Source organism: Sporosarcina pasteurii, from assembly GCF_041295575.1.
In the GTDB taxonomy this organism is placed as follows: Bacteria; Bacillota; Bacilli; order Bacillales_A; family Planococcaceae; genus Sporosarcina; species Sporosarcina pasteurii.
The window spans coordinates 2,076,174-2,191,516 of record NZ_CP160452.1 but is presented as its reverse complement, the minus strand read 5'-3'; the positions used below and the strand labels follow the sequence as shown (position 1 = coordinate 2,191,516).

The window sequence follows — 115,343 nt, the reverse complement described above, 5'->3', positions numbered from 1 at the left end:
TAAGGATTTTCACTATAAGTCATAAGTAAAATGCTTAAATTTAGAAACCAATCTCACTGTAAATAAGTCGATAGGCACATTTTAAAGATAATCATAAATATTTTTAGGTTTTAGGTGGAGGAATGTGGGGGGATGTGGTACATTTATTTTACATAGTGGGGTGAAGAGTATGTTTATGGGTGAATATCAACATACTGTCGATACAAAGGGTCGTTTAATTGTTCCCTCAAAATTTCGGGAACATTTAGGCGGTAGTTTTGTATTGACTCGTGGCCTAGATAACTGTCTCTTCGGGTACCCGATGGATGAATGGAAAATTCTTGAGAAAAAGCTAAGAGCGTTACCAGTTACAAAGAAAGATGCACGTGCATTTACCCGCTTTTTCTTTTCAGGCGCGACAGAAGTAGAGTTGGACAAGCAAGGGCGCATCAATATTCCAGCATCTTTACGAAACTATGCAAAAGTTGAAAAAGATTGTGTTGTCATAGGTGTTTCGGGCCGTATTGAGATATGGGCGAAGCATTTATGGGATGATTATTATGATGAGTCCGAAGAATCTTTCAACGATATTGCGGAAAATATTATCGACTTTGATTTTTAAAAAATACATGAAAGCAGGCGGACTCAAATGTTCAATCACACGACAGTATTGCTCGATGAAGCCGTCGACGGGTTAAATATTAAAGAAGACGGCATTTACGTGGACTGTACCCTTGGCGGAGCAGGACATAGTAAGGAAATTGTGAAAAGACTTTCTGAAAAAGGTCGACTGATTTGCTTTGACCAAGACACGACAGCTATTGAAGTAGCAAAAGAAAGATTACAAAATTATTTATCAAAAATCACTTTTATTCATGCGAATTTTAGGGATTTAAAAGATGAATTAAACAAAATTGGAATTACGCAAGTGGATGGTATTTTGTACGACTTAGGGGTTTCTTCCCCTCAACTAGATACCCCGGAGCGAGGGTTTAGTTATCATCATGATGCACCGCTAGATATGCGGATGAATCAAGATGCCAGTTTAACGGCTTATGACGTTATTAATCATTGGTCCTACGAAGATCTTGTCCGGATTTTTTACCGATATGGAGAAGAGCGGTTTTCAAAAGGGATTGCTAGAAAGATTGAAGCCGCACGTAAAGAGTCACCTATTCGGACGACTGCAGAATTAGCTGAACTTGTGAAAAGTGGCATTCCAGCCGCTACACGAAGAACAGGTGGGCATCCGGCAAGAAGAGTGTTTCAAGCAGTTCGGATTGCGGTAAATGATGAACTCGGTGCTGCAGAAGATTCGTTAACTGATGCAATTACTTTATTGAAACCAGGTGGAAGGATTAGTGTCATTACTTTTCATTCGTTAGAGGACAGGCTATGTAAAGAAATATTTAAAGAGGCTTCGTCTTTACCTGATTTACCAAGGAATTTACCCGTTATCCCGGAAGGAATGGAGCCAATCTTAAAGCTCATCACCCGGAAGCCAATGATTCCAACAGAAGAAGAAATAGAAAAAAATAAAAGAGCAAGATCTGCGAAATTAAGAATTGCTGAAAAGATGAAGGGGGAAGTTAAGGAATGGCGTTAGAACAAAGAAAGTTTGTCTCAACACACGTACATGAACCAAAAATGCCTGAAACACCCGAGAGGCAACAGGGAGAACAGCGAGCGCGAAAGTTATTTTCACCTGGCGAAAAAGTGTTATTTGTAGCATTCGCTTCCCTTCTCGTTATCTTTTCATCTGTGATTTTGCATACGGAAGGTCAGTTAAATGATTTGAATCGGGAAGTGCAAACAATTGGCAGTCAAATTGAACAGCAATCAAAACTAAATACACAATTGTCCATCCAAGTAAAAGAGCAATCTACACATGAGAAAGTGTGGGAGAAAGCGAGAGAACTTGGACTAAATCTGAACGAGAAAAACGTGAAGGTAGTGCCTGGGCGATGAAGAAGTTTCGATTCCAATGGGGAGCCTTTCTAATGTTTATTGCTTATGGAGGGCTCTTTTTTCTTTTATTTGGCCGATTATTATTTATCCAAATAACTGGAGAGGCTGAGGGGAAGGCGCTCGCCTCATTAGCAGAAGCGAAATATGCAAGAGAATCAGTGTTAACTGCAGATCGGGGGAGAATTCTTGATAGAAATGGCGAGTTAATTGCCTCCGATACGCTTAGTTATCGCTTAGTTGCAGTACTAGATGAAACACTTAGTGATAAAAATGTCATCAGACATGTTGATGATTCCGAGAGGACAGCGGAAATATTGGCTAAATATATTCCGATGGATAAAGCTGATTTAATAAAACGAATAACAAGAACCGAAGAGGATATTAAGAAAAATATAAGGAAGCAAGTTGAGTTCGGTAAGGCAGGAAATGAAGTTAGTCACGAAACTGTTCTTGCGATAAAAGAAGAATTAGCTGAAAGAGACGAAAAGCTCCCTGGTATTTTATTTTTAGAGGAAAAGAAAAGGTTTTATCCGAATGGTGTATTTGCCTCCTATCTTGTTGGTTTTGCTCAAAAGGAGTTGGATGAAAATAACCAATTTAAAACAGTAGGAAAAATGGGACTCGAGGCTACCTACGATAAAGAGCTAACCGGAACGGATGGGAAAGTCGAATTTCAGTCGGATAAATGGGGCTTTACTTTGCCTAAATCAGAAAAGGCAGTCGTTCCTGCCCAAGATGGTTTTGATATTAAGCTAACCATCGACAAAACGATTCAAAATTTTGTTGAGGATGCAATGTACGAAATTGAGCAGGAATACGCCCCTAAAAAGATGTTAGCGATTGTGGCAGATCCAGAAACAGGTGCAATTGTCGCAATGAGTCAAAGACCAGCTTTTGACCCTGCTACACGGGAAGGTTTAACATCAAATTGGTTGAATGAAGCGGTAGAAAATACGATAGAACCTGGTTCTACATTGAAGATTTTCACATTGGCAGCTGCCATTGAAGAAAATAAATGGAATCCAAATGCGTATTTTAAGTCGGGTCAATATACACTTTATGATAGAACGATTCGTGATCATAATCGAACAGGGTGGGGAACAATCACCTATTTGGAAGGATTCCAACGGTCTTCAAACGTTTCAATGGCGTACTTACTTGAAAAAATTGGTGACCGAACATTTATAGATTATATCAATCGATTTGGCTTTGGTAAGAAAACAGAAATCGATTTACCAAATGAGGCAACAGGTACTATTTTAGATCATTATCCCTCCGAGAGATTAACGACTTCTTATGGACAAGGGTCAACAGTGACCCCAATACAAATGATTCAAGCTGCAACTGCGATTGCGAATGATGGAGTTATGATGAAGCCGTACGTCATTAGTGAAATTAAAAATCCAAATACAGGTGAAATCATAGAAAGTAAAAAACCGGTTAAGAAAGAAAGTCCGATTTCAAAAGCAACTGCTGAACAAGTAAGGGAAGTCCTTGCAACGACGGTAACAGCTGAGGGTGGAACGGGTAGAAGATTTGCATTGGACGGCTATACATTGGCAGGCAAAACGGGAACAGCCGAAATTCCGAGTGGTAGAGGCGGCTATTTATCTGGCCACGGAAACTATTTATATTCTTTTATTGGTATGGCACCTGCTGAAGATCCACAGTTAATTACGTATATCATCGTTCAACAACCCAAATTAAAACCAGGCGAAATCGGCTCTGATCCGGTTGCGAAGTTATTTAAATCTGTGATGGAGAGTAGCTTGAAATATATGAATATCGTACCAGATGGAGAGGAACCTATTGAAGCGCCAAAGATTGGAGATTATACTAAACAGGATGTATCTGAAGCGAGAACTGAACTAGAGAAAATGGGATATACTCCAGTCATTATTGGCGAAGGTGGTCCAGTATTGGTACAGTATCCAGAAAATGGAGCAAAGCTTGCTAAGGATTCTGTAGTATTATTGAAGACTGAAGGTGAAACAACCTTACCATCGTTTAAGGGATGGTCAAAGAAAATGGTCTTGTCATTTAAAATGTTAACAGGTCTTGATATTAGAATTGTTGGTGACGGATATGTTACGGAGCAAAGTTTATCGCCTGGAATTATTGTTTCAACAAAAGAACCAGTCGTAATTCACCTTCAACACCCTGCTGAAATATATAAACAGGGTACTGAATTAGAGGACGATGAAGAGACGATTATCGGTGGTTGATGAATAGCAATTCTACCTATCTCATACGTTAGTAGAAAAACGTGAGGTGTAGGCGCTGCAGAAATTTATAGAATTGCAAACGAAAAAGAGGTTACGAGCGGTATTTGTTATATTCCTTATACTTAGTTGTGCAGTATTAATTAAGTTATTTCATGTTCAAATTATTAAACATGAATTTTTAAAAGGACGTGCTGAAGAAAACTGGGATATCGAAATACCGTTCGGTGGAATGCGTGGAAGTATTTTAGATCGCAATGGTGAACTGATTGTAGGGAATCAACTTGCTCCAACCTTGTACTACATGCCAGCACAGAATCCGGATGCTCAACATGTCGCATCAACCTTAGCGGAAATATTACGGGCAGATGCGAAGGAACTAGAAAAAAAGTTATCACAAAAAACATATATGGTTAAAATCGCGCCAGAAGGAAAAAATATTACGAAAAAACAAGCCGATGAGATTGCTAAATTACAAATCCCGGGGCTTTATACAGGTGTAGATTTTGTTAGGTATTATCCTAAAAAGGAAGCCTTGTCAAGATTACTCGGTTTTACAGGTTATGATGGTCAAGGTTTAGCTGGTATCGAGTATGCGTACGATGATTTTTTGCAAGGCACAGGGGATCGAATTCGACTGTATACAGATGCTAAAGGAATTCCTTTGCCACATGTAGATGACGGTTTTAAAACGGGGGCTGAAGGCGCTTCAGTTGGTTTAACAATTGATCTAGAAATGCAACAAATTGTAGAGCGAGAATTATTACAAGCAATGGAAAAGTTTGAAGCAACACAAGCACTTGCCATCGTGATGAATCCTAAAACAGGGGAGTTGCTCTCGTTGGCTTCAGCTCCTACTTTTCATCCAGCAGATTATCAACAAGTTGACCCGAGTATTTATAATCGAAACTTACCGGTTTGGATGACATTTGAACCAGGGTCCACATTTAAAATTATTACACTCGCTGCTGGGATTGAAGAACAAGTGATAAATCTTCATAAAGAAAATTTCCATGACCCAGGTTTTGTGCGTGTTGCAAATGCAAGACTTCGCTGTTGGAAAAGAGAAGGGCACGGACAACAAACATTTTTAGAGGTTGTTGAAAATTCCTGTAACCCTGGTTTCGTCACAATTGGTCAACGATTAGGCGGAGAAAAGCTAAACCAATATATAGAGGATTTTGGTTTTGGCCGTACAACGGACTCAGGAATCGCAGGAGAGTCAAAAGGAATCCTTTTTTCAAAAGAAGCATTTGGACCTGTTGAACAGGCGACCACTTCTTTTGGTCAAGGAATTTCGGTAACGCCAATTCAACAAGTGCAAGCTGTAGCCGCTGCGATAAATGGTGGGAATTTATATAAACCGTATATTGTAAAGGAAATCGTAGACGCTAATGGAAAAACTTTACGAACGTTCGAACCCGAATTGAAAAAGAAAGTAATTAGCGAAGAAACATCTGTCCAAGTAAGGGAAGCATTGGAATCTGTTGTAGCAAACGGTTCAGGGCGAAGTGCATTTACAGATGGATTGCGGGTAGGCGGTAAAACCGGAACGGCACAAAAAGTCGTGGATGGAACTTATAAAGATGGAGAATACATCGTTTCTTTCATTGGTTTTGCGCCGGCGGATGACCCAGAACTTCTTGTCTATGTTGCGGTTGATAATCCCAAAAACTCTGTACAATTTGGCGGGGTGATTGCAGCGCCAATTGTTGGTAGGATTATTGAAGAAATTGCACCAATTGCCGGAATCACGAAAAGAGAAAATCAACTTGAAAAAGACTACCGATGGGGTGACGAAATTACCCATCGTGTTCCAGATTTAACTGGAATGACGAAGGAAACAGTGCGTACTCAATTATACACGTACCAGATTAAATGGCATGGTTCTGGAGAAAAAGTTAAATACCAAATGCCAGCTGTCGATACATTAATTAGTGTCGATGATGTCATTCATGTTTATACTGAATAACTTAAGAGGAATTCAAAGGCCATCAAATCGTGAGGTTTATGGTGGCCTTTGCTCCGCTTTTTATATACTATTTATTTCAATGTTACTGACACAGAGTGCGTGAAGTCACTGTTTCAGAAGATAGAAGGAGAAAAAATCATGACATTAGCTATGACTTTTACGGTGATTGCCGTAGCGTTTATACTTTCAGCGATTTCCGGATTCGGAATTATACCAGCTTTAAGACGCATGAAATTTGGGCAAAGCATCCGAGAAGAGGGACCAAAAGCCCATCAGAAAAAAGCAGGAACACCGACAATGGGTGGTCTAATTTTCCTCACCTCAATTGTATTTTCAACATTATTTCTTTCATACATATTTGGTGTAATGACTACTCAAACAATCGTTCTTTTGCTTGTTTTAATTGGATTTGGGATTATCGGTTTTATTGATGATTTCATCATTGTTGTTTTAAAAAGAAACTTAGGATTGACGTCTCTACAGAAATTGATTGGACAAATTGTTGTTGCAATTTTAGTTTTCTTTTTACTGAAAATGGGGCCTTTTGAAACGACAGTCGCTATCCCATTCCTTGACATTAAATTTGATTTAGGAATCTTTTATGTTGCATTTCTAATCTTTTGGCTTGTTGGATTCTCCAATGCTGTTAACATAACAGACGGACTGGATGGTCTAGTTGCAGGGACATCTACAGTTGCCTTCGGAGGATTAGGTGTTTTTGCACTTCAATATGGTCAAGATGATGTTGCATTATTTTCGTTTGCTGTCGCAGGCGCAATGCTTGGCTTCTTATTATTCAATATGAAGCCGGCTAAAGTCTTTATGGGGGACACGGGATCGCTTGCGCTTGGTGGAGCAATTGCAATGATTTCCGTGCTTATCAAGCAGGAACTGTTACTTCTAATTATCGGGATCGTGTACGTCGTTGAAACATTATCCGTTATTATTCAAGTGATTAGTTTTAAATTGACAGGAAAACGTGTCTTTAAAATGAGTCCAATTCACCACCATTTTGAGTTATCAGGTTGGTCTGAATGGAAAGTGGTTATCGTTTTCTGGAGTGTCGCTTTTGTAGCAGTTCTTGTTCCTGTCTTGATGGAGGTAATGTAAATGAAAAACACCGAACAGTTTAAAGGGCAAAAAATTCTTGTGCTCGGTTTAGCGAAGAGTGGTTACGCGGCTGCGAAACTACTCCACTCACTGGGCGCTGAAGTGACAGTAAACGATGCTTCACCTTTAGAGAATAACGCGGAAGCTTCTGCTTTATTAAAAGAAGGTGTTCGAGTAATTTGTGGCGGGCATCCGACTGATTTGTTAGATGAGGACTTTACTGTCATCGTTAAAAATCCTGGAATCCCTTATACGAATAGCATGATTCAACAGGCGATAGAAAAGAAGATTCCGATTTGGACCGAAATTGAGGTTGCTTATCAAATTAGCGAAGCGCCAATTGTCGGGATTACGGGTTCGAATGGAAAAACGACGACGACGACTTTGTTGTACCACATGTTGAGTATTGGGAATGAGAAACCACTCATTGCAGGGAACATAGGAACTGTTGCTTGTTCAGTTGCCCAAGAGGCTAAAGAAGAGAACGTCATTGTGCTAGAAGCGTCTTCATTTCAATTAATGGGGGTTGAAACATTTCGACCTAAAATCGCGATGATTACAAATTTATATGACGCACATCTTGATTATCATGGGAATTTTGAGGCATATAGTCAAGCGAAAGCACAAATTACAGCGCATCAAATCGATGATGATTTCCTGATTTATAATGCCGACCAAGCTCCTGTACGAGAAATTGCGGCACGCTCTAATGCAATTAAAATACCTTTTTCCGTTGAGGGAAAGAAAGACTATGGCATATCAGCAGATGAACATGAAATATATTGGAATGGCGAACCTTTTATTAGTCGTTCAGTTATTAAACTACCAGGAAAGCATAATCTGGAAAATATATTATCTGCGGCAGCTGCGGCAATCTTGCTAGGCTGTGAGAAATCCGCAATTATTGATGTGCTCAGTTCTTTCACGGGGGTAAAGCATCGTATGCAGTTTGTGAAGGAATTACACGGTAGAAAATATTATAACGATTCGAAAGCAACGAACACATTGGCTACTAAAAGTGCGTTAGCCGCTTTTGACAGTCCAATCGTCTTGATAGCTGGCGGCTTGGATCGAGGGCATTCATTCGAAGAACTGAGACCTTATATGGATAATGTGAAAGCTGTTGTCGCGCTTGGTGAAACGAAAAAAAGATTTGCTGAATTTGCCCAGTCGTGTGGAATAAAAAGTGTTGAAGAAGCAACAACAATGGAGCACGCTGTTCAGCTGGCTCACGACTTATCTTCGGAAAAGGATATTATTTTGTTATCGCCAGCAAGTGCAAGTTGGGATGAATATGCAAGCTTTGAGGTACGTGGAGATAAATTTATTGACGCGGTCATGTCCCTTTAATAGCCATCAAGTGAAAAATAGTTAGCATTAAAAACACGATTGTGGAAGGATGCGTTCACTGGAAGGAAAGCTAAAAGTTGCGTTCGTCACTTCGGCGCTCGCACTGTCGTGTATTGGATTGGCATTTGTGCATTCGGCAGGATCCTATTGGGGGACAGTTCATTATGCTGATTCGTCTCCATTCATTGTAAAGCAAGGTATTTACATGTTGGTATCTATTGGAATTGCAGCATTTATTATGAAAAGTCCCTTAACATCCAATCAAAAAGTATGGACGATATTGTATTACTTAGCCATTGTTGCCCTTGTTGCGGTGAAAATACCAGGCATCGGTGCGGTTCGAAATGGATCACAAAGTTGGATTATTCTAGGTCCAGTTAGCTTGCAACCAGCAGAGTTCATTAAGGTAGCCCTGATTGGCAAATTAGCAAGTAGTTTGGTTGAAACAAGCGGGAAAAAAATGTTTAGTTTTAAACATCTTTGGTATATTTTATTGCCAGCTGCACTCATCATGTTGCAACCGGACCTAGGATCCACAGTTATTTTAATCGTCTCTGCATTTGTCGTATTATTCGTCGCTGGCTACTCTTTACGTTTTTTTACGATGATTGGTATCGCTGGGGTAGGGGCTTTTATTGCGCTAATTGCTACAGCGCCTTATCGATTAGACCGGATTAAATCGTATATCGATCCGTGGAACGATCCACTGGGAACTGGGTTTCAAGCAATACAATCTCTGTTTGCGATTTCACCTGGTGGACTATTTGGACACGGATATGGCAACAGTAGGCAAAAATATTTGTATTTACCTGAACCCCAAAATGATTTTATATTTTCCATTATTGCCGAGGAATCAGGGTTTATAGGAGCGACAATTATCCTTCTGTTATTTGTTGTTTTTTTAATCGCAACATTTGGGATAGCGATTCGCACCGAAGCACGCTTTTCTTTACTCGTTGTTTCAGGCATGGGCGCAATGATCTTCTTCCAGACATTTTTAAATATCGGAGTAGTCTCCGGATTACTTCCCGTTACAGGCGTTACACTCCCATTTATTAGTTACGGAGGCTCATCTTTACTAACAACATGGATGGCAGCCGGAGTCATCCTCCACTTTATGAATAATAAAAGCGGAGGGCGCCTGGTTAGACACGACGGGCATAAGTCGAAGTAAGGAAGGCTGTCTAGGAACGCCGCGTCCTGTATGTGCCTTAATTTCTGCAAAGTGCGCAGAAATACGGCAAATCTCACCCTTCGCTGTTCGATTGCAACGATTGCATGACCTACATCCTGTAGGCCCGAGTGGTGAACTTTGCCACATAGCTAGCTTGCTTATGACCGTAAGTGACAAGAGTTTTTACAAAACAAAATTTAAAACATATATGAGAGGAGGGGCGGTATGGAAAAGGTTATTGATATTGAAGAAAGAATTCCATCGATGCGTGAAAGGCGACGGAGGAGAACGAATCGGAAGTTCATATTCATCGTATCGGTATTCCTAATCGCTCTTCTCGTCATTCTTTATTTCCAATCACCATTTAGTCGCATTGATAAGTTCCATGTTGTAGGTGCGAAAATCTATGAGCCATCATTTTATACAGACAAAAGTGAACTGCAGGTGGATGATTCTCTGTGGGGATTTTCAGCGAAACAGGTAGAACAGCGACTAGAGAAAATTGAAGGTGTTCAAAAAGCTGTTGTCTCCAGGAAGTGGTTGAGAGGGGTTCAAATCACAGTAACTGAATGGAAACCTATCGCCTATATAGAAAACGATGGTCAATTTGGGCTGTTATTAGAAAATGGTGACGTTTTCACGCCTGAAAAGCTCGCACCAGAAGAGGATGCACCAATTTTAAACGGCTTTACTGATATAGATGTTAAGAAACGAATGACCGAACAGTTAATAAAAATGGAAAATGAAGTTTATCAGTTAATATCTGAAATCCTTTATACAGGGAGGAAAGAGGAGCCGGATTTTATTACGGTATTTATGGATGATGGATATGAGATAAAGGCGATTATCCCTACATTTGCAGAGAAAATGGCCTATTATTCTGCCATCATTGCTCAGTTAGATGGAGAAGAAAAAGGGGTCATTGACATGGAAGTTGGTACTTTCTTTACGCCTTATAGTAAGATTTATGGTGTAACTGGTAATGAGGAAGAGGCAGAGGAAGAGGCAGAGGAAGAGGAACAGGAACAGGAACAGGAAGAGGTCGAATACGATGAGGAAAGCGAGTAGTTTTTTTGATAAAAGAGGAAGACCAATACTATTTGCAATCGTGTTCCTCGTATTAGGTTTTATTCTAGCATTTTCTTATAGAACGTTTGGTAAAGATGCGAAGCACGATCAGTTATCGTCCGCTGCGTTTTTGGCAGAAGAAAAATACCGAGAAGAACTTATAGAACAACAAGAACGAAACAGGGAACTTTCCGACGATATCGGCGTCAAGCAGGAGGAGATTAGAGCCTATGAGCGCTCCTTCTTAGAACAAGAAGAAGATCATGCTGACTTAGTAGAAGAAGCGAAAGATCTTCGCCTGCTGCTTGGTGTAGTTCCAGCAATGGGACAAGGCCTTAGGGTTACACTTATGGATGCGGAATATGATCCGATTGAGCAGAACCCAAATGATTATATTGTACATGAAAGCCATATTTTTAAGGTAATTAACGAATTAAGAATTTCAGGCGCTCAAGGAATTTCAATTAATGGGCAACGTATAACGCATAATTCGTATATTAAATGTACAGGTCCTGTCATTACGATTGACGGGAAAACATTTCCGGCTCCGTTTGTTATTGAGGCAGTTGGAAAAATGGACGTATTGCATGAAGCTCTGTATTTAAAAGGTGGCGTGATTGATCGGCTTTTATTGGACAATATCGTCGTAACGACAGAGCAAATTAAAAATCTTCAGTTAGCCGCGGTAGGAGAAGAAAGCTGAACGTAAGGAAGGTGAGCAAATGCGAAGACAACTGAAGTTTATGATCGTTTTGCTCATTGTTGGTTTTATGATAGCGATTCAGTATAATACAATCCAAAAGCCGGAGAAACGTGACACACGCGATATGTGGGCAATTCGAAATGAATTATCAAATGAGAAAAAACTACATTCTGAATTACTTAAAGAGATACGGGGTTTGGATGAGACAATTCGGACCTATGAATCATTAAGTGATGAAAACACAGGACAAGCACTTAAAGAAACTGTAGAAAAACTACACGCACAAGCTGGTATGACAGACACAGAGGGGCCTGGATTGGTCATTGAAGTTGAACCGTCTCCAGAAAGTATTGCGCTAGGTATCGGTATTACAAGTATATCGCCAGATCTTTTGACGCGCTTTGTCAATGAATTAAACCGTGTGAAATGGCGGGCATTGGAAATCGATGGTAAACGATATACCTCCTTAAGTGCAATTCGAGATATCAATGGCTTTACGACTGTCAATGGATTAAATGTTGCCTCGCCACCGTTTACTATAAAAGTGATTACAGACACTTCTAAGGATAGTGAAATGGTGTATAACACATTGCAGGCATCTGCAATTCATGATGATTTTTATTTAGATGATTTAGTGTTAAGAGTTGGAGAACCTGTAAACAGTGTGAAAATTAGAGGTTGGAAAGAAAGCGTTAAAAATTTGTACTTAAATGAATTGCCGAAAGGGGAATAACGATGTGGCTACCCTTGCTTGGCCTTATATTAGGTGTAACATTTGGTCTTTTATCAGACATACAAGTATCGCAAGTTTACAGTAACTATTTATCAATTGCTATTTTAGCTGCCCTTGACTCCTTATTTGGGGGAATGCGTGCTAGCCTACAGCAAGTATATGATGATAAAATCTTCGTAACAGGATTTTTCTTTAATATCGCTCTAGCAGTTGGACTTGCGTTTTTAGGGGTTCATCTCGGACTTGACTTATATCTTGCAGCAATCTTTGCATTTGCTGTTCGGCTTTTTCAAAATATTGCTGTCATCCGAAGAATATTACTCGCAAAATGGACTGATAGAAGTAAAAGTGCGACCGGAAATACGAATGAATGAAAGGATTTGAATACCCGATGTCGAAAAAATTTAGACAATATGGTTATAATGAAATAGAATGGAAGATAAGCTTTAAATTTGGAGGTGTCAGTCATTGAGCCAATCTGAACTATATGTTTCATTAGATATTGGATCATCGTCAATTAAAGTGTTGATTGGGGAAGTAGATGGTGAAACCCTTCACGTCATTGGAGTAGGGAATGTTCAGTCTTCAGGAATTCGTAGGGGTACGATTATTGATATTGATGCGACTGTAGAGTCGATTCAAAAAGCGGTTGACCAAGCCGAAAGAATGACAGGGATGGCAATACATGAAGTGGTAGTAGGGATTCCTGCTAACGGTGTCACTTTACAAGATGTTAAAGGAGTCGTTGCAGTTAATTCTGAGAATCGGGAAATTACCGATGATGATCTTGATCGTGTGATGCAGTCAGCACAAGTGATGTCTGTTCCACCCGAACGGGAAATTGTGAATATTATTCCAAAGCAATTTATCGTTGATGATTACGGGGAAATTACCGATCCTCGCGGTATGATTGGTGTTCGATTAGAAATGGATGGAACATTGATTACGACGTCTAAAACACTTGTTCATAACATTTTACGATGTGTTGAACGTGCGGGCTTAACAATTCGAGAAATTTATTTACAGCCTCTTGCAGCAGGAACGTTTGCGCTAACGGACGATGAAATGAATCATGGGACAGCTTTTATTGACATCGGTGGAGGCTCAACGACGATTGCTATTTTCGGTGATGATCGACTCATGGCAACTAGTGTACTGCCAATAGGAGGAGACCACGTAACAAAAGATTTATCAATTGTGTTAAAGACACCTACCGAACAAGCAAGAAAAATAAAGCATAAGTTTGGACATGCTTTTTATGACGATGCTTCAGATGATGATTTATTCGAAGTGCCAGTGATTGGTGCAGATTCTAAAGAACAATACAGTCAACGATACATATCGGAAATCATTGGTGTTCGATTAGAAGAGCTTTTCGACCTTGTCTTAGAAGAGTTATTTAAGATGGGGATTAAAGATTTACCAGGCGGCGTCGTCCTAACAGGAGGCATTACGAAGATTGAAGGAATGCTTCCACTCGCTCGCCATGTCCTGAAATCGAGAGTTCGTATTCATACACCTGAATACATCGGTGTACGTGAACCGATGTATACAACAGCAGTTGGTCTAATTCGATATGCGCATATGCAAGAAGAGTTCTTTGGTTCAATTTCTGATGAACCAGCTGTAAGTACAAGTGATGACCATTCATTTGCACAAGCAAAAGCGCAAAAACAGACGAACAGAGAGCACGTAGAAAAGGAAAGCTTTATGTCTAAAGCGAGAAAAGTATTTAATAACTTCTTTGAATAATGTTAGAGATTGATAGAATGAGCAAACATATATGGAAGTAAAATTTAGGAGGAGAGAAAATGCTGGATTTTGATACGAATATTGACCAACTTGCCGTCATTAAAGTAATCGGCGTTGGTGGTGGTGGAAATAATGCAGTAAACCGAATGATTGAGCATGGAGTAGAAGGTGTCGAGTTTATTGCTGTAAATACAGATGCACAAGCGCTTAATCTATCTGAAGCTGAAGTGAAATTACAAATTGGAACAAAGTTAACGCGAGGACTCGGGGCAGGAGCAAACCCGGAAGTTGGAAAGAAAGCAGCAGAAGAAAGTAGAGAACAAATCGAAGAAGCGCTACGCGGTGCAGATATGGTATTCGTTACTGCCGGAATGGGTGGAGGTACAGGAACAGGAGCAGCACCCGTCATCGCGCAAGTTGCAAAAGATTTGGGCGCATTAACAGTTGGTGTTGTGACGCGACCGTTTACGTTTGAGGGCCGAAAGCGTCAAACACAAGCAATTGGTGGAATAACAGCGATGAAAGATTCCGTAGACACATTAATTGTCATTCCAAATGACAAACTACTTGAAATCGTTGACAAGAATACACCAATGCTTGAAGCATTCCGTGAAGCAGATAACGTTCTACGTCAAGGTGTACAAGGTATTTCAGATTTAATTGCAGTCCCAGGACTGATCAACCTAGACTTTGCAGACGTGAAAACAATTATGTCTAATAAAGGCTCTGCACTTATGGGTATCGGGATTTCAACTGGCGAGAACCGAGCATCTGAAGCAGCGAAGAAAGCAATCTCCAGTCCACTACTAGAAACGTCCATTGACGGTGCTAAAGGCGTCCTCATGAACATTACAGGAGGATCCAATTTAAGCTTATTTGAAGTACAAGAAGCAGCAGATATTGTTGCATCAGCATCTGATGAAGATGTCAATATGATATTCGGTTCCGTAATTAATGATAATTTGAAAGACGAAATTATTGTTACTGTGATTGCAACAGGATTTACAGAAGAGCAATTAATTTCAGCAAGACCTACAAGAGGTACAGGAATTGGTGGAAACGCTCAAAATCGTGCACAATCACCTGCTCGTGAACAACAAGTAGAACGTCCGATGGAGCGTCGTCGTGAGGAACAGGAGCAATATAAGCAACCTGAACCGGAACCAATTCATGCGCAACAAAATAATCAAGCGGATGATGGTTTAGATATTCCGACATTTTTAAGAAACCGTCGCCGTAGATAAATATAAACATTTAAACATTCTATCAATGGTTTTTCCGTTGATGGAATGTTTTTTTATATGAACTGAGATAATTTTTTATGATTTCGCAACATAAATTTCTTGACTCTACAAAAACTACACTTATTCTGCTTTGGTATGCCGGTGAAAAGATAATTGTAAAATTTGTCCGTCATTTTACTCATGTAATCTGGGCGCTATACATATATTTTCAACATGGAAATTGTCGAACCTTTTTTTATTAAAAGTACCCAAACCGACAAACATTTTATAGGTTGCGTGCTATCTTTAGTACGAGGGAGGACATTCTATGTATGGCGAGCTGATTATCGGATTGAATATGGTATTTAACTTTACGATTTTGTCATTCGCAAATAAAATGCAAAATGTGAAAATTGGTCTTGCTCGGCTCTGTTTAGCTTCCTTTGTCGGTGCGATACCAGTTGTTTTTTTCCCAGTTTCATTTTGGACAATTCTTGTCGCTTTTATAAGTATGACAGTTGTTGCTTTCGGCAAGTCATTTGAACCTTGGAAAAAATCAGCCTCAATGGTGCTAATTGGTACGCTATTTGCAGGTGGATTATTGACAGCGTTACAATACAATGTCCGAATTTTAGGTGGTTATCAAGCAGTTATTATCTATGCAGGGATTGCTTATTTTGCGCTTTATCTTATAAAAATAAAATGGCTTGATGTGCGTACTTCGCAACACGTCTCAGAGCTTCTTGCCAATTCAACCCTCCATATTTGGGGGAGCGAAATTCCGTTAACAGTTTTTGTAGATTCAGGAAATAGCTGTACTGAGCCATTATCAGGTTATCCAGTTCATTTCATTGCATTACATGCAGTAGAGAATTATATTCCTCATTCATTAAAAAAAGCTTTATTCTCATGGAATCCACAAGGACCATCTACACTGGTAGACTTTCCTGAGGTATATAGGAAAGAACTCCGTCTTGTCAGGTTATTGACTGTACAAGGCAAATCATGGGCAGTTGGTATTAAATATGATGACTGGTCAATCGAAGGAGGTGGCAAGCTCGATCAAGGTTTTATCGTTATAACAAAAGAAGACCGCCGTTATCCCGAAGGTGCTCATGTGATTTTACATGTCTCTGCCATGGAAAAAATAATAGGCGAAAGGAGAAAAGAACATGCTAAATGAAATTAAAAAATGGATGACGATTATCGCTTCATTTTTCAGAGGCAAAAATGGTACGTACTATATTGGAGGACATGGTTCACTTCCGAAACCGCTTACACGAGAGGAAGAGGCTGAGACGATTCGTGCGTTTATGGAAGGTGACATGGAAGCGCGAGACACGTTAATTGAAAAAAACTTACGCCTCGTTGTGTATATTGCCCGTCGATTTGATAATACGAATACGCATATTGAAGATCTAATTAGTATTGGTGCAATTGGACTTATAAAAGCAATTGAAACATTTAAGCCTGATAAAAATATTAAGTTAGCTACGTATGCTTCACGGTGTATTGAAAATGAAATTTTAATGCATCTTCGTAAAACGAATCGAACAAAATCGGAAATCTCTTTCGATGAACCATTAAACTCGGATGCTGATGGAAATGAATTATTACTATCTGATATATTGGGAACCGAAGCGACAATTATTATAGATAACGTGGAGAGAAAAATTGAAAGACAGCATATGATTGAAGCTGTTAAGACATTGAATGATCGAGAAAGATATATTATGGCATGCCGTTTCGGTTTAACTGGAAAAACCGAAATGACTCAAAAAGAAGTCGCTGAAATGCTTGGCATTTCCCAGTCATACATCTCTCGATTAGAAAAGAAAATTATTATTGAACTACGGGAAATGTTAAATCATCCAATTGCATAATGGTTGAAATTGGAGGAAATGTTTTGCGCATATTCCACACCGCTGCGGATAGACTATCGATACAGTCATCTAAAGAATGCGGAGGAATAAAGAATGGTACGTACAAGAGTTGAAATATGTGGAATCGATACGTCTGAATTACCGTTACTATCTAATGAAGTAATGCGAGAGACATTTGTGCGATTACAAAACGGCGATGAGTCTGCAAGAGAAGAACTGGTGATTGGAAACCTGAGATTAGTTCTCAGCTTGGTTCAGCGATTTATTTATCGCGGCGAGCAGGCAGATGATTTGTTTCAAGTTGGATGTATCGGTTTATTAAAATCGATTGACAACTTTGATTTAAAACATAATGTCCGATTTTCAACGTACGCTGTTCCAATGATATTAGGAGAAATCAAAAGACATCTCCGTGACCATCATGCAATTCGAGTTTCAAGATCGCTTCGAGATATTGCTTACCAAGCGATGAGAGCTAGGGAAGAGTTTATTAATGAACATCAACATGAACCAAAGCTATCTGACTTGTCAGAGATAATTGAAATCCCAGCGGATGATATTCTGTATGCACTAGACGCTATACAAGACCCAATGTCTCTTCACGAACCGATGAATAGTGGAGAGGGAGACCCTGTATTTTTAATGGACCAGTTACAAGATAAAACTATATCAGAAGATCGATGGTTAACTTATGTGTCAGTAAAAGAAACGATGACTGAATTGGACGAGCGACAACAATCTATTTTGAATAAACGTTTTTATCTCGGGCAAACACAGACAGAAATAGCAAAAGAGATGGGAATATCACAAGCCCAAATTTCTAGATTAGAAAAAAATGCGGTGAAAATTATTCGTGAGGGCATGGAAGAAAATTAACTAATTCAAAGTTAACGCGCAGTGCACATCGGTTGCATTGCGCTTTTTTATTTTCATCGTTGTGTTAACGGTTTTCAATATCTATTCTTATGCATATGGTGGTAAAAAGGAGCGATGTTATGAAATTTTCTGAGATACAAAAAAAGGAAGTCATCGATGCGACGAGAGGTTCTTTTCTTGGATACGTGCAAGATGCAACAATCGACGTCAAAAATGGAAAAATAGAAACATTTCATATCGGCGGCGGTGAAAGGGCTTTATTTTTTGATTCAAAGAAAAATGACGTGAAAAAAGTTCGGGTTTCAGATATTACAGTAATTGGAAAAGATATCGTTTTAGTAGGAAAGAAAGAGCAAAAAGAATGATTTATATTGATTAGTATGTTTTTCATTGCTACAATAAAAGGAATGATATATGAAAAGTAGTGATTAGAATGAACAAACTTCAACAACGTATACAACAAATCGAAAAAAACATTCAAACTTCTTGTGACAAAGTTGGGCGAAATCGTTCCGATGTTCATGTTGTCGCTGTTACGAAAGGTGTTTCTTCGACACGAGCAAAACAAGTAATTGATTCAGGATTTAAGCATCTTGGAGAAAATCGTCCAGATGGTTTAACACAAAAACTAGAACAAGTTTCAGATAATGTGAACTGGCATTTTATTGGGAACCTTCAAAGTAGAAGGGTCCGAGATATTATTGATAAGGTTAGCCACATCCACTCATTAAGTAGAATGAGTATCGCTAAAGAAATTCAAAAGCGTGCCACAGAACAAGTAGATTGCTTCATACAAGTAAACGTTTCCGGTGAAGAATCAAAATCTGGCTTGACGCCTGATGAGTTGACAAGCTTTATAGAAGAATTGGCGGAATACGATAAAATACGAGTAGTTGGACTTATGACAATGGCGCCGAATACTGAAGACGAAGAAGAAATTCGAGCGATCTTCAAGAAAATGAGAGAACTGCGTAATCAAATTCAAACTTTAAATTTAGCACATGCTCCTTGCACTGAACTGTCTATGGGGATGTCAAATGATTATATGATTGCAATTGAAGAGGGAGCAACATACGTAAGAATTGGAACAGCACTAGTCGGAGAGGAAAGCGAGGGAGACTGATGAGTTTAAAAAACAAATTCCAAAACTGGTTTTATCTTGATGAGGAAGAAGAGGAACTAAAGGAAGCTAAACAACAGCCACAACAACAGTCTAAAAGTGAAGTACGCCGCCCGATGATGACCGAACAACAGAGACCTAAGAGGACAAAAAATCGTAAGCCTGATCCAGTAAGAGATGAACAAACATCTCCGCGAATCGTTAGCTTGCAAAGTGCTCAGAAATCTTCCAAAGTTGTCCTGGCTGAGCCACGTGTGTATGCAGAAGCACAAGACATTTCAGAGCATTTGAAAAACAAAAGAGCAGTCGTGGTAAATTTACAACGTATCGAGCGCGATCAAGGGGTACGAATTATAGATTTTCTAAGCGGCACGGTTTATGCACTTGGTGGAGACATTCAGCGAATCGGAACAGATATCTTTCTCTGTGTACCGGAAAACGTAGAAGTTGCTGGTGCTATATCCGATTATTTTGAACAATAGAAACTGAATGAGGTGTATGTTTTACAATGATCGACATTTTACTGTTATTGCATGGATTTATAAAAAATGCAATCTCCATTTATAGTTTTATTTTAATTATTTATATTTTAATGTCCTGGGTCCCATCCATGCGAGAAAATGCATTTGGTCGATTTATCGGTACATTAGCTGAACCTTATTTATCATTTTTCAGAAGGTTTATTCCACCACTCGGTATGATTGATTTATCGCCAATCATCGCGATATTTGCGTTACGCTTCATATCCGCCGGAGTGTCTAACGTATTTCAAATGATGATTAATGCATTACTGTAAAATATAAATTGACTGTTCTAGTCTGTAGACAAGGTTATTGAAACTTTGTCTGCAGATATTTTTGTTTATGATTGCATGAATTTTCGTAAGGAGAATGAGCATGGAGTCGATACTTCAACATTTTAGAAAAGACGAACAACCGTTTATAGAAACTGTGATTGGTTGGATTAGGGAAGTTGAAAACTTATATGTGCCTAAACTAACTGATTATCTCAACCCTAGAGAGCGTTATATAGTACAGTCTTTAGCCAGTGGAAGCGATTTACTTGTTTCGGCGCATGGTGCATTTTCGAATGCTGAAAGAATGAGGGTGCTCATTTACCCGAATTACTATGAACCGACCAAAGAAGATTATCGCGTAACTGTTTTTAAGATTAATTATGCTTCTAAATTTATAACGTTAGCACACAAAGATGTACTTGGATCGCTCATGTCGCTCGGCATTGACCGTGGGAAGTTTGGGGACATTCAATTTCGTGATGAAGAAGTTCAATTTGCAGTGACGGCCGAGTTAAAGGATTATATCGTTGCGAATTTTACTTCGATTGGCAAAGCAAAAATCTCTGTCACGCAAATTGCGGATGACTCCGATATATTAGTTTCTGCAGATACGTGGATAGAGTCGCTACAAGTGGTCAGTTCGATGCGTTTAGATGCTGTCATCGCTGCCATTACAAATATGTCTAGACAAAAAGCGGTTTCATTAGTCCGTAGTGATAAAGTACGCGTGAATTGGGTGTCTCAAAGCGATGTAGCAATGGAATTATTTGAGGAAGACGTCTTATCTATCCGTGGATTTGGTCGATTTAAAATCATATCGATTGAAGGGAGAACTAGAAAAGACAAAATTCGTCTGATTACTGGGAAATTAGAATGATTTTACGGTTTATTGTATGTGAAAATACAGAAAACAGCTGTAATCGACAACGTTTATATGTATAATGAGAAGTACAATGTAAGAGGAGGTATTTTAGATGGCTTTATCACCACTTGATATACATAATAAAGAATTTAGTAGTAAATGGCGTGGATATGACGAAGATGAGGTCAATGAGTTTTTAGAGCAAGTAATGAAGGATTATGAAAACCTCATTGAAGAAAATAAAACACTTAAAAGCGAACTAAAACAAACGCAGGTGCAAATTACGCATTTTAATACGATAGAAGAAACGTTACAAAAATCAATTCTTACAGCCCAGGAAGCTGCGGAGGATGTTCGTAGGAATTCGATGAAAGAATCAAAATTGATTATTAAAGAAGCGGAAAAAAATGCTGACCGTATTGTTAATGAAGCTTTGTCACGTGCACGAAAAATTTCGTTGGAAATTGAAGATTTGAAAAAGCAATCTAAAGTGTTCCGCAATCGTTTTAAAATGTTAATTGAAGCGCAACTGGAATTAGTGAATGCAGACGATTGGGATAATTTACTTGAATATGAGATTGATGTAGAACAAGTTCAAGAACTTGCAGGAGAAGAGGTTTAAATTTTATAGACTTCGCCTATAATGATAAAGAATTCTTAAACTTGACTCATTTTAGTTTCACAATTATAATGATAAGCATATAATACAAGATAAATTTGAATCGATTTATAATAGCATGGACAGAGACAGTATTTTCCTGTTTTATTACAAAGCGAGTTAGGGATAGTGAGAGCCTAGTTAAACATCAGGAAATGAAAATCACTCTTGAGCTGGATTACGGAATGGAGTACGTATTCCCGGTTAGCCTCCGTTATGGCGACTTAAGCGGTAGCAAAATGTTTTTTTGCTGCAAGTAGGGTGGTAACGCGAGTCTAATTCCTCGTCCCTTTTTAGGGATGGGGATTTTTTTGTGGAAAATTATCTTTAATAAGATTTTTTCTCTCAAGCAAGCTATTAAAGCGATAGAACTTATTCGTTATTTTGAAATAGGATCATCAACGTATGATGCGATTACGTCCAATTATTTTAAGGAGGATTTTTGAATGGATTATAAAGATACGTTATTAATGCCAAAGACGAAGTTTCCAATGCGCGGTAATTTACCGAACAGGGAACCAGAAATGCAGGCGAAATGGGATGAAATGGATATTTACACGAAAGTCCAAGAAAGAACAAAAGGGAGACCATTTTTTGTATTGCATGATGGACCGCCATATGCGAATGGTGACCTTCATATGGGGCACGCGTTAAATAAGGTGTTGAAAGATATGATTGTCCGTCATAAGTCAATGACTGGCTATCATGCTCCATACGTTCCAGGATGGGATACGCATGGACTGCCGATTGAGCAAGCGCTTGTGAATACAGGTGTGAAACGTCAAGAACATTCTACAGCAGAGTTCCGTCGTATGTGTGAAGAGTATACATATGAGCAAATCGATAGCCAACGCACGCAGTTTAAACGTCTGGGTGTTCGAGGAGACTGGGAGAATCCGTACATTACACTGACACCTGAGTACGAAGCACGTCAAATTCAAGTGTTCGGAGAAATGGCGAAAAAAGGCTATATTTATAAAGGATTGAAGCCAGTATACTGGTCGCCATCAAGTGAATCTGCATTAGCTGAAGCAGAAATTGAATATAAAGATAAACGTTCACCATCGATCTATGTCAGTTTCCCGATTAAAGATGGGCGCGGTGTTATTGCTGAAGATGTACATTTCTTAATTTGGACGACAACGCCTTGGACGATTCCAGCTAACTTAGGAATTACTGTTCATCCGGAGTATAACTACATCGTTGTCAAAGCTGGAGAAAAGAAATTTCTAATTGCTGAAGATTTACTGTCGTTTGTTGCAAATGAAGTTGACTGGGAAGATTACACGGTAGAAAAAGTAGTTAAAGGTGCGGAACTAGATCGTATTGTTGCAAAGCATCCTTTATATGACCGTGACTCCCTCATTATGCTTGGTGATCATGTCACAATGGATGCAGGAACGGGTTGCGTTCATACTGCACCTGGACATGGTGAAGAAGACTTTTACGTCTCTAAAGAGTATGGCATTGATGCACTTTGCCCAGTGAATGGTAAAGGGGTTATGACTGAAGAAGCGCCAGGATTCGCGGGTCTATTTTACGAAGATGCAAACAAAGCAGTCGGTGAAGCACTTGAAGAGGCAAATGCATTAGAAAAATTAGCATTTGTCACACACTCCTATCCACATGATTGGCGTACGAAAAAGCCAGTTATTTATCGTGCAACGGCGCAATGGTTTGCGTCAATTGAATCTTTCCGTGAGGAGTTGCTCGGTGCGATTAAAGAAACACAGTTCACACCATCATGGGGAGAAACACGTCTGCATAATATGGTTCGTGACCGCGGTGATTGGTGTATCTCACGTCAACGTGTGTGGGGTGTTCCAATTCCAGTGTTTTACGCGGAAAATGGAGAATCCATTATTACAGATGAAACAATTGCGCATGTATCTCAATTATTCCGTGAACATGGATCGAATATTTGGTTTGAGAGAGAAGCAAAAGATTTATTGCCAGAAGGCTTTACACATGAAGGTAGTCCAAACGGCGAGTTTACGAAAGAAACTGACATTATGGACGTTTGGTTTGACTCAGGATCTTCTCACCAAGGTGTATTAGAGGAAAGAGAAGACCTTGTTTATCCAGCAGATTTGTATTTAGAAGGATCTGACCAGTATCGTGGATGGTTTAACTCTTCATTGACAACAAGTGTAGCAATTAACGGACATGCGCCTTACAAAGGTCTACTAAGCCATGGATTTACGCTTGATGGTAAAGGTCATAAAATGAGTAAGTCAGTTGGAAACGTAATCGTACCAGCAAAAGTGATGAACCAATTTGGTGCGGAGATTTTAAGACTTTGGGTTTCTTCTGTAGATTATACGGCAGATGTACGCGTTTCTGATTCGAACTTTAAACAAGTTTCAGAAGTATATCGTAAAATTCGTAATACTTTCCGTTTCATTCACGGAAATACATCGGACTTTAACCCGAATACAGATCGCATTGCGTTTGAAGATTTACGTCCTGTTGATCAGTATGTATATGTAAAACTTCAAGAATTAATTAAAGAAGTTCGGGCAGCATATGACCGTTATGAATTTGCAGGGGTTTATCACGCGGTAAACAATTTCTGTACAGGAATTTTAAGCTCGTTCTACCTCGATATTGCAAAAGACGTTGTGTATATTGAAAATAAAGAGCATCCACATCGTCGTGCGATGCAGACGGTTATGTATGATACATTACTAGCGTTAGTGAAATTATTAACGCCAATTTTACCGCATACGGCTGATGAAATGTGGGCGCATTTGGAACATGTTGAAGAAGAAAGTGCTCAATTAACCGATATGCCGGAAGCAGAGGATCTTGGTGAACAAGCACAAGCGTTGAAAGAGCGTTTCGCAACGTTAATGCTGATCCGTGATGATGTCTTGAAAGCTTTAGAAGTGGCGCGTAACGAAAAAGGGATTGGAAAATCACTTGAGGCGAAAGTGACGGTCTACGTTCCGGAGCAGTTACAAGATGTGTTCAAATTAGATGATGTCAATTATGGCCAGTTCTTTATTGTTTCGAAATTTGTAGAAGGGGAAGCTACTTCAGCGTCAGCAGAAGCGCTTCAACTTGACGCAGTAAGCGTACTTGTTGAAGAGGCAGATGGCGAGAAATGTGACCGTTGCTGGACGATTTCTGAAACAGTTGGAAGCGACGAAACACACCCGGAAATCTGTGCTCGTTGTGCGGATGTTGTAAAAAATCATTATGCATAATTCTATCTAAGTCAATTTCATAATAGGATTTTATTGCTACATCACCACAACATATAGTCGAGTTGGACCATTCTCGAACTATATGTTGCGTCGATGTAGCAGAATAAGGTCATTATGAAATTGACTCAAGGGTTAAACTGTGAGACAGTTGTGGCATTCTTACTAAGAAGATTGCTACAACTGTCTCTTTCATTATGATAAAATAAACGTGTAAACTGTCGGACGGGGGTTAAAGGAATTGTTTATTTATTATGCATTGGCAGCTATCGTCATAGCAATCGACCAATTGACGAAATGGCTCGTCGTAAAAAATATGGAGCTTGGGGAAAGAATTGGCATTATGGAGCCATACATCTCATTGCTTTCACATCGCAATCGAGGCGCCGCTTGGGGGATGTTGCAAGGGCAAATGTGGTTGTTTTACATCGTCACCGTCGTAGTTGTTATCGGACTTATTTATTACTTTCATAAAGAAGCAAGAGGTCATCGATTATTTAGTATAAGTTTAATGTTGTTACTTGGTGGGGCGATTGGTAATTTTATTGATCGATTGTTGATGGGGGAAGTCGTCGATTTCATTAGCGTTTTAATCCCAATCATTCAATATAATTTTCCGATTTTTAATGTGGCTGATGCAGCTTTATCTATCGGCGTTGCTCTACTCATCATTCATGTTTTATTGGATGAAAAAAAGAATAGAAAAAAGGTGTCATAAATGGAAGTTAACCGGATTGAAATTGAAGAAGAATTAGCGGGAACTCGTCTTGATAGAGTCATTACGATGAATCGTCCAGAAATATCTCGAACACAAATCCAACAATGGATAAAAGATGGGAATATTCTTGTGAATGATCAAGCAGTCAAACCTAACTATCGAGTGAGAGAAAATGATTGTATAGTCATTGACGAACCCGAGCCAGAAGAACTGAATATTATTGCAGAAGATTTAAATTTAGAAATTATTTATGAAGATCAAGATGTTTTAATTGTTAATAAACCACGTGGAATGGTCGTACATCCTGCAAAAGCGCATGCATCAGGTACATTGGTAAATGGTCTAATGTATCATTGTAAAGACTTGTCGGGGATTAATGGTGTCCTACGACCGGGAATTGTGCATCGAACCGACAAAGATACCTCAGGACTTTTAATGGTTGCCAAAAATGATATAGCACATGTTTCGTTAGTCGATCAACTTGTAGAGAAATCAGTGAAAAGGGTATACTTGGCACTCGTTCATGGACATATTCCGCATAATAATGGAACGATAGATGCGCCAATTGGCAGGGACGAAATTGACCGTCAAAAAATGACCGTAACTGAACGTGGAAAAGATGCGGTCACTCATTTTAAAATAGTTGAACGATTTAAGGATTATACACTAGTGGAGTGTGAACTGGAAACGGGCCGAACACATCAAATTCGAGTTCATATGGAGTATATCGGTCATCCACTCGTTGGAGATCCAAAGTACGGACTGAAAAATACAATCCCATTTGGGGGACAAGTCTTACATGCAGGAACGTTAGGCTTTACGCATCCTAGAACGAATGAGTATGTAGAATTTACAGTAGAGCCTCCAGAAGATTTTCAGACATTATTAAACGAAGTGCGAAATAGTGTTGACAAATAGAAAGTGATAGAGGTATACTACAATCAAGCAATTGAAAAGCACCCATTTAAAATCCTGTGAGATTGAAAATGAGTGTGTCCTTAATCGATATAGAAGTCGATAGAAAAGGAAAATTGAATAAGCGACACCTTTAAGTACAGTCCAGAGAGGCTGGGAAGGTTGCACGGAACGTACAGAGGCACAGTTATGCCTATTTTACTGTACAATTTTTCTGCACGTATACCTCCCGCCATAAATGGCAGGGAGGTTTTTTGTTGTGTAATTGGAAAGATTAGTGAGTGTGCAAACTTTTACGGCAAACTGAAGAAGGAGGAATAAGAATGACTGAAAAAGCAAAAATTCTAGATGAACAATCGATTGGACGTGCATTAACACGAATTGCCCACGAAATTATTGAACGGAATAAAGGGATTGAAGATGTGATTCTCGTAGGGATTAAAACGAGGGGAGCGTACTTAGCTACTCGATTAGCAGAAAGAATTGAGCGAATTGAAGGGAGAAAAATTAAAACAGGGGAACTTGATATTACTTTATATCGTGATGATTTATTAACAAAGCACGAAGATAAAGAGCCCCATGTACACCAGGTAGATATTACTCATGATGTAACAGATCAAAAAGTCGTTTTGGTGGATGACGTGTTATATACGGGACGAACAGTCAGGGCGGCGATGGATGCAGTGATTGACTTAGGACGTCCTGCACAAATACAGTTAGCTGTACTTGTAGACCGAGGGCATCGCGAGTTACCGATACGGCCAGACTTTGTAGGGAAAAATATTCCGACATCAGATGAAGAGTTGGTCGTAGTGAGTGTATTTGAAACAGATTCGAAAGACAGTGTCACAATTCATACGAAATAGGAAAGAGGAGTTTTTGAATTATGGAAGGTAAAGTTTTAGATGTACATGAAAAACCAACAGCAGGTAAATGGTTAACACTTAGTATGCAACATATGTTCGCGATGTTTGGCGCAACAATTCTAGTGCCACAGCTAGTAGGGCTAAGCCCAGCGATTGCACTATTAACAAGTGGAATTGCCACGATAATTTTTATCATCGTGACTCGGTTTCAAGTTCCAGCCTACTTAGGCTCCTCATTTGCCTTTATTATACCGATTCAAATTGCTACGGTATCCGGCGGAGTTGGAAGTGCAATGATTGGAAGTATGTTCGTTGCGCTTGTGTACGCGATCGTTTCACTTATTATATGGAAAACAGGTTATGAATGGATCATGAAAATTTTACCTCCTATTGTGGTTGCACCAGTCATTATGGTTATCGGTCTGGCACTCGCACCGACAGCGGTAGGAATGGCGAGTACGATTCAAGTTGAAGGCGAATCAGTTTACAGCTTACTCCATTTTTCAGCTGCACTTGTTACGTTGGTTTCCGCGATTATTTGTATCATGTTTTTCAGAGGCGTTGTCAGTTTAATGCCAATCCTTATTGGTATCGTTGTTGGATATATTTATTCCTCATTTATCGGAATTTTAGATTTCACAGCAGTAAAAGAAGCAAAGTGGTTTGTCTTTCCTGAGATGTTAATTCCAGGGGTAGATTATGAATTTGTAGTAACGCCAACCTTGTTGGCGGTCATGGTTCCAATAGCGATTGTGACCATTTCAGAGCATATTGGACACCAACTTGTACTCGGACGAATTGTTGACAGAGATTATATACAAAATCCTGGATTGAACCGTTCATTACTAGGGGATGGAATTGGAACACTTATTAGTGGACTGGTTGGTGGACCTCCAAAAACGACATATGGTGAAAATATAGGCGTACTAGCAATTACGCGTGTGTATAGTGTGTATGTGATTTTAGGTGCAGCGGTGTTTGCGATTATCTTCTCTTTCTTCGGAAAAGTCATGGCAATTATTGCAACGATACCTACAGCAGTACTTGGCGGCATTTCAATATTACTATTTGGAATTATCGCTTCATCAGGTTTAAGAATGTTCGTAGACCATAACATTGACTTCGGAAAACAACGGAATCTAGTGATCGCTTCAGTCATCCTTGTCATTGGGATTGGTGGAGCAACAATCAAATTTAGTGATACATTCTCGATAGAGGGAATGGCACTCGCAGCAATTGTTGGTGTATTGTTAAACTTACTTTTACCTGGAAAAGATGAGCAAAAATTGACGGATGTAAAAGATTAACAAATGAATGTGAATTGATTCAAATTTGTATAGAAGTAAAGTGGCTTTATCGCCACTTTGCTCATACTTTGCTCAGCCAGAAAGGGGATTCAAATGGACCATTTAGTATCGACAACATGGCTATCTGAACAAGAAATTATCGCACTATTAGATAGAGCTCGAAATTTCCATAAATATGGGGCGAGAGAATTGCCCGGGAAATATACAGTCAGTAATTTATTTTTCGAACCGAGTACGCGAACGAAGATTAGCTTTGAAGTAGCAGAACGAAAACTCGGATTAGATGTTGTTCCTTTTGAGTCTGGCTTCTCTAGTACGTTAAAGGGAGAAACGTTATATGACACTGTCAAAACTTTTGAAGCAATCGGTGTAGACGCACTCGTCATCCGTCATTCCGATGAAGGGTATTATGAGCATTTGATTGGGAAAACAAATGTTTCAATCATCAACGGTGGTGATGGATCCGGCCAACATCCTACGCAATCTCTATTGGATTTGTTTACAATTCGAGAAGAATTTGGAAGTTTCGAAGGATTAAAGATAGTGATAGCAGGCGACATTGGCCATAGTCGAGTGGCAAGATCTAACGCGGATACACTGACTCGACTTGGTGCAGACGTGACCTATTTATGCCCGGAAGAGTGGGCTGGGGAATTTGATTCAACTTCTGAATGGACAGAAGAACTTTTACATAGCGATGTCATTATGCTTTTACGCGTGCAACATGAGCGACATGATGGAAAAATGACATTTACAAAACAAGGTTACCACGAAAAATACGGACTAACATTAGAACGTGCGAAAATGATGAAAGATGATGCCATCATTATGCATCCAGCGCCTTTCAATCGAGGAGTAGAAATCGATGAGGCATTAATAGAATGTTCGAAGTCTCGAATTTTCAAACAAATGGAGTATGGTGTTTACGTACGTATGGCAGTATTAGAAGCAGTACTAAATGGGAGGAAATAACATGGGGAAAATCATTCAAGGGGTTCAATTATTAGATGAAGCAGGACAGTTAGTCGTAAGGGATGTTCGAATTAACAATCAAGAAATCTCGGAGATTGGTGAAAATCTTTCCGTTGAATCATCTAAGGTGATCGAAGGAACAGGACTTTTCCTTGCACCTGGATTTATCGATGTCCATGTTCATTTACGTGAACCAGGCGGAGAACATAAAGAAACAATTGAAACTGGCACATTGGCTGCTGCAAAAGGCGGTTATACAACAATCTGCGCAATGCCTAATACTCGACCCGTTCCAGATACGAAAGAGAACTTACAACATGTGAATGATTTAATTGCACAAAACGCACATATTCGCGTACTCCCATATGCTTCGATTACGATTCGTGAGGCAGGTAAAGAGCGCACAAACCTTGAAGAATTAAAAGAGTACGGGGCGTTTGCATTTACAGATGACGGGGTGGGTGTCCAAGAAGCGGGCATGATGTATGAAGCGATGCAAGATGCAGCGAAAATCGACATGCCAATCGTGGCGCATTGTGAAGATAATACACTCATATACGGTGGTGCACTTCATGAAGGAAAGCGAAATAAAGAATTAAATCTCCCAGGAATTCCTTCAATTGCAGAATCAGTACATATTGCTCGTGATGTCCTACTTGCAGAAGCTGCTGGAGCACACTATCACGTTTGTCATGTGAGTACAAAAGAATCCGTCCGAGTCATTCGAGATGCCAAAAAAGCCGGTATTCATGTAACTGCCGAAGTTAGCCCACATCATTTATTACTATCGGAAAATGATATTCCAGGGGACGATGCCGATTGGAAAATGAATCCCCCTTTACGAGGTCAAGAAGATTTAGAAGCACTTAAACAAGGACTACTTGATGGAACATTGGACTTGATCGCAACAGACCATGCGCCTCATACTGCTGAAGAGAAGGCAGCTGGTGTAAAAAGTGCACCCTTTGGAATTACAGGTCTAGAAACTGCATTTCCACTTCTATATACAAATTTTGTAAAGAATGGGCAATGGACGCTTTCGCAACTTGTTGATTGGATGACAAAGAAACCTGCAGAAGTATTCAATTTGCCGTATGGAACGTTAGCAGTCGGTGAACCAGCGGATCTTGTGCTAATTGATTTGAATAAAGAGCAAACCATTGATCGAACAACATTTGTGTCAAGTGGTAAAAATACGCCTTTTGATGGCTGGAAGTGTTTCGGATGGCCGGTGAAAACAATATTCGGCGGTAAAATAGTCTGGGAGGATGAAGAACTGTGAAGAAAAGAATGCTGATTTTAGAAGATGGGACAATTTTCGAAGGAATTGCATTTGGTTCAGATGAAGCTTCTATTGGAGAAACGGTTTTCACAACAGGAATGACAGGCTATCAAGAAACGATTTCCAACCCTTCAAACTGCGGACAAATTCTTGTCATGACGTATCCGCTCATTGGTAATTATGGCATTAACAGAGACGACTTCGAGTCTATTGAACTTGCAATGAATGGTCTTGTTGTTCGCGAATTAGAAGATGAACCTTCTAACTTTCGAAGTGACATGACATTAAGAGAATTATTAACGCAAAAAGGCATTCCGGGAATTGAAGGCATTGATACTCGAAAATTAACTAGACTTCTTCGGGAAAAAGGTGCACTCAAGGGAATGTTAACAGCAGCGGGCACGCCGTTTGAAGAGGTAGATCAACAAGTACAATTGTTAAAAGAGGCTGAATTACCGACGAATCTAGTGGCACAAGTTTCAACGAAGCGACCATATCCAAGTCCAGGCCGTGGTGAACGCGTTGTAGTAATTGATTACGGTATGAAACATGGGATTTTAAGAGAACTAAATAAAAGAGATTGTGATGTCATTGTTGTACCGTATCACACATCAGCAAAAGAAATTACTTCTCTATTTCCAGACGGTATCGTGTTAACAAATGGACCAGGAGATCCTGCTCGAGTTGAGGGTGCCATGGAAACAATTCAGTCATTATTAGGAAAAGCCCCTATTTTCGGGATTGGAATGGGGCACCAATTATTAGCAATTTCTTTAGGTGCGAAAGTCGTCAAATTGAAGAGTGGACATCGTGGAAGTAATATTCCAGTAAAAGATTTGAAGACGGGTAGAACGGAGTTAACGGCTCAAAACCACGGTTTTACAGTTGATGAAACATCAATTGAACAAACAGGTTTACAAGTTACACATCGCGCACTGAATGATAATTCAATTGAAGGCTTAGAGAGTATAGCTCATGCGGCGTTTTCTGTTCAATTTTATCCAGAAGCCTCTCCAGGACCTGAAGATACCAATCATTTGTTTGACCGCTTTATGAAATTAATGATTTCGAATAGCCGAAAGGAGCAAGTCAATGCCTAAACGTACAGATATAGAAACTATTTTAGTAATCGGTTCGGGACCAATCGTGATTGGTCAAGCTGCAGAGTTTGATTATGCAGGTACACAAGCTTGTTTATCGTTAAAAGAAGAAGGTTATCGTGTCATTTTAATTAACTCAAACCCAGCTACCATTATGACGGATACAGAAATTGCGGACAAAGTGTATATAGAACCCATTACACTCGAATTTGTCAGTAGGATTATTCGAAAAGAACGTCCAGATGCACTGCTAGCGACACTGGGTGGTCAAACTGGGTTGAATATGGCGATTGAACTTCATGATTCAGGTATTTTAGACGAATTAAACATTGAGATTCTTGGTACAAAATTAGATGCAATCCATCAAGCGGAAGACCGAGATTTATTTAGAACATTAATGAATGAACTTGGTGAGCCGGTTCCTGAAAGTGATATTATCCATACAATTGATGAGGCGTACGCATTCGTAGAAAGAATCGGCTATCCGGTCATCGTTCGTCCTGCTTTTACATTAGGGGGAACGGGCGGTGGAATTTGTCATAACGATGAAGAACTTGAAGAAATCGTCGCAAATGGGTTGAAGTCAAGTCCAGTGACACAGTGTTTATTGGAAAAATCTATCGCAGGTTTTAAAGAGATTGAATATGAAGTCATGCGAGATAGTCAGGACAATGCCATCGTCGTTTGTAATATGGAAAACGTTGATGCAGTCGGCATTCATACAGGAGATTCCATTGTTACTGCACCGAGTCAAACAATGACAGATCGCGAGTATCAAATGCTACGAAATGTTTCCTTGAAAATTATTCGCGCACTTGGAATCGAGGGCGGTTGTAACGTTCAGTTAGCACTCGACCCTCATAGTTTTGATTACTATATTATTGAGGTCAACCCACGAGTGAGTCGTTCTTCGGCACTTGCGTCGAAAGCGACAGGCTACCCAATCGCGAAACTAGCAGCAAAGATTGCAGTCGGGCTTACATTAGATGAAATGAAAAACCCCGTAACAGGCACGACTTATGCTTGCTTCGAGCCGACACTTGATTATGTCGTGACAAAAATTCCGCGATGGCCATTTGATAAATTTGAATCTGCTAAGCGAAATCTTGGCACACAAATGAAGGCGACTGGAGAAGTAATGGCCATTGGTCGGACTTTTGAAGAATCCATTTTAAAAGCTGTTCGTTCATTAGAGATGGGATTCTTTGATTTATCTTTAAAAGATGGTCATACGATGGATATCGATTGGATTGAAAAAAGAATTCGACGTGCGGGGGATGAACGATTATTCTTTATTGGTGAAGCGCTTCGTCGAGGTGTTTCAATTGAAACGCTCCATGAATGGAGTATGATCAATGAATTCTACCTGCGTAAATTTGAAAAGATTATTAACTTTGAAGAGAAAGTAAAAGGCAATCCATTTAAAGAAGAAGTATTATATGAAGCAAAAAGAATGGGTTTTGCAGATGTTTCGATTGCAAAACTTTGGAATGTTACCGAGAAAGAGATTTATCAATTCCGTAAAGAGCAAGGAATCGTACCAGTTTATAAAAAGGTAGATACTTGTGCAGGCGAATATGAATCTGATACCCCTTATTTTTACGGGACGTATGAAGAGGAAAATGAATCTGTTCAAACGGATAAGAAAAGCGTTGTCGTGTTAGGTTCAGGTCCAATCCGAATTGGTCAAGGGGTTGAATTCGATTATGCGACAGTTCACTCTGTTTGGGCGATACAAGAAGCAGGGTATGAAGCAATTATTGTCAATAATAACCCTGAGACAGTTTCAACGGATTTCTCTATTTCAGATAAACTCTATTTCGAGCCGCTCACATTAGAAGATGTGATGAACATCATTGACCTTGAACAACCTGAAGGCGTCATTGTCCAATTTGGAGGACAAACGGCAATTAATTTAGCGGAAGGTTTAGAGGCTCGGGGTGTTAAAATATTAGGAACGTCGCTTGAGGATATTGACCGTGCAGAAAATCGTAATAAATTTGAGCGTGCTTTAAGAGACATTCAAATACCGCAACCGTTAGGAAAAACGGCAGTTTCGGTACCAGAGGCGGTCGCGATTGCAACAGAAATTGGGTATCCAGTATTGGTACGTCCTTCCTACGTACTTGGTGGGCGTGCCATGGAAATTGTTTATAAAGAAGAAGAGCTAATCTATTATATGGAGCATGCGGTGGAAGCGAGTCCTGAGCATCCGGTGTTAATTGACCGTTATTTAACAGGTACTGAAATAGAAGTAGATGCGATTAGTGACGGTGAAAATGTCTTAATTCCAGGCATTATGGAGCATATCGAACGTGCAGGGGTACACTCGGGTGATTCGATTGCTGTCTATCCGCCTCAAAATTTATCACAAAAACATGTTCAAACAATCACCGATTATACAACAAGATTGGCGCAAGGATTAAAGATTATCGGTCTACTCAATATTCAATATGTCATTTCGAATGATGAAGTGTATGTCATTGAAGTCAACCCACGTTCGAGTCGTACAGTACCTTTCTTAAGTAAAATTACGAATATACCAATGGCTAATGTTGCGACGAAAGCAGTCCTTGGTCAAACGTTACCAAGTCAAGGGTATTCGAATGGTTTAGCGAAAGTTCCGGAAGGCGTTTATGTAAAAGTTCCAGTATTTTCATTCGAAAAATTGGGGCGCGTAGACATTACGTTAGGACCGGAAATGAAATCGACAGGGGAAGTAATGGGGAAAGATACGACCCTAGAAAAAGCACTATATAAAGGACTAGTTGCTGCAGGCATGAAAATTAAAGAATACGGTTCTGTTCTCATGACCGTGTCAGATAAAGATAAAGAAGAAATTGTTGGCATGGCAAAGCGCTTTACCGAAATTGGTTACCGGATACTCGCGACTGAAGGCACAGCAAACGTACTGCAGGCAGCAGGGATCCGCGTAGATATGGTAGATAAAATTGGTTCTGAAGGACCGACGTTACTCGATGTGATTCAAAAAGGTGAAGCGCAACTTGTGATTAATACGTTAACAAAAGGCAAGCAACCAGAAAGAGATGGCTTCCGTATTCGCCGTCAAACAGTTGAAAATGGCATTCCTTGCTTTACATCATTAGATACGGCAAATGCAATGCTCCGAGTGATCGAATCTATGACATTCCAGGCGGAACCGATGGCTAGCCAGCAGACGCAGGAGGTCCTTGTATGATTATCCAAGAATCGATGCTTGTTCAATCCCAGAGAGAAATCGCACACAATATTTTCGAGATGAAGCTTCAAGGAAAGCTAGTCCAAGAAATCCAGGCACCTGGCCAATTTATTCACATTCGTGTCAGTGAGGCATTTGATATGTTGTTAAGACGACCAATTTCGATTGCGTCCATTGATCAAGAGAGTGATGAGATAACGATTATTTACCGGGCGGAAGGCGATGGAACGAGAAGTTTATCGAAAAGAAATGAAGGCGATAGAGTTGACGTTCTTGGACCACTTGGAAACGGTTTTCCAATTGCGGAAACCAAAGCGGGAGAAGTCGCGTATTTAATCGGTGGGGGGATTGGGGTCCCTCCGCTCTATGAGTTATCGAAACAGTTAACGGCAAAAGGGGTAACTTGTGTCCATATCCTAGGCTTTCAATCGGAAAATGTTGTTTTTTATGAAGAGGAATTCAAGGCGCTTGGTGAAACGTATATTGTAACTGTAGATGGTACGATTGGAACAGAAGGCTTTGTCACAACAGTTATGGAAAATTTAAGTGAGCAATTTGCAACGTATTATAGTTGTGGCCCACAGCCAATGTTAAAAGCTGTGCAAGAAATGTATGCGAATAAGAAAGGTTATCTTTCATTCGAAGAACGAATGGGTTGTGGAGTCGGTGCTTGTTTCGCTTGTGTTTGTAAAACGACTGAACGCGCTGAAGCGAATTATATTAAAGTATGTTCAGATGGACCAGTATTTCCAGCGGGGGTGATTGCGATATGAATCGATTGTCGGTTGAGTTACCAGGGTTACAATTAAAAAATCCAATTATGCCTGCTTCTGGCTGTTTCGGTTTTGGTCAAGAGTATGGAAAAATGTATGATTTATCATTACTCGGCGCAATCATGATAAAAGCGACAACGCTTGAGCCGCGACTTGGCAATCCGACGCCGCGGGTAGCTGAAACACCATCCGGCATGCTGAATGCCATCGGTTTACAAAATCCGGGACTAACTGGCGTCATGGAGAATGAACTACCGTGGTTGGAGCAGTTTGATGTACCAATCATTGCGAATGTCGCGGGAACGGAAACAGCGGATTATGTAGAAGTTGCGAAAGTCATTTCAACAGCACCAAATGTTCATGCACTCGAACTGAATATTTCCTGTCCAAACGTGAAAGAAGGAGGCATTACATTCGGAACGGATCCGTTGATTGCGGAAGAATTAACAGCAGCTGTAAAAGCTGTTTCAAAAGTTCCTGTTTATGTAAAGCTTTCACCGAATGTGACAGATGTAAAGGAAATTGCACTTGCGGTTGAAAGAGGCGGCGCGGATGGCATTACGATGATTAATACATTGCTTGGCATGCGGTTAGACGAGAAGACGGGAAAACCGATTATTGCGAACGTCACTGGAGGATTATCTGGCCCCGCAGTAAAGCCAGTTGCTTTAAAAATGATTTATGAAGTGAGTCAAATTGTCAATGTTCCAATTATTGGAATGGGCGGCATCATGAATGCACAAGATGTCATCGACTTTTTATCTGCTGGAGCCAGTGCTGTAGCGGTTGGAACAGCGAATTTCGTGAATCCTTTTGTCTGTCCTACGATTATTGAGGAACTGCCGGCGAAACTTGACGAATTAGGTGTCGAGCATATTTCTGAGCTTGTCGGAAGGAGTTACCGTTCATGAATCACTTACCAATCATTGCACTCGATTTTCATAGTGCTCAAGAAGCGTTCAGATTTTTAGAGCCTTTTGACGGGAATGTGAACGTGAAAGTAGGCATGCAACTTTATTATAAAGAAGGTCCTGCAATTGTTGAACAGTTAAAGTTGCGTGGATACAATGTTTTTCTTGATTTGAAACTGCATGATATTCCAAATACGGTAAAGCTTGCGATGGAAGTGCTTGCTGGCCATGGAGCTGATCTCGTCAATGTTCATGCAGCAGGCGGACGAGCGATGATGGAAGCAGCGCTTGAGGGGTTGGATATAGGAACGCCGGCTGGAATGACTAGACCATCAATTATAGCCGTCACTCAGCTTACTTCAACTGATGAACAGCAAATGCGAAGTGAACAATTAATAAATACTTCATTGAAGCAATCAGTCTTGCATTATGCAAAGTTGACGAAAAAAGCTGGATTAGATGGAGTTGTTTGTTCAGTTCATGAAGCGGCCGTAATTGCTGAAAGATGTGGGAATGAATTTTTAAAAGTAACGCCGGGTATTCGTCTTGCTGACAGCAAAACAGATGATCAAAAAAGAATCGCAACACCCAAAATAGCAAGAATTTCAGGTTCAACACATATTGTTGTGGGACGTGCAATTACGAATGCGATTGATCCGCGAGCAGCTTATGAAAACATTACTGCACAATGGGAAGGGTTGAATGATGATGAATAAGAAAGAAATTGCAAAAATTTTACTTCGAGTCGGTGCAGTTGAATTGAGTCCAAATGAACCTTTTACATGGGCATCTGGCATTCAATCTCCAATTTATTGTGATAATCGTTTAACGATGTCGGACCCTATAGGCCGAAAGCAAATTGCGGAAGGATTGGCGAGCTTAATACGCGAACATTATCCAGAAACAACAGTAATTGCAGGGACAGCAACGGCTGGTATTCCCCATGCAGCTTGGGTTGCAGATATCTTGCAATTGCCAATGGTTTACATACGTTCGTCTGCCAAAGGGCATGGTCGTAGTCGCCAAATTGAAGGGAAAACCTCAGCGGAAGATAAAGCAATCATCGTTGAAGATTTAATTTCCACAGGGGGAAGCAGTTTAAATGCTGCTGCGGCACTTCATGCAGAAGGTGTGCAAGTAACAGGGGTTGTATCAATATTTACATACGAATTGGAAAAAGCGGATGAAGCTTTCGGTGAGGAAAAACTTACCTATCAAAGCTTAACGAATTTCGGCGCTTTAATTGAAGCGTCTAAAGAGAACGGCATAATTGATGATGCAGCGATTGCTAGTCTGTTAGACTGGCATGGGAAATTAAGAGAAGGTTTGTTGTGATAATTGAATAATGAAAAGTCTCCTCTGGTTTGAACGACAAAATCGAAGGAGGCTTTTCTTTATATGCTAAGAAAAGCGATTGGTTAATTTCTCGGCAGTGTAAATTCAATCTTGTGTGGTTCGCTATATACAGCAGTTCCCGTTCTAATTTGTGAGGGTAAATCATAATAATGAGCGGGAGGTATTGATATGGCTGATGAGCGCAATGTTAATGAAAATAGTAAAGATGAGCAGTTAGAGCAGTTTCGGGTTGACGATAAAGGCAAAAAACTGACGACCAATCAAGGATTAAGGGTGTCGGAGGATGAGTTTTCCTTAAAAGCTGGTGTACGTGGGCCGACTTTAATGGAAGATTTTCATTTCAGAGAAAAAATGACGCACTTTGATCATGAACGGATACCAGAGCGGGTTGTTCATGCACGCGGTTTTGCTGCGCATGGCTATTTTCAAGTGTATGAAAACATGCAGCAGTTTACGAGGGCTAAATTTTTGCATAACCCGAGTAAGAAAACACCAGTTTTTGTTCGCTTTTCAACTGTAGTAGGTTCGCGTGGTTCTGCAGATACAGTGCGAGATGTACGTGGTTTTGCAACGAAATTCTATACGGAAGAAGGAAATTATGACCTAGTTGCCAATAATATGCCAATCTTTTTCATTCAAGACGCTATCAAATTCCCGGATTTTGTTCATTCAATTAAGCCTGAGCCAGACAATGAAATTCCTCAAGCATCATCTGCCCATGATACTTTGTGGGATTTTGTTGCGAACAACCAGGAAACAGCTCATATGATGATGTGGCTGATGTCGGATCGTGCTATACCAAGAAGCTTCAGGATGATGGATGGATTTGGCGTTCATACTTTTCGTTTTGTTAATGAAGCCGGAAAAGCACATTTTGTAAAATTCCATTGGAAACCTAAACTCGGCGTACACTCTCTTGTTTGGGATGAAGCGCAAAAAATAGCTGGGGAGGACCCCGACTTTCATCGCCGTGATTTATGGAACAATATCGAAAAAGGAAATTATCCAGAGTTCGAACTAGGGGTTCAAATTATTAAAGAAGAAGATGAATTTATGTTCGATTTTGATATATTAGATGCGACAAAGTTATGGCCCGAAGAAGATGTGCCTGTACAAATTATCGGGAAAATGGTGTTGAATCGAAACGTAGATAATGCGTTTGCTGAAATTGAGCAAGTCGCTTTCCATCCAGGTAATGTTGTACCGGGAATAGATTTTACAAATGATCCGCTATTGCAAGGGCGTTTATTTTCCTATATCGATACCCAGTTAATTCGTCTAGGTGGCCCTAACTTCCATGAGTTGCCAATAAACAGGCCAGTGGTGCCTATCCACAATAATCAACGTGATGGATATCATCGACAAACGATTAATATTGGGAAAGTAAGTTATCATAGAAACTCCCTTGCAGGGAATACACCAGCACCGGCAAGCCCAGCAGAAGGCGGTTTTGAGCACTACCAAGAAAAAGTAGAAGGTCGGGTCGTACAGGCAAGAAGTGATAGTTTTAAAGACCATTTTACTCAAGCAACCCTCTTTTGGAATAGTATGACACCGATTGAAAAACAGCATATTATCGATGCATTTAGATTTGAACTTGGCAAAGTGAAAAGTATGTCTGTGAGACAGCAAGTGGTTGATATGTTTGCGCATGTCAGTTTGGAATTAACAACAGCATTTGCTGAACATATCGGAATTGCACCCCCTCAAAGCGGAGGGTCCAATGTCACGAAGTCATCACCGGCACTTAGCCAAGAAAATACAATTAAGGTTCCTAACACGCGTACGGTTGCGGTGATTATTACAAACGGATATGATGACAATGAAGTAAATTACGTGCTCGGTGCATTGAAATCAGCAGGTATTCAACCGGAAATCATTAGTGAAAACCTTGGAGAAATCATGGGAGCGGGTGGAACAAGGCTTAAAGTTGACCATACATTACTAACAGTTGACTCAGTGCTATTCGATGCTGTTTATATGGTAAAGGGTAGTAGTGTAAGTCCGAAATTTAATAAAAAATCTGCTTATTTTATTGACCAGGCTTTCAATCATTATAAACCAATCGGTGCTACTGGTGAAGGGAAAGAGTGGATCATTGTTAATGGTTTTGAAGGTCAGCCAGGCGTTGTGATGTCCGATAATACGAGCGATTTTGCACAGGAATTTATTGACGCAATTGCAGCCATACGTTTTTGGGACCGTCAGATTGTTTAATTAAAGATATTTTAGTGTATACTCAAAAACTTGATGAAAAGTAGAAAAAATCCTCAATCATTTAAATTGAATGAGGATTTTTGTTGTTATTATTTTTCCGGGAGTGTAGGGCTCAACAGTTACGTTGGCTAGAAAATCTACGTGTAGAAGTTATCCGAACAGTTTTCTAACTAAGTCTTCTTCTGGTGTAACAAATAACGTTTTTTGTTCAAAGTAAATGACAAATCCTGGCTTTGCACCATTTGGTTTTTTAACTTGTTTAACTTCTGTATAGTCAACTGGTACTGATGAAGATTCGCGTGCTTTACTAAAGTAAGCGGCTAATATTGCGGCTTCGGTTAGTGTTGTTTCGTCTGGTGAATCGCTATGGATGACGACATGAGAACCTGGGATGTCTTTTGTATGCAGCCAAATATGGTTTCTAGCAGCCATTTTGAAAGTTAGATAATCATTTTGTTTATTATTTTTTCCGACTGAAATTTTAGTCCCTGTCGATGAATGATAGGTTTCTGGCATCGGTCGTTTGTTCTTCTTGCGAGTATTTTTTGAACGAGATTTCATATAGCCAAGTTCATACAATTCTTCACGTATTTCTGCGATATCGTCTGGTGAAGCTTGGAGTACTTGTTGTTTCACCATTTCAAAGTATTCGATATCATCCTTTGTAATTTCTAGTTGTTCCGCAATCATCACTAAAGCATTTTTGGCCTTTGTATATCTCGAGAAAAAGCGCTGTGCATTTTCAAATGCGGATTTTTGCGGATCAAGTGGGATTGTAATTTGCGTTCCTTGTTCATAATAGTTATCAACAGTCGCCTCGGTTGCCCCTTTTTGAATGGCGTGTCCATTTGCGGTGAGTAGTTCCCCATATAATTGGTACGTATCGAGTTTTCCTGCGGATTTCTGCTCTTTTTCAAGTTTCACCATTTTTGTTTTAAGCTTAGTGATTTCATTGTTTAACCAACGTTCAAGGTCAGCGGCTTGTGACCGGACACGTTCTCTTTTTGCACGTTCGAAATACACTTTATCAAGCAGTTCACTTACTGTATTAAATTCGGCTATCGTTTTATCGGCGTGTGACAAAGTTGTCGCTGAGAATACAGTCCGATTCGCTTTTTCTGCTATATTTGGATTGCAACTTATCGTATTAAAAGAAGCGAGAAATGATTTAAATACCGCATAAGGATTTTCATCGTTTGCCCCTTGTAATCGGTGAAAAAGTTCTTCTCCGTTAATCGGAGAAAATCCAGAAAAGGTCCGTACAAAGTCGCGACCAGTTTCAATAGATGGAAGTAAGCTTACAAATTGTTCTTCCGATGTTGCAAAAGGATTGTTTTTATCTTGGGGTGGCGCCGGAATATACGGTTGACCAGGTAAGACTGTTCGATAACTGTTTACCGATGGCGGTAAATGTTTCAAACTGTCGATAATCATCTCACGTGCTGGATCAACAAGGATGATATTACTATGTCTCCCCATAATTTCTATGTACAGTTTACGGTCGATATCGTCTCCAATTTCGTTTTTCGCACGGATGGACATCGTTATAATTCTATCCGTTTCAAACTGTTCAACAGAGGTAATAAATCCGCCTTCCAAATGCTTTCGAAGTACCATGCAAAACATAGGTGGTTCAGGTGGGTTGGTAATCGCTTCTTCTGTGAAGTGAATACGCGAATAGGAAGGATGAATCGACGCTAGCAGTCGATAATTTTTACCTTTCGAACGTATTGTTAAAATGACTTCATGTCCGTTCGGTTGATGGATTCTAGAGATACGACCATCTTGTAAAACTTGTAGTTCGTTAACCATCGCTGTTGTAAATAAACCGTCAAATGCCATTTTTAAGCCTCTTTCATTTCATTTTGTTCTATTTTAGCACTCTATCTGGCATTTATGCTATAATATGAACAAGTTGTTTGCCATTAATTTAAATTAAAAAGAGGGATTAGATGTATAAAAAACGGGGACTTCTTATTGTTCTTTCTGGCCCTTCAGGCGTTGGAAAAGGAACAGTCCGAAAAGAACTATTTTCACAACCGAATACAAACTATGAATATTCCGTCTCAATGACGACGAGAAGTCCGCGTGAAGGCGAAGTCGATGGTGTCGATTATTTCTTTAAATCGAGAGAGGAATTTGAAGCGCTAATTGAACAAGACAAGCTCCTTGAGTATGCTGAATACGTTGGGAATTACTACGGTACTCCTTTAGACTATGTAGAATCTACATTGGAGGCTGGACGCGATGTGTTTTTAGAAATCGAAGTCATTGGGGCTGCACAAGTTCGAAAATTAGTGCCTGAAGGTTTATTTATTTTTTTAGCACCGCCTAGTCTTACGGCTTTGGAAAAACGTCTAATTGGAAGGGGAACGGAAACTTCCGAAGTGATTCAGTCTCGAGTTAATAAAGCTCGTGAAGAATTGGAAATGATGAACCTATACGATTACGTCGTTGAAAATGATGAAGTACAAAATGCATGCGACCGTATAAATGCGATTGTAACTGCAGAGCATTGTCGTAGGGAACGTGTTGAAAAAAGATACATTCAAATGTTGTAAGGAGATTTATAAATGCTATATCCATCTGTCGACTCATTACAGGAAAAAATCGAATCAAAATACACACTTGTCACGATTGCAGCGAAGCGTGCTCGTGAAATCCAAGAGGAGGATAATAAACTTCTGTCCTCTTACAAAACGAAAAAAGATGTTGGAAAAGCACTTGAAGAAATTACAGCAGGCGTCTTAACGAAAAAAGCAACAGATGCATCAGTCGTTTACGAAGACGAAATATAAAAAAAGCTGAAGCTGGACAATAAATACGCACATTTTAGCTTATAGAAGTCGCTAAGATTCAGTTTTTTGGCGTATTGCTATGTGTTCTGCTACCTATTAATAACAAAAACATAACGACGTTGTACTCCCTAAGAACGATTGCTTCTTCGGGAGTTTGTCATTTTAGAAAGGAAGAAAGTAATGCTAAACGATAAAAAAATCCTCATTTGTGTAACCGGAGGAATCGCGGTATATAAAGCGGTTGCGCTCGTCAGTAAGCTGTCTCAAGCAGGGGCGAATGTGAAAGTAATCATGACGGAATCCGCAAAAGAATTTGTTACCCCGTTAACATTTCAAGCGATGTCGCGAAATGACGTCTATTTTGATACGTTTGATGAGAAAGATTCCCGAGTGATTGCACATATCGATTTAGCGGATTGGGCAGATCTTGTTATCGTTGCACCGGCAACTGCAAATGTCCTTGGAAAAGTAGCAAATGGCATTGCAGATAATATGGTGACGACGACACTTCTGGCGACGACAGCAGAGATTTGGTTTGCACCAGCCATGAACGTACATATGTATGAAAATCAAGCAGTGAAGCGCAATATTGCAACACTAGCGAGTGATGGACATCGTTTTATCGAACCTTCTGAAGGATTTCTTGCATGCGGTTATGTAGGAAGAGGACGTCTTGAGGAACCAGAGAGAATTGTTGAATTGGTCAAAGCGCATTTTAAACCGAAAAACTTACCGTTAACAGGGAAAAAAGTTGTCGTTACGGCGGGACCAACGCGCGAGAGAATTGACCCTGTCCGCTATATCTCTAATTTTTCAAGTGGAAAAATGGGATACAGTATGGCTGAAGCAGCTGCAAGCTTAGGTGCTGAAACGATTTTGATTTCTGGTCCGGTTTCACTGGACAAACCAGCAGGTGTAAAAATAGTCGATGTGGAAAGTGCAGCGGAAATGTTTGAAGCTGTACGCGCTGAATATCACGATGCAACAATCGTGATTAAATCTGCTGCGGTTGCTGATTATCGCCCGGCCGAGATTCACACACAAAAAATAAAGAAATCCGATGATGATGATTCTGTAATAGAGTTGGCGCGGACAACGGATATCTTACAGACGCTTGGTGAATGGAAAGAAGACCAAGTTCTAGTCGGTTTTGCAGCCGAAACTGAAAATGTCATAGAAAATGGAAAAGGGAAATTACAACGAAAAAATTTAGATTATATTATTGTGAACGATGTGACAGACCCGGGAGGAGGGTTTGGGAGCGACACGAATGTCGTCACATTAATTTCCAAAAATGGAACGTATCACCCGTATTCATCTATGCCGAAAAAGGAACTCGCAACAGTTTTACTTCAAGAAATTGTACAAGAGGAAGGGCTTGATACGAACAATGATAGTTGAAGTCATTGTGGATGTAGCAGCTTATCCGATTGACAGACCTTTCGATTATATTGTACCGGAAGCTTTTCAAACAACGATCGAACGAGGAATAAGGGTGAAAGTTCCCTTTGGTCGACGAAAAGTCGTCGGTTACGTTACGAACATCAAAAATGAAAGTGAATTGGCGCTGAGTAAATTAAGACCTATTGAGGAACTTATCGATATTGAACCGGTGTTATCGGAAGAACAATTAATGCTGTCTCGTTGGTTGGCGACTGAGACATTGGCTTATCAAATCGACGCGTTACAAGTGATGTTACCTGCTGCGATGCGTGCGAAATATGACAAATTTATTGTTGTTCAAGATAGCGAAAAGATTCAAGATGAAAACTTTCAAAGGTTATTAGCGGGGAGAAAACGAATCCCGCTCAGTGCGATTAATGATGCCGGTTTATTTCGCATTTTGAAAAGTTATGTGGCGGAAGAAATTGTAACAGTTGACACAGCGGTTCAACAACAAGTAGACGTGAAAAAAGTAAGAACGATTCACATTGAAGAAAAAGAGAAGTTATTGCAAGTGAAAGAGACAATTCAGCAAAATGCAATTCGACAAATCGAGTTAATCGACTGGTTAATCGAACATGCTGGACAATCTGTACAAGCAAAACAAATTTTTGAGGCGACTGGAATTCAATCGAATGTACTTAAGACGATGATTGAACGTGGGGCGGCTCAGGAAACTTACGAGGAAGTGTATCGTGAACCTACAAGTCCTGAATTGCAAGACGTTCCGATTCCTGAAAAGTTAACAGATGAACAAGACCAGGCCTTGCATCCGATTAGACAAGCAATTATGGATGACAGACATGAAACATTTTTATTGCATGGGATAACGGGCAGTGGGAAGACAGAAGTTTATTTGCAAGCAATCACAAAAGTTTTGGAAAAAGGACAAGAGGCCATTGTTCTCGTTCCAGAAATCTCGCTCACACCGCAAATGACTGCACGTTTTAAAGCACGTTTTGGTCAGCTCGTTGCTGTGTTACATAGTGCGCTTTCTGCGGGAGAGAAATACGATGAATGGCGAAAAATTCACCGCGGTGAAGTGAAGGTCGTAGTTGGTGCCCGGTCAGCAATTTTTGCGCCATTTGAAAATATAGGCATTATTATTTTGGATGAAGAACATGAATCCACATATAAGCAAGAAGAATCGCCGCGTTATCATGCGAGGGATGTTGCGATAAAGCGCTCCGAATATTATAAATGTCCGGTACTTTTAGGGAGTGCAACACCGTCATTAGAGTCTTATGCACGTGCTTCTAAAGATGTTTATACATTATTAACTTTAAAAAATAGAGCGAAAAGCCAACAGCTACCTGAAGTTGAAGTAGTCGATATGCGTCAACAGTTAAAATCAGGGAATCGGTCAATGTTCTCAATCCCTCTAGCCGAAGCCATTCGGGAACGTTTAGAACGAAATGAACAAAGTGTCCTATTTTTAAATCGTCGAGGTTTTTCTTCGTTCGTATTATGTAGAGATTGTGGAACGACCGTTGAATGTCCAAACTGTGATATTTCTTTAACGTATCACCGGGCACATGAGTTGTTGAAATGCCACTATTGTGGCCATGAAGAACGCGTTCCGACTGTTTGTCCGCAATGTGAAAGCGAACATATTCGTTTTTTTGGGACTGGTACGCAAAAAGTAGAAGAGGAGATTGCGAAAATATTTCCGGATGCACGGGTCATTCGTATGGATGTAGATACGACGAGAAGAAAAGGTGCACATGAACGGTTACTTCGTCAGTTTAGTGAGGGAAAAGCAGATATTTTGCTTGGTACGCAGATGATTGCAAAAGGGCTTGATTTTCCTAATATCACTTTAGTTGGTGTATTGGCAGCGGATACAACGCTACATTTAGCAGACTTTCGAGCGGCAGAAAAGACATTTCAGTTGATGACACAAGTAAGCGGACGTGCAGGAAGACATGAATTACCGGGTGAAGTTTATATTCAAACCTATTCACCAGAACATTATGCAATTGAACTTGCCAAAGAGCAGCATTACGAACCGTTTTATCAAATGGAAATGCAATCACGAAGGCAATTCGGCTATCCGCCTTTTTATTTTTTTACGCTGATTCAGTTTTCACATGAAGATGTTTTGAAAGTCAGTGATTTTGCAAATAGAGGAACGACTTTTTTGAGAGGAAATCTTTCTTCCAACACAGTAATTATCGGGCCTACAGCAGCGGCCATAAGTCGTGTAAACAATAGATATCGTTACCAATGTTTGATAAAATACAAAAAAGAACCAAAGCTAACAGAGACATTGCAACAGTTAATTAGAATGTATCGAACAGACTGGATTAAATCGGGCCTCATTATGACGGTAGATGTTGATCCGATGTCCATTTTTTGAATAGAAAAGAGGAATGAAGTTGGCAGTTAGAGAAATTGTAAAGTATCCATCACCGATACTTGAAAAGAAATGTAAAGAAGTAGTGGAGTTTGATGAAAAGCTCGTGAAACTTCTTGAGGATATGCATGACACGATGATAGAGGCAGACGGAGTAGGTATTGCGGCTCCTCAAATTGGAGAGAATATTCAAGTAGCGATTGTCGATATGGGTGATGGTCAAGATGTGATTGAACTTATCAATCCAGTTGTGACAGCTACGGGTGGATCTGAAATCGATGTAGAAGGTTGTTTAAGTTTCCCAGATTTGTTTGGTGAAGTTGAACGGCCGTACTATGTAAAAGTCGAAGCACAAGAACGAGACGGCTCTATTTATGAAATCGAGGCAGAAGATTATACAGCTCGTGCAATTTTACATGAAATAGACCACTTAAATGGCATTTTATTTAACTCAAAAATGATTCGAATTGTCGACCTTGAAGACCTTGAAGTCGAGGATGAGCTTACTACGGAAAGAGAAGGTGAAGAAGTATGACATCCATTATATTTATGGGAACACCCGACTTTTCGGTGCCAATCTTATCGATGTTGAAAGAAGAAGGCTATCATATCGCCGCAGTTGTGACACAACCAGATCGACCGGTTGGAAGAAAAAGAGTACTCACGCCACCCCCTGTAAAAGTGGAAGCGGAAGAGCTGGGGATTCCTGTTATTCAACCAGAGAAATTAAAGGGCTCACAGGAACTCGAAGAAATCCTCTCATTAGAGGCGGACTTAATTGTGACAGCTGCATTTGGCCAATTATTACCAAAGGAACTGTTGGATGCACCACGTCTTGGATGTATTAATGTCCATGCATCGTTACTTCCGAAGTATAGAGGCGGGGCGCCAATTCATAAAGCAATTATAGAGGGCGAGACTGAAACAGGCGTTACAATTATGTATATGGTAGAAAAATTAGATGCAGGTGACATGATTTCGCAGGTCACTGTGCCGATTGCAGAAACGGATGATACCGGAACGATGTTTACGAAGCTCTCGGAAGCTGGTGTTACATTATTAAAAGAAACAATGCCTTCAATTATTGATGGTACAAACGAACGCATTCCACAAGACGAATCACTTGTTACGTTTGCAAGGAATATTTCACGTGAAGAGGAAAGAATTGATTGGACGGCTGCAGGAACAAAAATTTACAATCAAATTCGTGGGCTTCATCCATGGCCAGTTGCCTACACTGTATTTCGCGGAGAAAACGTAAAAATATGGTGGAGTGAAAAAGTTGAAGTTCAATCAGACGCTGAACCTGGAACGATTATTGCAATCGAAGAGGATCGCATTCTTGTGAAAACAGGAGATGACATTGGAATTGCGATTACGGATATTCAACCTGCAGGTAGAAAAAGGATGCTAGCAGAAGTGTTTATTCGTGGGGTAGGCGCATCTTGGAATAAAGGAGAAAAATTCGAATGACAAAACGGGGCAATAAGATTTGGAACGGAAATGTTCGTGATGCGGCCCTTTCCATTTTAATGGAGATTAATAAAAATCAAGCATTTAGTAATTTGCTTCTTCATAGGACAATAGAAAAATATGAAATACAGCCAAAAGACCGTGCGCTGTTAACTGAATTGACATATGGTACGCTGCAACATCGGATGACGCTCGACTACTATTTAGAGCCATTTGTACGTGGGAAATTAGATAGTTGGGTACGAGAATTACTGCGTATGTCTTTATATCAAATTATTTATTTGACGAAAATCCCTTCACATGCAGTTGTCCATGAAGCTGTTGAAATTGCTAAAAGACGCGGTCATAAACGGATTGGACCCACCGTGAATGGGATATTACGTTCCGTTTTACGTGTTGGCGTTCGCTCATTGGATGAAATAAAAGATCCTATTGAACGAATCGCTATCGAGACAAGTCATCCTCAGTGGCTTATCGAGAGATGGATTGCCTCATTCGGGGAAGAAGCGACAAGAGAGATGGCGACTCAAAATAATATTCCGCCAAATATGTCTATACGCGTCAATACAGTGAAGACGAATGTAGATGCGGTGGTATCGGAACTTGAAGCGCATAATGTGCAAGTTCGTCAAGGAGAGATCATTGCTGAATGTCTGATTAGTGAATCAGGAAATCCGGGCTCGACTGACGTATACAAAAATGGACTCATTACAATTCAAGATGAAAGCTCTATGCTACCAGTATATGCTTTAGATGTTGCGCCAAATATGAAAGTGTTAGATATGTGTGCGGCGCCGGGCGGAAAAACGACGCATATTGCAGAAAAAATGAATGACCAAGGTGAAGTTTATGCCCACGACCTTCACGAACATAAAGTGAAGTTAATTGAAAAAAATAGTGAGCGACTTGGACTATCGTCTATTAAAGTTCAAAGCGGGGACAGTAGAAACTTACTGAAATTATACGATAAAGAGTCTTTTGATCGGATATTAGTAGATGCGCCTTGTAGTGGGTTTGGCGTCATCAGAAGAAAACCTGAAATTAAGTATCATAAAAATGAAAATGACATTACTGGGTTATTAAAAATTCAGTCGGAATTATTACACACTGCTGAACAATTAATTAAACCAAATGGCATGATTGTTTATAGCACTTGTACCGTAGAATACGAAGAAAATCGCGGCATGGTTGAAAACTTTTTAAAGGAACATCCAACAATGGAACTTATTCCATTGCCAAATTTGGGGGAAATCGAAAAATTACAAATGCAAGAAAATACACTTCAAGTTTTACCTCAACATTTTGGTGGTGATGGTTTTTTCGTTGCAGCATTACGTAAAAAGGGTTAAATAGTTTGTGAAGAAATGAGGGGAAGAGCAGTGCAATACGAAGTTCTTTCAGACATTGGGAAAAAGAGAACGTTAAACGAAGATGGTGCTGCTGTTTTTACGCTTCCAAATGGGATACTACTTGCAGTAATTGCAGATGGAATGGGGGGGCACCAAGGGGGTGAATTCGCGAGTTCAACTGCAATCCAGATAATGGGAGACGAATTTACGAAGTTGGAAGCCACTTCCTTTCAAGATACTGAAGAGTGGGTTGAATGGTTAAAGGAAACGGTACTCTATGTAAATCGATACTTATATAATTACGCAAATGAAAATAAAGAAGTAGAAGGAATGGGAACCACGCTCGAAGCTGTGCTCATTAAAGACCGTACTTGTTTCGGTGCGCACATAGGAGATAGTCGAGTTTATAAAATTAACAACGAACAGATCGAACAAATTACGACAGATCACTCCTATGTAAAAGTACTAGTAGATAGTGGCGAAATTACGGAGCAAGAGGCAGAAGTTCATCCGCAGCGGAATTGGATTATTAAAGCGCTCGGTTCTGAAAGATCAGTTGAGCCGGATTGTTATACGCTTGATCTCAAAGACACCGCTTATTTACTACTTTGTTCTGATGGGTTGAGCAATAAAGTTGATAATCCATCCATTCATAAAATTGTACAATCAGATTTATCTTTAAAAGAAAAAACGAAAGCGCTCGTGGACTTGGCGAATAAGATGGGTGGAGAAGATAATATCTCTGTCATTTTGCTCGGTTCACCGGATTCGGAGGTGCCGCTAACATGATTGGAAAAAGAATTGGCGGCCGATATGAAGTATTAAGCTATATTGGTGGAGGCGGAATGTCTCGTGTTTATCTTGCGCATGATGTGATTTTGGGTCGAGATGTCGCAATTAAAGTATTAAATTATGACTTTTCAAATGAAGAAGAGCTCAAAAGAAGATTTATGCGTGAAGCTCTTTCAGCAACGAGTTTAACACATCCTAATATTGTGGATATATTTGATGTCGGTGAAGACGGAGATATCCATTATTTGGTCATGGAGTATATTGATGGTCAAACGTTAAAAGAGTTTATCGTTTCACAAGGACCTTTATCGCCTGAAGAGGCGCTACCCATTATGAAGCAACTTGTATCTGCCATTTCTAACGCTCATTACAATGGAATTGTTCATCGAGATATTAAACCACAAAATATTTTAATGGACAACGAAGGAAATGTGAAAATTACGGACTTTGGCATCGCAATGGCGCTGAATGCAACTGCACATACGAAAACAAATTCCGTATTAGGAACAGTACATTATTTATCTCCTGAACAAGCACGCGGGGGAATGGCCACAAAAAAGTCGGATATCTATTCAGTGGGTATCGTCTTTTATGAACTGTTAACGGGTAAATTGCCTTTTTCAGGAGAATCTGCTGTCTCAATTGCGCTCAAGCATTTACAAGAAGAGACACCTTCTGTACGGGCTTTATTCCCATCGATTCCGCAAAGTGTTGAAAATGTCATATTAAAAGCAACGGCGAAAGAGTCTGCTGTGCGTTATAGTTCAGCTGATGAAATGCAAGAGGATTTAGCTACAGTTCTTTCACAAGAACGGGCGAATGAAGAGAAATTTACGATACCTTTTGATGATGAAGCGACCCGTGCGATTCCTGCTATTGTGGAAGCACCAGCATTTGGAAGTGTTGAGCAGACGATTAAACATGAGCCTGTTCAAGAAGAAAAGAAAGCCGAGCCGAAAAAGAAACGAAAAAAATGGCCGTTTATCGTTGGTGGCCTTACAGCCCTAGTGATTATCGGTCTACTTATTTACTTTTTGCCAAGTTTATTAGGTTTGAAAAAGATAGAGGTTCCAGATGTTGTTGAAATGACAGAAACTGAAGCGATTAAAGCACTTGAAGAAGATGGATTTATCGTGCAGGAGAGTATTGAAGAACATTCGGACGATATTGAAGCTGGCAAAGTAATTAAAACGTACCCAGAAGCAGGGAAGGAAAGACCAATTGGTACTGAGATTACTTTATACGTTAGTATCGGTAAAGACTTAGTCGCGATTGAAAATTATATCGGCGATGATTTTAAACAAGTGGCGAGTTTACTTGCAAATTATGGGTATCGCTCAATTGAACCGAATGACGTGTATTCGGACGAACCAGAAGGAACCATAATAGGTCAAGATCCAGAACCGGGTACAGAAATCAACCCGAATGAGACGGACTTAGTATTTACAGTGAGTAAAGGAAAAGAAATGCTAGCTGTTCCAGACTTGTCTGGTTTAAGTGAAACAGAGGTTAAAGAACAAGGAAGAAGTTTGGGGTTTGAAGTGTCTATCGATTCGAGAGAAAACTCCGACACTGTTGCAGAAGGGCATGTTCTTTCACAAAACCGAGCTGCTGGCACACATATCGAAAAAGGTGGCGTCATCAGTGTTGTGATTTCAAAAGGAACGGAACCAAAGCCTGTCCAACATATTACTCACAGAGTCACCATTGAATATTTAGAAGATGAAACGACTGATGATGACGGAGAACAACACGAAAAAACACCACAAATCATTCGGATTTACGTACAAGACCGTAATCATTCGATGGCAGATTTGTATGATGAATTTTCAATTACAGAAAACGATGAAGTGACTATAAAAATGGAACTTGAAGAAGATCAAAGAGGCGCATATCGAATTACGCGGGACGATACACTTATCGAAGAAAAAAAGTTCGATTATGGTGACGCAGATTAAGTTAAGGGAGGGGAAGAATACTGGAAGGTCAAATTAGAAAAGCGATTAGTGGCTTCTATTACGTACAAAATAATGATCAATTAGTACAGTGTAAAGGGCGAGGTGTTTTTAGAAAAAGAGGTGTACACCCTTTAGTCGGCGATTTTGTCACCTATAAACCTGATGGCGACAATGATGCAACGATTACAGAAGTACATGAACGAAAAAATGAACTTATTCGTCCGCCAATTGCTAATGTCGACCAAGCATTGCTTGTATTTTCAATCGTTGAACCTGATTTTAGTACGCATTTACTAGATCGTTTCCTTACTGTCATTGAATCTTTCCGCATTCAACCAGTCATTTGCTTAACAAAAAAGGATTTAGCGAGCCAAGCTGAATTGAATTCGGTATTGGAAGTGGCTAAGTACTATGAAAGTATAGGGTATGAGGTTGTCGTTACTTTTATTAACGACCCCGAGTTGCCTAAAAAATTAAAACCTATATTGCAAGGGAAAGTAACTGTATTAGCTGGACAGTCAGGCGTTGGAAAATCAACTTTGCTCAATACAGTACTTCCTTCGCTAGGGTTGAAAACGGGTGTTATATCAGACGCTCTTGGCCGCGGAAAACATACGACCCGTCATGTAGAGTTATTAGAGGTCGGTGATGGTTTAGTTGCTGATACACCAGGATTTAGTTCACTGGAATTCGAGCATATCGAAAAAGTGCAGTTGTCCAGCCACTTCATTGAATTTAATGAGCCTTCAAAATCATGTAAATTCCGCGGTTGCCTACATGAAAATGAACCAAGGTGTGCAGTTAAAGAATTGGTGGAGTCGGGACAGATTGCATCATTCCGTTATCGTCACTATTTACATTTTTTAAAAGAAATTAAAGAACGAAAGCCGAGGTATTAAGAAATGATCAAAATTGCACCATCTATTTTAGCTGCTGACTTTTCGAAATTAGCTGAAGAAGTCATCGAAGTTGAGGAAGCGGGCGCATCGCTTATTCATATCGATGTAATGGACGGACATTTTGTACCTAATATTACAATGGGGCCACTCGTTGTAGAAGCATTGAGACCCGTTACGAAGTTGCCCTTAGATGTTCATTTAATGATTGAAAACCCTGACGCTTATATCGAGCAATTTGCGAAAGCCGGTGCAGATTATATTACGGTTCATGTTGAAGCTTGCCCGCACTTACATCGTACGCTTCAGTTAATTCGTTCACATGGCGTTAAATCAGGTGTTGTATTAAATCCACATACTCCAGTGGAAACAATTCTTCATGTGTTAGATGAAATAGATTTAGTGTTGTTTATGACTGTAAATCCAGGTTTTGGTGGACAGAAGTTTATTCACGCTGTATTACCTAAAGTCAAACAATTATCGAACATTATTAAGGAACGTAATTTGCCAATTGAAATTGAAATTGATGGCGGAGTCGATGAAGAGACGATTATTCCGTGTGTTGAAGCTGGGGCAACAATTTTGGTAGCTGGTTCTGCTATATTTGGAAAGCAAAACAGGGCAGAGGCCTTACGAGAAATAAAGGCAGCGGGAGAAGGGGCCATTAAAAAATGAAGTTAGCTGTTGTCTGTGCAGGTGGACCGAAGGAAGAGATTACTAATCTAACACAGTTTCCGGTCGAATCCACGGTTTTTATTGGTGCAGATAGAGGGGCGCTTCATTTACTAATGGCAGGAATCATCCCACAGGAAGCGGTCGGTGATTTTGACTCCGTATCAAAGGAAGAATACGCCGAAATTCAATCTGCTGTAAATGTAATGGATGAATTTTGTGCAGAAAAGAACGAAACAGATACGGAACTTGCAGTTGAGCGGGCGCTTTCCTATCAACCTGAGCAAATCATACTAACGGGTGTGACCGGCGGCAGACTAGATCATATGGCGGCGGCACTCCAATTACTATATCGTCTTCAAATGGATCATCCACAAATCTCCTTTAAAATTTGTAATCGACAAAATGAATTAACAATTCTTCGACCAGCAGTACATCAACTACTTTATAATAAAAGTTTACCGTATGTGTCTTTTTTTGCATTTGAAGGCGCTGTGACAGGGTTAACATTAAGTGGTTTTAAATATGAAACTACTGATGAAACGCTAGAATTAGGTATGACAAGATTTACAAGTAATGAACTTGCAACAAGTGTTAGTACTATCTCATTCCGTGAAGGCATATGTTTAATGGTAAGGAGTTCAGATGCTTGAAAGGAGTGGGAGAATGCGCGTCTATACATTTACTTTACCTAAATTTGTAAGTGGAATTGTAAGGAAATGCATGGTTGTATTCCAGAAGGATGAGAAACCTAAACAAGCTTCGAATAAGAAGAAAAGAAGGAAAAACGACAAAATGCCAGGCTGATATTTCTCAGCTTGGCATTTTCACGTTTTAAATCAACTATAAAATCTGCTATAGTGGAATAATTTACATAAAAAAGTACTATTATAATAAATATTCGCGTTCGCTAAGAACACTTTATACTTTCTTTTTGTAGATTATACGCGTTGAACTTTACCAGATTTTAATGCTCTTGCAGATACCCAAACACGTTTAGGTTTTCCGTTAACAAGAATGCGAACTTTTTGAAGGTTTGCACCCCATTTACGTCTGCTTGAGTTTAATGCGTGTGAACGCGTGTTACCAACACCAGCTTTACGGCCAGTAATTACACATTGTTTAGACATATTTGTTACCTCCTCGTTTGTGAAGATTCAATGATGCACTCATTAATTTGCATACAACTTAATTTATCATAAAGTAAAGGCAATAGCAACTGATTTCGACAGGTCTTTCAAGTAAATGTGCTTTACATCCAATCAATAAAAGCTGATGAAGGCGCCTAGATGCGAACAGCTTTTGTAATAGACTCACTTTTAAATACAATATCATTTCTTTTATTATAATGTCGGGTATAGTACAATAGGGTGAACGAAAAAAGATGCGGGGGGACATATTTATGTCAATCGAAGTAAAGAATGAATATGGCAAGATTGATATTACAAATGATGTAATTGCCCAAATCGTAGGTGAAGCATCAATTGAGTGTTATGGAATTGTAGGAATGGCGTCTAGACATCAGATTCGAGACGGCTTGACAGAAATATTGCGGAAAGAAAACTTTGCGCGTGGTGTGATTGTCCGTAATATTGGTGAGGATACACATATTGATGTTCATGTCATTGTTGGATATGGCACTAAAATTTCCGAAGTTGCGTATCAAGTTCAATCGAAAGTAAAATATACATTGCAAAAAACAGTAGGTCTTAGTGTGGAATCAATCAACATTTTCGTTCAGGGAGTCCGAGTGACGAACTTTTAGAAGGAGGAATTTTAGGTAATGAAGTTTATTGATGGAGTGAAATTTTCGGAAATGGTGAAGCTCGGTGCCCATCACCTTTATGAAAATGCGGATTACGTTGATTCGCTTAACGTTTTCCCAGTTCCGGATGGAGATACAGGGACAAATATGAATTTGTCAATGTCCTCAGGAGCAAAAGAAATTGAAGCTAATACTGTCGAGCATATTGGCGAAACAGCAGGAGCCCTTTCAAAAGGTTTATTAATGGGAGCACGTGGAAACTCAGGAGTCATTCTTTCTCAATTGTTTCGCGGGTTCGGAAAAGCAATAGAAAGTGAAGCGAAAATTGATGGGAAGAAATTTGCTGACGCATTAAAATACGGAGTTGACACGGCTTATAAGGCTGTTATGAAGCCGGTTGAGGGTACGATTTTAACAGTTGCAAAAGATGCAGCTAATGCGGCCGTAGAAAAAGCGAATACTACTGATGATGTCATTGAAGTAATGGAAACCGTCGTAGATGAAGCGAAAGCCTCCCTCGACCGTACACCTGAACTACTCGCTGTATTGAAGGAAGTTGGGGTTGTTGACAGCGGCGGTCAAGGTCTTGTGTACGTTTATGAAGGGTTTTTGGCTTGTCTTAAAGGTGAAGAATTGCCGGTCAGAACGGATGTTCAATCGATGGACGAGCTTGTAAATGCGGCGCATCATCAAAGTGTTCAAGACTTTATGAGTACGGATGATATTATTTACGGCTATTGTACTGAGTTCATGGTGAAGTTTGAGTCCGAAAAACTTATTGACAATCCTTTTGATGAGGGAGAATACCGTCAAGAACTAAGTGAATTTGGAGACTCCCTGCTTGTGATTTCTGATGACGAAATTGCAAAAGTACATATACATTCAGAAACACCTGGGGATGTCCTATCATTCAGCCAAAAATATGGTTCACTCATCAATATGAAGATTGAAAATATGAGGCAGCAACACGAAGATATTGTCGGCACGAAAGCAAACGACAAAAAAGAGAAGCATCCTTATGCGGTTGTTACTGTAGCAATGGGCTCGGGCATTGCTGAATTATTAAAGAGTGTCGGGGCTTCAGTTGTCATTGAAGGCGGACAAACGATGAATCCTTCAACTCAAGACATCGTTAAAGCGATTGAAGATGTAAGTGCAGAAAGAGTTCTAATTTTACCGAACAATAAAAATATCGTAATGGCTGCTGAGCAAGCAGCAGAACATCTTGGTATTGAAGCAGCAGTTGTACCAACTACGACTGTTCCTGAAGGCCTATCAGCAATCCTAGCATTTAATCCAGAAGCTGATGTCGAAGTGAATAAAAATGCGATGATTGAAGCTGCTTCTTATGTAAAAACAGCTCAAGTGACATACGCAGTTCGTGATACTTCAATTGATGGCATTGATATTAAAAAAGGTGCATTCATGGGAATTGATAGCGGCAAAATTGTCACAACGAATCCGTCATTAGAAGATGTAACAAAATCACTCATTCAAAAGATTATTGATGACGAATCTGAAATTATTACCGTTATATATGGTGAAGATGTGAGTGAGGAAGAAGCGACACGCATTGGAGACTATATAGAAGAGCATTTTGATCATGTCGATGTTGAGTTGTATAATGGGAAGCAACCATTATATCCGTATATCATTTCTGTTGAATAAAATAAATGTGTCAGGCTTTTCAAGAAACCTAAATAAAAGTAGAGCAGGGAAATCTAACAGATTCTCTACTCTACTTTTTCTCTCTTTATTGAAGGGAAATTTAAAAGTGAAAAGTATTTTGGCATCGTCCGCCTATTGATGTAAAATAGAAGTAAGTGCAGTAGAAGGGGGTATGAAAAATGAAATTTAGATCAGTATTCGATATTATTGGACCCGTCATGATTGGACCATCGTCGTCTCATACGGCAGGTGCGGCACGTATTGGCCGTGTTGCAAGAACTTTATTTGGAAGGCAGCCAGATTGGGCGAAAATATATTTATACGGTTCATTTGCAGAGACTTATAAAGGACATGGGACAGATGTCGCGATTATTGGCGGATTAATGGATTACGATACATTTGATGAACGAATAAAGACGGCATTTGAAGATGCAAAAAAGGCTGGCTTTTCATTTGAGTTTATTCCCGAAGAGGAAGAAATGGAACATCCAAATACTGCAAAGATTGTAATTGGTGATGAAAACAGTGTCATGGAGTTAACGGGAATTTCAATTGGCGGTGGGAAAATGGAAGTTGTCGAGTTGAATGGTTTCCCGTTAAGACTTTCAGGAAATTATCCTGCACTACTCGTCGTTCACCAAGACCGAGCGGGACTCATCGCGAGTGTTGCCAATGCGCTTGCCAAACGAGGGGTTAATATCGCACATATGGAAGTTGGCAGAAAAGAAAAAGGGAAAATGGCTTTAATGGTCATTGAAGTCGATCAATTAATAGATGATGAAATTATTAATGAATTAAGAGGGTTGCCACACATAACGCAAGTCTCTACGATAGCGGAATAAGGAGGGATTGACATGGAAGTATTATTCAAATCTGTAAAAGAACTTGTCGCCTTAGCAGAATCGAGTAGTAAGCCGATTTCGGAAATTATGATAGAACAGGAAATGCTTCTTTCACGACGAACACGTGAAGAAATTATCGCACAAATGGATAATAATTTGACGGTAATGGAAGAGGCTGTGGAAAAAGGACTACAGGGCGTTCAATCGACGTCAGGTTTAACAGGTGGAGACGCTGTTTTAATTCAAAAATATATGGCTTCAGGCAAGTCCTTATCAGGTGATTTAATATTAGATGCGGTGAGTAAGGCGGTTGCAACCAATGAAGTAAACGCTGCGATGGGAACAATTTGTGCAACGCCTACAGCGGGAGCAGCGGGTATTGTACCGGGAACGCTATTTGCAGTGAAAAATAAACTGAATCCAACGAGAGACCAGATGTTAAATTATTTATTTACAACGGGTGCATTTGGATTTGTCGTAGCTAACAATGCGTCTATTTCAGGTGCAGCGGGTGGATGTCAAGCAGAAACAGGATCTGCAGCTTCTATGGCTGCAGCTGCAATCGTTGAAATGGCTGGAGGAACACCACAGCAAAGTGCTGAAGCTTTTTCGATTGTCATGAAAAATATGCTTGGGCTCGTTTGTGATCCAGTTGCGGGGCTTGTTGAAGTACCTTGTGTGAAACGGAATGCAATGGGAGCTGCAAAGGCGCTTGTCGGGGCGGATATGGCACTTGCTGGCGTTGTAAGTCGTATTCCAACAGACGAAGTGATTGATGCAATGCACCGAATCGGACAATCTATGCCGTCAGCTTTACGGGAAACTGCCAAAGGGGGACTCGCAACAACGCCAACAGGAAAGGCACTGGAAGCAAAAATATTTGGTGGGACGAAAGAAAACAGTGACCACATTCCTTCATCATGACGTAAAAACGATTAAAGGGATTGGGCAAAAGGCGAGCGAGCAACTTGAAAAACTTGGCATTTACACAATTTCAGATTTAATTATGACATTCCCGTATCGGCATGATGATTTTACGTTAAAGGATTTGGCTGAAACGCCGCATAACGAAAGAGTGACAGTTGAAGGAAGGGTCGAAAGTGAGCCTTCAGTTCAATTTTTCGGAAATAAACGATCACGCCTACAAGTTAGATTACTTACGGGTAGGCATCTTGTAAAAGCCGTCTTTTTTAATCAACATTATTTAAAAGACCGAATGATGCCGGGCAATATCGTGACGGTAACCGGAAGATGGGATCGTGGACGACAAACGATTAACGTAAGCAATTTTTCAGTAGGACCCAAAGATGAAGATGCAAACTTCGAACCTATCTATAGCTTAAAAGGTGTGATGCACCAAAAAACTTTCAGACGTTTTATGAGAAGTGCGCTAGATGGTATTGGAGATGGAGTGGAAGAGTCATTACCAGCCGGCCTACTTGAAGCGTATAAATTACCGAATATTAAAGAAGCACTCGAAATGATTCATTTTCCTCTAAGTCCTGCACATATGAAACACGCAAGAAGGCGTTTTGTTTATGAAGAACTTCTGTTATTTCAAATGAAAATGCAAGCGATGAAAAAGGTAAGAAAAGAAGCGGAAAGAGGCATGCCGATAAACTATGATCTTGATAAAGTAAAAAAGTTTATCGCGTCGTTGCCCTTCGAATTAACAAATGCACAAAAAAGAGTTGTGAATGAACTTTGTGCTGAACTTAAAAGTGAAGTGCGAATGAATCGGCTCCTTCAAGGAGATGTAGGTTCAGGGAAAACAGTTGTTGCGGCGATAGGTCTCTATGCGGCCATTACTGCTGGGTTTCAAGGGGCGATGATGGCCCCTACAGAAATTCTAGCAGAACAACATGCAACTTCTCTTGCAGAGTGGCTGGAACCCTTTAACGTATCTGTAGCATTTTTGTCAGGTTCAACAAAAGGGAAAGCGCGAAAGCAACTGCTTGAAATGCTCGAAGAAGGAAAAATTGACTTACTGATTGGTACGCATGCGCTTATTCAACCAGATGTTATATTTAAAAATTTAGGGTTTGTCATTACGGATGAGCAACACAGATTTGGTGTTGAACAGCGACGAGTCCTTCGAGAAAAAGGCATAGACCCCGATGTCTTATTTATGACTGCTACGCCGATTCCACGAACGTTAGCCATTACGGCTTTTGGTGAAATGGATGTATCGATATTGGATGAATTGCCAGCTGGTAGAAAAGAAATTGAAACGCATTGGTTGAAAGAAGATGCTTTACAGCCGGTTTTGAGAAAAATGGCAAGCGAGCTACAGAAAGGTCGCCAAGCATACGTAATTTGTCCGCTTATTGAAGAGTCCGACAAACTTGATGTGCAAAATGCTGTAGATGTCTACAATCAATTAACGGTATATTTTCAAGGCAAATTTAAAGTAGGACTCATGCATGGGCGTCTTCATCCAGATGAAAAAGATCAAATTATGCATGAGTTTAGTGAAGGTGCAATCGATGTCCTAGTCTCTACAACAGTTGTTGAAGTAGGCGTAAACGTACCAAATGCAACATTTATGTTAATTTATGATGCGACGCGCTTTGGTTTATCTCAACTCCACCAATTAAGAGGACGTGTCGGCCGAGGTGCAGAGCAATCCTATTGTGTGCTTTTAGCAGACCCGAAGACAGAAGAAGGTAAAGAACGAATGCATTCAATGACAGAAACAAATGATGGATTTGTTTTAGCTGAAAAGGATCTGGAGTTACGAGGGGCCGGCGACTTTTTCGGTAAAAAGCAAAGCGGACTCCCTGAATTTAAAATGGCCGATCTTGTTCATGATTACCGGGCACTTGATACAGCAAGGAAAGATGCTGAACAACTTCTGGCATCTGAAGAGTTTTGGAGTTCAGAGGAATACCGTGTTCTAAGAGAAAATCTAGAACAGTCGGGCGCTTTAAGTACCGATCGAATGGATTGATAGTCGATTGTACCGAACCTCTGTGTGTGCGTTTGATTATGGAAGATAGGCAGATTTATAAAACGATTCAAAGTAGCGGGGGCATCTTCTTTCTCCGCTACTTTTTGTTTTACAAAAATATTTATTATGTGCATTTATAAATTTCTTGCATTCTGATACCTCTCTTTATATACTGATATTAGTACCAAGTGCTAAATCGGAAGGTGAAGTATGTGCGAATGCCTAAGAAAGAAAGGCAACTACGTCTGGGGAAATTGATAGAAGAAAATCCATTTGTAACAGATGAAGACCTTTCCAAACATTTTGAGGTTAGTGTTCAAACAATCCGATTGGATCGACTTGAATGTGGAATTCCGGAATTACGTAAACGTTTGAAGCAAGTCGCTACACAGACAATGGCCGGAGAAGTAAAGTCTTTAGGGTCAGATGAAGTGATTGGCGATATTATTGATATTAAACTCGATGCTAGCGCCATCTCGATTTTTGATGTGACTGCGGACCATGTTTTTCAACGAAATGGAATTGCTAGAGGGCATCATTTGTTCGCACAAGCAAATTCACTAGCTGTTGCGGTCATGGATGATGACCTGGCATTGACAGTTAAATCCAATATTGAATTTCTTAAACCTGTCAAAGCCGGTGATAGAGTTGTTGCACGTGCAGAAGTAATCAAGGAAACTGTAAAAGAGAGACGTACCTTGGTTAAAGTAGAGTCAACTGTAGGTGATGTTCTTGTATTTACAGGACAATTCTATATGTACCGCACGACGGATAAGAAGCAGGAGGATAAACAATGATTATTGCTTTAGATGGAATGGGTGGCGACCATGCGCCAGGCGAGATTATTCAAGGTGCATTGGAAAGTTTGAATGAATTTACAGATATACATATACATATTTATGGTGATGAAGAAAAGATGGCGCCTTATTTACAAAAGCATGAACGTTTAAAGGTCATTCATTGTGCGGAAGTTATTGAGCCAGATGATGAACCTGTTCGTGCAATTCGCCGAAAAAAAGATGCGTCGATGGTACGCATGGCGCAAGCAGTTAAGGAAAATGAAGCGAATGCGGGCGTTTCGGCGGGAAACACTGGAGCACTCATGGCGGCAGGCCTATTTATTGTCGGTAGAATTGATGGGATTGAGAGACCAGCACTTGCACCGACGCTACCAACAGTAGACGGCCAAGGCTTTGTTATGCTGGATCTCGGTGCAAATGCTGACGCGAAGCCGGAGCATCTTGGTCAATATGCCGTAATGGGAAGTATTTACGCAGAAAAAGTTCGCAGCATTGCAACGCCTCGAGTTGGGCTGTTAAATATTGGGACAGAAGAAGGCAAAGGAAACGAATTAACGAAAGCAGCGTTTGATATTCTTTCGGAAGCGCCTATCAACTTTATTGGAAACGTTGAAGCCCGTGATCTATTAATGGGAGCGGCCGATGTAATTGTAACAGACGGCTTTACAGGCAATATGGTATTGAAAACAATTGAAGGAACTGCACTTGGCTTTTTCACAATGCTTAAAGAAGTGTATATGTCCTCGATGAAAACTAAACTATCTGCTGCACTTGTGAAGAACGAGTTAGGCGGATTGAAAAATAAAATGGATTACTCCGAATATGGCGGTGCAGGGTTATTTGGCCTAAAAGCTCCAATTATTAAAGCGCATGGCTCGTCAAATGCCCGTGCAATTTATAATGCAATTCGCCAAGCAAGAACAATGGTGCAATATGAAGTGACAGAAACGATTCATGAAACGATTGGGAAGGGGTTAACAAAATGACGAAGATTGCTTTCGTATTTCCTGGACAAGGTTCTCAGAAAGTAGGAATGGGTACTGAGTTAGTAGAGAATCATGAGCAGAGTAAAGAGTTTTTTACGAATGCTGACCGTGTACTAGGCTTTTCATTAAGTGAACTAATTGAAGAAGGGCCTCAGGAAGAATTGACAGTTACTTACAATGCGCAACCTGCATTGTTAACTGTAGGCGCGATGATTGCGAGTCGCTTAAAAGAAGAAGGAATTCAACCAGATTATACAGCAGGCCATAGTCTTGGTGAGTATACAGCGCTCGTAGCTTCAGGTGTTCTTACGTTTGAAGAAGGTGTATTAGCTGTTCATAAACGTGGTTTGTATATGAATGAAGCAGTACCAGCAGGTGTTGGTGCGATGGCGGCTATCCTTGGATTGGATGCTGAAACGGTATCCGAAATTACGAATAAGATTACAGAGAGCGGGGATGCTGTACAACCAGCGAATTTGAACTGCCCTGGCCAAATCGTCATTTCCGGAACGAAAGCAGGCGTTGAAAAAGCTTGTCACGAATTAAAAGAAGCGGGAGCTAGAAGAGCCATTCCGTTAGATGTGAGTGGTCCATTCCACTCTTCGCTTATGAAGCCGGCTGCTGAGAAACTTAAGGCGACGCTTGATGAAATTACAATGCATGACGCAACACCACCAATCATTGCGAATGTTAATGCGGAGATTGTTGAGGATAGCAACCAGTTAAAGGATTTACTCGTCGAACAGTTATATTCTCCAGTACGTTGGGAAGATTCTGTTCGAACAATGCTAGAAAATGGTGTGACACATTTTATCGAATGTGGGCCAGGTAAAGTGTTGAGTGGCTTAATTAAGAAGATTGATAGAAAAGCAACCGTGTTATCGGTTTACGATGAGCAATCATTAGCGGAAGTATTGGAAGCTTCGAAAGGGTGGTCAAAGTGAGTAGATTTGAAGGGAAATCAGCAATCGTCACAGGTGCTTCGCGCGGTATTGGGCGTGAAATTGCACTTCAGTTAGGGCGTGAAGGCGCTAAAGTAGTGGTCAACTATAGCGGCAGTAAAGAAAAAGCAGAAGAAGTTGTTCAACTAATTCAAGAAGCAGGCGGAGAAGCATTTGCAATCCAAGCAGATGTGTCTAACGCGGATAGTGTGACAAACTTAGTGGACGAGACAATTGCAACATTCGGTTCAATTGATATACTTGTAAATAACGCTGGAATTACAAAAGATAATTTGCTCATGCGAATGAAAGAAGACGAGTGGGATGATGTCATTGACATTAACTTAAAAGGCGTTTTCCTCTGCACGAAAGGTGTTACACGTCAAATGATGCGCCAACGTGCAGGTAAAATTGTCAATGTTGCTTCCATCGTTGGTGTTTCAGGAAATCCAGGACAAGCAAATTATGTGGCGGCAAAAGCAGGGGTAATCGGATTAACGAAGACGTCAGCGAAAGAATTGGCATCACGTAATATCTATGTCAATGCAGTAGCGCCAGGATTTATTACAACAGAAATGACCGATGCATTAAGCGAAGATGTAAAAGAACAAATGCTTGCGACGATTCCATTAGCGAAACTAGGGAATGCTGAACATGTCGCTAAGACTGTGTTATTCTTACTATCGGAAGACGCAGATTATATTACAGGACAAACCATCCATGTTGACGGCGGAATGGTGATGTAAGTAGTGAAGGGGAGCGCCTTTCACATAGTTATATCCAGTTTCGAAGCCTATGCTTTTACTATCCAGCTTCAGCGCCTAGAGACTCGGGTCATAAGTCGTTTCGGCTGTGCGGCAAAGAGCGCCGCTTCGCCAAACCGCCTTATGCCTGTCGTCTCTGACCAGGCGCTTACGCTTTTACTTAATCATTGAGGGGAGGTGACAAATTTGGCAACAGTAACTGAACGAGTAACTAAAGTAATCGTAGACCGTCTAGGTGTCGATGAAAGCGAAGTTAAAGCAGAAGCATCTTTCCGTGATGATCTCGGTGCAGATTCACTAGACGTAGTTGAGCTTGTAATGGAATTAGAAGATGAGTTCGATATGGAGATTTCTGATGATGATGCAGAGAAAATTGCAACTGTCGGCGATGCAGTTTCATATATCGAAACAAAAGTGAACTAATTAGAAGCTAATGCAATTTAGCTGAGGCGCTTTTATCCTTTTCCTTTGAAATGGATGGAAGCGTCTCTTTTTTACTTTGCAACTGGTCGTTGAAAAAGGTAAAATTATATACATTACGTAGGAAAGGCAGAATCGTTCTTATGACAAGTAAACGTACAACAACGAATCCTAAAATGATCCTTCCACAAACAGTTCGAAAAGACTTTGAGGAATTGCAACGAAAACTTGCGATTCAATTTGAGGAAGTGTCACTTTTATACAATGCATTTACGCATTCATCATATGTGAATGAGCATCGAAGAAAAAAATATACGGATAATGAGCGACTTGAATTTTTAGGGGATGCAGTGTTAGAGTTAGGTGTTTCCCAGTTTCTTTATACGACTGAACCTACGATGAGTGAAGGTGAATTGACAAAGTTAAGGGCTGCAATTGTTTGTGAACCAGCACTTGTTTCCTTTGCGAATGAACTTGAATTTGGTCGTTATGTTCTTTTAGGTAAAGGGGAAGAACAGACAGGTGGAAGAACACGTCCGGCTCTCTTAGCAGATGTTTTTGAAGCTTTCATCGGTGCGCTATACACTGATCAAGGCATGGAAGCAGTAACCGCATTTCTTGAAAAAGTAGTATTTCCAAAAGTAAGTGTCGGTGCTTTTTCGCATGTGATGGATTATAAAAGTCGGTTACAGGAAATTGTCCAACAAACGAATAATGGACAGCTTCATTATGAAGTAGTAGAGGAAAAGGGCCCTGCCCATGCAAAAGTATTTATCACTGTTGTACAGTTAGATGAAGAAACACTCGGTACCGGAAAAGGTAGGTCGAAGAAAGAAGCAGAGCAGGAAGCGGCCCGACATGCAATTGCAGAACTTAAGAGCTAGCAGGTTGAGGAGAAGATTTAGATGTTTTTAAAAAGGCTTGAAATAATAGGGTTCAAATCATTTGCAGAACGTATAGGTGTAGATTTCGTGCCAGGCGTTACAGCTGTCGTCGGACCCAATGGTAGTGGAAAAAGTAATATTACCGATGCGATCCGTTGGGTATTAGGCGAACAATCGGCGAAATCTTTACGTGGTGCCAAGATGGAAGATGTGATTTTTGCGGGGAGTGATTCTAGAAAGCCACTTAACTTTGCAGAAGTCACGTTAATTCTTGATAATAGTAAAGGTTTGTTTCCCCTAGATTACACTGAAATTAGCGTTACGCGACGTGTCTTTCGCTCTGGTGAAAGTATTTATTTATTAAATAGGCAGCAATGCAGATTAAAAGACATTACGGATGTATTTATGGATTCTGGACTTGGGAAAGAAGCATTTTCGATTATTTCTCAAGGACGCGTCGATGAAATCTTAAATAGCCGTCCGGAAGATCGCAGAAATATTTTTGATGAAGCTGCAGGCGTATTAAAATATAGAACAAGGAAACGTAAAGCAGAACATAAACTGTTTGAGACATCAGATAATCTCGACCGCGTGCTTGATATATTAAAAGAACTTGATATTAGAATAGAGCCGCTTAAAGAACAGGCTGAAGCGGCTAAAAAGCACGCGGAAATCTCTGGAGATGTTCGAGAAGCGGATATATTACTACTCAATTACGATGCCAGAAAGTTACATGAAAAATTGCGAGAAAAGTTGATAGCCGTAGAAAAACAACGTGCGGAAAAAGAAGTATTAGCTGAGGCGATAGAAAAAAATGAAGTTGAATCTTCCGCGATAAAAAAGCTACTGGATCAGCAAGAGGAAAAATTTGAATCATTGCAACAAAAACTTGTCCAAGTAAGCGCAGAAACTGAAAAGTGGGAAGGTAGGCGTCTCTTATCCGTCGAGAAGGAACGAAATGCTAGTTTACAAATCGAACGGGTGCAGACTGAATTTACGAGCGCAAAAGCTGAACAGGCGGATTTAGAAGAAAAAATAAAAGAATCCTATAATAATGTAACTGTCCTAAATAAAGAATATGAAGAAGTAAAAGCGGAGATAAAAGACACATCTCAAATGTTGACTCGCTCTGTTAAAGAAACTGAGCATGAGATTGAAGAGTTAAAGTCATCTTATATTGACGGACTTAATGAAGAAGCGACCATTCGAAATGAACTAAAGCATATCGAGGAACGTCTATTGGGGGAAAAAACATCTTCTCAGAAAATTAATGAGCAGACGGTATCCTTAAGAAATAGATTAGAAGCGTTAAATGCGGATAAGAAACTTAAAGTACAAGCATTAGACCGTATAAAGAAATCAGCAAAAGAAGCATCAAAAAACTATACAAACGATGCAATTGAATTAAAAAAGCATGAAGATGATTTAAGAAGTAAACAAGAGCTACTTCAAAAAGCTCATAATAAACAACATGAAATGCAAGGCCGTTTACGTGCGTTGCAAAGCTTAGAGGCGGATTTCTCAGGGTTTTATTCAGGTGTAAAAGAAGTACTTGTCGCACGTGAAGCTGGAAAATTAGTCGGTATAGAAGGTGCTGTAGCCGAACTAATCACTGTTGAAAATGATTATGTTAAAGCGGTTGAAACAGCACTCGGTGGAGCTATGCAGCATATCGTAACCTCTTCCGAAGTGAATGCTAGAAAAGCAATTGGTTATTTAAAAACACAAAACAAAGGAAGAGCGACATTTCTTCCGTTAGATGTGATGCGTTCTCGAAAAATCCAACAATCTACTATCCAAACGATAGCCCAACATCCAGAATTTGTCGGGATTGCTGATGGACTCATTCGCGTCGAACCGACTTATAAAATCATTGCTGAAAATTTACTAGGAAATGTTCTTGTTGCTTCATCCCTCGCCGGAGCTTCCGCGATTGCTAAGGCTTTAAATTATCGTTACCGTGTTGTAACTTTAGATGGCGATATTGTGAATGCGGGTGGATCGCTCACGGGTGGTGGCGCTCAAGGTCGTTCCTCAGTATTTTCTAGAAGGGCTGAACTTGAAACGTTAACAAAACAAGTTGAGCAAATGTCTGCCTCTATTGAAAGAGGGAACAAATCGATTAGTGACACGAAATTGAAAGTCGCTGAGTATATGCAGAACGTAGAGCATTTCCGCAAACAATCTGAAGCTTTACAACTAGAAATGGCCACTGCCGAAGCAGATGTCCGTGAATGCGATATGGCCATACATACTGTTAAAAGCGAATTAGAAGCAGTTGAGATTGGTCGAATTGGAGCTGAAACAGCTGGTTCGGAATTAATGGACAAGAAAAATGAACTGGAAACAGCTCATGCAACGTTAAAAAAGACGCTTGAATCGTTACAAGCAGAAATTACAAAGCTAGAACGTCTTGCTAGAGATTGGCGAAATGAAGAAGCCGCACTTACGGCCCAGTTAACAGAACTCCGGGAGCGAGCGGCAATTTTACGTGAACAACTTTCCTACCAAAACAGAGCGATAACAGATATGGAAGCGTCCAATCAGGCTTCGATTGATAAAATGAACTTGTTACAACAAGAGTTAGAATACTTAACAGATGAAGAGCGAGAACATGTAACAGCTGAAGAGATAGCCGCACAAATTGAGCGTTCAGCAAAAGATAAACAACAAATTGAAAAATCGATTGCTGAAGTGAGAAAAAGTCGTTCAGAAATTGTCGTTCAAAAAAATCATCAAGAAACACATTTACGCCAACTGCGCGATCATGCAGAGAAACTAAATGCGACACTTCATGAACAAACCATTGAGTTATCCCGACTTGAAGTGACTTATGAAACGATTACTCAAAAATTGCTTCATGAATACGGGTTACGACCAGACGATGAATTAAGTTTAGACTTTGATGAACAAGAGAAACGCAATCAATTGGCTAGATTAAAGCAAGAAGTTAAAAGTATAGGCCCCATTAATCCAAGCGCAGTGCAAGAGTATGAAGAAGTGTCTGAACGTCATCAGTTTTTAACTGCACAGCGTAATGATTTATTAGAGGCGAAAGAGACTTTGCAAGAAGCGATGTCGGAAATGGATCATGAGATGAGTATCCGTTTTTCAGCAACATTCGATGCCGTGCAAAATCAATTTAGACATGTGTTTAAAGAAATGTTCGGAGGCGGAAATGCTGACCTGATTCTTACAGATCCGACTGATTTACTGCATACGGGTATTGATATCGTTGCTAGACCGCCAGGCAAAAAGATGCAAAACTTAAGTCTTTTATCTGGCGGAGAAAGGGCGCTTACAGCGATTTCGCTACTATTTTCCATCATAGAAGTGCGTCCTGTGCCGTTTTGTATATTAGATGAGGTTGAAGCCGCACTTGATGAAGCGAATGTCATTAGATATAGCAACTATTTAAAAAAGTTCTCAGATAAGACGCAGTTTATTGTCATCACGCATAGGAAAGGTACAATGGAAGGCGCAGATGTTTTATATGGAATTACAATGCAAGAATCAGGCGTTTCCAAACTAATTTCCGTTAAATTATCGGAAGTACCCGAAGAAGTGATGATGTAATCAGAAGAGAGGGGTTAGAAAATGTCATTTTTTAGAAGGTTAAAAGAAAAGATTACTGGAACGAACGAAGCAGTTACTGAAAAGTTTAAAGAAGGACTGACGAAAACACGCGACCAGTTTACATCTAAAGTTAATGATCTTGTCGCTCGGTTTAGGGAAGTGGATGAAGAGTTTTTTGAAGAACTCGAGGATCTACTTTTACAAGCAGACGTTGGATTTGAAACAGTTATGGAACTTATTGATGAATTAAAACTTGAAGTGCAAAGGAAAAACATCAAAAATACGGAGGGCATCCAATCTGTTATTTCTCAAAAACTTGTAGAGATTTATAAAGCGGGTGAGGAGAGCAATGGAGAGCTCAATTTACAAGAGGAAGGATTATCCGTCATCTTAATGGTCGGTGTAAATGGTGTTGGGAAAACTACGACGATTGGAAAGCTAGCTTCTCGTTTTAAAGCAGAAGGTAAATCTGTCATGTTAGCAGCTGGAGATACGTTCCGTGCGGGGGCAATCGATCAATTAGTCGTATGGGGTGAGCGAACAGGGGTAGAAGTCATTCGCCAATCTGAAGGCTCAGACCCGGCGGCAGTTATGTACGATGCAATTCGTGCAGCCAAAAATCGAAACGTTGATATTTTAATTTGTGATACGGCAGGCCGACTTCAAAATAAGGTGAACTTGATGAATGAGTTGGAAAAAGTGCATCGTGTCATCGATCGTGAAGTTCCTGGGGCTCCCCATGAAGTATTGCTTGCGCTAGATGCAACGACAGGCCAAAATGCACTTGTTCAAGCACAAACATTCCAAGAGGCAACTAATGTATCAGGGATTGTGTTAACGAAACTTGACGGTACAGCAAAAGGTGGAATTGTCTTAGCAATCAAAAATAAGTTAAATATTCCAGTGAAGTTTGTCGGCCTTGGCGAAGGTGTCGATGACTTACAACCGTTTGATCCAGAGAAGTATGTCTATGGATTATTTGCTGAAGGGCTCGAACAAGAGGTTGAGGAAGAAGACAAGTAAAATAGCTTGACAGCATGAAGAGTTCATACTATGCTTTACGTTGGAATAAAAAGTTGAGGTGGCAAAAATGTCGCTCGTAAAAACGACACGTGTTAACTTCCTTTTTGATTTTTATCAATCACTTTTGACAGATAAGCAGAGAACATATATGAAATTATATTATCTGGAAGACTTGTCACTAGGGGAAATAGCTGATGAGCACAATGTATCTAGACAAGCGGTGTATGATAATGTTCGACGGACGGAAGCAATGTTAGAAGACTATGAACAAAAATTAAATTTGTTTTCCAAATTTCAAAGGCGATTAGAAATCATTGAAAAGATGGAGAAAATGTTAGTAGATGAATCAGCTCAATCAGAAGAGATAAAGCGTTTATTGGACGCATTAAAAGATCATGAGTAGGAGGCGTCGCCATGGCATTTGAAGGATTAGCTGAGAGGCTACAAGGAACGCTCCAAAAAATTAGGGGCAAAGGGAAAGTCAACGAAGCAGACGTTAAAGAGATGATGCGTGAAGTTCGTTTTGCACTTATTGAAGCGGACGTTAACTTAAAGGTCGTTCGTGAATTCGTAAAAAAAGTAAGTGAAAAGGCTGTTGGGCAAGATGTGTTAAAAAGCTTAACGCCTGGACAGCAAGTTGTAAAAATTGTTCAAGATGAATTAACGAATTTAATGGGTGGCGAACAAGAGCCAATCCAATTCGCTAGAAAAGCACCAACCGTTATTATGATGGTCGGTTTACAAGGTGCCGGTAAGACGACAACTACCGGAAAGCTTGCTGCATTATTACGTAAACGTCATAATAAAAAGCCGCTCCTTGTTGCAGCAGACGTTTATCGACCGGCCGCAATTCAGCAATTAGAAACACTTGGCAAACAATTAACGATACCAGTGTTCTCGCTGGGAACGGATATTTCGCCTGTGGACATTGTAAGGCAAGCGTTGGAACAGGCAGAAAAAGAACATCATGATGTTGTCATTGTCGATACAGCAGGTAGATTGCATGTTGACGAAACATTAATGCAAGAACTTAAAGATATCCAAGAACTGGCCACTCCTGATGAAGTCTTTCTTGTTGTCGATGCAATGACGGGGCAAGATGCTGTCAACGTAGCGCAAAACTTCAATGAGACAGTTGGAATTTCTGGTGTTGTGTTAACGAAACTTGATGGTGATACAAGAGGTGGAGCTGCGCTTTCAATCCGTTCTGTAACAGAGAAACCGATTAAATTTGTCGGGGTTGGTGAACACATGGATGCCCTTGAACCATTCCACCCAGAAAGAATGGCTTCGAGAATCCTTGGGATGGGTGATGTTATGTCACTTATTGAAAAAGCCCAAGCAAATGTGGATGAAGAAAAAGCGAAGGAAATGGAAGAGAAATTCCGTACCCAGACCTTTACGCTTGATGATTTCTTAGACCAATTACAACAAGTGAAAAAAATGGGTCCGCTTGATGAGTTATTGAAAATGATGCCAGGTGCCAATAAAATCAAAGGCTTGGAAAATGCTCAAGTAGATGAGAAGCAGATGGGACGCGTTGAGGCAGTTATCCAATCGATGACGCCTGCGGAACGTACTACACCCGAAATTATTAATGCAAACAGACGTAGACGTATTGCAAAAGGATCGGGTACATCTATTCAAGAAGTAAACCGTTTGTTAAAACAGTTTAACGATATGAAGAAAATGGTTAAACAGATGACAAATATGCAACAAAAAGGAAATAAACGTATGAAAATGCCTGGTCTCGACTCTTTTTTTAGGTGAGAAACGATGATTTGAAAATAATTTTAAGGTGTTAAGAGAAAACACTTTACAAACACAAAAAAGCTTGTTAATATAAGTTCTTGTGTGAAACTATTCGGAGGTGCAATAAAAAATGGCAGTTAAAATTCGTTTAAAACGTATGGGAGCTAAGAAAACTCCTTTCTATCGTATTGTAGTAGCAGATTCACGTTCACCACGTGACGGTCGTCAAATCGAGACAGTTGGAACGTACAATCCACTTACAAGCCCGGTAGAGTTAAAAATCGATGAAGAGCTAGCGCTAAAGTGGCTACAGAACGGTGCACAACCATCTGACACAGTGCGCAACCTGTTTTCTGACCAAGGCATCATGGAAAAATTCCATAATGCTAAACATGGTAAATAATCAGGAGGGGTAGACATGAAGCAGCTGATTGAAACGATTGTTAAACCATTAGTCGATTATCCTGACGACGTTCAGATAACGATGGATGAACGGGAAAGCAGAGTTACGTATAAACTTTCCGTTAATGCCGAAGATATGGGTAAAGTAATCGGAAAGCAAGGACGCGTTGCGAAAGCAATCCGCACGATTGTTTATTCAGCAGCAGGCAGTCACCACGGAAAAAGAGTTTTTGTCGATATTATAGATTGATATTGAAAAGGAAGGAGCTTAAGGTTCCTTCCTTTTTAAAATTTATTTAACAGTTTAACTTGAATCAGCAGGGAGTTTGAACTCCCTGCTGATTCAAGTTAAGCCTCCGGCGGATGTCAGGGATTTTGAAAGGAGTTAAGGAAGGCAACCTAAGAGCGCCGCGTCCTGCGGCAACGGTTGCATGACCAACATCGTGTTGGCCTCAATTCAAAATCCCGACGCAATTACGCCGAGGCGTAATTGATATAAGGAAGGTGTAAATGATGAACTGGTATAACGTAGGAAAGATTGTCAACACGCATGGTGTTCGCGGAGAGGTCCGTGTAATGTCCCGTACAGATTTTCCTGAAGAGCGATATGCAATTGGAAGTAAATTAGGGCTTTTCTTACCTAAAAGTAAACAACCTATCCACTTAACTGTAGCAACACATCGAAAACATAAAAATTTCGATTTACTAACGTTTGAAAACCATTCAAATATCAACGATGTAGAAAAGTACCGCGATGGTATCTTAAAAGTGTCAGAAGAGCATCTTGGGGAGTTAGATGAGCATGAATTTTATTATCATGAAATCATCGGTTGCAATGTAGTTGATCTTGAAGGTAGAGAAATTGGAAAAGTTACCGAGATCATTTCTACGGGGGCTAATGATGTTTGGAGTGTGAAGCCTGAAACTGGAAAGACACATTATATTCCATACATTGAGGACGTTGTCAAAGAGGTCGATATCGACAATAAAAAAATTGTGATTGATCCCCTTGAAGGATTGTTATCATGATGAAAATAGATATTCTTAGTTTGTTTCCGGAAATGTTTGAAGGAGTTTTACATTCCTCGATCATGAAAAAAGCGCAAGAAAAAGAAGCGGTCGAGTTTGGTGTTACAGATTTCAGGGACTACTCAGAGAATAAACATCGTAAAGTGGATGATTATCCGTACGGCGGCGGGGCAGGAATGGTATTGAAACCTGAACCGTTATTTGCAGCGGTAGAAGCTGTTACGGAGGAAGTAACAGCCAAACCACGCGTTATTTTATTATGTCCGCAAGGAGAACGTTTTTCTCAAAGAAAAGCGGAGGAATTGGCAAAAGAAGAGCATTTAATATTTGTTTGTGGACATTACGAGGGGTATGACGAGCGAATTCGGGAAGAGCTTGTGACGGATGAAATCTCCCTTGGAGACTTCGTTTTAACAGGTGGAGAAATTGCAGCGATGGCCATTGTTGATAGTGTTGTCAGGCTTTTACCGAATGTACTCGGCAATACAGAGTCCTCTGTACTAGATTCTTTTTCAACTGGTTTATTAGAACATCCTCAATATACTCGCCCCGCGAATTTTAAAGGTCTAGAAGTTCCGGAAGTTTTGCTTTCTGGAAACCATGCAAAAATTGAACAATGGCGAGAAGAACAAGCTTTAATTCGTACCTATAAAAGACGAAAAGACTTGTTGAAAGAAGCCCCATTAACCGAGCATCAAAAAAAACTTTTAGCTGAATTAGAAAGTAAAGATACCGAACTCTAATTTAAGTGGAGTACCCTTAAGTTTTTAATTGACTCAGATATTGAAAAAATAATTAGATTCTATTGCACAAGGCAGCGATTCATGTTAATATCTACTATGTGCTTCTATGTGAAGTACATATTTTACTGATGTTCCGCTGCGATGTAAGGGTGCAAGAGCATCTGTGGAGAAGGAGAGAATAAAATGCAAAACATTATTGCAGAAGTTACAAAAGATCAGCTTCGTACAGATTTACCGAAATTCCGTGCGGGAGACACAGTTCGTTTGCACGTAAGAATCGTAGAAGGAACGCGTGAGCGTATCCAAATTTACGAAGGTGTTGTTATTAAACGCCGTGGTGGAGGAATTAGTGAAACTTTCACAGTTCGTAAAATTTCTAACGGAGTAGGCGTTGAGCGTACATTCCCTGTACATACGCCAAAAATCGAAAAAATTGACGTTGTTCGTCGCGGTAAAGTACGCCGTGCAAAACTGTACTACCTACGCAGTCTACGTGGAAGAGCTGCACGTATCAAAGAGATTCGCTAATAACAAACAGACTCAGGAGGCCCAGTATTTGGCCTCCTTTCTTTTTGCCTCTAGTAAGAATAAAATGTATAGTATAAATTGTAGACACGGGAGGCTTTGATATGAACGATAAAAAGAAGAAAAATGAAACTTGGGAATGGATAAAAGCACTTTTAATTGCATTCGGTTTAGCGGCAATTATTCGAGTATTTTTATTTACGCCAATCGTAGTAGATGGCGTATCCATGATGCCGACTTTAGCGGATGGAGATAAAATGATTGTTAATAAAATTGGTTATACAATCGGGAAGCCTGATCGATTCGATATTATCGTGTTTCATGCACCTGAACAAAAAGATTATATTAAGCGGATTATTGGCCTTCCGGGTGATGAAATTGAATATCGCGACGATGTGCTATATGTTAACGGGCAAGCGATGGAAGAACCTTATCTAGATAAATACAAAGCAGAATCGGAGGAGCTACCGCTTACAGAAGATTTTATGCTTGAAGATAAAATTTCATCAAAAGTTGTCCCAGAAGGACATGTATTTGTATTAGGCGACAACCGAAGAAAAAGTAAGGATTCGCGTCATATTGGAGTGGTCCCAATCGATGAAATTATTGGAAAGACAAAATTTGTCTTTTGGCCAATGAAAGACTTTGGATTCGTTGATTGAGAGGAGAGAAAAACATGACAATACAGTGGTTTCCAGGCCATATGGCAAAAGCACGTAGAGAAGTAACTGAAAAATTGAAACTTGTCGATATTGTATTTGAGTTAATCGACGCAAGATTACCTTTATCTTCGAGAAATCCAATGATTGATGAAGTGATTCATCAAAAGCCTAGGCTGCTTATTTTAAATAAAGCAGACCTAGCAGATAACGCGGAAACAACTAAATGGATTCAGTATTTTAAAGAACAAGGAATGGATGCAGTAGCCATCAATTCATTCCAAGGGCAAGGCTTGCAAAAGGTTACGAAAACTGCCAAAGAAATCCTTGCACCTAAAATCGAACGCATGCAAAGCAGAGGCATTCGACCGGGTGCAATTCGTGCAATGATTGTTGGAATTCCTAACGTTGGAAAGTCAACATTAATTAATAGGTTAGCAAAAAGAAATATCGCTAAAACAGGGAATACCCCTGGGGTAACACGAGCGCAACAATGGATAAAGTATGGCAAAGAATTAGAGTTACTAGATACGCCTGGTATTCTATGGCCAAAATTTGAAGATCCAGTTGCGGGCTATAAACTTGCATTAACAGGTGCAATCAAAGATACCTTGTTAAATATGGATGACTTAGCATTATTTGCGCTTCGCTTTTTAGAAGGACATTATCCTGAACGACTCAAGGAAAAATACGGACTCACGGAAATTGGGGAAAGTCCTGATGAAATTATAGCTGTGTTCGATCATATTGGCCAGCTGCGGAATGTCATAACGACTGGTGGAGAAATCGATTATGATAAAGTATCTGAACTAATTGTCCAAGATGTTCGCAATGAACAACTAGGGAAATTAACATTCGATCTCACGGAAGAATTGCATTAAAAATCGGGTTGGCTTATCGGTTTTAACTTTAAGTGTTTCCCGAAATACATAAAAGAGTGGCAACATGCTACTCTTTTTTCTGTTTCAATAATTTATTCATGTTGACTCTTTCTTAATAAAAGAGTCGAATGTTCGATAGTAAATATAAGAAAAGATAGTAAAGGTGATTACATGCAAACAGTGAAGGATATAGAAGCGTTATTAAAAGAAATAGAGGAACCGACAGCATGGTTGAAGGAACTTGAAAATGACGAAAGAGTCGGTGTGAAGAAAGCCTTGAACCGTTGGTATGTGAATTATCAAAAACGACTAAAAGTCTTAGCGTCGTATGAGCAAAAAAAAGCCTTTGATGCGTCGTATAAGCCGTTTAAACAAGCGTATGTCGCAGGGGTTGATGAAGCCGGGAGAGGCCCTTTAGCGGGTCCTGTCGTCACAGCAGCGGTAATATTGCCGGAAGATAGCGAAGCTTTAATAGGTCTTGATGACTCAAAAGCAATTTCAAAAGCAAAGCGAGAACAGCTTGCTGAAACGATTAAAGAAATCGCCATCGCCTATTCAATTCATATTCAACCTGCTACTGTGATTGACGAATTGAATATATACTCAGCGACTAAATTATCAATGGAAAAAGCTGTTGAAACATTATCTGTTTCACCGGACTTTGTTATCGTAGATGCCATGCAGTTAACGGGTCATTACCGGACTGAATCCGTCATCAAGGCAGATGCTCAAAGTCTAGCTGTTGCAGCAGCGTCTATCCTAGCGAAAACGACGAGAGATACTTATATGGACGACATACATACTGAATTTCCCATGTATCAATTTGCAAAAAATGCAGGGTATGGTACTGCGGAACATGTCGAGGCATTAAAAAAACACGGTCCATGTATTCACCACCGAAAAAGCTTCGAACCAGTAAAGTCATTATCAAAAGTGTAAAGCGCCGTCTAGCCCCGACAGGCACAAGCCGGCTTGCGAGGAGGGGAACTCCAGCCACCCCAGCGAGATGTCTTGTGACCCGAGGGGCTGGCGCTTGCATTTGTAAACAAAATTGCGGGTAGAAAGGGAGAGGGGGTTGTCCATGCCATTTATGAATTCAATTGGCACACAAGTTGCTACGCAAAATAATGTCAATAAACCGCTTGTCTTAAATGAAGGGCAAATGATTCATGGACGAATCAGGCAGTTATTTCCAGGCCAACTAGCTGAAGTTCAAATAAGTGAGCAGAAAATGGTTGCGAAGCTAGAAGTGCCGATGCGGGCCGGAGATTCTTATTATTTTCAAGTGACGTCAATTAATCCCGAAGTGCAATTAAAAATCATTTCAGGTCCAACAGATTCTCAGGCTAATCCTGGACGGCAACTACAGAGCTTAATGCAGGCAATGCATTTACCTAAATCTCCTGAGATGACAACTCTCCTGACATTTGTTTTGAAAAATAATATACCGATGACACGAGAAAATTTATTGCAAGCAGTTCACTTATTGCAAATGACACCTTCAACAAATCAACATGAGGCATTGTTATCCATTCGACAAATGATTGAAATAAAATTACCGCTTACTGAGTCACTATTCCGATCCCTATTAGGTGTAGCGACTAAAGAAGGATTACACTCAGTGGTAAACGCTTTTAAGGCGGCGCTGTTAAAGGACTCTTCTGTCGGATCACAAACTAGGGCATCGGTCATTCAAGTGCTTAATCAAATAGAAAAGCCTTTTGCACTTGCAACGAGTCACGCATTACTCGGTCAATTATTACAAGTTTTAGTAGATAATGAGCAAGATGCGGCGCTACGTTTTTCAGTTCTCCAGCTATTAAAGGAATCTACCGTTCTTCCTAGTCAAACGTCACTGCCCAATTTGTCAAGCACACTCGCTTCGCTATTCACGAAAAGTTCTGATAGGCAATCAATAAACCATGCGGGTTCTTTGTCAGCGAGGGTGGAAAACTTAGTGAAGTTTATTTCAGAACAGCCATTACTTTCAATTGAACAGAAAGGGAAGCTAATCTCAGTAATCCACCAAGCCTATGATTCGAATGAATGGAGTCCTAAGGTCATGCAGAGATTTGCCAATGCTTTACTACAAATGATTGGTGAAAATTTATCAACGAACCCTATTCAATTCGCGAACCAGAAGAGTCGAGATCTTATGGCCCTTTTTGGCGATGATGAACGAGCGGTCGATACTGGAAAGGTGGCCTCGTTGTTACAAAATGCAGAACGATCTAACAATGTTGGGATTCAAAAGCTAGTCCAGTTAGCCGAAACATCAGTCTCAAATGCGATAGATGGGAAAGTGATGAAAGAAACAATTCAAACCATATTTCGCTCATTAGGGTTTAATTATGAGGCGTTATTACTTGGAAATGAGGTGCAATTTGACCGACTCCTACAGTCATTAAAACCTCAGCTGCTTACCATCATCAACGATCCTAATGTAACAAATACAGTCCGTAAATTTGCAGAACAGCTAGTTTTTAGAATGAATGGGCCGGCATTAGCATCTGTTGAGCAAGGCGTTAATCACCAACTGATTATGCAACTTCCGCTCGTATTTTTTGGCAAAAAAATTGATGCAACGCTGCAGTGGAATGGGAGGATGAGAGACAATGAAAAAATTGACGCAGACTTTGCAAGGATATTATTCTATTTAAACCTTCATTCATTACAAAAAACTGTAGTGGATATGCAGGTTCAAAATCGAATTGTTACGGTTACAGTATATAATGAAGACTCGACATTACCAGAGATTGGACAACCTTTGCAAGAAAGGTTAAGGGATGGTTTAGAGTCAGTTGGTTACCAACTTTCTGGCGTCTTCTTTAAAAGTTTTATAGTCGATAAAAAAAGTAGTCAGCCATTGAAAAACGTCACCGCATACGATGAGGGAGGGGTTGATTTTCGAGTATGACAAATAATAGGTTTGAGCGAAAAGAAGCCATTGCACTGTCATATGATTCGAGTGAATCAGATGCTCCAAAGGTTGTCGCAAAGGGTAAAGGGAAAATCGCGGAAAACATATTAGCTAAAGCGTTAGAACACGATGTTCCGATACAAGAAGATGCAAGTTTAGTTGAGTTACTTGGGCAATTAAATATCGAGGAATCTATACCTGAAGAACTTTATCAAGCGGTATCTGAAGTGTTTGCTTATGTCTATCAAATTGAGAGAGAGCATGAGTTGGAAAACGCTAAAAGATTATGACGACTTTTGACATTCGGTAGTCATATGTAGACATTATATGACATGTTTACTACAATAGATATGGTAGTAGATTAAGAGTTACAAGTTTGATTGGAGGATGTAAGATGAATATCCATGAATATCAAGGTAAACAGCTTTTACGTAATTATGGTGTAGCTGTTTCAAACGGAATTGTCGCGTTTTCACCTGAAGAAGCAGTTAAAGCAGCGAAACAACTAGCGACTGACGTATTCGTTGTAAAAGCACAAATCCACGCGGGTGGCCGAGGCAAAGCCGGTGGGGTTAAGATAGCAAAAAATCTTGACGAAGTACGTGCATATGCAAAAGAATTACTTGGTAAAATTCTCGTAACTGAACAGACGGGTCCTGAAGGTAAGGAAGTAAAGCGCTTACTAATCGAAGAAGGCTCAAACATTGAAAAAGAATATTACATAGGCCTTGTATTGGATAGTGCAACTGATCGTGTCGTACTAATGGGATCTGAAGAAGGTGGCGTTGATATTGAAGCGGTTGCAGAAGAAACGCCTGAAAAGATCTTCAAAGAAATCATCGATCCAGTCGTTGGATTAACTGGATTCCAAGCACGTCGTATGGCATTCAACATGAACATTCCTAAACATCTTGTTAACAAAGCAGTGAAATTTATGTCAGGTCTATACAACGTTTTCATCGATAAAGACGCATCAACAGTGGAAATTAATCCTCTAGTTGTTACGGCAGAAGACGACATTTTAGCACTTGATGCAAAGTTTAACTTTGATGAAAGTGCATTATATCGTCATAAAGATATCGTAGAACTTCGTGACTTTGACGAAGAAGATCCAAAAGAAATCGAAGCATCGAAATATGACCTCAGCTATATTGCACTTGACGGAAATATCGGGTGTATGGTAAATGGCGCCGGCCTTGCGATGGCAACGATGGATACAATCAATTATTACGGCGGGTCACCAGCTAACTTCCTAGACGTTGGTGGTGGTGCAACAGCTGAAAAGGTTACAGAGGCGTTCAAAATCATCCTTTCAGATGAAGCGGTAAAAGGCATTTTCGTCAATATTTTCGGTGGAATTATGAAGTGTGACGTTATCGCAGAAGGTGTTATTACAGCTGCGAAAGAAGTTGGTCTTCAAGTCCCATTAGTCGTACGTCTAGAAGGTACGAATGTTGACAAAGGAAAAGAATTACTGAACGAATCAGGACTTAACATCATCGCTGCTGGTTCAATGGCAGACGGTGCACAAAAGATTGTTGAACTCGTAGGCTAAGAAAGGCAGGGACAAACATGAGTATTTATATTAATAAAGATACAAAAGTTCTCGTACAAGGAATTACAGGTTCTACAGCACTTTTCCATACCAAAGAAATGCTTGACTACGGTACGAAAATCGTAGCGGGTGTGACACCAGGTCGTGGTGGGGAAACTGCAGAAGGTGTACCTGTTTTTAATACAGTTGAAGAAGCAGTAAAAGAAACAGGCGCAAACGTCTCAGTTATCTACGTTCCTGCTCCGTTTGCAGCAGATGCAATCATGGAAGCGGTAGATGCTGAATTAGACATGGCGATTTGTATTACAGAGCACATCCCAATCTTAGATATGGTTAAAGTGAAGCGTTATATGGAGGGTAAGAAAACACGTCTTGTTGGACCGAACTGTCCAGGTGTGATTACAGCGGATGAGTGTAAAATTGGTATTATGCCAGGATATATTCATACAAAAGGTCACATAGGTGTTGTATCTCGTTCTGGAACGCTCACATATGAAGCAGTTCACCAGCTTTCACAAGCAGGTATTGGTCAAACGACAGCTGTTGGAATCGGTGGAGACCCAGTTAATGGGACAAACTTTATCGATGTTCTAAAAGAATTCAACGAAGATCCAGAAACATACGCAGTTGTTATGATTGGTGAAATCGGTGGAACAGCTGAAGAAGAAGCGGCAGCGTGGATCAAAGAGAATATGACGAAGCCAGTTGTTGGCTTTATCGGTGGACAAACAGCTCCAGAAGGAAAACGTATGGGGCATGCAGGTGCAATTATTTCTGGCGGTAAAGGAACTGCTGCAGATAAAATTAAAGCACTTAATGCTGCAGGCGTTGAAACTGCAGATACACCTTCTGTTATCGGAGAAACACTCATTAAAGTTATTAAAGAAAAAGGTCTTTACGAAAAGTGTAAAACCCATTAAAATAAATAGTACAGCGTATTCTGATAATACGCTGTGCTTTTTTCTCGTAAGGAGGAATGTCAATGAATTTATCGGAAGTTGAAAAAAGATTATTGGCACTTCATTACGTTTTCCCTGTCCCTGCCAATCGGTTTACGAGGTTATATGAAGTAGACCCAGAGCTTATGCAGTATTTAACATTTCCAACTGAAAAACTAGCGTTTATTCTCAATGTAACACCGAAGAAAGCTAGTAAAATAAATGCGAGTGTAGTTGTAAACTCCGCACTCCCTTTTGAAGAGTTATATGATTCTTATGGCATTATCCCCATCCCTTTCACAAATCCCTTATATCCTAAAAGTTTATTAACAATGTTTGATCCGCCGGCCGTGTTATACGTACAAGGTGACGCCCAGTTATTGGCTGAAAAAATGAAGGTTTCGATTATAGGTTCAAGAAAAGCGACGTTTTATTCGGAAAAATCTTTAACTTTTATTGTCCCTCCTTTAGTAAAAAATAATGTGATCATCGTTTCTGGATTGGCTAGTGGGGCAGACACATTTGCACACCAGTCTGCTATAAAATATGGTGGCAAGACAATTGCTGTGCTTGGTCATGGACTATTTCATATATATCCAAAAGAAAATAGTGCTTTAAAAGATGAAATAGGGAAAAATCATTTATTAGTTACAGAATATCCACCTTATGTCAGGCCAGAAAGATGGACTTTTCCAATGAGAAATCGAATTATTAGCGGATTAGCAAATGCGATTATCGTCACAGAAGCAGCAAAGAAAAGTGGAACGATGAGTACGGTTGAACATGCTTTGGAGCACGGTAAAGATGTATATGCCGTTCCTGGCCCAATTACTTCTCGATTATCGGAAGGGCCAAATAATATGATTAGTGAGGGCGCTGAACCATTATCTAATGGTTATCAAGTGATTGAAGCCTTAAGGTAGAATCATTTTCTTCATGCATAATTTAAGGGAAGGTGAACGTCTTGAGTAGTGACTTTCCTAAATTTATCGCTCGGAAACACACACAGCTTTTCTAGCATATATCTGTTCAGACTAACTATTTTCAATTAATTTAACTAGAAAATTTGCTTTTTATGAAAATCTGTTATACATTTTGCAACAGGTATTGTTTTTAGCAAGAACAATGAAACCTCTATTGAAGGAGGCAAAATTTATGGCAGATTATTTAGTAATAGTAGAGTCCCCTGCAAAAGCGAAAACAATTGAACGCTATTTAGGGAAGAAGTATATAGTTAGGGCATCATTAGGACATTTAAGAGACCTTCCTAAAAGTCAAATGGGGGTCGACACTGAAAATGATTATGAACCGAAATATATAACGATCCGAGGAAAAGGCCCGATACTTCAAGAATTAAAGAAAGATGCAAAAAAAGTTAAGAAAATTTATCTTGCAGCTGACCCCGACAGAGAAGGGGAAGCAATTGCTTGGCATTTAGCATTTCAACTAGGCGTTGATATTGAATCAAATTGCCGTGTTGTTTTTAATGAAATTACAAAAGATGCAATTAAAGAATCATTTAAAAATCCGCGACCGATTGATATGGATCTTGTTGACTCACAGCAAGCACGTAGAATTCTTGACCGTTTAGTTGGGTATAATATTAGCCCGATATTATGGAAGAAAGTAAAGAAAGGTCTATCGGCTGGACGTGTTCAATCTGTAGCATTGCGACTCATTATTGATCGTGAAAATGAGATAAACGCTTTTGAACCCGAAGAATACTGGAGTATAAGTGCGCAGTTTAAAAAAGGGCGGTCCAAATTTGAGGCAGCCTATCATGGCAATATGAAAAAGAAGTTAGGCTTAGCGAATAAAGAAGAAGTAGACGCTGTACTTGGCCAACTACAAGGAGAGAGCTTTGAAGTTCACGATGTAGTTAAGAGGGAAAGAAAAAGAAATCCCGCATTGCCATTTACGACGTCATCACTTCAACAAGAAGCTGCACGTAAATTAAACTTCCGAGCTCGTAAAACAATGATGATTGCCCAGCAGTTATACGAAGGAATAACGATTGACAAAGAAACTGTCGGACTCATTACGTATATGAGGACCGATTCAACTAGAATTGCAGATAGTGCAAAAGAAGAGTCGATTGCTTTCATCGAAAAGACGTACGGCAAGGAATATTTATCAGCGAATCCAAATAAAACGGCGAAAAAGAATACGAGTGCACAGGATGCACACGAAGCAATCCGTCCGACGTCTGTAATGCGTCCTCCTGCGGCAATGAAGGCGTTTCTATCGCGTGATCAGTATCGATTGTATAAATTGATATGGGAGCGATTAGTCGCAAGTCAGATGGCGCCAGCAGTCTTAGACACTGTGAGAGTTGACCTGGTGAATGGCGATGTGAAATTCAGAGCAACAGGGTCACAAGTGAAGTTTGATGGATTTATGAAAGTGTATGTAGAAGGCGATGATGATAATAAAGAAGAAAAAGATCGCATTTTACCTCCTCTTGAAAAGGGGCAACATTTAAAGTTTGAAGAGATAGATCCGAAACAACACTTTACGCAGCCGCCACCGAGATATACTGAAGCAAGACTGGTACGTACGCTTGAAGAGTTAGGGATAGGTCGTCCTTCCACTTTTGCGCCTACGCTTGACACAATTCAACGTAGAGGGTATGTTACACTTGATGCAAGAAGATTCATCCCAACAGAATTAGGAACGATTGTGCACAATGCAGTCAATGAATTCTTCCCGGATATTATCGACGTAGAGTTTACCGCTCAAATGGAAAAAGAACTTGATGATATTGAAGAAGGTAAGAAAAAATGGATTAAGGTTCTCGATAATTTTTATAAAGATTTTGAAAAGCATGTTGAGTTTGCAGATGCTGAAATGGAGAAAATCGAAATAAAAGACGAACCAGCTGGAGAAGATTGTGAGAAGTGCGGCGAACCAATGGTTTATAAACTTGGCCGTTATGGAAAGTTTATGGCATGTTCAGGCTTCCCGGACTGTCGTAACACGAAAGCAATTATGAAGCCGATTGGTGTCACTTGTCCGACATGTAAAGAAGGACAAGTTGTTGAACGTAAAAGTAAAACAAGACGTGTCTTTTTCGGTTGTGACCAATATCCAGAGTGTGAATACGTCTCCTGGGATAAGCCGGTTGCAAGACCTTGTCCAAAATGTGACAGTACACTTGTGGAAAAGAAATCCAAAAAAGGCGTTCGAATTCAATGTACAGAATGTGAATATAAAGAAGATATACAGTAAATTTGGCTATCAAGACGAGGGGCTATGGCTCCTCTTTTTTGTGCGGGAAATAAGCAAAAGCGTTGGGCGCCGTTTAGCCTCGACAGGCATTGACGTGTCACAAGTAAAGCGTAATTGAAATTGATGATAGTAGTTATCAATGATTCCCTAATTTATAAGAAGTATGTATACAAAGTAAAAAATAGCTAAACTCAAATTGTTTATAGTTGATGTTTATTGAACATTTATTGTATAGTGAACTGTGGCGACTTCCGAATATAAAAACTAATCTGCATCTTCTCGGAAGAGGTTTCTAGTATCATACATGATGTAATGTTATGAATAAGTTTTTTAAAGCTTTGAACTATGCAAATGTAATACTATTTTGTTATAATTATTAAGGTTTTCACAAGGAGTGAATGACGTGGGAGTCAAACCCTCAGTAGTTCGTGAAGAATATATGATGTACATACAGCTTGAACGTAATTATTCATCTAACACTGCTACTGAATATGCGACTGATATCGATGAATTCCTTACTTTTCTAACGGTAGAAGGGATTCGTGATTTAAACGAAGTTACGTATACAGAAGCACGACTTTATGCAACGACCTTATATAACAATGGTTTAGCTAGAACATCTATCTCGAGAAAGATTTCCTCGGTTCGTTCATTTTTTAAATTTGCTAACGCCCGTTATGGTGTAAATGATCACGCGTTTTCATCACTTCATCACCCTAAAAAGCAAGAAAAATTACCTGCGTTTTTTTATGAGCGGGAAATGGAAATGTTATTTGCGGCGTGTGAAGGTACTGATGCAAAATCATTACGTGATTATGCGATTTTAGAGCTGCTTTATGCGACTGGCATGCGTGTGAGTGAACTTACATCGCTTAAAATTGGCGATGTTGATAACGAGTTAGGAATTGTAAAGGTAATGGGAAAAGGAAGAAAAGAACGTTATATCCCATTCGGTAGCTTTGCTAAAGAGGCCCTTTTCATTTATCAAGAACAGAGTCGTTCCCAGCTTATGAAGCGGCAAGAACATGATAGGTTATTTGTGAATTTACGTGGGAACCCTTTAACTGATCGAGGTGTTCGGCATATCCTAACTTCAATAATGGAACGTGCGTCACTGCATTCGAAAATCTATCCACATATGTTACGTCATACATTCGCAACCCACCTTCTTGCGAATGGTGCTGACATGAGGTCGGTGCAAGAACTTTTAGGGCATTCCCATCTTTCTTCGACGCAAGTATATACACATATAACGAAAGAACATTTAAGAAAAACATATATGAATACTCACCCGAGAGCATAGGAGGCTAATAAAATGGAATTCCATGCAACTACGATATTTGCAATACGCCATAACGGTGAATGTGCCATGTCAGGCGATGGCCAAGTAACTGTAGGCAACGCGGTCGTGATGAAACATACCGCTAAGAAAGTCCGCAAAATATTTGGTGGAAAAGTTCTGGCTGGTTTTGCTGGTTCTGTTGCGGATGCATTTACTTTATTTGATTTATTTGAAGGTAAATTGACGGAGTATAATGGGAACTTACAAAGAGCAGCTGTTGAACTAGCGAAGCAATGGCGCGGTGACAGAATGCTTCGTAAACTTGAAGCGATGTTACTCGTTATGGACGAAAAAGAATTGCTGTTAGTATCCGGAACAGGAGAAGTCATTGAACCTGACGATGGAATCCTTGCAATTGGGTCGGGCGGGCATTATGCGCTTGCTGCTGGTCGTGCGCTGAAGAAGTATAGCGGTCATTCATTAACAGCTGAGCAAATCGCGAAAGCAGCCCTTGAAACAGCTGCAGAAATATGTGTCTATACAAATGATCAGATTATTGTGGAGGTACTTTAATGGCAAATCGAAAGGAATTAACTCCTAAGGAACTTACAGCACATTTAGATCGTTATATTATTGGGCAAAATAATGCAAAGCGTGCTGTTGCGGTAGCAATTCGTAATCGATATAGAAGAAGTTTGTTGTCCGACGAGGAAAAGAATGAAATTATTCCAAAAAACATTCTGATGATTGGTCCGACTGGTGTGGGGAAGACTGAAATTGCAAGAAGAATTGCCAAGTTAGTCAATGCACCTTTTTTAAAAGTAGAAGCGACGAAGTTTACTGAAGTCGGTTACGTTGGCCGTGACGTTGAATCCATGATAAGAGATTTAACAGAAGCGGGTGTTCGTATCGTTCGGGCAGAAAAACGTGAAGAAGTTCGTGAGCAAGCAACAAAACTTGCGAATGAAAAATTAGTCAAACTGCTTGTACCTGAAATGAAAAAGCAAAGTAGTGGGCAAAATCCATTTGAAATGCTTTTTGGTCAAAAGCAAGAAGTTGATGAAACTGACCATGTAAAAGAAGCAGAAATTAGACGGAAGCGTTCTGACGTTGCTAGAAGTTTAGCGGCGGGAGAGTTAGAAGAACACGAAGTAACAGTTGAATTAACGGAGCAACAACCTTCACTTTATGATGCTTTCCAAGGTTCTGGCATGGAACAAATGGGGGCGAATATGCAGGATGCATTGTCGTCTCTAATGCCGAAAAGGAAAACCAAGCGCAAAATGAAAGTAAAGGATGCACGTCTCGTACTTGAAGCGGAAGAGGCAGATAAGTTAATCGACCATGATGAAATTGCCAGACATGGAATTGAGTTAACTGAGCAATCTGGGATTATATTTCTCGATGAAATGGATAAAATTGCCCGAAGCGAAGGAAGTGGCGCCTCGGCTGATGTATCCCGTGAAGGTGTACAAAGGGATATATTACCGATTGTCGAGGGTTCAACAGTCACAACGAAATATGGGGCTGTGAAGACGGACTTTATTCTCTTTATTGCTGCGGGAGCATTTCATATTGCTAAACCATCGGATATTATTCCTGAGTTGCAAGGACGATTTCCGATTCGAGTTGAATTAGACAAATTATCGAGGGGAGATTTTGAACGTATTTTGAAAGAACCGGATTTCTCTCTAATTCGACAATATGAAAAAATGTTAAAAACTGAAAATGTTGTTTTAGATTTTACAGAAGAGGCAATAACTAAAATAGCGGAGATTGCTTTTGAAGTAAATGATAATACTGAGAACATTGGTGCACGTCGACTTCATACGATTATGGAGAAATTGCTGGAAGAGTTATCTTATGAAGCGGCGGATATAGGACCTGCAACAATCAAAATAACCCCAGCATATGTCGATGAAAAACTACAGGATATTGCAAAAAACAAAGATCTGTCACAATTTATCCTGTAAATCGACCTTATTAGTTTATTTAATGATTATAAACCTTTAGAATATTCAATAACAATGTGTGTAATTAATTTGAGGAGGAAGAAAACGTATGTCTTTATTAATAAAAACGCGTAAAATTAACGCAATGCTACAAGAATCAGGTGGAGAAGCAGTCAACTTCAAGGAAATGGCTGAAAAACTAAGTTCAGTTATTGAATCAAACGTATTTATCGTAAGTAGAAGAGGTAAACTATTAGGATTTGAAATCCACCAACAAATTGAAAACGATCGTATGAAAGAAATGTTTGAAAATCGTCAATTCCCAGCAGAATATACTCAAAAGCTTTTTGAAGTTAGAGAAACTTCTTCAAACTTAGATGTTGAAAGCTCATACACTGCGTTCCCAGTGGAGAACAAAGAGTTATTCAAAGAAGGATTAACGACAATTGTTCCAATTATGGGTGGCGGTGAGCGCTTAGGAACACTTCTTCTAGCAAGAATGAAAGAGGAGTTTAATGATGATGATTTAATTCTTGCTGAATACGGTGCGACAGTTGTCGGCATGGAAATTTTACGTGAAAAATCTGAGGAAATTGAACTTGAAGCACGTAGTAAAGCAGTTGTTCAAATGGCAATTAACTCATTGTCTTACAGTGAGCATGAAGCAATTGAGCACATCTTTAAAGAACTTGATGGCGAAGAAGGATTACTCGTTGCATCTAAAATTGCTGACCGTGTAGGAATCACGCGCTCAGTTATTGTAAACGCGCTGCGTAAACTAGAAAGTGCTGGTGTTATTGAATCCCGTTCATTAGGAATGAAAGGTACGTACATTAAAGTATTAAACAATAAATTCCTTGCTGAACTTGAAAAGCAAAAATAATGCTAAGTGAGTCAAAACGCTTCTTCCATAAGTTGGAGGAAGCGTTTTTTGTCGAATTTTGAAGGTGTATGTAGAAAAAGAGGCATTATAAGAAAAACGACATATATGTATTTGCGGGTTTAAGAGATGCAAAAGTAACAAAGAAGAGCAATATTTGTTGGGATAAATGCACAAATTAATCAATAAAGCTATTTGTAAATACTGATAACTGATAATCTTTTGGTGAAATAGGTAAAAAGTACATAACGACCATAAAATCTCCGTGTAAACAGTAATAAAAAGGCGGTTTAGCACTAGTTAATTGTCACCTATTCATCTAGCAAATATCGACATAATAAGCTATAATTAACATATCTTAGTAAGAGATAAGTCATAAGAAATCTACTCTAAGCAAAGGAAGAACAGGAGGGGACGATATGAAGTTGTTTGGGCATATGATATCTTCATTGGAGCAGGGACTTAATTACTCTGCGACTAAAGGGAAGGTTATTTCCCAAAATATCGCGAATGTTGATACTCCGAACTATAAAGCAAAGAATGTTAGCTTCAAAGACTTTTTCGACAATGCTCAAATGAAAGAGCTTAGGGCGTATAAAACAGACCATCGACATATTGACTTTCCAAAACGAAATGTTCAACCTGGCGTTTTTGACTATTCGAACTTTCGTTATAGGCATGACGGTAATGGTGTGGATATGGATAAAGAGCAAGCTGACCTTGCTGAAAACCAAATATATTATCATGCATTAGTAGACCGGCTGAATGGAAAATTCAACACATTACAAAATGTGATTAAAGGAGGACGCTAACGTTGGGGATATTTCACAGCCTAAATACGACGGCATCTGCTTTAACTGCACAGCGCTTACGTATGGATGTCATCTCATCGAATTTGGCAAACGTGGATACAACTCGAAGTCGGATAGTGGATGGCGAATGGCAACCCTATCGTAGAAAAACGGTAACTCTCGAGCCAAAGGGAACACAATTTTCTTCTATGCTTCAAATGGCGATTGGGAAGAATCGTTCAGGTGACGTTGGGAATGGTGTTCGAGTTTCAAGGGTATCTGAAGATACAGAGACGCCGTTTAAATCTGTTTACGATCCATCACATCCGGATGCGAATGCACAAGGATACGTACAAATGCCAAATGTTGACCCCCTGAGGGAAATGGTGAATTTAATGTCGGCTACACGTTCTTATGAAGCGAACGTTACGGTATTTAACGCCAATAAATCAATGCTTATGAAAGCATTAGAAATCGGTAAGTAACAAACGTTAGGGAGGTATCTGTGTGAATATACAATCAGTATTAATGAAAGCGCCTACTGCAACTTTGCCAGGTGTTCAAAACAATGCGAAACCAACTTCTTATGAAGCGCAGCAAAGTTTTGGTAGTTTCTTGAAAGAGGCAATTAACAATACGAATGTACAGCAAATTAATTCAGATCTATTAACTCGAAAATTAGTACAAGGTGAGCATGTTGACCTACATGAAGTGATGATAGCTGCACAAAAAGCTTCGATAACTTTAAATGCAACGATGGAAGTAAGGAATAAAGTAGTAGAAGCCTATCAAGAAATCATCCGGATGCCAGTCTAATCTATAAGAATATTTATCTGAAAGAATGTTTGTTACTAGACAGTTCAACTAGTAAAAGAGTTTTTTTATTTTACTTGAAAGATGTATGTGGACCGGGGGATTAAGATGAATGAAAGACTTGCGAAAACCAAAAATGAACTACAAACATTTTGGTCCAGTCGCACTAAAAAACAGAAAACTACATATGGCGCCTCTTTATTAGCGATCATTATCATCGCAGCTACAATAACCTTTTTCCTCTCTAGAACGGAGTATGTCCCGCTTTATACAGATGTATCAACAGCGGAAATTGGTCGAATTAAAGAACAGTTAGATATGCTCGGCGTTCAAAGTCAAATTGCTCCTGGTGGAACGTCGATTTTAGTACCAAAAGAACGTGTGGATGATTTATTAGTCACGCTTGCTGCTGAAGGCTATCCGAACTCGGGTACGATAGACTACTCCTTTTTCTCAAACAATGCAGGATTTGGTATGACGGATAATGAGTTCAATGTCATTAAGCTTGCATCGATGCAAACTGAATTAGCGAACCTAATGAAAGGTATTGAAGGTGTAAAAGATGCAAAAGTAATGTTGACGTTGCCGAGTGAAAATATCTTTCTAAACGATAATAGTCAGCGCGCAAGTGCAGCAATTGTATTGAATACAAATCCTGGACATCAATTTAGCGATTCACAAATTAACGCACTTTACAATTTGGTTTCTAAAAGCATTCCTAATCTATCTAAAGAAGACATTGAAATTACAAACCAATACTTTGAGTATTTCGACTTAAAAACGGAAAAAGAACAATTCGGAACAAGCCTTGCGGATCAAATCGCTGTAAAAAAGTCGATTGAAAGAGATTTGCAACGACAAGTTCAAATGATGCTTGGCACAATGATGGGACAAGACAAAGTCATCGTTTCAGTCACGACAGATATCGATTTCAAACTTGAAAACCGGGAGGAATCGTTAGTTACGCCAGTAGATGTTGAAAGTATGGAAGGCATTGCCCTAAGTGTTCAAAGAATTACTGAATCATTTACAGGGAATGCGCCAGTTGCAGGAGGAGAACCTCCTATGGATAACTCGACTGACAATTATACGGAATTTGTTAATGGTTCAAATGGGGATTATGAGCGGATTGAAGAGACCGTTAATCATGAAGTGAATAGGATACGAAAAGAAATCGTTGAAAGTCCATATAAAATTCGGGATATTGGCATTCAAGTAATGGTTGAGCCGCCAGTCGCCGAAGATATGGCATCTATGCCAGTCGGTTTACAAGATGACATCGAACAAATTTTAGCAACAATCATTCGTACTTCTATCGATAAAGAAGCAGCAGGAGAACTTACAAACAATGAGATTAATGAAAAAATCGCCGTATCGGTACAGCCGTTCAACGGAAGAGTAACCGTATTCGATACGCCAAGCGTTCAAGTTCCGCTATGGATTTATATAGCTGGAGGCGCATTGCTCTTCATAATCATCATATTGGTGATCTTGTTTGTGCGTAGTCGTCGTGCCGCAGAAAAGGCGGAAGTGGAAGAGGTCATCGAAGAACAAGAAAAAGTGTTACATATTGAAGATATTAATGAGGAACAAGAAACAGAAGGTACGCTACGTCGGAAACAGCTTGAGAAAATGGCTAAAGAAAAACCAGAGGAATTCGCAAAATTATTACGCACGTGGATAGCGGAAGATTAAGGGAGGAAACAGCATTGGTAAGAAAAGAAAAAGGAATGACTGGAAAGCAAAAAGCTGCTCTTCTCCTTATTTCTCTTGGGCCAGAAGTAGCGGCTTCTGTCTATAAAAATTTAAATGAGGAAGAAGTTGAGCGTTTGACGCTTGAAATTTCGAGTGTGAAAAAAGTTGAATCCTCTGTGAAGGAAGAGATTATTGAAGAGTTTCATAATATTGCCATCGCACAAGATTATATTTCACAAGGCGGAATTGGGTATGCGAAAACTGTACTTGAAAAAGCACTTGGGAAAAATCATGCACAAGCAATCATTAACCGATTGACATCCTCTTTACAAGTGCGACCATTCGACTTTGCGAGACGTGCGGATCCTAGCCAATTGCTTAACTTCATTCAAAACGAACATCCACAGACGATTGCACTCATCTTGTCTTATTTAGAAGCGGAACAAGCTGGGGTGATTTTATCTTCATTACCACAAGAGACACAGGCAGATATCGCTAGAAGAATCGCGACAATGGATTCAACGTCCCCTGAAGTGATTAGTGAAATTGAGGCGGTTTTAGAACGAAAACTTTCTTCAACAGTTACGCAAGATTATACAGAAGCAGGCGGAGTCGATGCTGTAGTCGAAGTTCTAAATGGTGTAGACCGTGCAACGGAAAAAACAATTCTAGATGCGTTAGAAATTCAAGATCCAGACTTAGCAGAAGAAATTAAGAAGCGTATGTTTGTCTTCGAGGACATTGTTACACTTGATAACCGCTCTATTCAAAGAATTATTCGAGAATGTGAAAATGAAGATCTTATTCTATCACTTAAAGTATCTAGTGAAGAGGTTCAAAACGTTTTATTCAGCAATATGTCCGCTCGGATGGCTGAATCATTCAAGGAAGAAATTGAAATTATGGGACCGGTACGACTTCGAGATGTAGAGGAAGCACAAACGAGAATTGTTGGCATTATCCGAAGGCTCGAAGATTCAGGTGAAATTATAATCGCACGCGGTGGAGGGGACGACATCATTGTCTAAAGTGTTTAAATCCTATCAAGCGAACGCTGAAGTGCCAACGCGTCAAATTTCCATCCGGAATCTAAATAGGGTTGTAGAAGAAAATGGCGATGAACCTAAGGCGATCGACTTAGCTTTACTAGAGCGAGAGCGTCAATTAGAAAGTGCACAACAGTCGATTGAAGAGGAAAGAGAACTTATTCTTCACATGAGACAAACAGCCGCTGATGATATAGAGGCGATGCAAACGGCTTGGAAAGAGGAAAGAGCGCAATTAGAACAGCAGGCATACGATGAAGGGTTTCAAATTGGCTTTACAGAAGGGCGCGATAAAGCTTTAGCGGAGATGAAAGCAGCGATTGAACAGGCTAATGAGATAACCCGAAAATCAAAAGAAATTGCAGAGGAGTACCAAGCGAGCCAAGAAAGAGTCATTTTAGAGTTAGCGATGAAGGTTGCAGAGCGAATCCTAAACGAAAAGCTAGAAGAAGATGAAAAACAATTTTTATCTGTTGTCAAAAGAGCGTTGATGGAAGTTCGAGAAATGAAAGAAGTCAAACTGTATGTATCGGTGGACAAATACGATGTAGTTTCAGCTAATCGTTCAGAATTGGCAGCTATATTTCCGCCAGACACGCCATTTCTTATATTTGCCACAGAAGATTTTGATGCAACCGAATGTTATATCGAAACGAATCACGGAAGAATCGTGGTCAGTATCGATGAACAATTAAATGAGTTAAGAGAACGTTTAATTGAGGTGTTAGAAAAGGAGGATTGACGGTGAGAAAAGCGGAAGAATTGACGGAATTTATCCCAACCATTAATACATATAAGAAATTTGGTCGAGTCGTCCGTGTCGTCGGTCTGATGATTGAATCCCAAGGTCCAGAAAGTTCTATCGGTGATGTGTGCCATATTCATTTGAATAATGGGTTGAAAGGTGAGACAACGATTATGGCGGAAGTAGTCGGATTCCGTGAAGAAATCGTAATACTTATGCCTTATACAGATATTCAAGATATTGCAAGTGGTTGTCTTGTCGAGGGAATTGGGAAACCATTGGAAATTAAAGTCGGCATGAATTTACTTGGCAAAGTACTAGATTCTATGGGAAATCCAATGGACGGTAGCCAATTACCAAGAGGATTGTCGACGGTACGGACAAATCGTGAACCGCCGAACGCACTCAGTCGACCACCTATCGATGACAAGTTAGAAGTCGGTGTAAAGGCGATTGATGGCATGCTGACAGTTGGTAATGGACAAAGAGTCGGTATCTTTGCCGGTTCTGGTGTAGGTAAAAGTACATTACTTGGAATGATTGCTCGTAATACAAAAGCAGACATTAATATTATTGCGCTTATCGGTGAACGTGGACGTGAAGTTCGTGAATTCGTTGAAAGGGACCTTGGACCAGAAGGGTTAAAACGTTCAATTGTTATCGCTGCAACATCTGATCAACCGGCCTTAATGCGAATTAAAGGTGCTTTCACAGCTACTGCAATTGCAGAGTATTTCCGCGATAAAGGAATGAATGTCATGTTAATGATGGACTCTGTGACGAGAGTTGCGATGGCGCAACGAGAAATTGGATTAGCTGTCGGGGAACCGCCAGCGACTCGCGGTTATACGCCATCAGTCTTTTCTATTTTGCCGAAACTGCTAGAAAGAACTGGGACAAATGAACACGGAGCAATCACGGCATTTTATACAGTACTTGTCGATGGTGATGATATGAATGAACCAATTGCAGATACAGTTCGGGGGATTCTAGACGGTCATATCGTATTGGACCGATCATTGGCAAATAAAGGTCAATATCCGGCAATCAATGTTTTGAGTAGTGTAAGCCGATTGATGAGTCATATTACAAGTCCGGAACACATAAAAGCTGCTGAGAAATTAAGAGATTTATATTATACCTACAGCAAATCCGAAGACCTGATTAATATTGGAGCATATAAACGTGGCACATCCCCCGAAGTGGATATGGCAATTGATTATGAACCGCTTATTACAAACTTTTTGAAACAAAGCTTTAACGATAACATTTCAATTGAAGACACAATCAATGAGCTAGTTGAACTAGGCGTAGGAGCTGGGATGTAATGAAGCCTTATCATTATCGTTTTGAAAATGTCCTTACATACCGCGAACTAGAAAAAAGCGAAACAGAGATAGATTATCAAGCCGCTGTGGAATCTTTTGAACAGATTGGTACTGAACTTTATGAGCTATTGAAGCAAAAAGAAACGACGATAATGAATCAACAAAAACAGATGGAAGAAGGCTTTTCCATTAACGATATCCACCATTACATGCGTTTTATTGATAGTCTCGAAAAGAAGATTGAACAAGTACAGCAACTAGTTATTAAAGCACGCGCTAAGATGCAGTGGTATGAACAGAAATTACTAGAAAGAACGATGGAAGTTCGTAAGTTTGAAAAGATGAAAGAGAAAGATTGGGAAGAATATCAGCGTGATATGGAGTATCAAGAAGCACAAAGGCTTGATGAGTTATCTACGCTGACGTTTCGTGGAAAAGAAATCGGGTGATAAAATGGTGAAAAATAAAAAAACGGCAAACAAAAGTTCAGCCAGTCATAGAGAAAAGTCTTCAAATACGCTTCGAAACGTCATGATGATGATGCTCATTACACTACTGTTCACGACTGCTATTATTCTTGTCATAGCAAAATTTAATAACGTAAATGTGTTTGAAGCGGTCAAAGAAATCACTACCGAATTCCCAGTTGTGAATCAAGACAAAAAAGAAAAATCTAACCCAAATGAAGCAGTTTTAGGAGACCGTATCGTTACATTGCAAGCTGAAATTCATGAAAAAGAAACACAAGTTCATAAGTTACAACAACAGTTAGACGCTTCCACAAGTGAAGTTGAAGCATTAATTTTAGAACAAGAAAAACTGTTGGAGGAAATTGCTGAGCTAAAGCGTACCAATGATTCCGCAAAACAAAAAGCGAGTGAAATGGTGACGACATTTGAGAAAATGTCAGCAAAATCAGCCGCACCCGTCTTGACTAAAATGAGTGACGCAGAAGCGTTGCAAATCCTGTCGAATTTAAAACCAGATGCGCTGGCAGCAATCTTGGAAAAAATGTCGCCTGAAGATGCTGCAAAATATATGTCCATGATGACGAATTGATGAGCAATATTTGATGGGGGGTGAAAGAGTGATAAACGCTATGGTACTTCCAAAACCTATACACATTGGGAAAATGCCAGTAGGAAACAGAACCAAATTAAATGGTGACGTAAATGAAGGTGCATTTGGATCGGTACTAGCTACATTAACAGATAATGATTCGTTCATTGAAATAGAGTTGAGTGAAGATCATACAGATACAGTAGATGTGAAATTGTCCCAACTACTTCAAGTAACAACAATTGACGAGTTGGTCGAATTTCTTCAAGAAAATGAACAAACGTCTATGGAATTGCCTTTTGTGATTGATGAGCATCTAGTGTTTCGTGATAAGAAAATACTAGACTCGTTGGTAGATATATTGCCAATCCCTGAGCAACTTGAATTTGTTGATCGTGAGCTTGGTACAAATGCCATTGCGATATATATATGGCAGTTGATTGAACAATTTGATGCTTTAGGAACGGATTTATTCCCAACCATCGGGGGCAAGTTATCTAAAGAACAATCGATTGGATTGTTGGCGGTTATTAAATTGATAACAATAGAAGGCCCTAAAGCAGATTTAACTTTAAAGCAGGAGCAGCAACTTTCAGCATTACAAGAAATCGTTAAGAGTTTAGAAATGCGGGAAAAAACAACAACTCATGTAAGCTCACAAAATAACCAATTCAAAGAGTCACTTCATGAAATGATAGGCCAATCGACGCTGCCGCTCTCAGCAATGAACCGAATGCATGGTATACATACAGAATTAAAAGCACGTGAAAGTAGCCGAGCCGAATTATTATTACGGGAGTTACAAAATGTTTTTAAACGTTCGAATTTAGGACAGTCGGGCGGTACAACTCGAATTTCAATCAAGATGTATCCAGAACATTTAGGTCAGCTGCGAATTGAATTATTGCAAACACATGGCGTGCTTACGGCTCGTATTTTAGCGTCTAGCGCACTGGGCAAAGAAATGCTTGAAAGTCACCTACATCAGTTAAGAAACGCATTTTTACAACAAAACATTCAAGTAGAGCGCATCGATATTTCTCAAATGCTTAATGAGGCATCGGATTACAATCGGGAACAAGCATTTGGCCAACAGTTTCAACAAGAGCAAGAAAGCTCAAACGGACAAGAAACTGAACAAAGTGATGAAGAACATATGACTTTTGAAGACTATTTGATTGAATTGGAGGTATAAACGATGGTGAATGTAAGCGGACAATCTCCGATAACGAATGAAATGTATTTAATCAATAAAAAACGTGATGAACGTCAAACTGGAGATGGCACGTTAGGAAAAGATGATTTTCTTAAAATTTTAATTGCACAATTACAAAATCAAGATCCAACCAATCCGATGCAAGATACAGAGTTTATTGCACAAATGGCGCAGTTTTCAGCATTAGAACAGACGATGAACCTAACAAAAGCATTCGAGAAATTTGCTGAGTCCCAAAATCAATCACAATTAATTCAATACAACAGTTTTGTCGGTAAAAATGTTCAATGGCATGATCTAGAACTCGACAAGAGTGGAAATCCAGTTCTTGGTGAAGATGGAAAACCAGTTATTCAAGAAGGTAGCGGGAAAATCGTTTCTGTAAAGTTTGTCAATGGCTCAGTCGTCTTTGCGTTAAGTGATGGGAAAGAATTGGCACCGGGTAATATTTCTGAAGTACTAGCGGATGTGGCGAATGGAAATCATCTCGTGGAAGCGAGCATGCTCATTGGCAAAAATGTAAGTTATCAAGTGGATGGCGAAGAGAGTTCTAGCGTTGTCGTTTCGGTTTCAAATAAAAATGGCAAACTTGAATATATTTTAGACGATGGAAGCCGAATTACAGGCAACCAACTTATTGCAATTAGTCAGTAAGGAAGAGCGGAGTGACGGCATGAATAAAATTAATTTACATCATATCCCTTCGCAACCGTTCATACACAGTCAAATCCCTAAAAGAGTTGAAGAAACTTCTAAACATTCGTTTAGTGAACATTTAATAGTAGCTACAAACAATATAGCGGGATTGAAAATAAGTAAGCATGCAAGTGAACGATTGGAAGAAAGAAATATTATGATTTCAAATTCTGAGTGGGAACGTGTTTCGACAAAGGTGAATAAAGCGAAAGCGAAGGGAATTAAGGAATCTCTAGTATTACTAGATCAAGCAGCACTTATCGTCAGTGTGAAAAACGCTACGGTCATCACTGCAATGGATCGTTCAGAGGCCAAAGATCAATTATTTACGAATATTGACGGCACAATTGTGCTTAGTTAACTCGGCAGGACCTTAACAGGATGCCATCGAACCGCCGACCGATTGAAGCGGTACACTCAAAATTGAGAGGAGAAATTATTAAATGTTAAGATCAATGTACGCAGGAATTTCGGGGTTGAAAAACTTTCAAACGAAATTAGATGTGATTGGAAATAATATTGCGAACGTGAATACACATGGTTTTAAAAAAAGTCGGGTTATATTTAAAGATTTATATTCTCAAACCGTTTCGGGAGCCTCAGGGGCAACAGCTTCTCGAGGAGGTGTGAACCCGCAACAAGTTGGATTAGGGGCACAAATATCTACCATTGATACACTGCATGGCGGCGGTTCGACTCAGTTTACGGGTAATACCTTAGATTTGGCAATTGAAGGAGATGGATTCTTTATTGTGGCTGACGGGACAGGGCCAGCAAATGCACCAGCAGGATTCACAAATGAAGCTTATACAAGAGCTGGAAACTTTTACATGGATGCAAATGGATATTTAGTTAATGGAGACGGGAAATATGTTTTTGGTTTTGCAGGTGTACCAGTTAACGGGGTCTTCCCATCGGGTGACCCAACACCAACCTTAACGACAGATTCAAACGGGGCATTACCGGTAGGGGGGGCTAATCAAACAAACGGACCGATTCGTATCCCTACAAATGCACAATCAATGGCAATTGGTAATGATGGAACGGTTACTTTTGTGGATGCGGATGGAGATCTTCGGTATGCTGGTCAACTAGTAATGGCTCAGTTTCCAAACCCTGGTGGATTACAAAAAGAAGGTGGTAATTACTACCAATCAACAACAAACTCGGGTGGAGCTTTCTATTCAGTTGCGACAGAACAAGGCATGGGAACAATTCAGTCTGGCTCACTCGAAATGTCCAACGTTGACTTATCGGAAGAATTCACAGAAATGATTGTTGCACAACGTGGTTTGCAGGCGAATACCAGAATTATTACGACATCTGATGAAATTCTTCAGGAGCTTGTGAATCTGAAACGTTAATTGCTACATAGATTGTATAGGAATCTATGTTAATTGGAGTGAAAGCCGTAACGAAGAACGGCTTTGCGACCGAAAAGCGTAGCGTTTGGGAGCACAGATATATATATACGGGATGTATAATTTTGTAATCTGCGTTTTGCGATTGACTCACCGTCCGCCCGGAACGGAAATCAACATGTTTCAGGATAATGTCGATGCCATGCACTGCCACAATTCGCGGTAGAACGCGAATCGCATAGTGACTAGCACCGAAAGGAGGGGCGGGCCGGCTCTTTGCCCGGCCCTTACATATGATTAAAATTACACGTTTAAATGGAACGACGTTTACACTTAATGCATTGTACATCGAAAAAATAGAGTCGTTTCATGATACGACAATCACATTAACGACAGGTACCAAATACATAGTCCAAGACTCTATGGAAGACATCCAACAGAGAGTTATTAAGTTTTATCAAGCGGTTCAATTATTATCGAATCCGTATGTCGGGGGTGAAGAAGATATTGAAGAATAAAATACTCACAATTACGCTGATTATTCTTGTCACAATCACATTAGTCGCTGTCATTTTACTAGCCCTTGCTTGGCAGTTTAATAAAAGTGGAGATGTTGACAAGGATGTGGAAACTACCATTGATGAGATTATTGAATCATCTGTTGATATACCCGAAATCACAACAAATTTAGCGGGGAGACAATTTATTCGCATCTCATTGAAGATTCAAACGGATAGTGACCAAGCTGCGGAGGAATTAAAAAAACGAGAATTTCAAGTGAAAAATATAGTCATTCATGAACTTTCAGAAATTACTCAAGAAGAACTAGAAGGCAAAGCAGGTAAGCAAGCTTTCGAATCAACCATTCAATCATTACTGAATCCGCTGATGCAGTCCGGTGAAATTGAACGCGTTTATATTGTATCTTCTATCATTCAATAATGTACATGTGGAGGTGATCAAATGTCAGGGGACATATTATCACAAAATGAAATTGATGCCTTATTATCCGCATTATCAACCGGAGAAATGTCGGCAGAAGAAATGAAGAGAGAAGAAGAAGCGCAAAGAGTAAAAGTGTATGATTTTAAGCGTGCCCTTCGCTTTTCAAAAGACCAAATTCGCAGTTTAACGCGGATTCATGAAAACTTTGCGCGTTTATTGACGACGTATTTTTCTGCACAACTCCGAACTTACGTGCAAATCGAAGTAGCTTCTGTTGACCAAATTCCATTCGAAGAATTTATTAGGTCCATTCCAAATATGACATTAATTAATATATTTGAAGTGTCCCCGTTAGAAGGTAATATCTTGATGGAAGTAAATCCGAACATTGCTTACTCTATGCTTGACAGACTTATGGGGGGCGCGGGTGAAAGTCCTAGTAAAGTAGATACTTTAACGGAAATAGAAACAAAGATTATGATGAACTTATTTGAACGTTCATTTGATAATTTACGAGAAGCTTGGTCCGGCCTAATCGACATAGATCCATATCTAGCTGAGATGGAAGTGAATCCGCAGTTTTTACAAATGATTTCACCGAATGAAACAGTAGTTGTGATTTCATTTAATATCGTAATTGGTGAATCGAGTGGGATGATTAATATCTGTATTCCACATGTCGTATTAGAACCGGTTGTGCCTAACTTGTCGGTCCAGTATTGGATGCAGACAAATAAAAAAGAGCCGACACCTGAACAAAGTGCAGCACTTAAAGGCCGTGTGAAAAAAGCACAGCTTCCAATTATCGCCGAGTTAGGAACAGGACAAATGAGCATTGAAGAATTTCTTCAATTGGAAAAAGGTGATGTCCTTTCTCTTAAGCAAAAAATTGATGAGCCACTCGTCGTGAAAATTGGAGATTTACCGAAATTTATGGCGCAACCTGGTCATCTGAAAAATTGGATGGCGGTCCAGGTAATTGATGTATTGACAGAAGGGGATGAAGATGATGAATGATAATATATTGTCCCAAGAGGAAATCGAAGCGTTATTAAATGGAAATAACCTGGATGACTTAACAGGGCCGAATGAAGCAACTGCTATTAGTGATGCAGAATTAAGTGAAGTGGAAAGAGATACCATTGGTGAAATAGCCAATATTTCTTTTGGTAGTTCCGCAACTGCATTGTCTTCACTCCTTGGACAAAAAGTTGAAATTAATACACCAACAATTTCAATCATAAACCACTCTATGCTGGAAGAAGAGTTTGTACTCCCATACGTTGCAATTAAAGTCGAGTATACACAAGGCTTAAAGGGCATGAATTTATTTGTAATTAAACAATCAGATGCCTCTATCATTGCAGACTTGATGCTTGGTGGGGATGGTTCAGCACCAAATCCAGAATTAGGAGAAATCCACTTAAGTGCTGTTCAAGAAGCCATGAATCAAATGATGGGGTCTGCTGCCACTTCAATGTCTTCTGTATTTAATGTGAAAGTGGATATATCTCCACCCACAATCGATTTAATGAATGTTCAAGAAAAAACTGGTGTGGATAACATACCAGCTGCTGAATTGCTCATAAAAGTCGCATTTACTCTAAAAGTCGGCGATTTGATAGATTCTGAAATTATGCAGGTGATTCCTTATGAATTCGGAAAAGAGATGGTTGATACGCTACTCATTGATAACGGAGTCGCAGAAGTAGCAGCTACTACAACGAGTGGTGCAGAAATCCCTATTGAGGATACGCCAACCTTCGTGGAAGAACCGAAACTAGAGCCGAAACCAGAGCCGAAACGGAATGTGCAACCTGAAGTAGCACCAAGTAAACAAACGGCAGTCACGCATCAAAAACCTCAAGTCGCGGTTGAAAAAGCGCAATTTGCAAGTTTTGAACAGACGACTTTAAATCAAACAGAATCACAAAATTTAGATATGTTACTGGATATTCCATTACAAGTAACAGTTGAGTTAGGTAGGACAAAACGTTCAGTGCAAGAAATTCTTGAAATATCTAGTGGTTCAATTATTGAATTAGATAAACTAGCAGGTGAACCCGTTGATATACTTGTCAACAACCGACTCATTGCCAATGGTGAGGTGGTCGTAATCGACGAAAACTTCGGTGTACGCATTACGGATGTATTAAGTCCAAAGGAACGAATTAATAACTTACGCTAATTATTTTGGAGGGATTGTACATGGGAAAAAGAATTTTAATTGTAGATGACGCTGCATTTATGCGAATGATGATTAAGGATATTTTAGTGAAAAATGGTTTTGAAGTCGTTGGTGAAGCGGCGGATGGTGTACAAGCAATTGAAAAATATATGGAGCTAAAACCTGATCTCGTTACGATGGATATTACAATGCCTGAAATGGATGGCATTCAAGCTTTAAAGGAAATTAAGGAGAAAGATCCTTCAGCAACAGTGATTATGTGCTCAGCAATGGGACAACAGGCAATGGTGATTGATGCAATCTCTGCAGGTGCAAAAGATTTTATTGTGAAACCTTTCCAAGCAGATCGAGTCGTTGAAGCGATCGAAAAAGCACTTAGCTAATATGGATATACAACACATTTTTAACCGGAAACCTATGTTTTTCCTCGTATCTATTATTCTAGTATCATTTGTGCTTATCCCTTCAGTCGGTTATGCAGAAGATAATGTTTTTTACTGCATGGAGAATAAAGAGAATTGTTCTGAAGAAGGGATTGATAAAACAGAAGCAGAAACGCTGATTCACGACGAGCCAGCTAATAAAAATGATGAAAAACAAGCGGGAAAAGTCGGTGTAACGGCTTGGGATTACATAAAAACATTATTTGCGTTAATCTTTGTCGTCGGTTTATTGTACGGCTTATTAAAATTTATTAATCGTAAAAATCGTTTGTATGATAAAAATCGACTAATGAAAAATTTAGGTGGTTTATCACTCGGCCAACAAAAATCGATTCAATTAATTGTTGTCGGAGAGACTTATTATTTAGTTGGGGTCGGGGAAGATATTCGTTTATTAAAAGAAATTACAGATGAAAAAGAAATTGCATCACTTCTTGAGTATTATGAGGAAACCGACGTGATGGCTTACAAAGGCCCTATTGAGCAATTATTAAGTAAGTTTTCTCCGATGAAAAAACAAAGCCGGAACAACGTGGAAGAAGAGCATTCAGATTTTAGTCAAGTGCTTAACAATCGTTTGACAGAAATCAAAGCAGAAAGAAAAAGACAACTTGATCGTTTAACGGAAAAGGAGCGCGACCAAGATGTATAGTTTCTTACAGTTCTTTACGGATAGCGATGCGGCAAACGTTGCGACTTCGGTCAAACTCATGCTCCTTTTAACTGTTTTGTCTTTAGCACCTGCGATCTTAATTTTAATGACTTCATTCGCTAGAATTATCATCGTCTTATCGTTTGTTCGAACGGCACTAGCAACACAGCAAATGCCACCGAATCAAGTACTTATTGGATTAGCTTTATTTTTAACGTTTTTTATTATGGCGCCTACCTTTCAAGAAGTAAATAATACGGCACTAGCGCCATTGTTTGCGGAGGAAATTACATTAGAGGAAGCCTATGACAAAGCGAGTATTCCGCTGAAAGAATTTATGAGTAAACATACAAGACAAAAAGACTTAGAGCTTTTTATTAAATACAATCAGGCGGAGCGCCCTGAATCTGTAGAGGACATACCTCTTACGATGCTCGTTCCAGCTTTTGCGTTAAGTGAAATAAAAACAGCTTTTCAAATGGGTTTCATGATTTTTATTCCGTTTCTCGTGATTGATATGATTGTGGCAAGTGTACTCATGTCAATGGGAATGATGATGCTACCGCCGGTTATGATTTCATTACCTTTTAAGATTTTATTGTTTGTGTTAGTTGACGGTTGGCATCTCATTATTAAATCATTGTTGCAAAGTTTTAGTTAGGAGGGGTTCTTTTGACGAGTGAAATGATTATAGCTTTAGCTGAACGTTCAATTTCAGTCATATTATTGACTTCAGGACCTCTCTTACTCGTTGCGCTTGCAACAGGATTGGCCGTTAGTATTTTTCAAGCAACGACACAAATTCAAGAGCAAACTTTGGCATTCGTCCCGAAAATAATCGCTGTTCTTGTAGGCATTGTTTTTTTCGGTTCATGGATGCTTGGAACCGTTACGACTTTTGCAACAGATATATTTGAAAATCTAGTTCGGTTTATCGGGTGAGCATATGGAAGAACTTATCCCGGCATTACCTAGCTATTTATTAATATTGACGCGAGTTACTACTTTTTTCGTCACGGTTCCGTTGTTTTCTTATCGAGCAATTCCGACAACTCAACGCATTATTTTTGGAGCGCTATTAGCTTGGATGATGGTGTATACGATTGAGGCACCGGAAATTGAAATTGATGGCCATTATATTTTACTCGTTATGAAAGAGGCAGTTATCGGCTTAGCAATCGGTATGATTGCTTATATCATTATGGCGGCAATTCAAATTGCAGGCGGATTTATCGACTTTCAAATGGGGTTCGCTGTTGCTAATATTATTGACCCGCAAACAGGAGCCCAGTCTCCTTTATTAGGTCAGTTTTTCAATTCGCTAGCGATGTTATTATTGCTTGCGTTAAATGGTCATCATCTACTATTAGATGGCATTTTCTATAGTTATCAATTTTTGCCGATAGAAGGTGGTTGGCCCGCTTTTGGTTCTGGCTCAGTAGCTGAATTTGTGTTGACTACATTTGCCGCCGTATTTGCCATTGCTTTTCAGATGTCTATCCCTATCGTTGCAACATTATTTTTAGTTGACCTTGCGCTCGGGATTACTGCTAGGACTGTTCCGCAATTAAACATTTTTGTTGTTGGATTCCCTATCAAGATTGGTGTGAGTTTTCTAGTTTTGTCAATTATGATGGTTGTCATGGTTGGCGTGATGCAGAAGTTATTCCAGTTTATGATTGTTAGTATGAGAGACCTGATGTATCTGTTAGGAGGCGGATAATTTGAAGTTGCGACTTGAGTTGCAGTTTTTCGCTGGGGAAAAAACCGAAAAAGCGACAGATAAGAAACGCCAAGATTCCCGAAAGAAGGGTCAGGTTTTAAAAAGTCAAGATGTGACGAGTGCAATTGTCATGTTGTCTGTTTTTTTATTTCTTTTTTTTGCATCCAGTTATATGCGAGAACGCTTTTTCAGCTTTTTTCAGCATGCATTCACACATTATTTTTCATTGAAAGACCTAGACGCTGAAGTTGCACTGCTTATTTATGGTGAAGTACTGATACAGATCGCGTTTATTTTATTACCTGTTATGCTGATTGCTGTTATAGCAGGAATAGCGGGAAATTTATTTCAATTTGGTTGGTTGTTTACAACAGAGCCGTTAAAGTTTGACTTGAAAAAAATCGACCCAATTAAAGGGCTGAAGCGCATTTTTTCAATCCGCGCCATTGTTGAACTAATGAAGTCGATATTGAAAATTTCATTTATCGGGACGGTAACATTTCTCGTTATTTGGATGAACATTGATAAAGTTCTTTCCTTAGCATTCAAAAGTGCTTGGGATACGTTATCGACGATAGGTCAATTGACGGCGATGATGGGAATATCGGCTTCATTTACTTTATTATTTATCTCGATTCTTGACTTTTTTTATCAGAAATATGACTACGAAAAAAACCTTAGAATGTCTAAACAAGACATTAAGGATGAACATAAAAATACTGAAGGAGACCCTCTAATTAAGTCTCGTATTAAACAAAGACAGCGTGAAATGGCGATGCGTCGAATGATGCAAGAAGTTCCAACCGCGGATGTTGTTATCACAAACCCGACCCATTATGCGATTGCCATTAAATATGATGATGGGGAGATGGATGCGCCCATTATCGTTGCTAAAGGTGTAGATTTCATTGCACAAAAGATTAAAATGATTGCGAAAGAACATGAGATTGTAACCGTTGAAAATCGACCCCTTGCCAGGTCGTTATATGATCAAGTAGAAATAAACGAACCAGTTCCAGAAGAGTTTTTTAAAGCGATTGCAGAAGTGCTTGCTTATGTATATCGAATACAACGCAAAATTTAAGTAGAAAGAGGCGATGACATGCAATATAGAGATATAGGGATTCTAGCAGCAGTCATTATGATTGTTGCCATGCTTGTCATCCCGTTACCCCCATGGCTATTAAGCTTTCTTATTATCATCAATATTACAATCGCTTTAATGATTTTATTAACATCTATGAATATGCAGGAAGCTTTACAGTTTTCAATTTTTCCGACGTTATTGCTTCTAATGACTGTTTTTAGATTAGGGCTCAATATCTCAACAACGCGAGCGATTTTGAGTGAAGCAGATGCTGGCGGCGTAGTCGATACGTTTGGTTCATTCGTAACAGGAGGAAATATTGTCGTTGGACTTGTCATTTTTGCGATCCTTGTGATCATTCAATTCCTTGTGATTACAAAAGGAGCTGAACGGGTATCTGAAGTTGCTGCTCGTTTTACATTAGATGCGATGCCAGGTAAGCAAATGAGTATTGACGCGGATTTGAATGCCGGGATGATATCTGAAATGGATGCTCGAGTGCGACGTGAAAAAGTGAGCAACGAAGCGGACTTTTATGGTGCGATGGATGGAGCTACAAAATTTGTAAAAGGAGACGCCATCGCCGGAATTATTATCGTCATTATTAACTTACTCGTTGGGATGATTGTTGGAATTGTGCAAATGGGTCTTCCGTTTGGAGAAGCAGCTGCGGTCTTTACACGGTTAACAGTCGGTGATGGGATTGTCTCGCAAATCCCAGCGCTTCTTATTTCGACAGCAACCGGTATCGTTGTGACGCGTGCAGCATCAGAAGGTAACCTAGGTGCTGATATTACAAAACAATTACTAGGACAACCTAAGCTTCTATATGTTGCCGCCGTCACATTGTTTTTACTCGGCGTATTTACACCGATTCATATAATGTTACCTTTGCCAATATCGATTGCACTTGCGACAGGTGCATTTATGATGACTCGACGGGTAGAAGAAGACCCCGAAGAACTTCTTGAGATTGAGGAAGAAGAAAAGACAGATGAACTGAAAAGTCCTGAAAACATTGTGAACCTACTCAATATTGATCCGATAGAATTTGAGTTTGGTTATGGGTTAATTCCACTTGTGGATGCAACACAAGGAGGAGATTTACTCGATCGTGTGGTTATGATCCGGAGACAACTTGCAATTGAACTAGGGTTGGTCATTCCAGTCGTACGAATTCGAGACAACATCCAATTACAACCGAATGAATATCGGATTAAAATAAAAGGAAATGAATTGGCAAAAGGGGAACTTTTATTAGATCATTACTTGGCGATGAGTCCTGGCGGAGAAGATTCAATTGAAGGCATTGAAACGATTGAACCATCATTTGGACTTCCGGCAAAATGGATTTCAGAAGCTGTCAAAGAGGATGCAGAAATTCAAGGGTATACGGTCGTTGATCCTCCGAGTGTTGTGTCAACGCATTTAACTGAAGTTATTCGAGCACATGCGGCTGATTTACTCGGCAGACAGGAAACAAAACAACTTATCGATCACGTTCAAGAAACGTATCCAATTTTAGTAGAAGAATTAACACCAACACCTTTATCTATTGGAGAAATTCAAAAGGTATTGGCAAAGTTATTAAGTGAACAAGTTTCCATTCGGAATTTACCAATCATATTTGAAGCGCTTGCGGATTACTCAAAATACACATCAGATGTTGATGTATTGACGGAATATGCAAGACAAGCATTAGCAAGACAAATTACGAATCAATATGCGGGAGACAGTGGCGCTTTAAAAGTGCTGACTGTTTCAGGAAAAGTTGAGAAAACAATTGCAGATAGTATTCAACAAACTGAACAGGGGAATTTTTTATCTTTAGACCCATCGATTTCTCAACAAATATTGGAGTCAATTTCACAAGAAGTCGAGAGAGTGGCCTTGATGAACCAATCACCGGTTATTCTATCATCGCCCGCAATACGTATGTATGTTAGACAAATTACAGAACGTTATTTTCCTCAAATCCCAGTGCTCTCATATAACGAACTTGAGGCTTCTGTCGAGGTACAAAGTGTAGGGGTAGTGAATATAGCATGAACATGAAGAAATATACGGCCGATACAATGGTCAACGCCATGAAAAAAGTCCGAGCTGATTTCGGGGATGACGCCATTATTTTGAGTTCTAATGTCATCCAGTCAAAAGGCATACTCGGACTCTTTAAGAAGAAAACGGTTGAAGTAGTGGCGGGATATGACGCACCTAGAAAATCTTATGAAACAAAAATCGAAACGCCTATTCAACAAACGAGTCAATTGGATAATACGACTATACAATTAAAGCAAGAAATGTCGGAGATGAAAAAAATGTTGAAAAATATGCAGTTGTCAACAGAGTTTTCTCAGTATCCCGAAGAAATACATCCGCTGCTACATCATTTGAAAAGGCAAGGCGTATCTGAACAATTAGTAGGTGAAATTGGGACTACTATTTTCAATCATATGAAAGATAAGAAAGAAGATTTAACAATGGTCGAACAGTGCCGACTCGTGCAACAACTTTTATCTGAAAAAGTTGAGGATTTACCTTTTGGCGGCATTACATTTCAGAAGAAGTATATTCACGTCCTCGGTCCCACTGGCGTTGGAAAAACGACAACGATAGCCAAGATTGCTGCGCGTGCCCTGCTAGAAAAGAAAATGAAAATCGGATTTATTACGACGGATACCTATCGAATCGCTGCAATTGAACAGTTGCGTACCTATGCGAATTTACTTCAGGCGCCTGTTGAAGTTGTCTACAATCAAGCGGATTTCATGAAAGCGGTAGAGAAATTCTCACATTTAGATCTTGTATTCATTGACACGGCAGGACGTAATTACAAAGAAGCAAAGTTTGTTGAAGATTTGAAGCAAATTGTTGATTTTTCATTGGATATGGAAACGTTTCTCGTACTGTCGATGACTTCCAAAGAAGAAGATATGGAAGTGATTATAGAGCAGTTTAAATCACTGCCAATTAAAAAGTTTATTTTCACGAAAATGGATGAAACAAATTCAATGGGAACGCTATTTAATTTAATGATTAAATACGGATATGGGATAGCTTACTATACTGATGGACAAGAAGTGCCTGAAGATTTAGAAGAGGCAACAACAGAGAATGTGATTCGGCTGTTATTGGAGGACCTAACCAATGCGCGATCAAGCTGAAAGTCTACGTCTAAAAATGTTAGCATCTTCGGGGGAGTTAGCGAGAACCATCGCTGTAGTGAGTGGCAAAGGTGGTGTAGGAAAATCAAATTTCTCCACCAACTTTGCGCATGCCTTGCTAAAACAAGGCAAGAAAGTCGTTATCGTAGACATGGATATCGGAATGGGCAATATACATATCTTGCTCGGCAAGTCGCCTCAACATAGTTTAATGGATTATTTGATAGGAACAGAAGGAATAAATTCAATCATCAATCAGACAGAAGAAGGGCTAGATTTTATATCTGGAGGTTCCGGATTAGAAGCAATTATGGAATGGTCAGATGACACATTTGAGCGTCTTACAGTCGCTTTTGAACATTTACAAAGAACGTATGATTTCGTCCTATTTGATATGGGTGCGGGCGCAACGAAACGTGTGATTGAACTGCTCATTGCAATTGATGAGATTATCGTCATTTCAACGAATGAACCTACTTCTATTACCGATGCCTACTCAATGATGAAATTTATTTTCATGAAAGATCCCGACAAATCATTTTATTTGGTTGGCAATCGAGTCACTAAAGCCAATGGAGGAAATGATGCGGTGTTAAGATTACAGTTTGCGATGAAGAAGTTTTTACAGAAAGAAACAACCATTTTAGGGTTTCTGCCAGAGGAGACGGTCGTTCAAAAATCAGTGATTGCACAAACACCTTACTTTCTTACCCATCCGAATGCACTGATTTCTAAGAGATTACTAACAATGACCGAAGTGTTCACAAATTTTAATCGAAAACAAGAAAATCAGAAAAGGCTAGGGTTTATTGGAACGTTGAAAAATATCTTCACGAGAGGTCGTGATTAAACTGACTAGCTTTAAGAAAAAGGCGCTTGTTGTTGATGATTCCGCATTTATGCGTAAGCTCATTACAGATATTCTTAATAGTCATCCGAAAATTGAGGTTGTAGGCGTAGCAAGAAATGGAAAAGACGCACTTGACAAAATCGCAACTTTAAAACCTGATGTTATTACATTAGATATAGAAATGCCAATTATGGACGGACTTGAAGCGTTACAGGAAATTATGAAAAAGCATCCAACTCCAGTCGTCATGCTGTCCAGTACGACAAAAAAAGGTGCAGAAAATACAATGCTTGCAATGGAATATGGGGCGGTAGATTTTATTGCTAAACCAGGAGGAGCAATTTCGTTAAATCTTGGCAATGTGAAAGGCGAAATAATTGCAAAAATTTTTGCAGCCGCAAATGTGTCATTGTCTAAGTTAAAAACAAAGATTGAATATGGAAAAACGAGAAACGAGATGCAACAAACGCACCAGCCACTCGGGCCAACCAATAAAGCCAATCGAGTTAAGTCAACGAACGTGCGAAAAAGTAATGGGCTAAGATTTAAATCGAAAGGCAAAAAAGTGGTTGTGATAGGCACATCTACAGGGGGCCCTCGCGCACTACAAAAAGTGCTGACACAATTTCCAAAAGATATAGAAGCGCCTATTTTAATCGTTCAACATATGCCCCCAGGTTTCACGAAATCATTAGCTGAACGTCTAAATAATTTGTGTGAAATCACTGTTAAGGAAGCAGAAAACGGTGATTTACTAGAAAATGGAACGGCTTATCTTGCACCAGGCGGTCAACATTTTACTGTTCGAAAGTTAGGGATGTCGTTTGTTGCGCAAATTAATGACAAAGAGCCTCCCCGCCTAGGTCATCGTCCATCAGTTAATGTATTATTTGAATCGGTAGCAGAATTTCGTAGTTTGAAATGTTTAGCTGTCATTATGACAGGCATGGGAAATGACGGTTTGGAAGGTGTAAAACGTTTGAAAGAAAATTGTGAAACAATCACCATCGCAGAATCGAAAGAGACTAGCGTTGTCTATGGTATGCCGCGAGCGATTGTCGATCATGCGCTGGCAGATGAAGTCGCCAAACTAGAAAACATCGGAATAACGATTAGCGAGATTATTCAATCATGAAGGGGCGAGAAGATGGATACAAATCAATACTTAGAAATGTTTTTAGACGAGAGTAGAGAGCATCTTCAATCTTGTAACCAGTATCTACTTGAACTTGAAAATAATCCGGACGATTTAACAATCGTAAATGAAATTTTTCGTGCGGCTCATACATTGAAGGGGATGTCCGCAACGATGGGTTATACCGATATCGCGGATTTAACCCACGTGATGGAAAACGTGCTCGATGCGATTCGGAATGCAAAATTACAAGTAACTGCAGAAATGTTAGATGTCGTGTTTGAAGCTGTCAGTGATTTAGAAGAAATGGTTCAAGATATTGAAGCAGGTGGTACAGGTAAAAAAGATGTGACGGCTCTTGTGCAACAATTAACAAGAATTGAGTCAGGTGAATCAATTATAAGTCGGTCAGAGGTTGCAGCAACCAGTATAGTGGAAAAAAGTGAGGCCACAACACTTCATTATGATGAATTTGAAACGACAGTCATTACACAATCATTTGACCAAGGCTATCATGTGTTTGAAGTACATGTAACGCTTCGGGAGGATTGTTTATTAAAAGCCGCGAGAGTTTTTATGGTGTTTGAAATTCTTGAAAACAGCGGAGATATTATTAAGTCAGTCCCCTCTGTTGAAAAATTAGAAGAAGAAGCTTTTGACCAAGAATTTACAGTGGTCATGATTACAAATGAGGAGACTGAAGAGCTTCAGTCGAAAATTATGAAAGTATCTGAAGTAGATAGCGTTCACGTTACGGAAATTTCAAAGCAATCTTTAGAGGATGGAAAGCGCCATCAAGAGGAAGAAATTGCGAGACCTACTATAGAAACTAAACAACCTTCAACTGTCGCTAAGCAAAATGAGAAGAAGCGACCAAATCAAACACCAGCGACCAATAGAACGATACGGGTCAACATCGAAAGATTAGATGTACTGATGAACTTGTTTGAGGAACTTGTCATTGATCGTGGTCGTTTACAATCCATTTCTACTGAACTTCATCATCCCGAATTAACAGAAACCGTAGAACGAATTACGAGAGTCTCGGGAGATTTACAAAACATTATTTTGAATATGCGTATGATTCCTGTTGAAACAGTATTTAACCGCTTTCCAACAATGGTTAGACAACTTGCAAGAGAGTTAAATAAAAAAGTTAAATTAGAAATCATTGGGGCAGAAACGGAGCTTGATCGGACGGTTATCGATGAAATTGGCGATCCACTTGTTCATCTTATTCGAAATGCCTTAGATCATGGGATTGAGTCTCCTGAGGAACGTGTAGCAAATGGCAAGCCCGAAGAGGGGATTGTAAAGTTAAGCGCTTATCATTCAGGAAATAACGTGTTTATTGAGCTAGAAGATGATGGGGCAGGTGTAAATCGTGAGCGAGTCCTTGCGAAAGCGGTAACGAATGGCATTATCACAGAAGAAGATGCCGCAACACTATCGGATAAGCAAGTGGCAGAACTGATTTTGGCATCTGGTTTTTCGACAGCCGAAAAAGTATCAGATGTTTCTGGTCGTGGCGTAGGTTTAGATGTTGTGCGAAATACAATTGAATCCTTAGGTGGACATATTACGATAGAGTCGACAGAAGGGCAAGGTTCTTTATTCCAAGTCCAATTACCACTGACATTATCTATTATTTCAGTCATGCTTGTCGAGTTAGATAACGAAGTATATGCAATTCCTTTATCGTCAATTATTGAAACAGCGATTATTCATCAGTCAGACGTGATGAATGCACATTCGCAACGAGTAATCGATTTTAGAGGAAACATTATTCCACTCCTAGATTTAAAAGAGGTTTTTGAATTAACAGAAGAGCAAGCTGTGGATGAAGATTATCAATCTGTTGTCATTATCCGAAAAGGAGACAAACTAGCTGCGCTAAAAGTAGATTCATTTATAGGCCAACAAGAAATTGTGCTGAAAGGTTTAGGCAATTATTTGACGAATGTATTTGCGATTTCTGGTGCCACAATTTTAGGTGATGGAAAAGTTGCATTAATCGTTGACTGTAACGCATTAATTAAATAGAAGGAAGTGACTGAATGTGACTGAGATTGCCCAACAAGAGCTAACTAAAGTCATTATATTCGAACTGATGGATAAAGAATATGCGATTGAGATTGATGTCGTTCAAGGAATTGAGCGGGTTATGTCGATTACACGAGTACCTAAAACCCCTTCTTATGTAAAAGGCGTTATCAATTTGAGAGGCGTCGTCACACCAACTATAGACTTACGTGAACGCTTTTTGTTAGAACCTAAAGAAATGGATGATAGAACCCGAATTATTATCGTCTCATTAGAAGATTACGATGTAGGGCTCATAGTAGATGGGGCGAACGATGTAATAGATTTACCACTTAGTGCGATTGAACCCCAACCGCAAGTCGTAGGTTCAGTTGCTTCGGAGTTTATTTCAGGTGTTGCAAAAGTAGAGGAGCGTTTATTTGTACTACTAGAACTTACAAAAGTATTAGAACCGATCAAACGAGCTGAAGTTACATGAGTGCAGAAATCAAAATTACGGACTTGCACTTAGATGTCTTGAAAGAAATTGGAAACATCGGTTCTGCGCATGCGGCTACATCGCTTTCGCAATTACTGAATCGAAAAATTGACATGTACGTTCCGAATGTCCAATTGGTTACGTTTGACGAAATGTTTGATCTAGCTGGCGGAGCGGATGAAACAATTGTTGGTATCTTTCTACGTATTCAGGGCGATGTTTCGGGGAGTATGTTTTTTATGCTGTCTATTGATTGTGCCAATCATTTTATAAATTTATTAACAGGTGAAGAGTCATTTGACTTTCATAGGATGAATGTTACAGACATTGGAATTTCCTCCATGCAAGAGCTAGGCAATATATTGTCTGGTTCTTATTTGTCAGCATTGTCGGATTTTACTGGCCTGAAAATTCATCCGACAGTCCCATCGTTATCTGTGGATATGGTCGGTGCCATCATTAGTTTTGGGCTGATTGAGGTATCTCAGTACAGTGATGAAGTGATTGTGATT

115 protein-coding genes and 1 other annotated feature (1 of these 116 only partly in view) are annotated in these 115,343 nt (G+C 39.7%); of the genes, 113 read left to right on the top strand and 2 right to left on the bottom strand.

Going from position 1 to position 115,343, the window contains the following annotated elements; translation table 11 throughout:
• The first annotated feature begins 169 nt into the window (after positions 1–169).
• The 37 genes from mraZ to AB1H92_RS10150 all read left to right on the top strand — a co-directional run bounded on the left by mraZ (position 170) and on the right by AB1H92_RS10150 (position 40,271).
• Complete coding sequence (gene mraZ, locus AB1H92_RS10330) at positions 170–601, top strand: division/cell wall cluster transcriptional repressor MraZ (protein ID WP_075528508.1); 432 nt, start codon at positions 170–172, stop codon at positions 599–601.
• 27 nt (positions 602–628) lie between these two features.
• On the top strand, positions 629–1,585 hold the full coding sequence (gene rsmH, locus AB1H92_RS10325) for a 16S rRNA (cytosine(1402)-N(4))-methyltransferase RsmH (protein WP_115360376.1): 957 nt from the start codon (positions 629–631) through the stop codon (positions 1,583–1,585).
• Positions 1,576–1,947, top strand: a complete 372-nt coding sequence (gene ftsL, locus AB1H92_RS10320; protein WP_115360377.1) for a cell division protein FtsL — start codon at positions 1,576–1,578, stop codon at positions 1,945–1,947. Before rsmH ends, ftsL begins: the two co-directional genes overlap by 10 nt.
• Positions 1,944–4,172, top strand: a complete 2,229-nt coding sequence (locus tag AB1H92_RS10315; RefSeq protein WP_243835599.1) for a penicillin-binding protein — start codon at positions 1,944–1,946, stop codon at positions 4,170–4,172. Before ftsL ends, AB1H92_RS10315 begins: the two co-directional genes overlap by 4 nt.
• A 73-nt stretch (positions 4,173–4,245) precedes the next feature.
• Positions 4,246–6,141 carry a penicillin-binding transpeptidase domain-containing protein gene (locus tag AB1H92_RS10310; protein ID WP_115360379.1) on the top strand — a complete coding sequence of 632 codons (1,896 nt, stop codon included), beginning with the start codon at positions 4,246–4,248 and terminating at the stop codon, positions 6,139–6,141.
• 138 nt (positions 6,142–6,279) lie between these two features.
• Positions 6,280–7,251 (top strand): phospho-N-acetylmuramoyl-pentapeptide-transferase, encoded by a 972-nt coding sequence (mraY, locus tag AB1H92_RS10305; protein ID WP_115360380.1) that lies wholly within the window; start codon positions 6,280–6,282, stop codon positions 7,249–7,251.
• Entirely contained in the window at positions 7,252–8,601 is a 1,350-nt protein-coding gene (murD, locus tag AB1H92_RS10300; protein WP_115360381.1) for a UDP-N-acetylmuramoyl-L-alanine--D-glutamate ligase, read from the top strand.
• A 49-nt stretch (positions 8,602–8,650) separates the two neighbouring features.
• Positions 8,651–9,775, top strand: coding sequence for a putative lipid II flippase FtsW (gene ftsW / locus AB1H92_RS10295; RefSeq protein WP_115360382.1), 1,125 nt, complete (start codon positions 8,651–8,653; stop codon positions 9,773–9,775).
• A gap of 225 nt (positions 9,776–10,000) precedes the next feature.
• Positions 10,001–10,843 (top strand): cell division protein FtsQ/DivIB, encoded by an 843-nt coding sequence (locus AB1H92_RS10290; RefSeq protein ID WP_115360383.1) that lies wholly within the window; start codon positions 10,001–10,003, stop codon positions 10,841–10,843.
• Positions 10,827–11,546: a DUF881 domain-containing protein gene (locus tag AB1H92_RS10285; protein WP_115360384.1), complete on the top strand. Its 720-nt coding sequence runs from the start codon at positions 10,827–10,829 to the stop codon at positions 11,544–11,546. Before AB1H92_RS10290 ends, AB1H92_RS10285 begins: the two co-directional genes overlap by 17 nt.
• A gap of 19 nt (positions 11,547–11,565) precedes the next feature.
• Positions 11,566–12,279: a DUF881 domain-containing protein gene (locus tag AB1H92_RS10280; protein WP_115360385.1), complete on the top strand. Its 714-nt coding sequence runs from the start codon at positions 11,566–11,568 to the stop codon at positions 12,277–12,279.
• 2 nt (positions 12,280–12,281) lie between these two features.
• Positions 12,282–12,653 carry a small basic family protein gene (locus AB1H92_RS10275; protein ID WP_115360386.1) on the top strand — a complete coding sequence of 124 codons (372 nt, stop codon included), beginning with the start codon at positions 12,282–12,284 and terminating at the stop codon, positions 12,651–12,653.
• Positions 12,654–12,747: 94 nt separating this feature from the next.
• The gene (ftsA, locus tag AB1H92_RS10270) at positions 12,748–14,031 is read left to right on the top strand and encodes a cell division protein FtsA (RefSeq protein WP_115360387.1); all 1,284 of its coding nucleotides are present in this window, start codon (positions 12,748–12,750) and stop codon (positions 14,029–14,031) included.
• Between the two features lie 59 nt (positions 14,032–14,090).
• Complete coding sequence (gene ftsZ / locus AB1H92_RS10265; RefSeq protein WP_115360388.1) at positions 14,091–15,275, top strand: cell division protein FtsZ; 1,185 nt, start codon at positions 14,091–14,093, stop codon at positions 15,273–15,275.
• Between the two features lie 307 nt (positions 15,276–15,582).
• Positions 15,583–16,437 (top strand): sigma-E processing peptidase SpoIIGA, encoded by an 855-nt coding sequence (locus AB1H92_RS10260; RefSeq protein WP_115360389.1) that lies wholly within the window; start codon positions 15,583–15,585, stop codon positions 16,435–16,437.
• A complete protein-coding gene (sigE, locus tag AB1H92_RS10255) occupies positions 16,427–17,137 on the top strand; it encodes an RNA polymerase sporulation sigma factor SigE (RefSeq protein WP_082295070.1) in 711 nt (236 codons plus the stop codon). The genes AB1H92_RS10260 and sigE overlap by 11 nt, the downstream gene beginning before the upstream one ends.
• 93 nt (positions 17,138–17,230) lie before the next feature.
• Positions 17,231–18,013, top strand: coding sequence for an RNA polymerase sporulation sigma factor SigG (sigG, locus tag AB1H92_RS10250; RefSeq protein WP_115360390.1), 783 nt, complete (start codon positions 17,231–17,233; stop codon positions 18,011–18,013).
• 119 nt (positions 18,014–18,132) lie between these two features.
• Positions 18,133–18,378: a PRC-barrel domain-containing protein gene (locus tag AB1H92_RS10245; RefSeq protein ID WP_166739527.1), complete on the top strand. Its 246-nt coding sequence runs from the start codon at positions 18,133–18,135 to the stop codon at positions 18,376–18,378.
• Positions 18,379–18,446: 68 nt separating this feature from the next.
• The gene (locus tag AB1H92_RS10240; RefSeq protein ID WP_115360392.1) at positions 18,447–19,136 is read left to right on the top strand and encodes a YggS family pyridoxal phosphate-dependent enzyme; all 690 of its coding nucleotides are present in this window, start codon (positions 18,447–18,449) and stop codon (positions 19,134–19,136) included.
• Entirely contained in the window at positions 19,136–19,615 is a 480-nt protein-coding gene (locus tag AB1H92_RS10235) for a cell division protein SepF (RefSeq protein ID WP_115360393.1), read from the top strand. Before AB1H92_RS10240 ends, AB1H92_RS10235 begins: the two co-directional genes overlap by 1 nt.
• 26 nt (positions 19,616–19,641) lie before the next feature.
• On the top strand, positions 19,642–19,929 hold the full coding sequence (locus AB1H92_RS10230) for a YggT family protein (RefSeq protein WP_115360394.1): 288 nt from the start codon (positions 19,642–19,644) through the stop codon (positions 19,927–19,929).
• 100 nt (positions 19,930–20,029) lie between these two features.
• Entirely contained in the window at positions 20,030–20,806 is a 777-nt protein-coding gene (locus AB1H92_RS10225; protein ID WP_115360395.1) for an RNA-binding protein, read from the top strand.
• A gap of 97 nt (positions 20,807–20,903) precedes the next feature.
• Positions 20,904–21,413, top strand: coding sequence for a DivIVA domain-containing protein (locus AB1H92_RS10220; RefSeq protein ID WP_115360396.1), 510 nt, complete (start codon positions 20,904–20,906; stop codon positions 21,411–21,413).
• 107 nt (positions 21,414–21,520) lie between these two features.
• Positions 21,521–21,743: a binding site (T-box leader), on the top strand.
• 152 nt (positions 21,744–21,895) lie between these two features.
• Positions 21,896–24,658, top strand: coding sequence for an isoleucine--tRNA ligase (gene ileS / locus AB1H92_RS10215; RefSeq protein WP_115360397.1), 2,763 nt, complete (start codon positions 21,896–21,898; stop codon positions 24,656–24,658).
• Positions 24,659–24,896: 238 nt separating this feature from the next.
• The gene (gene lspA / locus AB1H92_RS10210; RefSeq protein ID WP_115360398.1) at positions 24,897–25,373 is read left to right on the top strand and encodes a signal peptidase II; all 477 of its coding nucleotides are present in this window, start codon (positions 24,897–24,899) and stop codon (positions 25,371–25,373) included.
• Positions 25,374–26,291 (top strand): RluA family pseudouridine synthase, encoded by a 918-nt coding sequence (locus AB1H92_RS10205; RefSeq protein WP_115360399.1) that lies wholly within the window; start codon positions 25,374–25,376, stop codon positions 26,289–26,291.
• A 320-nt stretch (positions 26,292–26,611) separates the two neighbouring features.
• Complete coding sequence (pyrR, locus tag AB1H92_RS10200) at positions 26,612–27,154, top strand: bifunctional pyr operon transcriptional regulator/uracil phosphoribosyltransferase PyrR (protein WP_115360400.1); 543 nt, start codon at positions 26,612–26,614, stop codon at positions 27,152–27,154.
• A 20-nt stretch (positions 27,155–27,174) separates the two neighbouring features.
• Entirely contained in the window at positions 27,175–28,461 is a 1,287-nt protein-coding gene (locus AB1H92_RS10195; RefSeq protein ID WP_115360401.1) for a uracil-xanthine permease family protein, read from the top strand.
• Between the two features lie 93 nt (positions 28,462–28,554).
• Positions 28,555–29,433: an aspartate carbamoyltransferase catalytic subunit gene (locus AB1H92_RS10190; RefSeq protein ID WP_115360402.1), complete on the top strand. Its 879-nt coding sequence runs from the start codon at positions 28,555–28,557 to the stop codon at positions 29,431–29,433.
• 1 nt (position 29,434) lies between these two features.
• A complete protein-coding gene (locus tag AB1H92_RS10185; protein WP_115360403.1) occupies positions 29,435–30,715 on the top strand; it encodes a dihydroorotase in 1,281 nt (426 codons plus the stop codon).
• Positions 30,712–31,815, top strand: a complete 1,104-nt coding sequence (locus tag AB1H92_RS10180; protein WP_115360404.1) for a carbamoyl phosphate synthase small subunit — start codon at positions 30,712–30,714, stop codon at positions 31,813–31,815. The genes AB1H92_RS10185 and AB1H92_RS10180 overlap by 4 nt, the downstream gene beginning before the upstream one ends.
• Positions 31,808–35,014 (top strand): carbamoyl-phosphate synthase large subunit, encoded by a 3,207-nt coding sequence (gene carB / locus AB1H92_RS10175; RefSeq protein WP_115360405.1) that lies wholly within the window; start codon positions 31,808–31,810, stop codon positions 35,012–35,014. Before AB1H92_RS10180 ends, carB begins: the two co-directional genes overlap by 8 nt.
• Positions 35,011–35,787, top strand: coding sequence for a dihydroorotate dehydrogenase electron transfer subunit (locus tag AB1H92_RS10170; RefSeq protein ID WP_115360406.1), 777 nt, complete (start codon positions 35,011–35,013; stop codon positions 35,785–35,787). The genes carB and AB1H92_RS10170 overlap by 4 nt, the downstream gene beginning before the upstream one ends.
• Positions 35,784–36,698 (top strand): dihydroorotate dehydrogenase, encoded by a 915-nt coding sequence (locus tag AB1H92_RS10165; RefSeq protein WP_115360407.1) that lies wholly within the window; start codon positions 35,784–35,786, stop codon positions 36,696–36,698. The genes AB1H92_RS10170 and AB1H92_RS10165 overlap by 4 nt, the downstream gene beginning before the upstream one ends.
• Entirely contained in the window at positions 36,695–37,414 is a 720-nt protein-coding gene (gene pyrF / locus AB1H92_RS10160; RefSeq protein ID WP_115360408.1) for an orotidine-5'-phosphate decarboxylase, read from the top strand. Before AB1H92_RS10165 ends, pyrF begins: the two co-directional genes overlap by 4 nt.
• Complete coding sequence (gene pyrE / locus AB1H92_RS10155; protein ID WP_115364045.1) at positions 37,404–38,033, top strand: orotate phosphoribosyltransferase; 630 nt, start codon at positions 37,404–37,406, stop codon at positions 38,031–38,033. The genes pyrF and pyrE overlap by 11 nt, the downstream gene beginning before the upstream one ends.
• Before the next feature lie 189 nt (positions 38,034–38,222).
• Positions 38,223–40,271, top strand: a complete 2,049-nt coding sequence (locus AB1H92_RS10150) for a catalase (protein ID WP_115360409.1) — start codon at positions 38,223–38,225, stop codon at positions 40,269–40,271.
• Positions 40,272–40,421: 150 nt separating this feature from the next.
• Here the strand turns inward: AB1H92_RS10150 and AB1H92_RS10145 are convergent, their stop codons facing one another.
• A complete protein-coding gene (locus tag AB1H92_RS10145) occupies positions 40,422–42,113 on the bottom strand; it encodes an NFACT family protein (RefSeq protein WP_115360410.1) in 1,692 nt (563 codons plus the stop codon).
• 110 nt (positions 42,114–42,223) lie between these two features.
• On the opposite strand from AB1H92_RS10145, the gene gmk reads away from it, so the two are divergent.
• The 13 genes from gmk to spoVM all read left to right on the top strand — a co-directional run bounded on the left by gmk (position 42,224) and on the right by spoVM (position 54,815).
• Positions 42,224–42,832, top strand: coding sequence for a guanylate kinase (gmk, locus tag AB1H92_RS10140; protein ID WP_115360411.1), 609 nt, complete (start codon positions 42,224–42,226; stop codon positions 42,830–42,832).
• A 12-nt stretch (positions 42,833–42,844) separates the two neighbouring features.
• Positions 42,845–43,069: a DNA-directed RNA polymerase subunit omega gene (gene rpoZ / locus AB1H92_RS10135; RefSeq protein ID WP_115360412.1), complete on the top strand. Its 225-nt coding sequence runs from the start codon at positions 42,845–42,847 to the stop codon at positions 43,067–43,069.
• Positions 43,070–43,249: 180 nt separating this feature from the next.
• Positions 43,250–44,470 carry a bifunctional phosphopantothenoylcysteine decarboxylase/phosphopantothenate--cysteine ligase CoaBC gene (gene coaBC / locus AB1H92_RS10130; protein ID WP_115360413.1) on the top strand — a complete coding sequence of 407 codons (1,221 nt, stop codon included), beginning with the start codon at positions 43,250–43,252 and terminating at the stop codon, positions 44,468–44,470.
• Positions 44,460–46,871 (top strand): primosomal protein N', encoded by a 2,412-nt coding sequence (priA, locus tag AB1H92_RS10125; RefSeq protein WP_115364046.1) that lies wholly within the window; start codon positions 44,460–44,462, stop codon positions 46,869–46,871. Before coaBC ends, priA begins: the two co-directional genes overlap by 11 nt.
• A gap of 19 nt (positions 46,872–46,890) precedes the next feature.
• Positions 46,891–47,403 carry a peptide deformylase gene (gene def / locus AB1H92_RS10120; protein ID WP_115360414.1) on the top strand — a complete coding sequence of 171 codons (513 nt, stop codon included), beginning with the start codon at positions 46,891–46,893 and terminating at the stop codon, positions 47,401–47,403.
• A complete protein-coding gene (fmt, locus tag AB1H92_RS10115) occupies positions 47,400–48,341 on the top strand; it encodes a methionyl-tRNA formyltransferase (protein WP_115360415.1) in 942 nt (313 codons plus the stop codon). Before def ends, fmt begins: the two co-directional genes overlap by 4 nt.
• Positions 48,338–49,690, top strand: coding sequence for a 16S rRNA (cytosine(967)-C(5))-methyltransferase RsmB (gene rsmB / locus AB1H92_RS10110; protein ID WP_115360416.1), 1,353 nt, complete (start codon positions 48,338–48,340; stop codon positions 49,688–49,690). Before fmt ends, rsmB begins: the two co-directional genes overlap by 4 nt.
• Before the next feature lie 30 nt (positions 49,691–49,720).
• Entirely contained in the window at positions 49,721–50,479 is a 759-nt protein-coding gene (locus AB1H92_RS10105; protein ID WP_115360417.1) for a Stp1/IreP family PP2C-type Ser/Thr phosphatase, read from the top strand.
• On the top strand, positions 50,476–52,440 hold the full coding sequence (pknB, locus tag AB1H92_RS10100) for a Stk1 family PASTA domain-containing Ser/Thr kinase (protein WP_115360418.1): 1,965 nt from the start codon (positions 50,476–50,478) through the stop codon (positions 52,438–52,440). Before AB1H92_RS10105 ends, pknB begins: the two co-directional genes overlap by 4 nt.
• A gap of 17 nt (positions 52,441–52,457) precedes the next feature.
• Positions 52,458–53,339, top strand: a complete 882-nt coding sequence (gene rsgA / locus AB1H92_RS10095; protein WP_115360419.1) for a ribosome small subunit-dependent GTPase A — start codon at positions 52,458–52,460, stop codon at positions 53,337–53,339.
• 3 nt (positions 53,340–53,342) lie between these two features.
• Positions 53,343–54,011: a ribulose-phosphate 3-epimerase gene (gene rpe, locus AB1H92_RS10090; protein WP_115360420.1), complete on the top strand. Its 669-nt coding sequence runs from the start codon at positions 53,343–53,345 to the stop codon at positions 54,009–54,011.
• Positions 54,008–54,661, top strand: coding sequence for a thiamine diphosphokinase (locus AB1H92_RS10085; RefSeq protein WP_115360421.1), 654 nt, complete (start codon positions 54,008–54,010; stop codon positions 54,659–54,661). Before rpe ends, AB1H92_RS10085 begins: the two co-directional genes overlap by 4 nt.
• A gap of 13 nt (positions 54,662–54,674) precedes the next feature.
• Entirely contained in the window at positions 54,675–54,815 is a 141-nt protein-coding gene (spoVM, locus tag AB1H92_RS10080; RefSeq protein WP_082295181.1) for a stage V sporulation protein SpoVM, read from the top strand.
• A 134-nt stretch (positions 54,816–54,949) separates the two neighbouring features.
• On the opposite strand, the gene rpmB is transcribed toward spoVM, so the two are convergent.
• Positions 54,950–55,138: a 50S ribosomal protein L28 gene (rpmB, locus tag AB1H92_RS10075; RefSeq protein WP_075528460.1), complete on the bottom strand. Its 189-nt coding sequence runs from the start codon at positions 55,136–55,138 to the stop codon at positions 54,950–54,952.
• A gap of 272 nt (positions 55,139–55,410) precedes the next feature.
• On the opposite strand from rpmB, the gene AB1H92_RS10070 reads away from it, so the two are divergent.
• The 63 genes from AB1H92_RS10070 to AB1H92_RS09760 all read left to right on the top strand — a co-directional run.
• Positions 55,411–55,773: an Asp23/Gls24 family envelope stress response protein gene (locus AB1H92_RS10070; RefSeq protein ID WP_115360422.1), complete on the top strand. Its 363-nt coding sequence runs from the start codon at positions 55,411–55,413 to the stop codon at positions 55,771–55,773.
• 18 nt (positions 55,774–55,791) lie between these two features.
• Positions 55,792–57,441, top strand: a complete 1,650-nt coding sequence (locus AB1H92_RS10065; RefSeq protein ID WP_115360423.1) for a DAK2 domain-containing protein — start codon at positions 55,792–55,794, stop codon at positions 57,439–57,441.
• A gap of 179 nt (positions 57,442–57,620) precedes the next feature.
• Positions 57,621–58,283: an L-serine ammonia-lyase, iron-sulfur-dependent subunit beta gene (gene sdaAB, locus AB1H92_RS10060; RefSeq protein ID WP_115360424.1), complete on the top strand. Its 663-nt coding sequence runs from the start codon at positions 57,621–57,623 to the stop codon at positions 58,281–58,283.
• A 12-nt stretch (positions 58,284–58,295) separates the two neighbouring features.
• Entirely contained in the window at positions 58,296–59,207 is a 912-nt protein-coding gene (sdaAA, locus tag AB1H92_RS10055) for an L-serine ammonia-lyase, iron-sulfur-dependent, subunit alpha (RefSeq protein ID WP_243835598.1), read from the top strand.
• Positions 59,167–61,233: an ATP-dependent DNA helicase RecG gene (gene recG / locus AB1H92_RS10050; RefSeq protein WP_243835804.1), complete on the top strand. Its 2,067-nt coding sequence runs from the start codon at positions 59,167–59,169 to the stop codon at positions 61,231–61,233. Before sdaAA ends, recG begins: the two co-directional genes overlap by 41 nt.
• A gap of 212 nt (positions 61,234–61,445) precedes the next feature.
• Positions 61,446–62,030, top strand: a complete 585-nt coding sequence (gene fapR, locus AB1H92_RS10045; RefSeq protein WP_115360426.1) for a transcription factor FapR — start codon at positions 61,446–61,448, stop codon at positions 62,028–62,030.
• Positions 62,027–63,019 carry a phosphate acyltransferase PlsX gene (gene plsX, locus AB1H92_RS10040; RefSeq protein WP_115360427.1) on the top strand — a complete coding sequence of 331 codons (993 nt, stop codon included), beginning with the start codon at positions 62,027–62,029 and terminating at the stop codon, positions 63,017–63,019. Before fapR ends, plsX begins: the two co-directional genes overlap by 4 nt.
• Positions 63,016–63,963: an ACP S-malonyltransferase gene (gene fabD, locus AB1H92_RS10035; RefSeq protein ID WP_115360428.1), complete on the top strand. Its 948-nt coding sequence runs from the start codon at positions 63,016–63,018 to the stop codon at positions 63,961–63,963. Before plsX ends, fabD begins: the two co-directional genes overlap by 4 nt.
• On the top strand, positions 63,960–64,706 hold the full coding sequence (gene fabG, locus AB1H92_RS10030; RefSeq protein WP_115360429.1) for a 3-oxoacyl-[acyl-carrier-protein] reductase: 747 nt from the start codon (positions 63,960–63,962) through the stop codon (positions 64,704–64,706). The genes fabD and fabG overlap by 4 nt, the downstream gene beginning before the upstream one ends.
• Positions 64,707–64,910: 204 nt before the next feature.
• On the top strand, positions 64,911–65,147 hold the full coding sequence (locus AB1H92_RS10025; RefSeq protein WP_115360430.1) for an acyl carrier protein: 237 nt from the start codon (positions 64,911–64,913) through the stop codon (positions 65,145–65,147).
• 140 nt (positions 65,148–65,287) lie between these two features.
• Entirely contained in the window at positions 65,288–66,028 is a 741-nt protein-coding gene (gene rnc, locus AB1H92_RS10020) for a ribonuclease III (protein WP_115364047.1), read from the top strand.
• A gap of 21 nt (positions 66,029–66,049) precedes the next feature.
• On the top strand, positions 66,050–69,604 hold the full coding sequence (gene smc, locus AB1H92_RS10015) for a chromosome segregation protein SMC (RefSeq protein WP_134268502.1): 3,555 nt from the start codon (positions 66,050–66,052) through the stop codon (positions 69,602–69,604).
• Positions 69,605–69,625: 21 nt separating this feature from the next.
• Positions 69,626–70,627, top strand: a complete 1,002-nt coding sequence (ftsY, locus tag AB1H92_RS10010) for a signal recognition particle-docking protein FtsY (RefSeq protein ID WP_115360431.1) — start codon at positions 69,626–69,628, stop codon at positions 70,625–70,627.
• Positions 70,628–70,694: 67 nt separating this feature from the next.
• Positions 70,695–71,030 carry a putative DNA-binding protein gene (locus tag AB1H92_RS10005; protein ID WP_115360432.1) on the top strand — a complete coding sequence of 112 codons (336 nt, stop codon included), beginning with the start codon at positions 70,695–70,697 and terminating at the stop codon, positions 71,028–71,030.
• A gap of 11 nt (positions 71,031–71,041) precedes the next feature.
• Positions 71,042–72,397 (top strand): signal recognition particle protein, encoded by a 1,356-nt coding sequence (gene ffh / locus AB1H92_RS10000; protein ID WP_115360433.1) that lies wholly within the window; start codon positions 71,042–71,044, stop codon positions 72,395–72,397.
• A gap of 112 nt (positions 72,398–72,509) precedes the next feature.
• Entirely contained in the window at positions 72,510–72,782 is a 273-nt protein-coding gene (rpsP, locus tag AB1H92_RS09995) for a 30S ribosomal protein S16 (RefSeq protein WP_075528446.1), read from the top strand.
• A 15-nt stretch (positions 72,783–72,797) separates the two neighbouring features.
• Complete coding sequence (locus AB1H92_RS09990) at positions 72,798–73,031, top strand: KH domain-containing protein (RefSeq protein WP_115360434.1); 234 nt, start codon at positions 72,798–72,800, stop codon at positions 73,029–73,031.
• A gap of 263 nt (positions 73,032–73,294) precedes the next feature.
• A complete protein-coding gene (gene rimM / locus AB1H92_RS09985; RefSeq protein WP_115364048.1) occupies positions 73,295–73,810 on the top strand; it encodes a ribosome maturation factor RimM in 516 nt (171 codons plus the stop codon).
• A complete protein-coding gene (gene trmD / locus AB1H92_RS09980; protein ID WP_115364049.1) occupies positions 73,810–74,553 on the top strand; it encodes a tRNA (guanosine(37)-N1)-methyltransferase TrmD in 744 nt (247 codons plus the stop codon). Before rimM ends, trmD begins: the two co-directional genes overlap by 1 nt.
• Positions 74,554–74,736: 183 nt before the next feature.
• Positions 74,737–75,081: a 50S ribosomal protein L19 gene (rplS, locus tag AB1H92_RS09975; protein WP_115360435.1), complete on the top strand. Its 345-nt coding sequence runs from the start codon at positions 74,737–74,739 to the stop codon at positions 75,079–75,081.
• A 101-nt stretch (positions 75,082–75,182) separates the two neighbouring features.
• Positions 75,183–75,740, top strand: coding sequence for a signal peptidase I (gene lepB / locus AB1H92_RS09970; protein WP_115360436.1), 558 nt, complete (start codon positions 75,183–75,185; stop codon positions 75,738–75,740).
• A gap of 14 nt (positions 75,741–75,754) precedes the next feature.
• Positions 75,755–76,618 (top strand): ribosome biogenesis GTPase YlqF, encoded by an 864-nt coding sequence (gene ylqF, locus AB1H92_RS09965; protein WP_115360437.1) that lies wholly within the window; start codon positions 75,755–75,757, stop codon positions 76,616–76,618.
• 171 nt (positions 76,619–76,789) lie between these two features.
• Positions 76,790–77,557, top strand: coding sequence for a ribonuclease HII (locus tag AB1H92_RS09960; protein WP_115360438.1), 768 nt, complete (start codon positions 76,790–76,792; stop codon positions 77,555–77,557).
• A gap of 142 nt (positions 77,558–77,699) precedes the next feature.
• Positions 77,700–79,535, top strand: coding sequence for a hypothetical protein (locus AB1H92_RS09955; protein ID WP_115360439.1), 1,836 nt, complete (start codon positions 77,700–77,702; stop codon positions 79,533–79,535).
• Positions 79,532–79,828 carry an EscU/YscU/HrcU family type III secretion system export apparatus switch protein gene (locus tag AB1H92_RS09950; protein ID WP_115360440.1) on the top strand — a complete coding sequence of 99 codons (297 nt, stop codon included), beginning with the start codon at positions 79,532–79,534 and terminating at the stop codon, positions 79,826–79,828. Before AB1H92_RS09955 ends, AB1H92_RS09950 begins: the two co-directional genes overlap by 4 nt.
• A 104-nt stretch (positions 79,829–79,932) precedes the next feature.
• Positions 79,933–81,093: an ADP-forming succinate--CoA ligase subunit beta gene (sucC, locus tag AB1H92_RS09945; protein WP_115360441.1), complete on the top strand. Its 1,161-nt coding sequence runs from the start codon at positions 79,933–79,935 to the stop codon at positions 81,091–81,093.
• Between the two features lie 17 nt (positions 81,094–81,110).
• Positions 81,111–82,013, top strand: coding sequence for a succinate--CoA ligase subunit alpha (gene sucD, locus AB1H92_RS09940; RefSeq protein ID WP_115360442.1), 903 nt, complete (start codon positions 81,111–81,113; stop codon positions 82,011–82,013).
• 62 nt (positions 82,014–82,075) lie between these two features.
• Complete coding sequence (gene dprA, locus AB1H92_RS09935; protein ID WP_115360443.1) at positions 82,076–82,954, top strand: DNA-processing protein DprA; 879 nt, start codon at positions 82,076–82,078, stop codon at positions 82,952–82,954.
• Positions 82,955–83,186: 232 nt separating this feature from the next.
• Positions 83,187–85,259 carry a type I DNA topoisomerase gene (gene topA, locus AB1H92_RS09930; protein ID WP_115360444.1) on the top strand — a complete coding sequence of 691 codons (2,073 nt, stop codon included), beginning with the start codon at positions 83,187–83,189 and terminating at the stop codon, positions 85,257–85,259.
• Positions 85,260–85,698: 439 nt separating this feature from the next.
• Positions 85,699–86,562 carry a tyrosine recombinase XerC gene (xerC, locus tag AB1H92_RS09925; protein WP_115364050.1) on the top strand — a complete coding sequence of 288 codons (864 nt, stop codon included), beginning with the start codon at positions 85,699–85,701 and terminating at the stop codon, positions 86,560–86,562.
• Between the two features lie 12 nt (positions 86,563–86,574).
• Positions 86,575–87,114, top strand: coding sequence for an ATP-dependent protease subunit HslV (gene hslV, locus AB1H92_RS09920; protein ID WP_115360445.1), 540 nt, complete (start codon positions 86,575–86,577; stop codon positions 87,112–87,114).
• A complete protein-coding gene (gene hslU, locus AB1H92_RS09915; RefSeq protein WP_115360446.1) occupies positions 87,114–88,514 on the top strand; it encodes an ATP-dependent protease ATPase subunit HslU in 1,401 nt (466 codons plus the stop codon). The genes hslV and hslU overlap by 1 nt, the downstream gene beginning before the upstream one ends.
• A gap of 88 nt (positions 88,515–88,602) precedes the next feature.
• Entirely contained in the window at positions 88,603–89,376 is a 774-nt protein-coding gene (gene codY, locus AB1H92_RS09910; protein WP_115360447.1) for a GTP-sensing pleiotropic transcriptional regulator CodY, read from the top strand.
• Positions 89,377–89,792: 416 nt separating this feature from the next.
• Positions 89,793–90,185, top strand: a complete 393-nt coding sequence (gene flgB / locus AB1H92_RS09905; RefSeq protein ID WP_115360448.1) for a flagellar basal body rod protein FlgB — start codon at positions 89,793–89,795, stop codon at positions 90,183–90,185.
• Positions 90,186–90,187: 2 nt separating this feature from the next.
• Positions 90,188–90,649 carry a flagellar basal body rod protein FlgC gene (gene flgC, locus AB1H92_RS09900; protein WP_115360449.1) on the top strand — a complete coding sequence of 154 codons (462 nt, stop codon included), beginning with the start codon at positions 90,188–90,190 and terminating at the stop codon, positions 90,647–90,649.
• A gap of 43 nt (positions 90,650–90,692) precedes the next feature.
• On the top strand, positions 90,693–90,980 hold the full coding sequence (gene fliE / locus AB1H92_RS09895; RefSeq protein WP_115364051.1) for a flagellar hook-basal body complex protein FliE: 288 nt from the start codon (positions 90,693–90,695) through the stop codon (positions 90,978–90,980).
• Positions 90,981–91,085: 105 nt separating this feature from the next.
• A complete protein-coding gene (gene fliF, locus AB1H92_RS09890; RefSeq protein WP_115360450.1) occupies positions 91,086–92,672 on the top strand; it encodes a flagellar basal-body MS-ring/collar protein FliF in 1,587 nt (528 codons plus the stop codon).
• A 14-nt stretch (positions 92,673–92,686) separates the two neighbouring features.
• The gene (fliG, locus tag AB1H92_RS09885; protein ID WP_115360451.1) at positions 92,687–93,700 is read left to right on the top strand and encodes a flagellar motor switch protein FliG; all 1,014 of its coding nucleotides are present in this window, start codon (positions 92,687–92,689) and stop codon (positions 93,698–93,700) included.
• A gap of 1 nt (position 93,701) precedes the next feature.
• Positions 93,702–94,460, top strand: a complete 759-nt coding sequence (fliH, locus tag AB1H92_RS09880; RefSeq protein ID WP_243835803.1) for a flagellar assembly protein FliH — start codon at positions 93,702–93,704, stop codon at positions 94,458–94,460.
• A gap of 2 nt (positions 94,461–94,462) precedes the next feature.
• The gene (fliI, locus tag AB1H92_RS09875; RefSeq protein ID WP_370474948.1) at positions 94,463–95,791 is read left to right on the top strand and encodes a flagellar protein export ATPase FliI; all 1,329 of its coding nucleotides are present in this window, start codon (positions 94,463–94,465) and stop codon (positions 95,789–95,791) included.
• Entirely contained in the window at positions 95,791–96,240 is a 450-nt protein-coding gene (gene fliJ / locus AB1H92_RS09870; RefSeq protein WP_115360454.1) for a flagellar export protein FliJ, read from the top strand. The genes fliI and fliJ overlap by 1 nt, the downstream gene beginning before the upstream one ends.
• A 4-nt stretch (positions 96,241–96,244) precedes the next feature.
• The gene (locus tag AB1H92_RS09865; RefSeq protein WP_115360455.1) at positions 96,245–96,850 is read left to right on the top strand and encodes a MotE family protein; all 606 of its coding nucleotides are present in this window, start codon (positions 96,245–96,247) and stop codon (positions 96,848–96,850) included.
• 28 nt (positions 96,851–96,878) lie between these two features.
• Positions 96,879–98,045 carry a flagellar hook-length control protein FliK gene (locus AB1H92_RS09860; RefSeq protein WP_166739525.1) on the top strand — a complete coding sequence of 389 codons (1,167 nt, stop codon included), beginning with the start codon at positions 96,879–96,881 and terminating at the stop codon, positions 98,043–98,045.
• Positions 98,046–98,048: 3 nt separating this feature from the next.
• Positions 98,049–98,720: a flagellar hook assembly protein FlgD gene (gene flgD, locus AB1H92_RS09855; RefSeq protein ID WP_115360457.1), complete on the top strand. Its 672-nt coding sequence runs from the start codon at positions 98,049–98,051 to the stop codon at positions 98,718–98,720.
• A gap of 19 nt (positions 98,721–98,739) precedes the next feature.
• Positions 98,740–99,123, top strand: a complete 384-nt coding sequence (locus AB1H92_RS09850) for a TIGR02530 family flagellar biosynthesis protein (protein ID WP_115360458.1) — start codon at positions 98,740–98,742, stop codon at positions 99,121–99,123.
• A gap of 82 nt (positions 99,124–99,205) precedes the next feature.
• Complete coding sequence (flgG, locus tag AB1H92_RS09845; protein ID WP_115360459.1) at positions 99,206–100,126, top strand: flagellar basal body rod protein FlgG; 921 nt, start codon at positions 99,206–99,208, stop codon at positions 100,124–100,126.
• A gap of 290 nt (positions 100,127–100,416) precedes the next feature.
• On the top strand, positions 100,417–100,641 hold the full coding sequence (locus tag AB1H92_RS09840; RefSeq protein ID WP_115360460.1) for a flagellar FlbD family protein: 225 nt from the start codon (positions 100,417–100,419) through the stop codon (positions 100,639–100,641).
• On the top strand, positions 100,628–101,065 hold the full coding sequence (gene fliL / locus AB1H92_RS09835) for a flagellar basal body-associated protein FliL (RefSeq protein WP_115364052.1): 438 nt from the start codon (positions 100,628–100,630) through the stop codon (positions 101,063–101,065). The genes AB1H92_RS09840 and fliL overlap by 14 nt, the downstream gene beginning before the upstream one ends.
• A gap of 21 nt (positions 101,066–101,086) precedes the next feature.
• Entirely contained in the window at positions 101,087–102,085 is a 999-nt protein-coding gene (fliM, locus tag AB1H92_RS09830; protein WP_115360461.1) for a flagellar motor switch protein FliM, read from the top strand.
• On the top strand, positions 102,078–103,256 hold the full coding sequence (fliY, locus tag AB1H92_RS09825) for a flagellar motor switch phosphatase FliY (RefSeq protein WP_115360462.1): 1,179 nt from the start codon (positions 102,078–102,080) through the stop codon (positions 103,254–103,256). Before fliM ends, fliY begins: the two co-directional genes overlap by 8 nt.
• Positions 103,257–103,276: 20 nt before the next feature.
• Positions 103,277–103,639, top strand: coding sequence for a response regulator (locus AB1H92_RS09820; protein WP_115360463.1), 363 nt, complete (start codon positions 103,277–103,279; stop codon positions 103,637–103,639).
• Positions 103,611–104,351, top strand: a complete 741-nt coding sequence (locus tag AB1H92_RS09815) for a flagellar biosynthetic protein FliO (protein WP_134268501.1) — start codon at positions 103,611–103,613, stop codon at positions 104,349–104,351. The genes AB1H92_RS09820 and AB1H92_RS09815 overlap by 29 nt, the downstream gene beginning before the upstream one ends.
• The gene (fliP, locus tag AB1H92_RS09810) at positions 104,344–105,012 is read left to right on the top strand and encodes a flagellar type III secretion system pore protein FliP (protein WP_115360465.1); all 669 of its coding nucleotides are present in this window, start codon (positions 104,344–104,346) and stop codon (positions 105,010–105,012) included. Before AB1H92_RS09815 ends, fliP begins: the two co-directional genes overlap by 8 nt.
• Positions 105,013–105,023: 11 nt before the next feature.
• The gene (fliQ, locus tag AB1H92_RS09805; RefSeq protein ID WP_115360466.1) at positions 105,024–105,293 is read left to right on the top strand and encodes a flagellar biosynthesis protein FliQ; all 270 of its coding nucleotides are present in this window, start codon (positions 105,024–105,026) and stop codon (positions 105,291–105,293) included.
• Between the two features lie 4 nt (positions 105,294–105,297).
• Positions 105,298–106,074, top strand: a complete 777-nt coding sequence (fliR, locus tag AB1H92_RS09800) for a flagellar biosynthetic protein FliR (RefSeq protein ID WP_115360467.1) — start codon at positions 105,298–105,300, stop codon at positions 106,072–106,074.
• Between the two features lies 1 nt (position 106,075).
• The gene (flhB, locus tag AB1H92_RS09795) at positions 106,076–107,158 is read left to right on the top strand and encodes a flagellar biosynthesis protein FlhB (protein ID WP_115360468.1); all 1,083 of its coding nucleotides are present in this window, start codon (positions 106,076–106,078) and stop codon (positions 107,156–107,158) included.
• Between the two features lie 18 nt (positions 107,159–107,176).
• Positions 107,177–109,210 (top strand): flagellar biosynthesis protein FlhA, encoded by a 2,034-nt coding sequence (gene flhA / locus AB1H92_RS09790; RefSeq protein WP_115360469.1) that lies wholly within the window; start codon positions 107,177–107,179, stop codon positions 109,208–109,210.
• Positions 109,207–110,325, top strand: a complete 1,119-nt coding sequence (gene flhF / locus AB1H92_RS09785; RefSeq protein WP_115360470.1) for a flagellar biosynthesis protein FlhF — start codon at positions 109,207–109,209, stop codon at positions 110,323–110,325. Before flhA ends, flhF begins: the two co-directional genes overlap by 4 nt.
• Positions 110,309–111,175: a MinD/ParA family protein gene (locus tag AB1H92_RS09780; protein WP_115360471.1), complete on the top strand. Its 867-nt coding sequence runs from the start codon at positions 110,309–110,311 to the stop codon at positions 111,173–111,175. The genes flhF and AB1H92_RS09780 overlap by 17 nt, the downstream gene beginning before the upstream one ends.
• The gene (locus AB1H92_RS09775; RefSeq protein ID WP_370474945.1) at positions 111,168–112,310 is read left to right on the top strand and encodes a chemotaxis response regulator protein-glutamate methylesterase; all 1,143 of its coding nucleotides are present in this window, start codon (positions 111,168–111,170) and stop codon (positions 112,308–112,310) included. Before AB1H92_RS09780 ends, AB1H92_RS09775 begins: the two co-directional genes overlap by 8 nt.
• A gap of 12 nt (positions 112,311–112,322) precedes the next feature.
• Positions 112,323–114,353 carry a chemotaxis protein CheA gene (locus tag AB1H92_RS09770; protein ID WP_115360472.1) on the top strand — a complete coding sequence of 677 codons (2,031 nt, stop codon included), beginning with the start codon at positions 112,323–112,325 and terminating at the stop codon, positions 114,351–114,353.
• Positions 114,354–114,369: 16 nt separating this feature from the next.
• Positions 114,370–114,831, top strand: coding sequence for a chemotaxis protein CheW (locus tag AB1H92_RS09765; protein WP_115360473.1), 462 nt, complete (start codon positions 114,370–114,372; stop codon positions 114,829–114,831).
• Positions 114,828–115,343: the 5' portion of a chemotaxis protein CheC gene (locus tag AB1H92_RS09760; protein ID WP_115360474.1), read on the top strand. The gene runs 117 nt beyond the window's last position; 516 of the gene's 633 nt are visible here — the first part of the coding sequence; the start codon lies at positions 114,828–114,830; the stop codon falls past the right edge of the window. The genes AB1H92_RS09765 and AB1H92_RS09760 overlap by 4 nt, the downstream gene beginning before the upstream one ends.

What these genes read in the sequence shown, in the direction of transcription:
- fliJ (WP_115360454.1), top strand. Translation starts at nt 95,791, where the DNA reads ATGAAGCCTTATCATTATCGTTTTGAAAATGTCCTTACATACCGCGAA.
- mraZ (WP_075528508.1), top strand. Translation starts at nt 170, where the DNA reads ATGTTTATGGGTGAATATCAACATACTGTCGATACAAAGGGTCGTTTA.
- AB1H92_RS10195 (WP_115360401.1), top strand. Translation starts at nt 27,175, where the DNA reads ATGGAAGGTAAAGTTTTAGATGTACATGAAAAACCAACAGCAGGTAAA.
- AB1H92_RS10225 (WP_115360395.1), top strand. Translation starts at nt 20,030, where the DNA reads ATGGAGTCGATACTTCAACATTTTAGAAAAGACGAACAACCGTTTATA.
- gmk (WP_115360411.1), top strand. Translation starts at nt 42,224, where the DNA reads ATGTATAAAAAACGGGGACTTCTTATTGTTCTTTCTGGCCCTTCAGGC.
- AB1H92_RS10085 (WP_115360421.1), top strand. Translation starts at nt 54,008, where the DNA reads ATGAAGTTAGCTGTTGTCTGTGCAGGTGGACCGAAGGAAGAGATTACT.
- pyrR (WP_115360400.1), top strand. Translation starts at nt 26,612, where the DNA reads ATGACTGAAAAAGCAAAAATTCTAGATGAACAATCGATTGGACGTGCA.
- fmt (WP_115360415.1), top strand. Translation starts at nt 47,400, where the DNA reads ATGACATCCATTATATTTATGGGAACACCCGACTTTTCGGTGCCAATC.
- sdaAB (WP_115360424.1), top strand. Translation starts at nt 57,621, where the DNA reads ATGAAATTTAGATCAGTATTCGATATTATTGGACCCGTCATGATTGGA.
- ffh (WP_115360433.1), top strand. Translation starts at nt 71,042, where the DNA reads ATGGCATTTGAAGGATTAGCTGAGAGGCTACAAGGAACGCTCCAAAAA.
- AB1H92_RS10150 (WP_115360409.1), top strand. Translation starts at nt 38,223, where the DNA reads ATGGCTGATGAGCGCAATGTTAATGAAAATAGTAAAGATGAGCAGTTA.
- AB1H92_RS09955 (WP_115360439.1), top strand. Translation starts at nt 77,700, where the DNA reads ATGCCATTTATGAATTCAATTGGCACACAAGTTGCTACGCAAAATAAT.
- murD (WP_115360381.1), top strand. Translation starts at nt 7,252, where the DNA reads ATGAAAAACACCGAACAGTTTAAAGGGCAAAAAATTCTTGTGCTCGGT.
- fliM (WP_115360461.1), top strand. Translation starts at nt 101,087, where the DNA reads ATGTCAGGGGACATATTATCACAAAATGAAATTGATGCCTTATTATCC.
- AB1H92_RS10280 (WP_115360385.1), top strand. Translation starts at nt 11,566, where the DNA reads ATGCGAAGACAACTGAAGTTTATGATCGTTTTGCTCATTGTTGGTTTT.
- AB1H92_RS10235 (WP_115360393.1), top strand. Translation starts at nt 19,136, where the DNA reads ATGAGTTTAAAAAACAAATTCCAAAACTGGTTTTATCTTGATGAGGAA.
- carB (WP_115360405.1), top strand. Translation starts at nt 31,808, where the DNA reads ATGCCTAAACGTACAGATATAGAAACTATTTTAGTAATCGGTTCGGGA.
- rpsP (WP_075528446.1), top strand. Translation starts at nt 72,510, where the DNA reads ATGGCAGTTAAAATTCGTTTAAAACGTATGGGAGCTAAGAAAACTCCT.
- fliR (WP_115360467.1), top strand. Translation starts at nt 105,298, where the DNA reads ATGGAAGAACTTATCCCGGCATTACCTAGCTATTTATTAATATTGACG.
- AB1H92_RS09770 (WP_115360472.1), top strand. Translation starts at nt 112,323, where the DNA reads ATGGATACAAATCAATACTTAGAAATGTTTTTAGACGAGAGTAGAGAG.
- AB1H92_RS10185 (WP_115360403.1), top strand. Translation starts at nt 29,435, where the DNA reads ATGGGGAAAATCATTCAAGGGGTTCAATTATTAGATGAAGCAGGACAG.
- rnc (WP_115364047.1), top strand. Translation starts at nt 65,288, where the DNA reads ATGACAAGTAAACGTACAACAACGAATCCTAAAATGATCCTTCCACAA.
- rpe (WP_115360420.1), top strand. Translation starts at nt 53,343, where the DNA reads ATGATCAAAATTGCACCATCTATTTTAGCTGCTGACTTTTCGAAATTA.
- AB1H92_RS10230 (WP_115360394.1), top strand. Translation starts at nt 19,642, where the DNA reads ATGATCGACATTTTACTGTTATTGCATGGATTTATAAAAAATGCAATC.
- AB1H92_RS10205 (WP_115360399.1), top strand. Translation starts at nt 25,374, where the DNA reads ATGGAAGTTAACCGGATTGAAATTGAAGAAGAATTAGCGGGAACTCGT.
- fliF (WP_115360450.1), top strand. Translation starts at nt 91,086, where the DNA reads ATGAATGAAAGACTTGCGAAAACCAAAAATGAACTACAAACATTTTGG.
- ileS (WP_115360397.1), top strand. Translation starts at nt 21,896, where the DNA reads ATGGATTATAAAGATACGTTATTAATGCCAAAGACGAAGTTTCCAATG.
- AB1H92_RS10145 (WP_115360410.1), bottom strand. Translation starts at nt 42,113, where the DNA reads ATGGCATTTGACGGTTTATTTACAACAGCGATGGTTAACGAACTACAA.
- AB1H92_RS09865 (WP_115360455.1), top strand. Translation starts at nt 96,245, where the DNA reads ATGGTGAAAAATAAAAAAACGGCAAACAAAAGTTCAGCCAGTCATAGA.
- spoVM (WP_082295181.1), top strand. Translation starts at nt 54,675, where the DNA reads ATGCGCGTCTATACATTTACTTTACCTAAATTTGTAAGTGGAATTGTA.
- AB1H92_RS09850 (WP_115360458.1), top strand. Translation starts at nt 98,740, where the DNA reads ATGAATAAAATTAATTTACATCATATCCCTTCGCAACCGTTCATACAC.
- AB1H92_RS10240 (WP_115360392.1), top strand. Translation starts at nt 18,447, where the DNA reads ATGAACAAACTTCAACAACGTATACAACAAATCGAAAAAAACATTCAA.
- fabD (WP_115360428.1), top strand. Translation starts at nt 63,016, where the DNA reads ATGACGAAGATTGCTTTCGTATTTCCTGGACAAGGTTCTCAGAAAGTA.
- rpmB (WP_075528460.1), bottom strand. Translation starts at nt 55,138, where the DNA reads ATGTCTAAACAATGTGTAATTACTGGCCGTAAAGCTGGTGTTGGTAAC.
- codY (WP_115360447.1), top strand. Translation starts at nt 88,603, where the DNA reads ATGTCTTTATTAATAAAAACGCGTAAAATTAACGCAATGCTACAAGAA.
- AB1H92_RS10165 (WP_115360407.1), top strand. Translation starts at nt 35,784, where the DNA reads ATGAATCGATTGTCGGTTGAGTTACCAGGGTTACAATTAAAAAATCCA.
- flgG (WP_115360459.1), top strand. Translation starts at nt 99,206, where the DNA reads ATGTTAAGATCAATGTACGCAGGAATTTCGGGGTTGAAAAACTTTCAA.
- AB1H92_RS09780 (WP_115360471.1), top strand. Translation starts at nt 110,309, where the DNA reads ATGCGCGATCAAGCTGAAAGTCTACGTCTAAAAATGTTAGCATCTTCG.
- hslV (WP_115360445.1), top strand. Translation starts at nt 86,575, where the DNA reads ATGGAATTCCATGCAACTACGATATTTGCAATACGCCATAACGGTGAA.
- xerC (WP_115364050.1), top strand. Translation starts at nt 85,699, where the DNA reads ATGATGTACATACAGCTTGAACGTAATTATTCATCTAACACTGCTACT.
- rpoZ (WP_115360412.1), top strand. Translation starts at nt 42,845, where the DNA reads ATGCTATATCCATCTGTCGACTCATTACAGGAAAAAATCGAATCAAAA.
- sigG (WP_115360390.1), top strand. Translation starts at nt 17,231, where the DNA reads ATGGTACGTACAAGAGTTGAAATATGTGGAATCGATACGTCTGAATTA.
- AB1H92_RS10220 (WP_115360396.1), top strand. Translation starts at nt 20,904, where the DNA reads ATGGCTTTATCACCACTTGATATACATAATAAAGAATTTAGTAGTAAA.
- AB1H92_RS10245 (WP_166739527.1), top strand. Translation starts at nt 18,133, where the DNA reads ATGAAATTTTCTGAGATACAAAAAAAGGAAGTCATCGATGCGACGAGA.
- pyrE (WP_115364045.1), top strand. Translation starts at nt 37,404, where the DNA reads ATGATGAATAAGAAAGAAATTGCAAAAATTTTACTTCGAGTCGGTGCA.
- flgB (WP_115360448.1), top strand. Translation starts at nt 89,793, where the DNA reads ATGAAGTTGTTTGGGCATATGATATCTTCATTGGAGCAGGGACTTAAT.
- sdaAA (WP_243835598.1), top strand. Translation starts at nt 58,296, where the DNA reads ATGGAAGTATTATTCAAATCTGTAAAAGAACTTGTCGCCTTAGCAGAA.
- ftsZ (WP_115360388.1), top strand. Translation starts at nt 14,091, where the DNA reads ATGCTGGATTTTGATACGAATATTGACCAACTTGCCGTCATTAAAGTA.
- ylqF (WP_115360437.1), top strand. Translation starts at nt 75,755, where the DNA reads ATGACAATACAGTGGTTTCCAGGCCATATGGCAAAAGCACGTAGAGAA.
- dprA (WP_115360443.1), top strand. Translation starts at nt 82,076, where the DNA reads ATGAATTTATCGGAAGTTGAAAAAAGATTATTGGCACTTCATTACGTT.
- AB1H92_RS10190 (WP_115360402.1), top strand. Translation starts at nt 28,555, where the DNA reads ATGGACCATTTAGTATCGACAACATGGCTATCTGAACAAGAAATTATC.
- AB1H92_RS09950 (WP_115360440.1), top strand. Translation starts at nt 79,532, where the DNA reads ATGACAAATAATAGGTTTGAGCGAAAAGAAGCCATTGCACTGTCATAT.
- flhA (WP_115360469.1), top strand. Translation starts at nt 107,177, where the DNA reads ATGCAATATAGAGATATAGGGATTCTAGCAGCAGTCATTATGATTGTT.
- hslU (WP_115360446.1), top strand. Translation starts at nt 87,114, where the DNA reads ATGGCAAATCGAAAGGAATTAACTCCTAAGGAACTTACAGCACATTTA.
- pknB (WP_115360418.1), top strand. Translation starts at nt 50,476, where the DNA reads ATGATTGGAAAAAGAATTGGCGGCCGATATGAAGTATTAAGCTATATT.
- rsmB (WP_115360416.1), top strand. Translation starts at nt 48,338, where the DNA reads ATGACAAAACGGGGCAATAAGATTTGGAACGGAAATGTTCGTGATGCG.
- sigE (WP_082295070.1), top strand. Translation starts at nt 16,427, where the DNA reads ATGCTAAATGAAATTAAAAAATGGATGACGATTATCGCTTCATTTTTC.
- AB1H92_RS09990 (WP_115360434.1), top strand. Translation starts at nt 72,798, where the DNA reads ATGAAGCAGCTGATTGAAACGATTGTTAAACCATTAGTCGATTATCCT.
- priA (WP_115364046.1), top strand. Translation starts at nt 44,460, where the DNA reads ATGATAGTTGAAGTCATTGTGGATGTAGCAGCTTATCCGATTGACAGA.
- pyrF (WP_115360408.1), top strand. Translation starts at nt 36,695, where the DNA reads ATGAATCACTTACCAATCATTGCACTCGATTTTCATAGTGCTCAAGAA.
- mraY (WP_115360380.1), top strand. Translation starts at nt 6,280, where the DNA reads ATGACATTAGCTATGACTTTTACGGTGATTGCCGTAGCGTTTATACTT.
- AB1H92_RS09820 (WP_115360463.1), top strand. Translation starts at nt 103,277, where the DNA reads ATGGGAAAAAGAATTTTAATTGTAGATGACGCTGCATTTATGCGAATG.
- smc (WP_134268502.1), top strand. Translation starts at nt 66,050, where the DNA reads ATGTTTTTAAAAAGGCTTGAAATAATAGGGTTCAAATCATTTGCAGAA.
- AB1H92_RS10005 (WP_115360432.1), top strand. Translation starts at nt 70,695, where the DNA reads ATGTCGCTCGTAAAAACGACACGTGTTAACTTCCTTTTTGATTTTTAT.
- rimM (WP_115364048.1), top strand. Translation starts at nt 73,295, where the DNA reads ATGAACTGGTATAACGTAGGAAAGATTGTCAACACGCATGGTGTTCGC.
- sucC (WP_115360441.1), top strand. Translation starts at nt 79,933, where the DNA reads ATGAATATCCATGAATATCAAGGTAAACAGCTTTTACGTAATTATGGT.
- AB1H92_RS09960 (WP_115360438.1), top strand. Translation starts at nt 76,790, where the DNA reads ATGCAAACAGTGAAGGATATAGAAGCGTTATTAAAAGAAATAGAGGAA.
- AB1H92_RS10065 (WP_115360423.1), top strand. Translation starts at nt 55,792, where the DNA reads ATGAAGTTTATTGATGGAGTGAAATTTTCGGAAATGGTGAAGCTCGGT.
- sucD (WP_115360442.1), top strand. Translation starts at nt 81,111, where the DNA reads ATGAGTATTTATATTAATAAAGATACAAAAGTTCTCGTACAAGGAATT.
- rsmH (WP_115360376.1), top strand. Translation starts at nt 629, where the DNA reads ATGTTCAATCACACGACAGTATTGCTCGATGAAGCCGTCGACGGGTTA.
- rplS (WP_115360435.1), top strand. Translation starts at nt 74,737, where the DNA reads ATGCAAAACATTATTGCAGAAGTTACAAAAGATCAGCTTCGTACAGAT.
- plsX (WP_115360427.1), top strand. Translation starts at nt 62,027, where the DNA reads ATGATTATTGCTTTAGATGGAATGGGTGGCGACCATGCGCCAGGCGAG.
- trmD (WP_115364049.1), top strand. Translation starts at nt 73,810, where the DNA reads ATGAAAATAGATATTCTTAGTTTGTTTCCGGAAATGTTTGAAGGAGTT.
- topA (WP_115360444.1), top strand. Translation starts at nt 83,187, where the DNA reads ATGGCAGATTATTTAGTAATAGTAGAGTCCCCTGCAAAAGCGAAAACA.
- AB1H92_RS09840 (WP_115360460.1), top strand. Translation starts at nt 100,417, where the DNA reads ATGATTAAAATTACACGTTTAAATGGAACGACGTTTACACTTAATGCA.
- AB1H92_RS10170 (WP_115360406.1), top strand. Translation starts at nt 35,011, where the DNA reads ATGATTATCCAAGAATCGATGCTTGTTCAATCCCAGAGAGAAATCGCA.
- coaBC (WP_115360413.1), top strand. Translation starts at nt 43,250, where the DNA reads ATGCTAAACGATAAAAAAATCCTCATTTGTGTAACCGGAGGAATCGCG.
- AB1H92_RS10070 (WP_115360422.1), top strand. Translation starts at nt 55,411, where the DNA reads ATGTCAATCGAAGTAAAGAATGAATATGGCAAGATTGATATTACAAAT.
- flgD (WP_115360457.1), top strand. Translation starts at nt 98,049, where the DNA reads ATGGTGAATGTAAGCGGACAATCTCCGATAACGAATGAAATGTATTTA.
- ftsW (WP_115360382.1), top strand. Translation starts at nt 8,651, where the DNA reads ATGCGTTCACTGGAAGGAAAGCTAAAAGTTGCGTTCGTCACTTCGGCG.
- fliY (WP_115360462.1), top strand. Translation starts at nt 102,078, where the DNA reads ATGAATGATAATATATTGTCCCAAGAGGAAATCGAAGCGTTATTAAAT.
- fliE (WP_115364051.1), top strand. Translation starts at nt 90,693, where the DNA reads ATGAAAGCGCCTACTGCAACTTTGCCAGGTGTTCAAAACAATGCGAAA.
- AB1H92_RS10290 (WP_115360383.1), top strand. Translation starts at nt 10,001, where the DNA reads ATGGAAAAGGTTATTGATATTGAAGAAAGAATTCCATCGATGCGTGAA.
- fliP (WP_115360465.1), top strand. Translation starts at nt 104,344, where the DNA reads ATGTATAGTTTCTTACAGTTCTTTACGGATAGCGATGCGGCAAACGTT.
- ftsL (WP_115360377.1), top strand. Translation starts at nt 1,576, where the DNA reads ATGGCGTTAGAACAAAGAAAGTTTGTCTCAACACACGTACATGAACCA.
- AB1H92_RS10315 (WP_243835599.1), top strand. Translation starts at nt 1,944, where the DNA reads ATGAAGAAGTTTCGATTCCAATGGGGAGCCTTTCTAATGTTTATTGCT.
- ftsY (WP_115360431.1), top strand. Translation starts at nt 69,626, where the DNA reads ATGTCATTTTTTAGAAGGTTAAAAGAAAAGATTACTGGAACGAACGAA.
- lepB (WP_115360436.1), top strand. Translation starts at nt 75,183, where the DNA reads ATGAACGATAAAAAGAAGAAAAATGAAACTTGGGAATGGATAAAAGCA.
- AB1H92_RS10285 (WP_115360384.1), top strand. Translation starts at nt 10,827, where the DNA reads ATGAGGAAAGCGAGTAGTTTTTTTGATAAAAGAGGAAGACCAATACTA.
- flhF (WP_115360470.1), top strand. Translation starts at nt 109,207, where the DNA reads ATGAACATGAAGAAATATACGGCCGATACAATGGTCAACGCCATGAAA.
- AB1H92_RS10260 (WP_115360389.1), top strand. Translation starts at nt 15,583, where the DNA reads ATGTATGGCGAGCTGATTATCGGATTGAATATGGTATTTAACTTTACG.
- AB1H92_RS10275 (WP_115360386.1), top strand. Translation starts at nt 12,282, where the DNA reads ATGTGGCTACCCTTGCTTGGCCTTATATTAGGTGTAACATTTGGTCTT.